The following is a 115,343-nucleotide window of genomic DNA, read 5'->3' on the forward strand; positions in this document are numbered from 1 at the left end:
TTAATATTAACGCTATTTTTTATATTTTCTCAATTGTGTTGACGTAACAACTAATACATAGTTGTTAAAACATTCCTAAGCTTTTTCATTTCCTCCAATGCACGTCCTGTTCCCAAAGCCACACAGTCCAATGGATTTTCTGCAACAATAATAGGTAACCCTGTCGCCTGTCGCAAAACATCATCCAGTCGAAGCAATTGACTGCCCCCACCTGTCAACATAATCCCTTTATCAACAATATCTGCAGCCAGTTCCGGAGGGGTATTTTCTAAAGCAACGGATACTGCCTCGACAATTTGAGAAACCGGTTCAGCCAAACTATCGGCAATTTGCTCCTGGGAAACCAAAACTTCCCTTGGCACTCCATTCATCAAATCTCGGCCTTTTACTTCACGCCAAGGACCGCCATCCTCCTTGGAGGAATCGGGAATAGCAGCTCCCAGTTCCATTTTCAATTTTTCCGCTGAACTCTCTCCAATTAAAAGATTATGATTACGACGTATATAGGCAATGATGGCATCATCCATTCGGTCACCACCAACTCGAACGGAACGCGCATAAACAATTCCCCCCAGGGAAATTACTGCAACCTCGGTCGTACCTCCTCCGATATCAACAATCATGCTGCCAGAAGGTTCCGTAACTGGCAAACCGGCCCCAATTGCAGCAGCCATAGGTTCTTCAATCAGCTGAACCCGTCGAGCACCTGCACTTTCTGCGCTTTCCTGGATAGCTCGCCTTTCAACGGCCGTTGATCCTGATGGAACACAAATTACGATTTGCGGGCTGGCAAACATACGACGATTATGCACTTTATGTATGAAATGCTTAATCATCTCTTCCGCAACTTCAAAATCCGCAATGACACCATCCCGCATTGGCCGTATAGCAGTTATATTACCAGGCGTTCTTCCCACCATATTTTTGGCCTCTTCCCCAACAGCCAAAACCTGCTTTTTCCCACGAACATCAGCAATGGCAACAACTGATGGTTCATTCAATACTATTCCACGACCTTTGACATAGACTAGTGTATTAGCCGTTCCAAGATCAATTGCCATGTCTGCAGACATAAAACCAAACAGACGAGAAAACATCCAAAACTCCCGACAACAAACTTATAATTCTAACAAAAAATTTGTCTTAAATTTCTATCATCACAATTTGATAGAAATTACCAACCCCTACTTTTCACAGTATTTCCTTTCGACTTACTCATTTACAACCAATGGAGCAAGCGTTATCTGGCAAATGCTATATAGCCTTATATATTATTTTTACCTTAAAGTATCGTTCACTAAAAAAAAATGTAAAAAAATCATTTCCTACAATGTAATTACCTATTTTGACTAATATTTTTCTCATTTAAATAAAAATCATTTTAAAAATAAAAACGAATCGAAAATATAATTATTTATACCCCCTTTGCATATTATTTATGTTTCACTGTTTATACGTTTTATTCTGACTTTTTTATGTCTTTTTAAAAATTTATTTTAATAATCAAAAATCAAATTTTCATAAAAATGACAAAAAACATGTTTTATATAAATAAATAACAAGGAGAATTTATAAATGTTTAGAGTTAGCAAACAAACTTTTTTGAGGTTTTCAACCGTTATATTATCTGTTTCTTTTTTAACTGCCTGTGATAATGGCTATAGTGCTGGTGGAAGGGCAGGAACTGGCGCACTTATTGGTGGTGGAACCGGAGCAGCCATCGGGGCCCTTGCAGGAGGGGGAAGAGGAGCCGCTATTGGAGCTTTATCTGGTGGAGCGTTAGGGGCAGGTGTTGGCGCTTTGACAACACCTAATCGTCCAGGACCCAATTATAATAATCAGTACTATCAAAACCAACAATATCGTCAGCAACCAGTTAATAATTACAATTCATCCCGTCGTTAATCAAAAACGGCGTCAAAACGCCGTTCCATTTTTAAGAAACGCTTTCTGGTTTCTGTCGCTGACGCTTTGTTAACAATTTATTTAAAGCATGGACATAGGCCTTAACAGCAGAAACCACGGTATCAACATCTGTTCCTTGACCATCAACTGTTTTGCCATTTTCTTCCAACCTTACAGTTGTTTTTGCCTGTGCATCCGTTCCCTGCGTAACAGCCCCGATCGAAAATAGGGATAATGTTGCTTCAGGATGAGGGAAAATTTTCCTAATCGCATTGAAAGCTGCGTCAACCGACCCGCTATTTCCCGTAAATTCGATTTTTTTATTTTGTTTGTCAACTTCAAGAGTCAATAAAACCTCAGAAGCTCTTATCCCACTTTTAATTGACATATCAATAAACCGGATAAATTCATGATCTCTGACTTCATCATCAACCAAAGCCGAAATATCATCATCGTAAACCGTCTTCTTTTGATCAGCCAACGTCTTGAATCGCTGAAACGCCTCGTTTAATTTCTCATCAGAAAATTCATCATATCCCAATGATTTTAATTTGTCCCTAAAAGCAGCTCGACCCGAATGTTTACCCAAAACAAAAGAGGAACGGTTCCAGCCTACACTTTCAGGTGTCATGATCTCGTAAGTTTCTGCATTTTTCAACATTCCATCTTGATGGATACCACTTTCATGTGCAAATGCGTTTCTACCTACAATTGCCTTATTCGGTTGCACATCGAACCCGGTAATCGTTGATAAAGTCCGTGAGGCATTTAATAATTTCTTAGAAATTATCCTGTTATCATAAGGAAATTCATCATGACGTGTCCGTAAAATCATTGTTATTTCCTCCAGGGCAGCATTCCCGGCCCGTTCACCAATTCCATTGATCGTACACTCAACTTGCCTTGCTCCACCTTGCAGTGATGCGATAGTATTAGCCACCCCTAATCCCAAATCATTATGGTTATGACAAGAAAAAATGACCTGATCAGCACCTGGAACCCGTTCCAACAAATCTTTAAATATACGACGCATATCTTCAGGAGTTGAATAACCAACCGTATCAGGAATGTTAATTGTTGTCGCTCCATTTTTAATGGCCACTTCAACACAGCGACATAAAAAATCTGGGTCTGTGCGTGATCCATCCTCCGCTGACCATTGAACGTCATCTGTAAATTGTCTGGCCTTTTTATTTCCATCGGCAATAATTTCCAAAACGGTTTCAGGTTCCATGCGCAATTTATATTTCATATGCAGTGGAGAAGTCGAAATGAAATTATGAATACGTTTACGCTTGGCCGGTTTTAAAGCTTCCCCTGCCTTTTCAATATCATTTTTACCACCTGAACGTGCCAAGCTACAAATAACTGAATCTTTGATTAGCTCAGCAATTCTGTAAACACTTTCAAAATCTCCCGTTGACGCAACGGGAAATCCTGCCTCGATTACATCAACTCCTAATTCAGTCAATATTCTAGCCATTCTCAGTTTTTCATCCAAATTCATTGAAAAACCAGGGGACTGTTCACCATCACGTAACGTTGTATCAAAAAAAATAACTCTATTTTTGTCAATTTTTCCAAATGATGGATGATTTATATTCATATCCGATGAACCTTCATAATCGTTTACAGGCATATTCTGGACGCAGCTAACGCCCTCAATTTGCCTATGAAAAAATAAATTTTTAAAGGAAATTACAAAAAAAACCCCTAAATAAGATAACCTATTTTACAAGGTTATCTTACCTAGGGGCTGCTAAGTTGAAAGATCAAACAAAACACAGATATCCGTTCTCTATTTTTAAAATAGAAAAAATTTTTTTCCATAAGAGAGAATACCATAAATTTCATGCTGATATGACATCACTTTTCCCCAAAAAAAGCAAGTCCTATTTTTTAGCCCGTTAAATGTGTTACACTTCCACCAATTGTAAAATACCGATCAACAGCATTTTTCATGGACATGGCTATTAACTGTCTATATGAAGACTGACGTAAAGCGGCCTCATCTTTACGATTAGACATAAACCCCATTTCAACAAGAATTGATGGAATGTTTACCGATTTCAAAACCACAAAAGCGGCATGTCTTTTGGGATTAGGCAATAAACCAACACGGGAATTAAACGATAAGACAACATTTTGCGCCATTGCTGCAGATTCTTTTTTTGTTTCCATTTTAACCAGACTGGCCAATATCTTTTCCACCGCTGGAGAAGTTACATGAATATTGGAGCCACCATAACGATCAGCTTGATTTTCAACTGAAGCCAATGCAGCAGATTGTGCATCAGATGCATGATTGGATAAAGTATAGACACTTGCACCTCGCACAGATGAATTCCGCAAGGCATCCGCATGCATCGATATGAAAAGGTTCGCCCCTTTTTTCTGGGCAAAATCTACACGTCCATTCAAGGGAATAAAATGATCTGAGCTTCTTGTCAGATAAACTTGATATCGTCCGGAGCGTCTCAACTGATTGGCAAGTTCCACAGCCGTAGCGTATGCAACATGTTTTTCATAGGTTCCAGAATATCCTATGGCTCCAGGATCCTTTCCACCATGACCAGGATCCAGCACAATTAATGGTAAAGCAGGTCTGGCTTTGCCAATGATAGCTGGCGTCTTGGTTTTACCTTTGAATGTCCTCATCTTGGAAGTGGATTTAACTTGATTACAACCTTTTCCAATTGTTCCAATTCTTTTTTGCCTTTTTTGTTTCATGGCAAATGAAAAGGAAGGAAACAAAACTCCTATTGACATTAATAACGTATTTCGTCTGGAAAAATTTAAAGCCATTTCAATCTATATTACCTTATCAAAATGTATATTAATAATGTTAATTCATGTCTAAAAATCTGTATACCCGAAATAGGATTCAGTGTATAATTTGACATTATTGCAATAATTCTACATTTTTTTTGATCAAAAGCCATAAATCACGTTTTTAGCAACAAAAAACCTTTGCTTTCATAACGCGTTTTGAGATATTAAAATAATTGTAGGTCTTTATTTTTAATAACAAATCAATAACCTATAAAGTCCTATAAATTATTGTTTATTTTTGATAGCGAAAATATGTCCATTTAATATTTACAAAAATTTAATGAAAGCAATCTAGAATTTAAAATTATTTTAAATCTTATAACAATTCAGAAATAAACAAAAAATGATCGAAATTCCTAATTAAAAATGCTTCATGGTTACATTTCCCTTAAGACAATAATTAAAAACATGTTTCCAACAAAAAGCATTTCTTCAAAAAACTATGGATTGTGACTACAATCACCGGAGTATTAGTAAAACATGAATAAAAAAATGCTGATTGATGCCAGCTATAAAGAAGAAACACGCGTCGTGATCCTTGATGGCAATTACATCGAGGGATATGATATTGAAAATTCCGCAAAGAAACAAATAAAAGGTAATATCTACCTAGCCAAAGTAATCAGAATTGAACCCAGTCTACAGGCTGCTTTTGTTGATTATGGTGGAAATCGCCATGGTTTTTTAGCTTTTAATGAAATTCACCCTGATTATTATCAAATTCCCGTTGCAGACCGAAAAAAACTGCTGGAAATCCAAGAATTAAATAAAATGGAGGAAGAACCAAATCCGGATCAAGAATTGGATCCAGATCAGTCTTCCTATTATGAAGACATGGTTCATTCCCATAATAGCATAATCAAGAACTATAAAATTCAGGAAGTTATTCATAAAAGACAAATTATCCTCGTTCAAGTGGTAAAAGAAGAACGTGGAAATAAAGGCGCGGCATTAACAACCTATCTATCTTTGGCAGGACGCTATTGTGTTTTAATGCCAAATTCCTTACGGAATGGCGGAATTTCTAGAAAAATCACTTCACCATCTGAAAGAAAACGGTTGAAGGATATTATCACTGAACTGAATATCCCATCACATATGGGAATGATTATCCGTACTGCAGGAGCCCAATGCCCAAAAGCGGATACCCTAAAAGATGGGGAATATCTGCTTCACTTATGGGATGAAATACGCAATCTAACCATGAAGTCGATTGCGCCAGCTCTTATTTATGAAGATTCCAACTTATTGAAATTGACATTACGTGATAATTATACACAAGATATTAATGAGATTTTGATAGATGGCGAGGATGCTTGGTCCCAAGCGAGAGATTATATGCGTGCATTGATGCCGCAAAATGTACATAAGCTTCATCTGTGGAGAGATCAAAAACAATCTCTTTTTTCTTATTACAAGGTTGAAAATTTGATTGATCAAATGCTTTCCCCGATTGTCCAACTAAAATCAGGGGGATATTTAGTCATTAATCAAACAGAGGCTTTGGTGGCTATTGATGTAAATTCAGGCCGTTCAATCAAGGAAAAAGATCTTGAAGAAACTGCATTGAGAACCAATCAGGAAGCCGCCAATGAAATTGCACGCCAGTTAAGGTTGAGAGATCTGGCTGGATTAATCGTTATCGATTTCATTGATATGGAAAACAAGAAGCATAATCATATTGTTGAACGTCGTTTGAAATCTCTACTTCACAAAGACCGTGCACGAATTCAGATCGGTTCCATCTCCTCCTTTGGCTTACTGGAAATGACCCGTCAAAGATTACGTCCCTCTATTGCTGAATTTGCCTTCACTCCATGTTCCGCTTGTAATGGAACAGGTATTATTCGAAGTGACGCCAATATTTCTTTACAAATCATCAGACAGATTGATGAAGAAGCTCGTAAAATCAAACCAGGAATTTTAACCGTTTCCATTTCATCCGGTGAAATTGCCTTGAATATTCTCAACCAAAAACGCAGATGGCTGGCGGATATTGAAAAGAAATATAAAATCAAGATTGAATTTACAATTGATTCAACCCTGTCCTCTCATAATGTCCGTTTTTCAAGCAAAACTGATTCCTCACTTGATATGGAACCTGATGATGAAATACTTCAATCTACACCAAATGTAGTTCAGGAGAATCTTTTTGTCAGGGAAATACCAATCCAATCCTATCTTGAATATCAGACAAATTCAAAAACAGATTATAGACAAGATGAGATAGAGAATAAAGTTATTGATCTAAAACCTGAATCAAAAGTATTACGTCAAAATTCTGCCTCCATAGAGCATAAACAAGACGATACAAATCTCGATTCTTATTCGGAACAATATAAGGAAAACAAAAAAACATACAGTAACTCCAGGGATAAAAAACAACCCCATCATTCCCGTCGTAACCGTTATAAAAGAGGACAAGGTAAGGCTCAAAAAAATAATGACTTTACTCCCATTCTTGAGGCTGAACCTATACCAGAACCTGTCATCAATGAAAAACCTGAAGAAATAACTGTGACTCCAACCTTTGTTTCAATTGAAATTGATGCCGATAAAAGCCAGAATCAGCATGAAGAAACTGAATCTTTGATAAATCAAGTTATTGATAATTCTGACGCTGTAAATAAAGAGGATGAAACTTCAGATAATCTGGAAATAAAAGAGGAAAAACCTGCTCCAAAACGTCGACGGGCTACTAAAACCACCAAATCCACAGGCACCACCAAAACGACACGTAAAAGAGCATCAAGCAAAAAAGAGTCAAAAGAAAACGAAACCGAGGAAAAATCGGATAATAAAGAGGAAAAGGAAACGAAGATCAAAAAAACTACCAGAGCACGTAAAACAACTACAGCCAAAAAAACAACGCTTCGAAAACCCAAAAAAACCAAGGAAGCTGATGAAAATAACGAACAACCCTTAATTCAGCCCATTGTCATAGATGATACACCGACCAAAACGCCACGTTCCGGCTGGTGGAAACGGTAATTTTCGTTTTTTTATAAAGGCTTAAAAGAATTACTTTTAAGCCTTTATTATTATGCCAAAACAAAAAATCATTCAAACTTTTTATAAATGTATATATAATATACATATTCGAAACAATAAAAGTTATCAACATATTATGCAACTTTCCCGATATACAGATTATGCGTTAAGAACCCTGATCTATTTACATGTTCATCATGATCGGCTTTGTTCTATCCATGAAATTGCGACTTGTTATTCGATTTCACAAAACCATCTAATGAAAATTGTCCATAGATTGGGTAAACAAGGGTTTATCAAAACATTACGTGGAAGAAATGGAGGATTAACTTTAAACAAAGATGCTGGCAGTATCAAACTTGGAGACATTATTCGCAACACAGAGGAAGATGAAACCTATGTCAAATGCGATCAATGCCTTATTCAATGCACTTGCAACCTACCTGCATTTTTAATCGAGGCAATGAATAATTTTTATAAAACACTCAATCAATATTCTTTAAACGATCTTTTTAAAAATCCAAAACAGCTTGAAGCAATTTTGAAATATATTGAACTAGTCTGAAAACCTAAAGCTAAAATACTCACTTTTTTTATCATATTAATCAACAGAATTATATGATGTCCTTTTATAATTTTTTAAAAACGTGTAAAGCAATTGATTAATCGCTTTATAATCAAAAAATTAATTATTTTAATTTAAACAGGATATATCAATGCATCGCTACCGCACTCATAATTGTGCCGCTCTAAGATCCCAGGATGTTGGATCAACTGTCAAGCTTTCTGGATGGATTCATAGTAAAAGAGATCATGGGGGTTTACTTTTTATCGATTTGCGCGACCATTTTGGTATTACCCAGATTGTTATTCCCGCCAATTCACCTTTGATGAACACTGCGGAAAGATTGAGAGTGGAAAGCGTTATTTGCATTACAGGTAAGGTTGTCGCTCGTGAAGGAGAAACCGTTAATCCAAAACTGCCAACAGGACAAATTGAAATTCAGGCTGAAAATCTTGAAATTATTTCCGAAGCTGACGTATTGCCTTTTCAAGTGACTGGCAACGAAAACTATCCGGAAGATTTACGTTTAAAATATCGTTATATCGATCTGCGTCGAGAACGGGTTCATCGCAATCTGATGTTAAGGTCAAACATTATTGCAAGCCTTCGCCATAGAATGATTGAACAGGGTTTCACTGAATTACAAACTCCTATCCTGACAGCTTCTTCACCTGAAGGTGCCAGGGATTTTCTGGTTCCTGCCCGTCTACATCCTGGAAAATTTTATGCATTGCCACAGGCACCGCAACAATTCAAACAGCTTGCAATGGTGGCTGGTTTTGACCGCTATTTCCAAATAGCCCCCTGTTTCCGTGACGAGGCTGCACGTGCGGATCGTTCTCCAGGAGAATTTTATCAACTTGATTTTGAAATGTCTTTTGTCACTCAAGAAGATGTTTTTGGAACGCTGGAACCTGTTATGGAGGGCATTTTCAAGGAATTTGCACCTACACATACTGTAAGTTCAGCACCCTTTGAACGTATTCCCTATAAACAAGCCATGAAAGAATATGGCAGTGATAAACCAGATTTAAGAAACCCCTTAAAACTTGTTGATGTTTCCGAAGCGTTCAAAAATTCTAGTTTTGGTCTCTTTGCAAAAATTGTTGAGGCAGGAGGAGAAGTTCGTGCTGTTCCCGCTCCTGGTGCAGGATCATTTCCCCGCTCTTTTTTCGATAAGTTGAATAAATGGGCCAGAGAAGAAAAAGCGGGTGGTTTGGGATACATCATCTTTGAAGACAATGGGGCAAAAGGACCAATTGCCAAAAATTTGGATGAAGAACGTTGTGAAATGATCCGTCAGGCCTGTCATTTAAAAAGTGGCGATGCTGTTTTCTTTGTAGCTGGACAGGGCCCTGATATGGTTAAATTTTCCGGTTCTGTTCGAACAAAAATTGCAACAGAACTTGATCTAATTGAGAAAAACGCCTTCCGTTTCTGTTGGATTGTTGATTTCCCTATGTATGAAATCAATGAAGAAACCGGATTGATTGATTTCTCTCACAATCCCTTCTCCATGCCTCAGGGTGGACTTGAAGCACTGATAAACAAGAATCCTTTGGAAATTAATGCATATCAATATGATATCGTCTGCAATGGTATTGAACTTTCTTCAGGTGCAATTCGAAATCATCGACCTGACATCATGATCAAAGCCTTTGAAATTGCCGGATATCCAGAGGAAGAAGTCGAAAAGCGTTTTGGTGGTATGCTAAACGCATTCCGTTATGGAGCTCCGCCTCATGGAGGTGCCGCACCTGGTATTGATCGCATGGTCATGCTTCTGATGGATGAACCCAATATTCGTGAGGTTATTCTATTCCCATTAAATCAACAAGGTGAGGATTTAATGATGAAAGCGCCTGCCCCGATTTCTGCAGAACGATTAAAAGAATTGTCCTTGGCAATCAGTGTACCAAAAGTGGCAGTAAAAAAATCTAATGAAACTGTTGAAACAGATAAAAAATAAATGATAATTTCAGCCACTCCAATATATTTTATAGAGTGGCTTGAAATAATTAAATTGTTGAAAATCTCGAAATGATACTTTATTGAAAAATTTTAGGCATTCTAAATTTTGGTATCAATAATGAAATTTATCTATAACAAAATTACATAAATAACATTATCGTGATTAATTCTTTACAATACTCAACCTTTAAAAACTCAAATTGCGAAATATAATAACAATTATCTATCTTTAAAGATAATTAAAATTCCTTTATACCTCCTATTTCAGGATTAAATATTACATACATTTTATTATTACAAAATCAATCTACAAATTTTAATATGGGAAAATGGCATTGCAAGAAAAAAAACATCAAGAAAAAACAGCCCTTTCATATTCCGATGGGCAATTAGCACACACCCTCCAACGCCGCCATATTATCATGATCTCTATCGGTGGTATTATTGGGGCCGGTCTTTTTGTAGGTGCCTCTGCCTCAATTAAGCAAACGGGACCTGCTGTTCTTTTGTCCTATGTCATTACTGGATTTCTCATTTTTTTTGTTATGCGAATGCTTGGCGAATTGGTTATTGAAAAACCAGAGGCAGGTTCCTTTCTCAATCATATCCGCCGTGGACTTGGCGATCATGTTACCTTTATATTAGGATGGGGGTACTGGCTTTTCTGGATTTCTGCCATTGCTGCCGAGGCCATAGCCGGTGGTATTATTTTACTACATTACATGCATATTCCCGAACAATACACATTTCTGGCAACCATGGTTCTGGGACCTTTATTGGTTATTATCATGATGATAACCAATCTATTTTCTGTCAAGGGATATGGTGAATTTGAATTCTGGTTTGCCCTGCTTAAAATCCTAGCTATTACGGCCTTTATTATTCTTGGCGGTATAGCAATAAGCCATTTGGGTGGATATTACACAACAAAAATTAATAATATATGGCATTTCCAAAGCTTTTTTCCAAAAGGCATTCTTGCCGTTTTCACAATCATTCCAACCATTCTATTTACAGTTACTGGATCCGAAGTGGCTACCATAGCGGCAGCTGAATCCGATAAACCTGCGGAGAATGTCGCTTATGCCAGTAAAACAATTATTTTCCGAGTTATCACCTTTTACGTTATTTCAATTGGAATTATTGTCTCTATCCTGCCCTGGAATTATGTAATCCCGGGGATATCACCTTTTCTAATGGTTTTGCAAAAGCTTGAAATTCCATATGCCTCGGATATTATGGCAATGACCATCCTGATTGCTATTCTCTCTTGCTTAAACTCATCTATTTACGCAACCTCTCGTACACTCTTTGAACTCGCAGAATTTAATGATGCACCCAGATGGCTAATTCATACCAATAAAAATGGAGTTCCCAAAAGAGCAATTATTACCGCCTCCATCATCGGTATAATAATTTCGATTTTCTCGGTAATTTCGCCAAAAGTTTTTTTCACTTATATTTTAAGCTGCGCTGGATCCATTATCCTGTTTGTCTATATTGCAATCGGTTTATCTGAAATCGTAATTCGCTCAAAATTGGAACGAACCAAACAAAAACTAACATTTAAGATGTGGTTTTTCCCTTATCTATCGTGGTTTACAATCATGTCGTTTGCCATGGTGATTCTTGCCATGTTTTTTAATCATGACAGTCGAAATCAAATTACACTCAGCTGCCTTACCTTAATTTTGATAAGTATCTGTCGAATCATTATGTGTCGATACAATAAAATCAAATCTGTGGTTTGAAATTCATCAATTTGCTCATATTTATAATTCTGATAATGTTTTTTAATTTATAGTTACAGGGTTTGATATGGGTGAAATTATTTTAGATCTCAAAGAGTTGCGATGCCCCTTACCTATTTTGAAGGCTAATCGGGTTTTACAAACTCTTGAACCTGGGGATTGTTTACGTGTTTTGGCAACAGATCGTCATACAATCAAGGATTTTCATGAATTCTGTCGTAAAACTGGTCATTCACTGATTGCTTTTTCAGAACAGGGAAATAATTTATCTTTTCTGATTAAAAAAAAGTAAAATTGCACAAAACAATTTTTAAATCTATAAATTGGTTTCTTTTTTCAAAAGAGGTATAAAGAAATAATATTTATCAGATATAAACTTGTTGGAAGTTCAACATGACAGATAATCTCTCTTCCCTTTCATTTGAGGATGCATTGAATGAATTGGAAAAAATCGTTCATAATTTGGAAACTGGACAACAAAAACTTGAAGAAGCCATCGTATCTTATGAACGCGGTGCCTTACTTCGACGTTATTGTGAAAAAAAATTGAATGAAGCCGAGGCTCGGGTAAAAATGATTGTCGAAAAAGATAACCAAAGCCTTGATACTGAAACTATTGAATAAATTTAGGGTTAATTACCATGACTTCTGTTGAAGCACAAAATCAGTCTCTTAATCAATCGCTTTCATCACGTGCCCAAAGCCTTGAAACAACACTTGATAAATTCCTTCCCAGAATGAAGGGGGGCGAGGCAAATCTGATTGAGGCAATGCGCTACGCTGTACTTGGGGGGGGGAAAAGATTAAGGGGTTATCTTGTTACAGAAGTCGCTTCTCTCTTCAATATCCCAATGAAAAGCGCGCTTTATGTGGGCGCTTCTGTTGAAATGCTTCATGCCTATTCATTAATTCATGATGATTTACCGGCAATGGATGATGATGATCTGCGTCGGGGAAAACCCTCCACCCATATAAAATTCGGTGAGGCGATTGCCATTCTTGCCGGTGATGCTTTACAAACCAAAGCCTTCGAAATTTTAACGTGGGAAGATGTCAGCGAAAACCCGGATATTCGTATTGAACTGGTTAAGTCCCTTGCTGAAGCAAGTGGATCCAATGGGATGGTCGGTGGACAAGTTATTGATATGGAAGGTGAAAATCGTCATCTGACCCTTCCTGAGGTAATCAACTTGCATGCCATGAAAACAGGCCGCCTAATTTGTTATTCCGCTGAAGCTGGAGCCATTTTAGGCCAGGCAAATGCCGACTTGCGCAATCATATCATTAGTTATGGTCGAGATTTGGGAACAGCTTTCCAGATCGCTGATGACATTCTTGATGCCACGGCAAGTGCAGAGGAACTTGGTAAAACAGCCGGTAAGGATAATGCCTCTGGAAAATCAACATTCGTTTCTTTGCTTGGAATTGAAGATGCAAAAAAGGAAGCAAACAGACTTATCGGTAAAGCTATCCGTCATTTAGAACCTTTCGGATCCGCCGCCGATAATTTACGCGCTTTGGCAAATTATGTTATTACCAGAAGAAATTGATTTACAATAAACATTTACCCATTCAATAATGGCTAACACTAAAAAACGCGTCGATATACTTCTCTTTGAAAGAGGCATGGTTGAAAGTCGTACAAAAGCGCAGGCCTTGATTATGGCGGGGCTGGTTTTTACGAAAGATCGTCGAATTCAAAAGGCAGGGGATATCGTATCTGAAACCATTGAACTTACCATTAAAAATCAAGAACATCCTTGGGTATCGCGTGGTGGTTTAAAACTGGATCATGGATTGAAATCTTTCAATTTATCCCCCAGGGGATTAAATTGCCTTGATATCGGGGCCTCCACAGGAGGGTTTACCGATGTTTTATTAACGAATGAAGCGAATAAGGTATACGCAGTCGATGTTGGGCATGGACAATTGGCATGGAAAATACGTCAGAATACACGCGTGATTGTGAAAGAAAAATGTAATGCCCGCTATCTTACATCGGAAATAATTCCGGATCCCGTTCAAGTCATCGTCTGTGATGCAAGCTTTATTAGTCTAAAAACAATTTTACCTGCCGCCTTATCCCTGTGTCAAACTGGCGGATGGGCAATGGCGTTGATCAAACCCCAATTTGAAGCTGGACGCAAACATATTGGATCAAAAGGAGTTATCCGCGATCCTGAGATTCATACAAAAATTTGCCAGGACATTAATAATTGGTGGCAAAATCTGCCCAACTGGCAAGTATTGGGAATTGAGACTAGTCCCATTACCGGTCCTGAAGGCAATAAGGAATTTCTAATAGCCGCACGTAAAGAATCCCCGTAAATCATAAAACAACTTTTCCCTTATATTATTTAAAGTTAATTTTTTGAATCAAAGTGTTTATAAATGGTTATACATCAGCATTTATCCATTCCAACCTTACAAATTGATCAATATCTTTTACGATTGATCCAAAAAAAGGATATCAAAAGCATACATAATCATATTAATGATTGGAATATTGCAAAAATGCTGAGTGACGTGCCATTTCCTTACTCACAAGAATTATTGGAAAAATGGTTTGAAGCCACTCTTCAGCAAATCAAGGCAGGACAATCCTATCACTTTTCAATTATCGATACACAAACCAATCCGGACACAGTTGTAGGTTGTATAGGTTTAACCCTGAATATGGCAGAACAATCTGCCAAAATAGGATATTGGGTTGCTCAGAGATACTGGGGCAATAATATCGCTACCCGAGCCTTGAAACGCTTAACAAATTGGGCGTTAGCCAATCTAAATATCAATTACATTCATGCCACTGCCGCTGATGACAATATTGCCTCTATAGCGGTTTTGAAAAAATGTGATTTTCAACCCTATGGTCAGGGCAAGGAGAAATTTTTAGCTCGTGCTGTTGAACAACCCGTCTCATATTTCCTTTTACAACGGGAAGATATTTGTCCCAACAATCTCACACCCAATCAAAATATTTATACATCAAAAGAAAAAAAAATATTGTTAGTTGTAGCCGCCGCACTTATTGATATTGAAGGTAGACTTTTACTCGCCCGTCGTCCGGAGGGAAAATCAATGGCAGGAATGTGGGAATTTCCAGGCGGAAAAGTTGAACCTGGGGAAACACCTGAAACAGCATTGATTCGAGAATTGAAAGAAGAAATAAATGTCGATATTTCTAAAAGCTGTCTCGCCCCATTCACATTCGCATCCCATGAATATCAGGATTTTCATTTATTGATGCCATTATATGTATGTCATCGTTGGAAAAATGACCCCATACCAAGAGAAAAACAGCAACTTGCATGGGTTACCGCCAATGAGCTTGACCGTTATCTTGTCTTGGAGGCTGACAAACCATTTATTCCACTCTTGAAGGATTTACTCTTCTAATCTTACCTCGTCAGGAATATGAAAAACATTCTGCCTTTTTCCAGCAATATTATTGTCAAAAGTGAATAAGGCACCAGCTTTTGGATATTTTTCAAGATCTTTTTTTGATATTTTGGCACGTGCCGATGTAACAAAAGCCGTTTTTAAATCATTACCACCAAAAGCTATTTTGGTTAAATTCGGACAAGGAAAATCTATTGATTTCAATTTTTGTCCATCAGAGGAATAGACATTTATTTTATATCCTTGATAAAGACAAACCCACAGATTGTTCTCACAATCAAGCGCCATGCCATCAGGATATGCTTCCATTTCTTTTAAAAAAAGTCGTTTGTTTGCAAGTTTTTGCCCATCTTCAATATCAAACGAAAAAATTTCATGTGCATTGGAATGACTGCAATATAGGATCTGTTTGTCTTCATCAATTACAGGCCCATTAAGTACCGCATATTCCCTATCCTGCCTTATTACATAAGGTTTAGCCTGATCCCATTTTAACAAATAGAGAGATCCTGTTAATTTTTTTTCTTTTTCATCCATTGATCCAAACCAAAGTTGACCTTTGGCATCAATATATCCATCATTAATTCGATTATTTGGAAATTTTTCCTCTAAGGGATAAAATAACGTCACACTGCCATTAAATAGGCTAAACCAATATAAACCGTCTTCCATACCGCATAAATAAACAGATCGATTGGTTGGAAAAAAAAATGTAGGTTTCTTGTGAGTATTCCAGCTTTTCTTCTGATTGTCATTTAAGCGGTATTGATGAATTTTTTTGCCCTCAATATCAACAAAATAAACCGCTTTTTCAGAGGCATTCCACATAACCCCCTCCCCCAATTCTGATTGGGTTTCCCAAATGGCGGATGGACATGACGAATTAATTGTAATCATTATAAACCCCTTTTTGAAAGGCTTTTTAAATTAAACAAAAAGAAATTCAATATTTGCAATAATAATTATTTTAACATAAAACTGTTTATACTAAACATTTACTTAGGAATTTTCTTAGACAATTCTTAATTTTAAATATAATTCTCTGTAAATTTTCAATACTTAAATATTGTAACTGTTTTAACAATTGGACTTTTGTAAAATGACTCTAAATCCAACTGCTTCAATTATGGTTATCGGAAATGAAATTCTTTCAGGCCGTACCCAAGACGTGAATATAAATTATATTGCGAAAGGATTAACCTGTTCCGGAATTGAACTCATAGAAACCCGTATCATTCCTGATGATCAAAAAATAATCATCAAAACAGTTAATGAATTACGTGCTGCATATGATTATGTGTTTTCTACAGGGGGAATCGGTCCTACCCATGATGATATAACTTCCGAGGCTATAGCAGAGGCGTTTGGTGTACCCAATCCAATTCATCCAGAAATATCCCGATTATTGGAAGAACATATTGGCAAGGAAAAATATAATGACGCCCATAGAAAAATGGCTCGTTTCCCATTAGGGGCTACGCCCATTCCCAATCCTGTATCCGTAGCGCCGGGATATGTAATCAACAATGTATATGTTATGGCTGGCGTTCCCCAAATCATGCGTGCAATGTTTGATCAAATATTGCCCACCTTACACCATGGCAAGCCAATTGTTTCAAAAAGCTGGTACGCTTTTCATGCCTCTGAAGGCAAAATTGCACATGATCTAGCACATATACAGGATCAATTTCATAACCTTGATATTGGATCCTATCCATTTTACAAAAATGAAGATCAAAATGGAATAGCATTGGTTGTCAAAGGTCAGGACCAAGATGCCGTTCAGCGTGCCGCTCAACAAATCCATCAGTTGTTTATCCGGATGGGATACGACCCGCACGAAGGTGAGCCCATTTGAACCCTGGTTTTAACTAGTTTATTTCCTCACGCCCCATGGCAAGGAACTTATTTCTACGTTTAGCCTGAAGAACCTGTTCTGGAACTAAGGCGAGTTCGCCAAATGCAGCTTCAATCGCCTTTTGAACATTACTGATCGCAGTCTCTGGATCTCGTTGCGCTCCACCAACCGGTTCCTCGATAATTTGATCAATTAATTTGAATTTCAACAAATCCTGAGCCGTCAAACGTAATGCGCCTGCCGCCTGAGCCGCTTGTGATGCATCCCGCCATAATATGGAGGAACAAGCCTCAGGAGAAATAACTGAATAAATCGCATGTTCAAGCATCAGAATTTTGTCAGCCGTTGCCAGAGCGATTGCCCCTCCCGATCCACCTTCACCAATGATAACGGAGACAATGGGAGTTGTTGCCCTAAGGCATGTCTCAATTGATTTTGCAATGGCCTCAGCCTGACCATGTTGTTCCGCATCAATCCCAGGCCATGCTCCTGGCGTGTCAATCAACATGATAATCGGTAAATTAAATTGTCCTGCCAGTTTAATTAAACGTTGAGCTTTTCTATATCCTTCAGGCCTGGCCATCCCAAAATTATGCTTTAGTCTTGTATCAAGATCGGAACCTCGCTCTATCCCGATCACAACAACAGATTGCCCTTTGAATCTTCCCAATCCACCGATAATGGCATGATCTTCTGCATAAAGACGATCCCCTGCCAATGGCATGAAGTTTTCAATCATACCTTTGATATAATCCAAAGCATGCGGACGTTGCGCGTGTCGTGACACCTGAACTTTTTGCCAGGGTGTTAGTTTGTTATATATAACTCGCAGCTGTTTTTCAGCCTTTTCCGTAAGCGTTTGCAATTCTTCGGCAATATTAATTTCTGTGGCGGTTTCAACACGTTGCAATTCATAAATTTTATTTTCGAGTTCTGCAACGGATTTTTCAAAGTCCAAAAATTGACGCATGATTATAAAAGATTACCAATTAAACGTTAATAACAGATCAGTGTAATGTATATTATCAATCAAATAAATTTTTAATTGTATAAATTACAATATTTTTTTAATAAAGTTATTTTTTCATACTCAGGGGATGAAAATCCTGCACTATTTTTTTTAGGTGTTCAGTCTGTAAATGGGTATAAATTTGTGTCGTCGAAATATCAGCATGCCCCAACATCATCTGCAATGAACGCAAATCTGCCCCATGTGCCAACATATGACTGGCAAATGAATGACGTAAAACATGGGGAGACAGCCTGCAAGGATCAAGATTGGCCTTTAATGCAACTTCGAACAATATTTTATCAAATCCCTGCCGCGTTAAATGATTTTGCGGGTTTCGTCCAGGAAACAGAAAGACACTCTTTAAACTCGCATCATTTTTTTTAAGCACCAATGCCGCTTTTACCGCTGCATCTGAAACAGGTATTAACCTTTCACGTCTGCCTTTTCCGTATATTCGCAAAATTTTTGTTGCCTGCTGAATCTGGTCCTTGCGCAGAGATAACAACTCAGATATGCGTAATCCCGAACTATACAGAATTTCCAAAGCTGCCTTGGCAACAAGTGACCGTCTGTAATCGTCAAGGAATTCACTTGCTGATAACAGGTTAAAAACTTCCTGTTCGCTCAGATATTTAGGTAATGATTGTGGCAAACAGGGGGATTGCATTAAATAAGTGGGATCATCGGAGCGAATATTCTCCTGAACCAAAAAACCATAAAACTGACGCAGACATGACAACCTTCTTATTGCTGTTCGCGCTGTTTTTCCCTCTTGACCCAAAAATTCAAAATATTGATGAATATCACATTTAGAAACCCTGTCTATTTCTAGATCTCTGGCTTGCAAATAATCCATAAAATCTTTTAAATCAGTTTGATACGCCTGATATGTATTTGCGGTAACCCCTCTCTCTGCCACCAGCATTTCCAAAAAAAAATCAATCAGATCCCTGTTCATGATTTATTCAAAATCTATTGATTGGGCATTGTATTCAACGCATTTCCAGGAACTTTTCCAGGCTGGGGAATTGTTGGAGTGTTTATCGGAGCAGGCGCTGAAGCATTATGAGCGTTTGCATTGTTATAGGGAACGATAATGGGGGGAGCGCTAGGGACAACAGGTACAGATGGCAAAGTTGTATGTTGCTGGGCTTTGGGAATGGAAATAACCTTGTGAACTTCTCTGATCGGCATTTCGGGTGTTTGCAAGCAAAAAAACACTACCCCTGCCACAAGCAATATAACTATTAATCCAAAGAGAATAACAAATAATCGACGCATTATGGCTTCCTGATGTAAAATTACTCGTTGATGTTTTAATAATAACAGCTTGATTTCATACCATACTACAATTAATTTTTAATAGTCTGGATTTTATAAATTCTCTCAAAAATTAAATAAAATCTCAATTTATCAATTTTTATTCCTGTATTTGATCGACCACATGACTGATATACCTAGCAAATTATTAAATCGACCACTTGTTTTAATCGGTCTGATGGGGGCTGGAAAAACAACGATTGGTAAAAAAATCGCAGACTTGCTTTCCATACCCTTCATCGATTCGGATAAAGAAATAGAAACTACGGCTGGATGCAGTATCGCCGATATTTTCGAACAATATGGAGAAGAGGAATTCCGTCGTGTGGAAAACCAGGTTATCCAACGTTTATTGGATCAAGCCCCCTTGATTCTCGCAACAGGTGGTGGAGCCTACATGCATCCGGAGACAAGAAAAACCTTAAAGGAAAAAGCAACCACCCTTTGGCTACATTGTGATCTGGAAACACTTTTCAAGCGCGTTTCCAAAAATACCAACCGCCCCTTATTGAATGTCGATAATAAAAAAGAGATACTCTCCTCCCTTATGAAAAAACGTTACCCTGTCTATGCCGAGGCAGATATTGTCGTTGAATGTAAGGATAAAGACATTGATACAACAATTAATCTTGTTATCTCAGCTCTAGAAAATTCAAGTAAAATGCATATTTTACCCATAACCCTGTCAAAAAATCATTACGACGTAATTATTGGTTCTGATATATTACAGCAATGTGGAACACTGATTTTACCTTTATTAAAGCAAAAGAAAGTTTTTATTCTGGCGGATCAGACAGTTGCCAACCTTCATCTGGACAAACTTATCCATAGTCTTGATTTAGTACACGTAAATTATGAAGTTATCCTGCTTCCTCCTGGGGAAAAAACAAAATCCTTTCAATATTATGAAAAAGTCACGCAAACATTGTTAGAAAAAGGGGTTGAGCGAAATTCAACGATTTTGGCATTCGGTGGTGGCGTTACAGGAGATTTGGCAGGATTTTCAGCTGCCACCGTGTTACGTGGAGTGCCATTCATTCAAATCCCCACCACCCTGCTTTCTCAAGTCGATTCTTCCGTAGGCGGAAAAACCGGTATCAATACATCGGTGGGTAAAAATCTGCTTGGGGCCTTTTACCAACCAGAAGTCGTTCTCGCAGATACAAAGATTTTGGACACACTCCCCCAAAGAGAATTACAGGCCGGTTATGCAGAAATTGTTAAAGCCGGTTTGATCAATGATCCAGAATTATTCAAATGGTGTGAAAAAAACGGTAAAAAAGTCATAAGTAAAGAACATGCTTGTCTAGCCAAGGCCATCGAAATGGCTTGTCAATTTAAAGCAAGGATTATTCAAAATGATGAATATGAACAGCAATCGACAGGCAGAAACCTCCTGAATCTCGGTCACAGTTTGGGACATACCCTGGAAGCGGAACTGGGTTATGATGGTCGTTTACTGCACGGAGAAGCCGTTGCACTGGGTTGCTGCCTGATCTTCAAATTATGCACCCAAATGGGCATATGTCCGGAGAAAGACACACAACGTGTCATTCATCATTTCGAATCTGTAAACCTACCTGTTACAATAAAAAGGCTTTCTCAACCCATACGGGCCTCAAATCTTCTTAATCATTTGAAACATGATAAAAAAAGCCAAAACAATAAAATAACGTTTATACTTGTCAATGGGATAGGAAAAGCTTTCACATCACAAGATGTTAGTGAAAAACAGCTGTACAGTCTCCTAATCGAGGACGGTTGTATACAGGACTAAAATTGTTGCATATAAAACACATGAATTAATTCTAATCAATAAAGTATATATGAAAGATTGTCATTCAATAAAATCTTTTATAAATTGCCGAATATCTGAAAATCTTTATAGAAATTAGAAGGTAAAGCCCTTTTCTGTGTTTTTTTAGTTACATTACATTAATAACTATAATCACCGCATTAAAATCCTTCTAATTTTTCAAAGATATAGATTATAGTAAATTATAGAGTATAAATTTAAAGAGCTTCCGCCTTAATTGGCGGTCTATCGCTCGAAACTTATAAAAGAAGGATGTGTCAAGATGCGTCTTCGCACTGCATTGCTTGCAACGACTTTCGCGGTTGCTACTCCCGCCGCAGCGATGGCTAGCACAATTACTGGCCCTTATGTTAGCTTGGGTGGCGGTTATAACCTTGTTCAAACACAACATGCCCATTTCAAAAATGGTACCAATGCCGGTGGTAGGCTTGATAACGGTAAGGGAACCTCATCAAAACTGCGCCATAATACCGGTTTCACAACCATGGGTTCTTTTGGTTGGGGATTTGGTAACGGTCTCCGCGTGGAAGTTGAAGGTGTTTATAACTACTCCAACATCAGCGGACGTCATGGAACCCCTGTTTCCGCATACAAAACCAAAGGACATGACCAAGGTTATGGCGGATTGATCAATGTTCTTTATGATATTGACTTGCGTCAATTCGGCATTGACGTCCCTGTCACCCCATTCGTGGGTATTGGTGCCGGTTATCTCTGGCAAAATATGGCTCCATTAGATACAGTTTACCGTAATGGTAATAAAAACCGTATCGGTGGAACAGGTGGAAGCTTTGCCTATCAAGGTATCGTCGGTGCTGCCTATGATATCCCAGGTGTTCCAGGATTGGCAGTTACAACTGAGTACCGTATGATGGGTCAATTGGATGACCATCGTTCATACAATTCAAGTGCCTGGGTTGGCGGAAACCATTATAACAGCCACAGAGGCGTTAAAATGGATCACCGCTTCAATCATCAGTTTATCCTGGGTCTGCGTTATGCATTTGACACCGCACCACCAGCACCTCCTCCAGCTCCACCAACTGTAGTTGCTCCACCACAACCATCTGTAGCTCGCACCTACCTAGTATTCTTCGATTTCGACAAATCAGCGTTGACACCTCGTGCACGTGAAATCGTAAGAGAAGCTGCTCAGGCTTCAACACGTGTTCAAACAACACGTATCGAAGTTAACGGATATACAGATAACTCTTCTGCACATCCAGGTCCTCGTGGTCAACGCTATAACATGGGTCTTTCAATCAGACGTGCCAAAAGCGTGAAAGCTGAATTAATCCGTGACGGTGTTCCAGCAACAGCAATTGATATTCATGGTTATGGTGAATCTCATCCATTGGTTCCAACAGGACCAAATACACGTGAACCACAAAACCGTCGCGTAGAAATTATTCTTAAATAATTTTCAAGAAATTATCTGAGTAATGTAAAAGAGATACTTAAAATTAAGTATCTCTTTTTATTTTGAAAAACAATCAGGCCAATTTATTTTTGAAGGTTCTTTTTGATATCAATCGCTCATAAACAACAACTTTTTCAATTTATCAAATTTGGTATTGTTGGATCATCCGGTCTGGGAATTGATATTCTAGCTGTATACTTGTTACGGCCCTTAATTGGATTAACCTCGGCAACCCTTGCCGCTTATTTTATAGCTGCAAGTTCCAACTGGTTCATAAACAGACTCTGGACATTTGGAAATATTAATCATCGTCATTCTATCTTTGCACAATGGATACGATTTATTATGACCAACATTCTTGGTTTTTGTTGCAATAGAGGAATTGTTTTCTTTTTATTTTTCCTAAATTCGTTTTTTAGGTACTATGCTTTTATACCTTTAATTATTGGTGCAATGACTGGAATGCTAGCGAATTTCCATTTATCGCGCAAATTGGTTTATAATGATTCCATATCAAAAAGGTAAATTATTTTTTTCCAACGTTCCAAAAGGCAGTTTCCAATTGAACAACCTCCTTAAACTTACGTAGAATCATTGGATAACGTTGTTCCGCTCCATACTGAAAAGCAATTTGATCCAGAAACATAATACTTTTCTTTACAAGACTGTAATAGCTATCACTTCCGTACGTTTCCAACCAAGATAAATAAGGATGGTCCCTTTTATCAAATTCTTGATCATTTAATAAATTCAAACCGATTTCACCATACCCTATCAAACATGGTAGTATTAGAATTACGATATCTAACAAATCACCCTGCATACTTTTTGTAAGCAAATATTGACTGTATGCAATAAGCTCGATTGATTTCCTTTCATTTTCAATAAAGTCAATTTCTATTCCCCATTGCTTGCAATATGATAAATGCAATGGAAGCTCTATTTCGATAAGCCCTTTCAATAATGATAAAAAATATTGCATCTCCCATAATGAATTACTTTTATAAATCGCTAGGGCCTCAACACGACTGTAATCAAGAAGATATAAATAATCCTGAACTAAATATTTTCTAAATTCCTCTGCCGGCAAGCTTCCCTTACCCAGCGCCTTGACAAAGGGATGATGGATAAATTGTTGCCATTCCTTCTGACAATCCTGTCGTAACCGACCAAATAATCCTTCAGAAAATAAAGAATACGTATTTTTATCATTATCAAACATTAAATCTTGACTTTCATGACAAAAGCTTAAATAGCTGTACTGTAAAAAACATTTTGAATAATAATATATACGGTTAGATTAATTTCCATATTACTCTTATCCAGTTCGTTTAAAATATTATTTTAACATATCAGGATTGTTCATTCCACCATGTCCACCACAATGCCAAGCACAAATGAAATACGGTCGCACTTTTTGAATTATTTTTCTAAAAATGATCATCAAATTGTACCATCCTCATCTTTGGTTCCCCAGAATGACCCTACTCTGCTTTTTACAAATGCAGGAATGGTACAGTTCAAAAATGTGTTTACCGGACAGGAACAGCGTCCCTATTCACGTGCCACAACTGCACAAAAGGTTGTTCGGGCTGGTGGCAAGCACAATGATCTTGATAATGTTGGATATACCGCTCGTCATCATACTTTTTTTGAAATGCTCGGAAATTTCTCTTTCGGAGATTATTTTAAGGAAAAAGCAATCTATCTGGCATGGAACCTAATCACTGGCGAATTTAAATTACCCAGGGAAAAACTTCTTGTCACTGTTTATTCGGACGATAATGAAGCAGCTGATTTATGGAAAAAAATAGCTGGCTTTTCCGATGACCGTATTATCCGTATTAACAGTTCAGATAACTTCTGGCGTATGGGAGATACAGGCCCATGTGGACCATGTTCAGAAATTTTCTATGACCATGGCGAAGATGTATTTGGAGGCCCCCCAGGATCTAAGGACGAAGATGGAGACCGTTTCGTAGAAATATGGAATTTGGTTTTCATGCAATATTTTGAAAATCCACCAGGTACACGAAATCCCCTACCCCGTCCATCAATTGATACAGGAATGGGATTGGAACGATTTGCCGCAATTATGCAAGGGAAAAGAGACAATTTTGATATTGATACTTTTCAGGTCTTGATCAGGGCATCTGCTGAAGTTACTAATACAGATCCATTTGGTCCCCATAAAGTCAGTCATCGTGTCGTTGCAGATCATCTTCGCTCTTCGGCTTTCCTTATTGCTGACGGTGTCTTACCGTCCAAAGACGGACGTGGTTATGTATTACGTCGTATTATGCGCAGAGCCATGCGTCATTTACACATGATCGGCACTCAACAACCGGTATTTTACAAGCTTTTACCTGCATTAATCGAGGAAATGGGAAGCGCCTATCCTGAACTGATACATTATGAAACTTTGATTTCTGAGACCTTATATAATGAAGAACAACGTTTCAAATCAATGCTGGATCGGGGCCTTTCCCTTTTGAATGAGGAAAGCGGCAAGTTACCGTCACATGGTAAATTGCCTGGTGATATTGCTTTCAAACTGTATGATACCTATGGTTTCCCACTGGATTTAACGGCTGACGCGCTTCGTGAAAAAGGATTGACCGTTGATCACGAAGGCTTTGATAAAGCCATGGCCGAACAACGTAACCGTGCCAGAGCCGCATGGATTGGTTCCGGTGATAATGCAACTGAAACAATATGGTTTGAACTCAAGGATAAATTTGGATCATCTGAATTTCTTGGATACAAGAATAATAGGGCTGATGCTGAAATTCAGGCAATTATCATTGATGGTCAATTGGTAAACCAAGCAGAAGAAGGTAAAGAAATCAGTATCTTGTTAAACCAGACCCCCTTTTATGGTGAAAGTGGTGGTCAGGCTGGGGATCAGGGAATCATTTTCAATAAAAACAGTATTATCGAGATTAAAGATACGCAGAAGAAACTTGGCGAACTGATCCTTCATCATGGAATTGTAAAAAAAGGCCAGATTAAGATCAATGATACGGTCACGGCTGAAATTGATACTGCTTACAGACAGACAATTCAGGCACATCATTCTGCCACCCATCTGTTACATCGTGCATTGAGAGAACAATTCGGGACACATGTCACCCAAAAAGGAAGTCTGAATACAGCAGAACGCTTAAGATTTGATTTCAGTCTCTCCAAACCGATTACACGCAATGAACTGGATATTGTCGAAGCAAAGGTTAATGCACAAATCCGGAAAAATTTACCGGTCAGAACGCAAATCATGACGCCGGAACAAGCTAATAGACTTGGTGCAATGGCATTGTTCGATGAAAAATATGGTGAGGAAGTCCGTGTGGTTTCAATGGGAAATGGAGATGATATTGCCAATCCACAAACGGCATGGTCCATTGAACTTTGCGGTGGAACCCATGTCAATCGCACCGGAGATATAGGTTTATTTCATATAATTTCTGAAAGCGGGGTGGCTGCCGGAATAAGACGCATTGAAGCCGTTGCCGGTTTGGCCGCGGAAAATTATTTCAAACAGAATTTAAATATATTAAATGAAATAGCCTCTCTTCTTAATACTGCCTCTGTACAACTTACCGATAGAGTGCAGTTGTTATTAAACGAAAGAAAAGAGCTAAAACAGCAAATATCCAAATTGCAGCACCAATTGACAATCGGCAAAGACATGCAAAATGACATTGAGACAATCAATGGCATTGAACTTATTTTCCGTGATGTTGGTGAAATCCCGCCAAAAGAATTAAAACCTTTGGCTGAAAGTCTTGTTAAACAGCTTCAAAATGGAATAGCTGTCGTATTGTCATCCTTTGGTCAAAAAGCATCCATCGTTGTTGCCGTAACTGCTGAATTAAGCAAAACTGTAAATGCAATTGATTTGGTTAGAATGGCGAGTTCGATTGCGGGCGGTAAAGGTGGTGGTGGAAGACCAGATATGGCGCAAGCTGGAGGACCTGATATTAATAAGGCAAATGATATTTTTGAAAAAATAAAAAGCCATATCAATTCTTTATGATACTGAATTCAAGGCAGGCTTATCATGGCCTGCTTTTTCATTATAATTATTTGGTTATTTATCCTGCATGATCATACTTTCGCCGTAAAATTGTACATAATATCATACAGTTAGCTGTTCAATTCATTCCGAAATGAAAGATCACAATATGTCGGAAAACAACCCTCAACTAACCCTCCTTGATATTTTAAAAGGTGTAAAGAAATTTCGAACGGATATTTATCCGGAACGTAAAGAATTATATTGTCAACTTGCCAATGGACAATCCCCTAAAACACTTTTCATAACTTGTGCAGACAGTCGAATAAGTCCTGAATCCCTGACCCAGCAACCTCCCGGAAATTTATTTGTCTTACGTAATATTGGCAATATTGTACCTGCTTATGGTAACAGCTTCGGAGGAGTAACATCCGCAGTTGAATATGCAGTTTCCGCCCTAAAGGTTTCTACAATTATTATTTGTGGACATTCTGATTGTGGCGCGATGAGTGCCCTTATACATCCTGAAAAATTGAATTCAATGCCAGCCGTAAGAAAATGGTTGCAATATGCCGAAACAGCCCATGCCATTACGGACGCACTTTCTGCCACTGATGTCGGCCCCGAAAGCATCCAAAGTTTAACGGAACACAATGTCCTGCTTCAACTCGCACATTTAAGAACTCATCCTTCAGTTGCTGGTGCCTTGGCAAAAAAAGAAATTATTCTTCAAGGATGGTATTATGATATCCCAAAAGGTAAGATTTATGTGTTAGATGAAGAAACAAGAAATGATATGACCGTCGATGAAGCTATTTCCATGCTGCAGAATCGTATCAACCAAAATACAAAAGCTTAAGAAAACTATTGCTGTATTGAGCTGCTGGTTTGCTTTTTTTGCATCTTTTACGCTGCATGCCAGAACAATCAAGATAACCACTTGGAACACAGAGTGGTTATTATCAAAATCAGATCTTGATAAATATGAAATACCAAATGATATTCAAGCAAGACACTCCAAGAATTTCACAAGATTGTCTTTATATGCAAGAAAATTGAACAGCGATATAATTGCCTTACAGGAAGTGGGATCAGTCGAAACCGCAAGACGAATCCTTCCTGAAGACCAATATGATTTTTATATAACTCAGGATAATATCGCCCAACATCCTGTCCTGGCCATTCGAAAAAAACTTTCTTACAATATTATAAAAAACCCTGATCTTACCGCTTTGAGTAAGAATGACAAAACCCATATTTTACGAAGTGGTCTTGATCTTACCCTATACGATCATCGCATAAATATTCGAATTCTGGTTGTACATTTAAAGGCTCATTGCCCTGAAAGATCTCTTTATTCCCAACAAAAAGCATGTAATATCTTGAATCAACAGAAAATAATTATCCAAAAATGGATTGCAGACAGAATAAAAGACAAACAGGCTTTCATTATTTTAGGAGATTTTAACCGTATAGTGTCATTTAATGATGAATTTTTTCAATCCTTGTCAACAGAATCTAGTTTATCAATCCCAACATCTCAACTTGCTTCACCATGCTGGGGAGGCAATTATTTTCTCGATGGATTTATTTTGGATCCCATCTTAAGTGAATCCACTATTCCTAATACGTTAAAAGTATTGGTATACAAAGAAAAACAATATATGATGCATGCTGATCTGTCAGATCATTGTCCTGTCTCTTTAAATTTGTCTTTATAACAAAAAATGATTTGTTCTTTTTTCACCTAATTTTTAAAAGGATCAATCTCGCAAGAAAGGTTAACCCTTTTATGATTTAGACAATGAAATCAGTTAATATTAGAAACTATCGTCTCCCCAGCCTCCATCATCACCACCCCAGTCACCACCATCATCAGAGCCCCAATCAGCAGAATCTCCAGAATTACCCCAATCTGTATCATTTCCGCTGTTACTGAAACCATCATCAGCATAATTATCAAATCCGGCACCAGAATTGTTACCAGCATCAAAATTCGGATCAACTGCGGTACCCTCACCCGTAAAGGGATCACTGCCAGCTGCTGTTCCTGCAAACGGATCATTCGGATCTGCAGCAGGCATTTGTGCAGCACCATTAACTGCATGATGGCCACCAAACAATCCACTCAATGCATTATAAGCCATCATACCCCCGGCAACACCAGCTGCCGTCGACAATGCACTGCCTAAAAATCCATTTCCACCCCGATTAAACATTCCTCGTTGATAACCTGGGGGATAATTCACAGCCGGAGGTTGTTGCTGTCCATAAGGTGTATTCATAGACTGATTTGTTTGTGGTTGTGGCCGATTAGGATTTCCTCCCCACCCTGGCGGCATTTGTTGGGATTGAGGCGACATTTGAGTTTGCGACCGGTTTCCGCCACCAAAAAGCCCTCCCAGAAATCCTCCTGAACGAGGTTGGCTTGATTGGGCCTGAGCCTGTTTCAACTGTTGAATCTGTTGTTGCATCTGCTGTAATTGCCATTCCAGCTGACGAATACGATTCTGAGATTCAACCAAGGCGGCTTCCTGAACAATGGCCATTTGTGTCATACGATAACCCGCTTCAGGATATTTCTGCAAATTACTGTTAATCAGTTGATTGGCTTCAGAATCAATAGGGGGTAACGGACTGGCTGTTCCAACCGTATTTGGAGAAGCTGTTTTTTTCCCACTGACACGTTCAAAAAATTGATTGATCAATTGCTGTTCGTCATTATTCATCTTTGATTAACCTTTAAAATTATCTTTGGATTTCTCTTTATATTTTAATTATAAGACAAATTTTTGAAGATGATTCACTTTTCTTGTCATATCATCAAGATCGTATTATTTATTTAATCTTATTCGTAACCATCGATAGACTAAAAAATAATTAACACTTATTATTCGTTATTTTTGCATTCTTTTGGAATTATATAATTCATGCCATCGCATACACCCTTTCAACCAGCTTCAACAAAAAAAACGTTATCATTCCAGGGACTGATCTTAAAGTTACATGAATTCTGGAATTCTCAAGGTTGTGCATTATTACAACCTTATGATCTTGAAATCGGCGCGGGAACATTATCACCACACACGACATTACGAGCGTTGGGCGACAAACCTTGGAAAGCGGCCTATGTTCAACCCTGTCGGCGTCCAACAGATGGACGATATGGTGAAAACCCCAACCGTTTACAACATTATTATCAATATCAGGTTCTACTGAAGCCATCCCCTGAGAATAGTCAGGAACTATTGCTTGAAAGTTATAAAGCCATCGGTATCAATCCAAAAGAGCACGATATTCGTTTTGTTGAAGATGACTGGGAAAATCCCACAATTGGCGCGTGGGGACTTGGATGGGAGGTTTGGTGTGACGGTATGGAGGTCACTCAATTCACCTATTTCCAGCAGGTTGGCGGGATAACAACCTCTATTCCTTCAACTGAACTTACATACGGCCTTGAACGATTGGCCATGTATATTCAGGGCGTTGAGAATGTCTATGATTTGGCCTTCAATGATCACGGTCTGACCTATGGAGAGGTTTTTCTCAGGGCTGAAAAGGATTATTCCCGTTACAATTTTGAATGTGCAGACACGACTCTTTTATTCAATCATTTCAAGGATGCAGAAAAAGAATCCAATGCGTTGGTCCAACAGAAACTTGCTCAGCCAGCCTACGATCAGTGTTTGAAAGCAAGCCACTTATTCAACCTGCTTGATGCCCGTGGAGTCATCAGCGTGAATGAACGCGCTTCCTATATTGGTCGCATTCGTAATTTGGCAAAACAATGTTGTGAAACTTGGCTGGCAGAGGAAAAATAATATGTCGGAATTGTTTATTGAACTATTATCGGAAGAAATTCCCGCACGCATGCAAAAGCAAGCCATGGAAAATCTTAACCGTTTACTGAATAATGCGCTGATCAATCTTAATCCCACTGATGCTAAAACTTTCTCCACACCAAGACGTATCGCTGTTTCTATGCAGATTGACGCTACCATTCCGGCACAAGAGCTGGAGGAAAGAGGACCACGAATTACAGCCCCTGAAAAAGCGTTAGAGGGTTTTTTACGCAAACATGCGGCTCAAAAAAAAGATTTGATTGAAGAGAACGGTTTTTGGGTTTTGAAAAAAATCAAGCCTGAGCAATCGGCTAGCCAATTTATTCAGGAAAAAATTCCGCAACTTTTATGGCAATTCCCCTGGCCTAAATCACAGCGTTGGGGAAATGGCAGCCAATTTACATGGGTTCGCCCATTGCATCGCATCACCTGTATTCTAAATGGTGAGGTTGTTCCTTTTACCTTGGCAAAAGAAAATGATGATGCGCATGGATTATCCAGCGATCAAATCACTGAAGGCCATCGTTTTCTTTCTCCTTCCCCCTTTACCATCCGCAATACAAAACAATGGCAGGAAACACTGTTTTCCCATTATGTTATTGCCGACTCTGAACAGCGTCGTGTAAAAATTCTTGCAGACATATCCAAGCTTGCAGAAAATAATAAACTTCAACTCGTTTCTGATGAAGGACTTTTGAACGAAGTTACGGGACTTGTTGAATGGCCCGTCGCGTATATGGGTAAAATTGATTCCATTTTCATGGATTTGCCACAAGAAGTAATGCAAGTTTCAATGCGAGTGAATCAACGTTATTTCACACTGAAAAATCAAGATGGCTCACCAGCAGCACGTTTTATTTTTATAGCGAATATTAGACCAGACGATGATGGTTCCTTAATCATTGCCGGAAATGAGCGTGTTTTGAGGGCACGTTTTGCCGATGCCCGTTATTTTTGGGAACAGGACCGTAAAACACAACTTGTATCATATAACAACTCATTAAGTGATGTTATTTTTCATGCCAGACTCGGCAGCCAATACGAACGTGTGCAACGTATTGTCAAAGTTGCAGGCTTTCTTGCAAACGAACTTTGCGCCGATGTGGTTCATGCACAACGTGCTGCTTTACTTTGCAAGGCTGATCTTGCAACAGGAATGGTTGGTGAATTCCCGGAACTCCAAGGTATTATGGGGGGATATTATGCTCAACATGATAACGAAAATCCTGCCGTAGCGCTTGCAATCAAGGAACATTACAAACCTTGTGGTCCAAAAGACCAGACCCCCACTGAACCATGCTCTGTTATCGTTGCACTCGCGGATAAAATCGATTTGCTAACCGCATTTTTTGCCATAGGTGAAAAACCCAAAGGATCTGGTGATCCTTTTGCATTAAGACGGGCTGCCTTGGGGATTATCAGAATCATCCGTGAAAACAATCTCTCTCTTGATTTAGAAAAAGTATTTGAATTCTCCATTTCAACACTTCCGAAAGATTTACAACAAGCTTCAGATCTGAAATTTTTGGCAAATTTCATGAATGAACGACTTATTATTCAGTTACGAAGTGAGGGTTTACGACATGATATTTTATCAGCAGTTTCACAAAAAAATCATTTAACTGATATTTCCGAACTTCTTAAAAAAGTTAATGCCATAAATCAAATTCTTGAATCATCCGAAGGAAAAGATCTTCTGGCCGCTGTCAAAAGAGCAAGCAACATTCTCAGAATTGAAAACAAGAAAGACGGCCCTCATCACGGTGAACCCGATCCGTCTCTTTTCCATACTGATGAAGAAACAAATCTGTACAGTCATTTAAAGCAAGCTACACAAATGATTGAATCAGCACTTGATCATAAGAAGTTTGAATTTGCAATGAATACTATAGCTTCCTTACGCTCTGAACTGGACATCTTTTTTGATAAAACTATTATTAATGATCCAAATGAAATCATTCGTCATAATCGACTTAAACTTCTCAATCAAATTGATAATGTGGCTAACCTTATTGCTGATTTTAGCCAAATTGAAAAATAGTTATATTAAATTTTAACTGGGTCTGTTAATTCATAAAACAGCTGGGGCTTGACTTTAAAATGAGGTGAATAGGCTGAATCATTTTTATAAACCGCCTTTTCACCCCATTTTTTTTCCATAAATTCCATTTCATATGTGAAACGTTCTTGGTGTTCAGGTCTATCATCACTACCTCTTGAATAGCTTTCATGATGAATGGCAATCACATCCATGCACATAATAATTCGATAACCTGCCTCTCTTACTTTCAAACATAGATCGACATCGTTATATGCAATTTTTAAATTAATTTCATCAAATCCATCTACCTCATGAAAAACTGATGCCTTTACCAACATCATGGCCGCTGTTACTGCAGTCAATTCCTGTGATAATACAGAACGTCCGACATAACCAAAATCATTCTTGATCATCCCCCTATTCATATGTTGGGCAATTTCCCCAGGACCAACAATAATGCCTCCATGTTGTATTCTTCCATTCGGATATAACAGTTTGGCTCCCACAATTGCAATATCATCAGCAAATTCCGCCTCATTCAACATGATTTCCAGCCAATCTTCATTTTCGATAAATACATCATTATTTAAGAATAAATAAAAATCGGATTTTATTTTTTGAGCAGCCAGGTTATTCAAACGTGAAAAATTAAATTCTTCTTGTACTGTTAAAAAATTCACAGTCTTTTTTCGTGAATAGTTTTTTATAAACTCCAGAGTTTCTGGTTTTTTTGACCCATTATCAACCAATAATATATTATAGTGGCTATAATTGGTTCGGTCCAAAATACGGTCAACGCATTTTTTGGTAATTTCAATCTGATCTTTGAAAGGGATAATAATTGTAACAGTTGATTGCGGTATCTTATTCCATGCAACCTTATACATCGTAGCATTCTCTATTGAGCTTACCATAGTTTCTTGACCCGTACGTTTCAAATGATCACTTACACAGGCTATACCTGCCTTTACCGCATATTGTTTATTGGCGGTTGTTTCCGCTGTTGAATTCGGAGTAATACGCCAGTGATACAAAATCTCCTGAACATGATGAATTTGCGATGATTTTAAATATTCTGTCAATCGCAAAATAAAATCATGATCCTGTGCACCATTATATTGCGATGACAGAAAACCAACTTTTCTAACATAATCAACATGAATCATGACAAAATGACAAATATAATTACACCCTAACAAATAACGGTAATTAAAATCAGGTTTTAAATTGGGTTCGGTAAATTCACCATTGTTATCAAGCTTATCCTCATCTGAATAAACAAAATAGGCATTATGACACTGCGCTTCCATTATCATCATTTCCAATGCTTCAGGAACCAGCAGGTCATCATGATCAAAAAAAGCAATCCATTGACCTTTTACCTGTTTCAATCCTTCGTTAGTCGCTTCGGAAATACCCCTATTGCATGTCAGTGTAATTGCCTTGATCCTGTTATCAAGCAAAACATATTTTTTAATTTCTCTCTGAATTGATGCTGATTCTCCTCCATCATCAATCAAAATCAATTCCCAATTTTTATAAGTTTGACATAAAACAGAATCAACAGCCTCCCTAAAATGAGATAAATCAGGTTTGTAAACAGGACATATAATTGAAATTTTGGAAGATTTAAGTTTTATCTTTAAATCTTTCAAATTTTGTCTTTTTTTATCAAGTAATTTTGGTAAACTCGAGAAATATTTTTGTGCCCATAGATGATATTCATCAATTACATATTCCGGATAAGCGATTAAATTTTTAATTTCACTTTTTAGGGAATTAATTTCATTATATATACTATCTATATGCTGATTCATTATTAATAATTTTTGTTCCAACAAATCATCAACAAGGCTTGTTTGATAGGGACTGTTTTTCACTTCTATATAATCAGGCATTACATACACGCGAAATTCCGCCTTAAAACGTTTTCGAAGCACTTTGGGTATAACAACCGCAAAACCACATCTTGGCTCACTATTATAAGCACTTGCCACATCAGGACGATATCTATTGGCCTGAACCGTTTGTAATTCAATCCCATTCATGACAACAAGAATTGAACAGTTTCCTGTATATTCTCCTGTTTTCAAATCCTTTTTCAAAACCCATCCAACAATTGAACCGTTCTTCCATCCATCAATAAAAGATTCATATCCTACAGAATCGTTATTTCTTAATAATTGAAAATATACATAGGATACTTGCTTATTATTCTGTTTTGAATCAGAAATTATAAAAGATGTTTCATCAATAAATTGAAATGATAGCTTATGGTTCTTATTATCCCTGTATCTTTCTGGTATGGAAAATTGAAAACCAATATTGCTGCGAAAGAAATTCAACTTTTGCTGGATAGTTTTATTTTCAATATCGCATTTAATTTCAGCAATCTTCACATCATCGATAAAAGCAGAAACAATTGTAGGTTTTTCAGGTTTAACGACATTAATTGCCCATCCCACAAATACTCCCTCTTCAATTCTTTGACAGAAACCCGTACAGCGAGATTGAGCATTCATGAACCCCATCCTTTTAGTTAACTGAAATTTACTACTTCTTGAATAAAATTATAATTTTTCAAAAATAAATATCATTATAAAAAAAGGTATGTAAAATTTACATACCTTTATTGAACTTCGTTTAATATTTTATCACATCAACGGGCTACTAAAACCATAATCATTTGACGATTTTCGATCTTGGAAGTTTGTTCTGGCTTCGCAACCTCTTCCATATCAACACGGAATCGATCCAACAATTGAACACCCAGTTCTTGATGGGCCATTTCACGTCCACGGAAACGTAACGTGATTTTAACCTTGTCACCACCAGCAATAAAACGCTTTGCCGCGTTTAGTTTTACCTGATAGTCATTTTCATCAATATTAGGTCTTACCTTGATTTCCTTAATATCAATGACTTTTTGTTTTTTACGTGCCTCATTCTTTTTTTTCTGCTGTTCATATTTAAACTTGCCGTAATCAACAATTTTCGCTACTGGCGGATCAGCATTTGGACTAACTTCCAATAAATTCAGTCCAACAGCATAAGCCATTTTCAAAGCTTCACGTGTTGGCACAATACCTAACATTTCACCATCAGCACCAACCAGGCGAACCTGTGCAGCACGGATCTCATCATCAACCAAAGGCCCTTCACGATTAGTCGCAGGGGTTATCGATGTTTTTACTATGGTTAAGCTCCTTCTATAAAAAAATCATTGAAAGGGGATTACTTACTTAAAAATTAGAAATTGAACTTATCAAAAAAATCAATCTTGTAAATAACCCATTTCCTAGATTTAATAATAAACAACTTCTTAAAATACTATAATAGATTTTAAAAAAACTATCTAGTCTTCACAATAAAATTTAGCCTTTCGCTGCGCAAAGGGAACACGCCCTTTATCTGGCGGTGATGCCTCTCGAGACAGTTGATCCATGGCTTCATTCAAAGCCATGATCTCTTGTGATTTTCCACCCAATCGACGTACCGCCAAATGACGTTCTTCCGCCTCCTTGCGCCCAATAACCAAAATGACAGGAACATGTTGCAGACTATGTTCACGAATCTTTGCATTGATCTTTTCGTTTCTATCATCCAATTCCACACGAATTCCCTGGGCTTTCAACAGGGCAACGACTTCTCGGGCATAATTCTCCACATCATTTACAATCGTTGCCACAACTACTTGGACAGGTGCCAGCCACAAAGGGAAATGACCTGCATATTGTTCTATCAAAATACCAATAAACCGTTCAAATGATCCTAAAATTGCCCGATGAAGCATAACTGGGCGATGTCTTGCGCTATCTTCTCCAATATAAGCCGTCTTAAGCCGTTCTGGCAGAACATAGTCAACTTGCAACGTGCCACATTGCCAATCCCTTCCTATCGCATCACGTAAAACAAATTCCAGTTTGGGACCATAAAAAGCGCCTTCCCCTTTATTAAGCTCAAATTCTACACCAACCTGTTTACAGGCTTCCTTCAAGCTATTTTCAGCACGATCCCAAATCGCATCATCTCCCGCTCTTTTTTCTGGACGATCAGAAAATTTGATGCGGAAACTCTCGAAACCAAGATCTTTGTATACTTCTGACAACATTTGGACAAACAAAGCTGTTTCAGAAGTAATTTGATCTTCTGTACAAAAAATATGCGCATCATCCTGAACAAATGACCGAACACGCATAATCCCATGTAGTGCTCCAGAAGGTTCGTAACGGTGACAGGCTCCAAATTCCGCCATCCGAAGGGGAAGCTCACGATAGGAACGCAATGTATGATTGAATATTTGGATATGACATGGACAGTTCATGGGTTTCAAAGCGTAAATGCGATCTTCATCCTCAACGGAAGCAATAAACATATTTTCCTTGAATTTGTCCCAATGCCCTGATGCCTCCCATAATGAACGGTCAACAAGTTGGGGGGTTCGCACCTCCTCATATCCATAACGACGTTGGACACGCTGCATATAAGCCTGTAATTCGGTATAAATTTGCCATCCTTTGGGATGCCAGAATACGGAACCTACGGCTTCATCCTGCAGATGGAAAAGATCCATCTCTTTTCCAATCCGTCTGTGATCGCGTTTTGTCGCCTCTTCCAATTGCGTCAGATAGGCATCAAGCTCTTTTTGATCACGCCATGCCGTTCCATATATACGTGACAGCATGGCATTTTTTGAATCCCCACGCCAATATGCACCAGCAACCTTCATCAGTTTAAAAGCTTTACCGACATCCCCGGTCGTTCTTAAATGCGGTCCACGGCAAAGGTCAAGCCACTCCCCCTGTCTATAAACTGTGATCGTTTCTGTTTCTGGCAAATCCCGAATGAGCTGGGTTTTATAATGCTCCCCATTGGTTTCAAAATATTCAATTGCTTTCTGCCGAGGCAGAACCTCTCTGACAAAAGGTTCATTACGCGCAATAATCTCATGCATTTTCTGTTCAATTTTACCAAGATCCTCTGGCTTGAAAGGTTCTTCACGGGCAAAATCATAATAAAAACCGTCCTCAATAGCTGGACCAATAGTAACCTGGGTTCCCGGATATAGTTCCTGTACTGCCTGGGCAAGTACATGTGCAGCATCATGACGGATTAACTCTAACGCCGCCGCATCTTTTTTTGTAATGAATTTTACTGACGAATCTTCATATATTTCAGTTAATAGATCGACTAATTTTCCATTCAGCTCCATTGCTAAAGCTGCACGGGCCAAACCTGCCCCAATAGATTGTGCAATACTTAAACCCGTAACCGATCCTTCATATTCACGAACAGATCCATCAGGCAAGGTAATAGATGGCATACTTAAAACTCCAGAACGATATAATAAACCTAATAATAAACTTTAATGAACCCAGTTCAATTCTTGTGCAACCTTTTTTACGGAAAGATTTCTTAAATCCGCCTCATACAATATTTTGACATGTTTTCCACGTGGTGCGGTCAGCGCAGGATTACTTGATGATGAGAACAAAACAACAGAACACCCCCCCACCAATGCGGCAATATGCATTGGTCCTGTATCATTTCCGAGCGAAAATTGTGCATTTTTCATTAAGTGCCCCAACTGAAACAAACTTGTTTTACCAATCAAGTTCATTGCCTTCGGACATAATTGCAAAATCTGTCGGGAAATCTCTTTCTCTTCTTTTCCTCCAGCAATTATGGGGACCAACCCTTTTTCAAGACATATATTCGCAATCTCACCATAATACTGAATAGGCCATCTTTTCTCCATACGTCGTGCCGAGCAACCAGGAACTAACACAACATAGGGTCGATCCATGGAAAAATCAATCATTTCGGATAAAAACCAAGATAAATCAAGCTCGGGATAATCAGTTATACCAACCTTGCTTAGCTGATCTTTCTGGCGATCAAATGTATGCAAGCGATTGCGCTCCTCATTGTCATGTCTATGCGATGCTGTTTTTGCAATCGCCGATCCTTGTCTCTGTCCTGTAAACCTAAAGTAACGTGTCGATCGATGAGAAGTTTGTAAATCAAAGATATAATCATATCCCCGTAGTTTTTTCACTAGCCTAATCAATCCCGCAATATTGAACCAGGAAGGTTTATCATCAACAATAACACGATCAAACCAAGGTGATCTTTTGGCCAGATCAACAAATGGTGCAGATGTTAACAAGGTGATCTCTGCATTGGGATAATACTGACGAATGGCCGCAAACGGGTAAAAACTTTGGATAAAATCCCCCAAAGCACCCAAACGTATAATCAAGATTCTTTTAACTGACATCATTGATCTTTAATTTGTTTTCAGCAGGTAATATCTCGTTATAAACAGAAAGGGTTTTGCATTGCATCTGTTGTAAAGTATATTTTTTTTGAACCGCTTCCCGGGCAAGCCGACCGATCCAATTTAAATCTGCATCTGTTTTTTCCATCAACTGATCCAAAACAAATACCAAATTATTAACACTGCCGGGTTTAAAAAGGTAACCTGTAACATTTTCTTCAACTGTTTCTGCCGCCCCACCATGATTGGCAACAACCACAGGTTTCTCCATAGCCTGGGCCTCAATTACGACACGTCCAAAAGGTTCAGGTTTAAGGGAAGGTACTACAACGATATTTGCCAGTGCATAGACCGCAGGCATATCCTGGCTATTTCCCACAAAATAAATCGAATTTTTTATTTTTAAATAATCGGCTAAATCAAGCAACTCTTTTAAAAAATGATCTTTTTCTTTGGCGGGACCGACAAAAATGCAGATCCAGTTCGGATGATTGAATTTTAATTCAGCAAAAGCCTGCAATAATAATTTATGTCCCTTCCACTCCGTAATTCTTCCCGGCAATAACAGGATCTTTTGCTCTTCAGAAATTCCCCAACTCTGTGCCAATGAACTTATTCGGTTACCTAACGGCAAACTCGGATCAAAAATAGTTAGATCAACCCCACGTGGAATGATACATAGTTTTTGCTGGTTGACATGATATTCTTGTTGTAAATGATTAGCAATATAATGACTGATCGCTATCACCTTTTCCCCTTTGGTCATTACCTGGTTGTACCAACGTTTTCCGAACCATTTGGCCTGAAAAACTCCGTGCCAGGTTGTGACAAAACGGATATGACATTTTTTTGCTGCCAACCATGCAGACCATGCCGGCGCTCTTGAACGTGCATGAACAATATCTACTTTATAATACTGGATAATCTTAATTAACGCATAATGATTTTTCCAGATTATCCACGGATTTTTTGAGCTTAGCGGTAAATGAATGTAAATTGCCCCAATTTTCTCGAGATAATGCTGCCATATTCCATCTTCACTGGCTACAATTGCAATGCCACCCGCCTGTATGATTGCCTTTGCCATATCAACAGTTCCCCGCTCTACCCCACCTGTACCCAATGCTGGTAGAACTTGCAATATGACCGGTTTATTTTCCATTCCGACTAAAATTTCATTAAAAATCTAAATCGGCATAATATTTGGGAGGGACTACACCACTTACCCGATCATTTAACAAGGCACGAAAACTGGGACGGGATTTTATCCGAACATACCAATCCTTTACCATTGGATATTTATCCCAGTTAATATCACCAATATAATCCAAGCTGGAAAGATGGGCTGCAGCGGCAAAATCAGCAATTGACAAATTATTTCCTGCCAGCCAAACCCTGTTTTCAGCTAGATAGGCAATATAATCAAGATGAAATTTTATATTCTGGTAGCCTTCTCTCAATGCTTGAGCATTGGGATTGCTATTTCCAAAAAGACGTTTGAACATTTTCTCAAACAGTAAATTTCGAGTGATTTCTCGATTGAATTTGTCATCAAACCAGGCAACCAATCGTCGCACCTCCACTCTTTCCGCCAAAGTGCGACCCATTAATAACGTGTCAGGATAGGCTTCTTCCAAATATTCGCTGATCGCATAGGAATCACAAATAGCCAGACCCGTTTCTTCTACCAGGACAGGAACGGTACCAGCAGGATTCATCGACAGGAATTCATCCCGTTTTTTCCATACAGCTTCGGTCATCAATTCAAAAGATAACCGTTTTTCTGCCATTATCAGCCGAATTTTACGACTGAAAGGACAAAGGGGAAGATGATACAATATTCGCATAAAGCCTTGCCATTATTCCACAAAATCTTTTTAGTGTAACATAATATGTTTTTTTACTGAAAATATTTTAAAATCAGTTTATCACTACAGTTTAATCATATAGCTTAACTTTTAATCAATTATAAAGGCTTAAATTCATCTTTTAAAAAATTACAAGATATTTATTTTTTCGTATATTATTATTTTATTTTTCAACTTTATCAAAACGTAATAATTTAGACGTCATTAATTTATTGATCTGTCAAACAGGAAATACACTCGTGGTGCATCATTCTTCGCATTCACTGCCCCCCTTACGGATCCGAGGCCGTTCGTTTTTGGCACTGGTTCTTTCACCAAAAGCCCCTCTTGTAAATTGGTTACAAAGCCTGGACGAACAAATTAAACGTTCTTCACAATTTTTCTATGGCAAACCTGTTATTCTCAATCTTGAACTCTTGACGGGCGATGAAGAAGGATTGGAAAAACTTTATCATGAACTTTTAGGCAGAAATATTCAGATTATCAGTATGGAAGGATTGCCATCCAATCCTTCTGCATTAAAGGACTGGCCTAGAAATTTCATTCTTACAGGAGGAAAGAATATCGACAATTTAAATCCCCCGATCGATTCTCCAGCTAAAAATCAATCCGTTCCTTGCTATATTACTGATGATCCCGTTCGATCAGGACAAAGCATTTTTTTTCCGGAAGGGGATATAATTGTTGTTAATTCTGTTGCATCGGGAGCGGAAATTAGCGCCGGTGGATCCATTCATGTTTACGGCGCCCTGCGGGGACGCGCTATTGCCGGTATAAGTGGACAACCCAATGCCAGAATATTCACCAGTCATATGGCAGCAGAACTATTGGCTATTGACGGATATTACATGACAGCAGAAGAAATTCCAGAGGCTTTTAACAATAAATCTGCACAGGTTTTTTTAAAAGAGAATGTTATTACTGTAACTAATCTAACAAAAACAAGGTAAATAAAATTATATTCTGATATTTTTAGTGTTTTATTTGCCGTAAAATGATATTTTTAACATATTGAAAATGGATTATCATAAAGGAACAAGTATGTCGAAGGTAATCGTTATTACCTCAGGTAAAGGCGGGGTTGGTAAAACGACAACAACCGCAGCGATTGGAGCGGCCCTCGCCCAGACAGGACAAAAGGTTGTCGTCATTGATTTTGATGTCGGTTTAAGAAATCTTGACCTTGTAATGGGATCAGAAAGACGTGTGGTGTTTGATTTTATCAATGTAATACAAGGTGAAGCCACGCTTTCTCAAGCATTGATTAAAGATAAACGTATCGAAACCCTTTTCATTCTGGCCGCTTCCCAAACACGGGACAAAGACGCCTTGACTGAAGAGGGTGTCAAAAAGGTTATTGAGGAATTAAAAGAGAAGTTTGACTGGATAATTTGTGACAGTCCGGCCGGAATTGAACGCGGTGCTAAAATGGCCATGCATTTTGCTGATGAGGCCATTGTCATTACCAATCCCGAAGTATCCTCGGTTCGTGACAGTGATCGTATCATAGGCATCCTTGACAGTACAACTGATAAAGCCCAAAAAGGTGAAAAAATTAACAAACACCTGTTAATTACACGTTATGCAACAAACAGGGCAGCCCATGGCGACATGCTTAACACAGATGATATACTTGATATCCTTTCCATTCCCTTGATTGGTATCATTCCTGAAAGTGAGGAAATTCTCAAGGCTTCAAATATAGGTACTCCGATAACACTTTCTGCACCCAACTCTGCTCCTGCCCGTGCCTATGTAGATGCAGTTAAACGCTTGCAAGGAGAAAAAATAGACATTACCATTCCGACTGACAAAAAAGGGTTTTTTGACTGGTTGTTAAAGAGGAATAGATGATGAGTTTTTTATTTTCAAATTTCTTTAATAAAAAAAGTTCAGCGCCCGTTGCCAAGGATCGTTTACAGATCCTGCTGGCTCATGAACGTTCTTCTTCCAGCAATCAAAATGATTCAGATTTATTGCAAAAATTACAAAAAGAAATTATGGCGGTTATCCAAAAGCATATCTCCATTGATCAAGAAAAAATTCAGGTCAAAATTGATCAAGGATCTGCCTGTTCTACATTGGCTATTGATATTGAGGTTCCCCAACAACGTCAAAAAAAATTTTGATTCAAACTTGATAATATCGATAGACTTTTTTTATGTATTTGAGGAGCTTGTTATTGATCTAGAATAAAACTCCTCAACATTTATTTAGAAATGAACTTTTTTATCAAGCTCTTTCAAACCTCTTTTTCCATAATTGAAGGATGCAATACGGTCTGCTGAATCCTGAACTTTTTTGGGTATGTCAAAAGGATCAATCATAATTTCAACAATACGCGGTACTAAAGTATCATTTTCCAGTTCTTCCAGGCTTGTTTCCAATTCATCCTCAGTTCTGACTTGATAGTATGAATAGGGTTTATTATCACTCAAAGCATCAAATAGTTTATGATAGTTCCATTCAGGAATATCATTAAACGAGGAATATAACCCCATAATGCTGCGTTCGATTGTATAACCTTTATTATTCACCAAAAAAATGATTGGATTAAGATCATGCGCAAAAAAAGCTGATACTTCCTGCGCTGTTAATTGGAATGACCCATCCCCGACAAATAATATTTGGCGCCGTTTAGGTGCTGCCATTAATGAACCAAACAAGGCAGGCAATGAATACCCGATTGATAACCACAAAGGCTGATTAATGATGGTAATTCCGGCAGGAAGAGCCAATCCCCTGACACCTCTCATCGAGGTGCCTGCATCCGTAACAATGACATCATTTTCCTGAATGAAATGATCCATTTTTGTCCAAAAACGATTGAGGATTAATGCCTTGCCCTTTTCAACTGTCCATGAATGTTTTTTATTTTTATGAATGGAAGAGAATAAATTTGACTGTCGGGACAAGTCATTTTTTATCAGGCTTTTCAAAAGGTCTACAGCACAGACATCCTCAAACACTTTTTTACCAACGATAGTGCTGAAGGGCATGATATTGATCATATTTTCTGGAATATTCTGCGTAAAATACCCAGAATTACTGTCTGTAAATTTTACGTTAATTCCTATTAAGCAATCAGAATTTTCAATGATATCTAAAACGGATCTGACAGAAGCCCCGCCATTATATTCACCAACCCATTGCAATAAACCCTGATCCAAAATTGCCTGTGCCGCTGATTGGGTGGCAAATGGAATATTCAATTTTTCAATAAGTTCTTGCGTAAGTTCTCTAAGTCCAAATCGATCTATGGCATTACCCAGCAGCATAGCCGGGCGTTCAGCATGTCGCAGACGTTCTTTAATGCCATGCAAAAGATTTGAAAGTTGTAAGGAATCACTCATTTGTAATGAACAGACCAGTTTGTCATCATGGACATCAATCTCGAAAAACGTTATATCCGATGGGATTTGAATATAAACAGGTCTTTTTTCCCGTTTGCAAACATTCAATACACGATCAATTTCCCCCACTGCATTTTGTGGCGTAAGGCGCGCCTGAGCGACAGTATAGGAGCGGTAACAATTCATGACATCTTCATAATTACCCTCCGCTGTGGTATGATGCAAAAAGGATCTTTGATTTATACTGTGTAAAGGTGGCGCTCCAGAAAGACAAACCATTGGCACGTATTCGGCATATGCTCCTGCAACACCATTAAGGGCACTCAGGTCACCAACACCATATGTTGTTAGTATTGCAGAAATTCCATTTAAACGTGCATAACCATCCGCAGTATAGGCCGCGTTCAACTCATTACGATTTCCAACAAATTTTATATCTTTTCTTTTTTCTGCCTGCATCAAAAATTGAAGATTATAATCCCCAGGCACACCAAAAATTGTGTTGATCCCAATTTGAGATAATCTATCCAATAAGAAATCCCCAATTGTTTTTTTCATATATTATCTCCTAATTTTACAATGTATTTCTTAAAATAGTCTTAAATTTAGAGACTGTTATCTCAATTGAAGAATCTTAAATTATACGAAATAAATATTTCAAAAAAAATTAACACTATCGTGAGGCAATATGCTGTATGGCTTTAACCATCGACATAACCCCATTACTTCGATTTGCTGACAACGCCCCTGCAAGTCCCAGATCCTTAACAAATCCAGGATCGATTTTCAAAATTTCCTCTGCTGTTCTTCCAGAATAAATCCTTAGTAACAAAGCGATCAGACCTTTAACTATCACGGCATCAGACGATCCAGCAAAATAATATTTATTTCCTTCCCGGGAGTAATTTAACCAAACCTGACTTTGACAACCAACCACACGAAATTTATCATTTTGCCATTCAACAGGAAAAGCAGGCAAATTATTTCCAAGTTCAATCAAATAACGATATCGCTGCGTCCAATCATCAAAAAGATCAAACTCATCCCTAATGGCATCAATCGCCTCTACCGCGCTTTGTTCTTCGGGTAAAATAAAAGAACCTGAAATTGACATAGATAAATCTCGTACAGCCAGACAAATTACAAATTAAAGAATAAAACGACTTAAATCACTTTTACTCGCCAAGGAAGCAACTTTTTCCGTTACATCCTTTGCCGTTATCTGAATCTCCTCACCTGAACGTTCAGAAGCTGTAAAAGAAACTTCTTCGAGAAGCTTTTCCATAACGGTTGCCAGACGACGCGCACCGATATTCTCAACTCTTTCATTAATATCCGTTGCCAATTGAGCAATTGAATCAATTGCATCATCCGTAAACTGTAACTTGACTTTTTCCGTTTCCATCAAAGCGATATACTGTTTCAAAAGTGACTGTTCGGGTTCTGTTAAAATCCGACGCATATCTTCACAGGTTAAAGCCGATAATTCAACACGAATCGGTAGGCGCCCCTGTAGTTCCGGCAATAAGTCAGAAGGTTTAGCCAAATGAAAAGCACCAGAGGCAATAAAAAGTATATGATCGGTTTTAACCAGACCATATTTTGTTGAGACAGTCGTTCCCTCTATTAATGGCAGTAAGTCACGCTGTACCCCTTCACGGGAAATATCAGCACCACCACGCCCACCACTTCCTTCATAAGAACGGGCACAAACCTTGTCAATTTCATCCAGAAAGACAATTCCATGATTTTGTGCACGCTGTATAGCTTCTTGCACAAGCGCATCATTATCCAGAAGCTTATCAGATTCTTCACGAATTAATGCCTCCCGGGCTTTTGCAACCGTCATACGGCGTGATTTTTCAGAACGGTTCATGAACCCTTTCATCATATCGGTAAAATTGATAATCTGGGCCGATGGCATCCCCGGTATATCCATTTGATTAACAGGAGAAGATATATCCGCCACTTTAATATCTATTTCCTTGTCCTCTAAATCTCCATTAACCAGCATCTGCAGGAATTTATTGCGTGTTTCTGCTGTCGCTCCATCTCCCACCAACGCCGTTACTATTCTTTGATTTGCGGCATCTTTTGCCTTTTCAACGACATTGCGACGTTTTACATCACGCAACATGACCAAAGATGCTTCAACCAAATCGCGAATAATGCTTTCCACATCACGACCGACATAACCGACTTCGGTAAACTTAGTTGCCTCAACTTTTAAAAATGGAGCTTGTGACAAACGGGCTAATCGACGAGCAATTTCCGTCTTACCACAACCCGTTGGTCCAATCATCAAAATATTCTTAGGAACGATTTCTTCCCGCATCCGGTCAGGTAACTGAGCTCTTCTCCATCGATTGCGCAAAGCGATAGATACAGCCTTTTTTGCTTCATGTTGACCAACAATATAACGATCAAGTTCTGCAACAATTTTTTTCGGAGTATAGGTCGGGATTTGCATATATTATTTACTTTCTGAGTTCAAAGTCTCTACAACAAGGGAGTGATTGGTATAAATACAAATATCCCCAGCAATTTTCATGGCTCGACGTGCGATTTCTTCCGATGTTAGTCCATCAACAGTCAAAAGCGCCCTTGCGGCCGCCAGAGCATAATTACCACCGGAACCAATGGCTACCACCCCGTCTTCTGGTTCCAGTACATCACCATTACCTGTTAACGTGTATGAATGAACATGATCAGCCACAAGCAGCATTGCCTCAAGTCTTCTTAAGTAACGATCCGTTCGCCAATCCTGAGCCAACTCGACACAAGCCCTTTCCAACTGATTGGGATAACGCTCCAATTTCTTTTCCAAACGTTCCAGCAAGGTAAAAGCATCCGCTGTCGCCCCTGCAAAACCAGCCAATATAGAACCGTTTTGTCCTATTCTCCTGACTTTCCTCGCATTACCTTTTACAACTGTATTACCCAGTGTTACCTGGCCATCACCTGCTATTGTCACCTGCTTTCCGTAACGGACACATAAAATAGTCGTACCATGCCACTGAATAGGATCATACGTAGATAAAGTGTTATTTTGCATATCTAGGGTTAACCTTACATAAAATTATATGATAATAATTATCCGAACTGGTTAAGAAATCAATTCTTCTATACGCTTTGTCAATACCCCAAGGGAAAAAGGTTTGGTTAACAATTGTATTTTATTGTCAAGAGTCATGGTATTGATACCATGTGCATAACCAGTAATAAATAATATCGATAAATTCGGCCAGATCTTACGCGCAAATTCAGCAAGTTTGTTTCCATTTACTCCTGGCAACCCGATGTCGGTTAATAGTAAATCGACATGCATATGATTACAATCCAAATCTTGTAATAATGCCATTGCCTTTGTGCCATCTTCAGCGGCAATTACCTCAAACTGCATTTCATCCAGCAATTCCACCAATAATGGGCGTAAAATGGAGTCATCCTCAGCAACCAAAATTATTTTTTTTGTTTTTTGTTTTTGTGCTTCAATCAACATTTCCTTATGCCTTTACGTCAAAAGGAAAAATATAGTGTTCAGACTCTATAATCATTTTAAAACTATATATTCACTTCGTTATCTATATTATCATTTAAAAAAAATATTAAAAAGCAATTAAAGAATAAAAATATGCATCTACGTTTTATATAAAAATCATATTAGATTGGTGACATAATATAATATTAATTTTTGATTTCTATTTAATTAATTTATATTAATATTCAAATATGTTGATGGAAATTTATTAAATATCTATCTTTCCATTTCACTATATATGGGTAAATATATACTTATATTTGTTCCTGCTCCCAATTGACTTTGCACATTAACCTGTCCCCCCGACTGTTGTGCAAATCCATAAACCATTGCCATTCCCAGTCCTGTTCCCAACCCCATTTTTTTTGTTGTGAAAAAAGGTTCAAAAATATGAGCAATGGTTTCAGCACTCATTCCCTCGCCTTCATCCTGAATGATGGTGACTGCATAAGAACCCGGATTTAAATGAAGCCGTTTGCCTTCATCCGGACTAATATCTTTCTTATCCAAAATGATAGTTATTACACCTCCATTTTTCATGGCATCTACTGAATTGATACACAAATTCATGACAGCCAATTCAAATTGTGATGGATCTGTCTTAACCGTCAAAATACCCGATATATTATTTTTAAATTCAAGATGAATTCTATTTGATTGGTTGGCTTCAATCTGTTCTTTGAACCTTCTTTCATAACGCATCTGAAGAGTTTGAGACAATAGATCAAAATTTTTATGAATAATCTTGGTGAGATCCACTTCCTGCAAAGATAATTTCTTTCTTCTGCTGAAACTCAAGAGTCGCTCTGTCAATGTGCTACCCTTTTTTGCCGCCTCCAAGGCATTGTTCTGTAACTGCTTAATTGTATCCATGATTTCAGAATTACCCGAAACCTCCAACAGCTCTTCGGATAACTCCAACGAGCCGATCATTGTTGTCAACAGGTTGTTGAAATCATGAGCAATTCCCCCAGCCATTGTACCAAGGGCCTTCAATTTTTCCGACTGCCGCAACTGCATTTCCAATTCTTTCTGTTTAGTGATATCCAGCTCCATCAGTACAGAAGGATGCGTAATTTCACCCTTTGCTCTATCCAGCAATAAACGGGTAATCATAAACCATTGTGACGATTGTTTAGAATTATTCGAGGGAACCTCCAATATCTCCACAAAGCGCTCCTCCTTTTTCAAACGCTGGTTAAATCTTGACAATTCTTGCGACGTAAAAGACGGTTCAATTTCCTCTTCTGTTTTTCCAAGGCATTCGGTAATGGTCAATCCACGCCGATTGGCCGCCAACTGGTTCATACGGGTGAAACGACCCTCCTCATCTTTGAAAGCAAGGCCATAGGGCAGATTATCCAACAGCCCTTTTAACAATAAACGTTCATGCATTAGTTTTCTTTGAAATTCTGATCTTTTAACGGCCCGTTTTACAATTTCCTTTACCATGAAAGGATCCAGCGGTTTTGGAATAAAAAACGATATTCCCCCTTCATTCAACGCCTTGATCAGAATATCCGTTCGGCTTTTTGGTCCCAAAAGAATACGTGTAGCAACAATAAGATTACGAACACGGGCAAAAAAAATATTTCCGAACATGCAGGGCATGAAATTATTATAGATAATGGTGGAAAAATGAGCCCCCTTTTTAATCATATCCAAGGCATGATAGGAAGATTCTGTAAGATATAAAGAGTAATCCTGACCCAGAATTTGTTTGAATTCCTTTAAAATCCTGGAATCATTATCAATGATTAATATCGAAGGCTGCGTATTGTTACCCATACCCAATTCTCTAAAAAGTATTTATTGATATATATGGTTTGCCTAGATCAATAATTAAACAGGATCTACAAAAATACCATTCCACTTATTTTTCTCAGAATATCTGATATGGCAAGTAAATTCACTGAAAATTAATATGTTTCGGTTCATTAATTATTTTAATTCAAAAAATTAAAGATTTATATAAAGAGTTTTATTATAAGATTTATATCAATATGCTACAGTGTATCTTCTTTTTATTCAGTTTAAGGATAGTTTCGTGAATAAATTTTTCTCTAATAATACACGATCAGAAGAACGGCTAGGCCACATCAGCCAAGAATATACCGATTCAAGAAATTCATCCAAAGTGTCCAATCCATTTTTAAATATTCTCTGGTTCGCTTGTCATTTCTGCTTTTACTTGATCCAGCAAGTCGCCGAAATTTTTGCCCCGTTATTCTTGGTTGTTGGTATCATATGGAAATTATTGCCTGCCATCACTTCTTCATTAATAGCCGTTATCTCCTCATCAGATCCTCAAACAGGTGAGCTTGTGAAACATGGAGGCAACCTGATTCCCCATTCAATTATGATTGCAGGACATAGTTTAACTGCAGGAAAATTAATTTTCGATGGCGTTTTACTTATTATGTTAACCGCATTATGTGCGACCGTTACTGTTTATTTGGGACGTAAATTATAATCCATTTCCTTATCTGCCATGAAACCTTTCTGCAATGATTCAACTTGACAAGGTAAGCCTTTATTACAGACAAGACTGTCCGATTTTATCAAATGTCACACTCCATATTCCCCAAGGTAGTTTTTGCTGGTTAACAGGACCATCAGGAATTGGAAAATCAACCTTGCTCCAGATGTTCCATCTTGAAATAATGCCTAATGCTGGGCAATTACAAATTTTGGAAACAAACATACATAAAAACCGTCGTTCAACTATTTGCCACTTAAAACAAAGAATAGGCATCATTTATCAAGATTTTAAACTTATTCCCAATTTAAGCATTTATAATAACATCGCTCTACCCCTTCGACTGCAGAATACGGATGAATCCATAGTAAGTCGTTGGACAAATCGAATTCTCCAATGGATGAATTTGCAAAATAAGGCTGAACTATACCCTCGAACCCTTTCTGGAGGGGAGCAACAACGCGTTGCAATTGCCCGAGCTGTCATTCACAGACCTGATATTTTGTTGGCTGATGAACCCACCAATGCGCTGGATGAGGAACAGGTATTACGTTTAATGGATCTTTTTTTTGATCTTAATGATTTGGGGTGCACAATCATTATCGCCACCCATAATGATAATCTCATCCATCAATTCCCTGCCCCTAGACTAAAATTAAATAATGGACAAATACGAATTGATGATGCTGTTAAAACATAAAACCACTGATGGATTGAAAGTCAATCTGGCTTTACCCGGGCAATTTTTAATTCCCCTTGTTGCTGCAATGACCTTTTTGGCCACCCTGATGATTGCGGGAACCTATGCTGGTCAAAATCTTGCAAATCGTTGGAATACAGGGGCAGCGTCCACAATAATTCTACAAATTCCCCAAAATAACCTCCAGATTTCGTCTCAAAATACAAAACAAGAGAACTCCGACAATAATGCATCAATCCAGCAAATTATCACCCTTCTCTCGACCTCCAGGGAACTTGTCTCTTTTCACAAACTTGATGATAATGAAATAAATGAATTATTAGCCCCTTGGCTGCATGAAGATTTTGACAATCTTGCCCTTGCCATTCCCGCAGTCATCGAATTACATTTAAAAAATAATACAAAAATTTCAGGCCAGCTTGAAACTTCCTTACGCAAAATCGAACCCAATATCGTTATTGAACAAAGTAACTTCTGGAGTCAACGCTTAAATGTTCTTGCAAATAGTTTGCAAACCTGTGCATTCCTTGCTTTTCTTACCGTGATTTTTGTCGCAGCCATTGTAATAGCCATCGCCACCCGAACTGGTTTGATACAATGTAAACAAACAATCGAAATACTTCATAATCTAGGCGCGTCAGACCACTATATATCCATACGTTTTGCACGAAGAAATGCATTTCTTTCCCTTATCGGAGGTGGCATCGGCTTAATTTTCTCAATTCCCTTATTGTTTTTTTTAACCTATCTGAGTCTGCCCTTCAGCAGTAATCCAAACTGGGAAACAGTTTATCAGGGGTGGTTTAGCATTTTAACCTTGTTACCATTCAATCTATTGATTTTAATTATCATTTTACCTTTGTGCAATTATTTTATAGGCTGGATTTCAACAACACTCATTGTTTATTATTGGTTAAGACATTTGACATAAAATGAAAAAAAAAATCTCTCAGAATTTTTTGATCAAGATTATTGGAATCATCATTTTTTTATGGTTAAGTGGTTTTGTTGTTTTTATATATGATTTGTTAAGTTTCTCATCTATCCCCCCTTTAACGGACGGTATCGTCGTATTGACCGGTGGAACCGGAAGAATCCATACAGCCATTAGATTTCTTGAAAAAGATTGTTCTCAATATCTGCTTATATCTGGAGTTGGCGCAACAACAACCCTGCAAGATTTAAAGAATTCAATTACGAATTTTCCTGCAATTTCATGTCAAGACCATATTTTACTGGGACATAATGCAACGTCCACCATGGGTAATGCCATTGAAACAGCGGCATGGGTTCATTATTACCATTTGCAATCCCTGACGGTAATAACTTCAAATTATCATATGCGTCGAGCCATTCTTGAACTTAGAAACCTTCTATACGATATTCCTCTTTATCCCTTCTCGATCAACACCATCAATAAGGATAATGTTTTAAAAATATCTTCTATTCGATTATTATTTATCGAATACAATAAGCTACTTATGGCCTATACAGGATTAATTCACACGACAAAACCAAAGCATGATTTAATCAATATTAAACATTAACGGATTTCATGACCTTTATGACTTTTATTCGATCACTACTTTTCTCAATATATTTTTTTACCCTAACCCTGTTCATGGGTCTTTTTGCTTTTTATATCCGTTATTTTGCAAAAAAACGTGCCTTGGCCTATGCACAATTATGGACTGAGCTTTCAATCAAGGGTCTTACAAAAATCTGTAAAATAGAGATTGATATAAAAGGCAAGGAATTCTTACCTAATGACTCATCTTTTATAATAGCATCTCAGCATCAATCCGCCTTTGATACCCTGATATGGATGAATCTTTTACCGCGTCCTGCCTATATAATGAAAAAAGAGTTGATACATCTTCCACTTGTCGGGCCAATGCTTCTCTTGTCCGGAATGATTCCCCTTGACCGTCAAGGAGGTGCAAGGGCTTTGAAAAAACTTGTCATGAATTGTAAAAACGCTATAAAAGATCAACGACAAATTATTATCTTTCCTGAGGGTACACGTTCACAATATGGTAAAAAAGTTAAACTGCAGGCCGGTGTTGCAGCTATTGCAAGTCAACTTGACCTTAAAATTGTTCCAGTTAGCACCAATTCAGGGTTACATTGGGGGCGCCACTCTTTCCTAAAAAAACCTGGAACAATTTATATTAATTTGCATCCAGTCATTACAGACCTGTCAAATCGCAAGAAAGTGTTATTTGCCATAGAAAAAAGCTGGGATAATAATATCATGTAACATTTTTTATGAATTGTGGATAAGTTGGTGGATCTATTTATTGAAAATAAAATAACTTTAAAAAAAAGAACACAACGAAAAGATAATAATTTGCGCCTACAAGCCATTCTTTACGATTCCTTTCCGATTTAACACATGCTTTGACAAAATGTGGATAATTTACCGATAATTAATAATTCTCCATAATTATTATCGTAAAATTAAATCTTGCTAAATCATGCTTGCTTACTTAATATCCACACATTAAAAATTGAAATCATTCCTTTTTAAACCTATCAAAATTGATCTTTTGCCTTACGTAAGCGTGCAAACTCCTTAACGGTCAAGGCCATCAAAAAAGGATTGGTTCTCTTTTCAATTGCCAGCATGACAGGCAAGGATGGTTTATTTTCCGAACGCAATTGCTGCACTTGCTTCAAACGATTTAACAAATCTTCATTGTTTGAATCCACTGTCAGGGCAAAACGACCATTATCTTCAGTATATTCATGAGCGGCATAGACCATAATTTCATCAGGCAGGGACTTTATCCGTTTGAAACTTTGAAACATCTGTTCTGGACTACCTTCGAATAAACGACCACAACCAAGGCTAAATAGAGTATCTCCTGTAAAAATTATACCTAAATCATATGAATAATAACAAACAGATCCCAAAGTATGACCTGGCGTATTTATAACTTCAAAAAAACCGAAACCCAGGTCGATCTGTTCATGATCCTGTACATAATCCGTAGCATCCACAATACTGTTTTTTTCTTTATCAGGCGCATATATCTGACAATTAAATTTGTCTTTCAATTGGCGAATGCCCCCTGTATGATCTGAATGATGATGCGTGACAAGTACCGATTGCAAATTCAGTTTTTTATCTTTTATAGTATTAAAAACGGGAGTAAAATTACCAGGATCGACAATAGCTGCATTTCTGGTTTTTTTATCATATAATAGCCACGCATAATTGGTTTCATAAAAAGGAATAGGCTTAATAAGAACAGACATTCTCTTTCTTTATTTCAATATTTTATTCTTGTATAACAAAATGATTCTTCTGGAAATCAATAATGAATCCTAAGGCTAATTCTAGTATTATACCAAATAATACTCAACCAGGATCAGTAATCTATCTTACTGATAAGTTTCTGCACCTGTGGCCAGATCTACGAGGGCTTTCTTTACTCACCCTTGGTACTATTCCTCAAGATTTCATTCTGCAATCTTCACCCCATAATCATATTCAGGGTAATCTTGCAGAGAACCTAAATGAATTATCCAATTTAGAAAATTTTCCATCAGTAAAAACATGTTGTTTTACATACAATCGTTTTCCTTTCGCAAAATGCAGTTTTGACCGAATCATTTTTTATCCATTCTTTCCGATCGGCATCTATAACATTCATAAAACTTTAAGGTCTTGTTGGGAAATTTTAAAAGATGATGGCAAAATTTTGCTTTTACTTCCTAATAAATTAAAATGGTGGGGAATATTTAATTTATCTAATTTTTTTGAGTATCAAAAAAAAAGCTTTTACATTTATCAATTAAGAAAAATATTAAAAGAACATATGTTTCAACTTGTTTATTATGAAAAAATTATTTATTTTCCATCTAAAATAATGAATTCCTTTTCCCTATATGGAAATAAGCTGTTAGAATTTTTAGGTCATTTTTTCATTCCCTTTGGAGGAGAATACCATCTGATTGAAATCCGAAAAAATCTCTATGCCCCGATTACAATCTTTTCCGCTTCAAAAAAAAGAATTTTAAATCAAAAATTACCGAAACCCAACTGGAATCGCAAAAGAAAATTGTAAAAATAACAAACGACCATCCCCTAAGGAATTCCCTGATGTCTATTTTACATTCAATCCGAACAAATATTAGTAAACCGCACAAAGCTGGATATCCTTTTCTCTGCATCTCTGCTTTGATAAGTTTTATTGGCTATCGCATTCATGCTCGGATCGGACATTTAATTGGTCTTATAGGAAGCTTATTTTTGGGGTTTTGCTGGTATTTTTTTCGTAATCCCAAGCGAATTGTCCCCCATAAAAATGATATTCTTGTTTCCCCAGCAGATGGAACCGTTTCAGCCATAAACTATATTCCCCCTCCTGTTGATTTAGGTTTGGATGACAAACCGGTCTGGCGCATTTCTATTTTTCTTTCCATTTTCAACGTCCACTTACAACGCATCCCTGTCGCTGGAAAAATTACCGCACGATCATATATCAAGGGAAAATTTTTTAACGCTTCACTGGATAAAGCATCAGAACATAATGAACGCAACGCAATTTGCATAACTTTACCAGATGGAAAAAAGGTGGTTGTTGTTCAGATTGCCGGATTGATTGCCAGAAGAATTGTATGTAATGCCGATATAAATCAACAATTTAATATGGGTGATATTTATGGGTTGATCCGATTTGGCTCCAGAGTGGATCTTTACCTGCCCGATGGGTGTCAACCCTGTGTTGAGGTTGGGCAAACCATGATCGGCGGCGAAACGATTGTTGCAAAATTATAAACGCTCTTTTAACCCAGAACATAAATTAATGTTACGACAAAAAATTCGTCCCCGTGTCAAGGGAATTTCCTTTAATCGGATTATTCCAAACTTATTGACAATTCTTGGATTGTGTGCCGGTCTGATCAGTATTCGCAGTGCAATTCATGGAAGGTTCAATGAGGCTGTTATCGCCATATTAATTGCTGCCTGTTTTGACGGGTTGGATGGGCGAATTGCCCGTTTATTACGTGGTACAAGTCGATTTGGTGCAGAATTGGACAGCCTTGTCGATTTTTTGTCCTTCGGGGTTGCTCCAAGTCTTGTCTTATACTTATGGTCCCTTAAAAATGGAGGGGATTATTCTTTTATTCCCTGTGCAATATTTACGGTATGCATGGCTTTACGTCTGGCACGGTTTAATGCCGCACTTGATGATAACAAACCTCAATATGCCAGCAATTTTTTTACGGGTGTCCCTGCCCCGGCAGGTGCTGGAATAGTTTTATTTCCTGTTTTTCTTGGCTTGGAAAGCAAGCATTATCAAATTGATTTTCTTAATTCCATCGCCCATTCCGAAATCCTGACAATTACAATTTTAGTCATAACATCTTTTTTGCTGATTTCTACCTTACCGATCTGGTCATTCAAAAATTTTAAAATTCCCACACCTTACGTCATGCCTATATTTTTAAGCACCTGCATCTTCGCAACTATTTTGGTAGCAGATCCTTGGGGAACCTTGGCTTTAAGCGGGATTTTATATCTGAGTCTAATTCCATTGAGTTATCGCAGTTACCATCGTCTAAAAGCTGATGCCCAGACAATTCTTGTGAAGACGAAAAAGGGGGAGGACTTTTTGAATAAAAATTAGAAGACGTATTCCGTTTCAATTTCATTAAACAATCCATAATTGTGGAAGGTAAAGGCGGACATCCTTCAATTTGCAAAATACATTCCTCGTCACCAACATTTTCACCCAAGATCGCATAATTACTTGCAAAAATATGTCGGTTAATTGCACATGATCCAATTGTTACAATCGCTTTTGATTTAGAAATCAATTTCCAGCTTTTTTCAATATAAGGAAGCATAGCACGAGTAATCAGCCCTGATATTAACAACAAGTCTGCATCAGCAGGATGTCCAACAAATTTTATCCCCGTATCTTTTATATCATATGCGGTCCCGTTTAAGGCCTGCAGTTCAAACGTGCATCCATTACAGTCTCCGCATCCAATATGAAATACATGTATATCCTGTTTTTTTTGACCGGCAAATTTTTGAACAGGTTTTATTTTTCCAGTTAATGAATCGATTAACGATTTAATAAAAACCACTAGTTTTCCTTTTATAGATCTACGCCTGTTACCAAATGACCAAATGACGCCTTTATCAATACATGATTATCAAAATGTTCATTTTTTAATACATCTTGCAAGACATAGGCCTGATTGGCACCAGGATCACGTATAAATACGTCTTTTATAACCCCCGCTTCTAGTCTCACATAATACCATAAATCCCCTTGTACCCCTTCACAAACACCAACCCCTTCCCCATTTAATTTTTCAATAATAATTTCTTGAGAGGATTTGAACGCTTCCTCATTATTTTCTTCCCTTAGAAGTATATCAATTATATTTAACGATGTTTTTATTTCAACAAACCATAATTGCATACGTGCATCAACATCCCCTTTTGTAAAATTCGGAGGTGGCAGCCATTCCAATCGGTATTCAGACATATACCGACGCAAATCCACATCCCGTCCGGAAGCCCGCCCAACAATTCCACCTATATTGAAATCAATTGCTTTTTTTAGAGATAAAATTCCCATATTTTGAAGATAGTCACCCAGGCCAGGCAAGGTTATAGCCAAATTAAATGCCTGATCAATCAAATATTTAATTTTTTTAGGAAAATGTCTTTTTTTATCATTTTCTTGCCCTAAAAAAACAGCACCAGGAAAAACACAATCCATTAACCAGCGATGCCCAAAATAATGTATATTCCAACGCATAAGGAGTTCACGCGCCAGATCACACCGGCTGGCAACCAACTCTACTTCTAACACGCGAAATAAACGTGTTAAATAAAGCAGATAGGCTGCAATTCTGGATAATTCAGAATATAAGATACGTTTTCTCAAAACAGGTAAGGAAGGGACAAAATTTGCAATATCTTCAATCGCATGAGAAAAGGCAATCTGATGCGCAACGGAATCAAGTGCGTTAATACGGCTTATTAAAGGTAATATTTCCAAACTATTTCTATTATACAGATTGGATAGAATTCCTCTATGCGTATATCCGTACACTGATTCAGCTCGGATAATCCGCTCACCCATATTAAGAAAACGCCACAGCACAGGCAATTTTTCTGTCGCATTGGAGGGATCAATAACCGTTATCTCCCCTCCATTATTCAGTAAATGAGAGACAGATGGATTTTCTTGTCTTTCTGGAGGCCATAAGACAGGCCCTGGTTTTTCTGACAATGGCCAGCAGTTATTCCATAAACCCCGATCCAACCATGGGCGTAAATCAACAGCATTCATTGCTTCCTTACCCCATAACTCCCAGATCATTCTTTCATATATAATGGCAGCGGGTCTTACAGAAGACAAGGCCAGATAACGGTTCATTGATGCGGAAATACGAACGCCAATGGGCTTGTATCCATTCTCAAGAAATAAAACAAAAACAGTATCCCCCTTACACCACATCGTTAGGAACATAAGCCGATCAGTTTTTAATGCTGCAAGCATCTCCGTCCATTCTTGTTCATCAAGAGAAATGAAAAACCTACTATCTGTTTGATGATTTTTAAGACAATCTATTAATTTTAGGGAACGCTGAACAAATGTTTTTTTATCAACCATTTTTCAGAAACAATCACTTTTGTATAAACTGCATTGCAATTTGAAATAGCCAATATTTGGCAATGATAGGAATAACCAAAGAGGGTAAAAAAATCAGGCTCAATAAACATCCACCCTCTTTTGTAAAAATATTTCGAGAAAATAATTGAATATTATTTTTTTTAAACAGAAAAAACCCTCTTACAAAAAACAATAAAAACAAGCATGATCCCAACCAGGGAAACTTTGCAAACACACTCGCAATCAAAATTGCACATGCAAAAAATATGCCAAATGGCGGAAATGCAGATATTGCAATGACAAACCAACCTCTAGAATCCACAGCAAAAGGACTTTTTCGAAGAATATACCCTAACGGTGCATAAATAACCAGAACGGTTATGAAAAGGCAAAAACTGTATAAACCCTGAAATTCATTGGAAAAAATACCAGCCAAAGCTGCCAAAATAGTGATCAAAAACGGGGAATACAAAAAAGGATCATCATTCTCCTTTATAATAATGATAATGAAACTGATCAACCCTAATATCATGAGAAATGATTGAGGGTTTTGATAAGATGAGATTTGAAATAATCTTATGAATAAGGAGAGAAAAGCAACTGGGATGATAAAAAAGATAATACTGCCAATTAAAGTGGGCAAATGATTGACAAAACGTAGAAAAATGATGAATACGGGAAACAACCCGATCATTTGAACAATACTAAACGCCAAGATAAAACTGCCAAAACGGGGTAACATGGGATAGGTTTGTCCAACAGATAACTCAAGAATGAAAACACCCATCAAAGCCATTATCATAAAAAAAAGCATATAGCGGAAGTATTCCCAGGCCGCCTGTATCTGTTCTCCCCCACCATGAATAAAACAAGCCAAAAAAGACAGGAAAATCATGCTATGCAAACAAATCTGCGCTATAAAAAAATTATTAATAGCTACAGCCATCATGGCGGTACAGATAATTAATTGATAGAGGCCGAGACTATAGGATAATTTTTTTTGCTTTCCAGATGAACTTAATTGGCCAGGAACCATGAATTTCAAAACTATTGATGCAATAATGCTACCTATAGCGATCATAACCCTTAAAAAACTTGTTAACTCGTCATGTTTCCAAATAACGGAAAGATAAAAATCATCATGAATAAATGCCGATGCAACCGTAATAAAAAAAAGGATTATTGTTACAATAAAATGACATCGGATTTTTGCACGCTGATGATGACAGGCATAAATTCCTATGATTCCTGCCACGGGCCAGAGAACACAACTCCAATACAAAATTTTTGCTAAATCACCATTTCCGAACACAGTCAACCTGTCCAAAACGTTGCATGATAAAAATAGAAGCTAGCAAAAACACAACATAAAAAGCAAAAAGAGTAAAAAATGCATAGAATTGACTATTCAATCCAACGACAAGGGTTAAAGCATTCAATACACATAGCATACCAGCAATTTGTCCTCCGATTGCTTGACTGCTCATGCTATAAAATACCCCAACCAGAATTATAGATAAAACTATTCCATATTCCAAGCGGAACAATGAAGGCGGCAATACATGGACAACAAGGGAAACAGCAAGAATGGTCAAGAATAATCCTGTAAATAAGGTTTTCAAAGTATGCTGGAAATATTGTCCTTTCAAAATGACCGTAAAAAAAATTGCCACAATGAAAAGCATAAAAAAACTCAATAACGTAATTTTACTGTTAAGTGCATTCTGCCAACCAGATAAAAGACAGCATCCCGTCAGTATAGAATGAATAACTGCCTGTAACGAAGACGAAGAAATGCCGCTTATCGTAATCAGTAATAGCAGACTCATAAAAAAGGCAAATACCATTCTATATTCCGCCTAAACCTGCAAAATAAATGACAACGGCCACAAAATTCAATACTGTTGCGATACCAATTTTGTAATAACCCTTGGACAAAAATAAGAAATTTCTCATTATAGAAATTACAATACATTCTATGACAATTTTACCACTCCATGCCAATAATCCAAAAAAAGCGGTTAACAACCAATACATCAAGGATTTTGTCTGTAAATCAAAGATGGCAATACTCTGGGGCCATATTAAAAACGCAATCAGGGATAGCCAGATCAGAAACTGGAGACTGGAAATATAAAACAAGATTGCCTTCTCGTCTCCATCAAACCCATCTTTCTCAATAAAATTCAAAAAATCCGGTATATCTAGAACAAGAAAAAATAGAGAACATGCACATATAAAAAGAGGGCATAGGGCCAAATTTATCAAACTTGTGGAATTATGAAAAAAAAGGACAATATGCGAAAGCTCTGTACTTTTTGTATTTAAACGGCAAACCATAGCGATCAGTAAAATTGCAGGAATATACATGAAGGTTTGGAACATAATCCGCTGCGAATTTTTGAAACATAACAGTGAGCAATCTTGAAAAACAAGAAAAAATATCAAAAAAGGTACAAATATTAACAATATCGTAACAAAGATAAAATCGGAATTATTGTTAACCAGGGTATTTGTTGAAAATATCGGAATAGATATTGCCACAGTTACTAATAATCCAATAGTTATTAAATAAATCAGGGTATTGACAGACAATATTTTTTTAAAAAGAAAATTTAAAATTCGTGAATATATAATTTTGATATTTTGTAATACATATTGGGATGATTCCAAAGGTTTTCCCTGAATTTTTCCATTCAACCTTTCCATAAACACCATAATTAAAGGTGCCATACCTAAAATCAATAATACATGAAATAGGATCATTAATAGGGACATCAGCCAATACAGAAATATCATCTAACAAAAAATCCTATTAATAACAAAGAGATAATAATTATAGATATAAAAACTTTCTGCTCATTTTCCCAAATCAATAAATTAAAATAATTTCTATAATTAGAAAAGCAACGATAATATTTTACACTTTCTACATATCCTTTACGTTTTATAACCAAATATTTTTTAAAAAGTAAAATATCAGCCAATGTATAGATGAATGTTTTTTCACCAAAACCGAAACTGGTTTTATCAACATGACCTTCATAGACACCCTGTTCTGAAACAACATATTTTTTTGTTTGATTTATCAACGCTTTAAATTTAATTTTCTCTTTCACAAGATAAAATAAACCCGCCAAGATTAATAAATATATCATTGGAAAAACAGGGGAAAACGAAAATTGCAATTCATCATTTTTGAATGCAAACCAGTATAATTTTTCCGTGTGAATTAGATTTTTTTTTATTGGATAGATTAGAAACGATATTATTCCCGGGCAAAAGGACAAAAGAAATAGACCGGATAAATAAATCCTGATCCCTTTTCCGTTTTTTTGTAAAAAATTAAATGATAGTTTTGACGATAGATTAAATTGATGCCGATTTTTTTTATAAAGATTTAAAAGTAAGTTGATCCATCCCAGAACTAAAAAAAGAAAAATAACAGAATTACATCCTATAAAAAATAATGCAAATATCATATTGAATAAATAATGACTGAATATGACATTCATGCCTAGTTGCAAATTCCCCCATAACAGCGTAAATCCGGGAAATGGAGGAAAACCAGACAACAAAAGTGCTAGGCAAAAAAAGGTACAAATTGAAAGTGCCTGATTGATATGTCTTTTCAAAAAAAAAGTTAATAGAAAAGCCAGTGCAAATCCTAAATTCTGAATTAATAATCCAAAGAAAAGAAAATCATACGTCAAAGACAGTATGGCTAATTTTTGAAAATGAATTGAAAATAAAAGGATGCAAACAAGCTCAAGCCATAATGCATTGTTCAAAGAATATAAATATCGTAACCGATCGTATACAGTTACACTTTTTAAACTGGACCAACCCAAACGCAATGCAGATGTTAAGCCTAGAAATCCAGTAAATAAAATCAAGATAAGGGAAAATTTGTAATCATTAACACTGATGATAAATCTTAATAATGCATAAAATCCAATCAAGCTTTTTAAACAAATCAAATAGAAAGAAATATCACCAATTCTATTAAGTTTCTCATCAGATTTTTCGTTATGAAAAAAATCAAATAATCCAAGCAGAAAACATATAGGCAAAAGTGATAAAAAAAACAGACAATCTATATTATTGGATTGCATAATCCTAGAAAAATCAATATCTCTTGGACTAAACTGGTTATCACTCATAACAGGTAAAAAGCTCATGACCCCCAACAAACATGCAAAAGCAATCCAATAAACCAAATTTTTCTTCTGATCTGCCTGATAAATAATCAATAAAACCAATGATAAAAGAAAAATCAGAAAAAAGAAATTTCCTGCAACAAAAAAGGATATGGCGATAATATTTAAAAAGAGAAAATAACAATTTTTAGACAACAACGGTTGATAATATAAGAATAAAAAGGCAGTCATAAACAACAACAAAAGGAAAAAACAAGATAGCCCATCTAAATAGAAACTGATTTTATATACGTCACTTAGAATAAAAGGATAAAATGATAATGGGTCGGAATGAAATACCAGTGCAAGAAAGGCAAGAAAAGCCCCAGTGATAGATCCATAAAGTGGAAAACTAAAAAATAACTTAGGAAAGTAATATCTTTCAGATTTTATAAACCCAACGTTAACAAGATAGAGTATACTTGTTTGATAAAACAATAAAACGATTCCTAATATGATCAAACACAAAATTAATGTTGACAGAATTTTACCCCTAAAAACTCATAGTAATTTCAAATAATATGATTTTACGAATAATATTTCATAATCGCTTGATCAACTGTATCAACCTTTTTCCCACCCTTTTTCTGTTTGTTTCCAATAAGTCAAATCATGCCCAGCCTTTTTCAGTTTACGCCACCGTTCACGAGCCGCCAATACAAACTGTTCCTCTTTTCCATCAAATAAATCGAACACCCGTTCAAATTGACTGATATCATTCACTGATTGACCATGAACAACAAACAGATAGGCTGCCTGGTTTGGATTTTCCTCAAAAGTCGTCAACCAAATTGGTTGCCATTCAGGATATTCATCCCGATATTCTTTTGCATGACAACCATGTGGTAACCAAATAGGGTCTATAATATTCCATAAAATCTCTGTCAGTTTTTTCAACTGTTCATCATCCTTGCATAGAACAATCCCTTTTTGTTTTTGTTGTCTTGTGCGTATCAGCAAAGAGGGAAGCGCCTGCTCCATACTTGTTCGGGTCAAATGATAAAAACCAACAGAGGTCATCGAATTCCCTTATTTTTCGTAATAAGTTTCAACAAAATGGTTTAACAGATTTACACCGAAAGCTGTCGCCCCTTTTGGACCGCAATAATTGGGTTTTGCCGTGTAGGCTGTTCCGGCGATATCCAAATGAGCCCATGGAGTATCATTAACGAATCGTTTTAAAAATTGTGCGGCGGTAATGGATCCTCCATCACGCCCACCAATATTTTTCATATCCGCAAAGTCAGAATTGATCGCTTTATCATAAGCATCGCCCATTGGCATACGCCATAATTTTTCTCCGGAATCATGACCGGTTGTCGACAATTTACCTGCCAGTTCATCATCATTTGAAAAAAGACCGGCATATTCATATCCAAGTGCAACAACCATGGCTCCGGTTAATGTTGCAAGATTGACCATGAAACGCGGTTTGAAACGATCCTGCGTATACCAAAGTAAATCTGCCAGTACCAATCGTCCCTCTGCATCCGTGTTCAAAACCTCGATTGTCTGTCCAGAGGCACTGCGAACTATATCTCCGGGGCGTTGTGCATGACCAGATACCATGTTTTCAACCAGACCTACAACACCAATGACATTCACCTTGGCTTTACGCTTGGCCAGAACAGACATCAATCCTGTTACAGTCGCGGCGCCAGCCATATCCATTTTCATGTCTTCCATGCCATTTGCTGGTTTTAAGGAAATACCTCCGGAATCGAAAGTGACACCTTTTCCAAGAAAAGCGAGAGGCGGATCTTTATCATCAGGATTTCCTTTCCATTGCATTACAACCGTATAAGGTTCGTTATTACTACCTTGAGCCACACCCAGAAGAGCACCAAAACCTAATTCTTGCATTTTCTCTTTATTGATTACTTCAACCGTCAAACCCAACGATTCAAGTTTTTTGATACGATTTACAAATTCGGCAGGATTTAACTGATTAGCGGGTTCATTAACAAGATCCCTGGTCAAATAGACCCCGTCAGCCACCGCAGACAAGTCAGTCCATTGTTTTTGCGCCCCTTCATAGTCAGAAGCCATAATTTTTATCGCTTTTAATTGCCTGAATTCATCTTTTTTACTTTTATCAAGGCAATATTTTTTAAATTCATAATTTTTCAAAACGGCGCCTAAAACAAGATACCCCGCATATTCCGTGAAATCCCAATCCGCCATAATATGAAAAGATTCCACTTTCCTTTGCAAGGCCTGAAGCGCAATTCCACCTGCTTCTTTGGCTTTACTGACGGAAAACTTATCCTTCATTCCCAGACCAACGACCAGGATATAATCATGATTTTCATCAGGAGAAACAAGTTTGCAAACCTGTCCAAACTTACCCGTGTAATTATCTGCCTTCATCGCCCGATCCAGGGCATTATGAATAATCTTATTAATAACCTTTACAGAATCACCACCCTCATCATTCTCAAACGAGAATAACACAATATTACCTTTTTCTGGTTTATGCAGGTTCGTAAACTGAATATCGAGTGTCACGAAATTATCTCCCCTAAAATAAAGTTACTATATTCTATTCAAATTTATCATTGATCGTAGTATTTATGACTATAAATTACGTCCATTTTTTGAAAAAAAGATACCGAAAATCAATCTGTCACTGATTTTAAAGTATTTTTCTCAGCTTTCTGCCTATCTTATCAGATCAATTGACCCTAGTGTTGGATTTTATTTAATGACCCATTTTTCTGATACAGAACTTGTATCGAGAGTTATCTCCATTGCTCAACAGGCTGCTGACGAGATCAATTCTATTCGTAAAACGAATTTTGACATAAAAATCAAAGACGATTCAAGCCCTGTTACCGAGGCTGATAAAGCTTCAGAAGTAATAATTATTCAGGGGCTGAAAAAATATACTCCCTCTATTCCCGTTATTGCTGAAGAGGAAATAGCTTCAGGGATACAAATTCCGGTAAAATCCGAATTCTGGTTGGTTGATCCCCTGGATGGAACAAAAGGCTTCATTCAACATAGTGACAATTTCACGATTAATATCGGTCTGATAAGGGATCATAAACCTGTTCTTGGTGTTGTGGCCTGTCCTGCTTATCACGAATATTTTTTTGGTGTTGTGAATAAAGGGGCTTGGAAAATTGATAAAACTGGCCGAATTATACCCATTCATGTTCTTTCCCCACCCAATCAACAGTTTCGTGTTCTTTTTTCACCTCGATGCATAAAAAATCCATCCTTTGAAAAATTTTTGAAATTATTTAACACTTCATCTGTTGAACGTTTTGGTTCAACTTTAAAAATCCTGCGCATTGCAGAGGGAAAGGCAGATTTACACCCTCGTTTCAGTCCAACCATGGAATGGGACACCGCTGCACCTCAGGCAATTCTCGAGGCTGCAGGTGGAATTATTCACGATTTCAATAATCAGCCATTGCAATATGGTAAAAAAAATTGGAAAAATCATAATTTCTACTGTTCAAGCATACCGATTGATTCTTATTTAAAAAATACAGACTTTTAATTTCAATGACACTTTTACTTACCAACACGCCATTCAATATCCACAAAGCCGCCTCGATTTTACATGATGGCGGATTGGTTTCCTTTGGAACCGAAACAGTTTACGGATTGGGCGCCGATGCCACCAATAACCACGCTATCGCAAAAATTTATCAAGCAAAAGGACGTCCAAATTTTAATCCGCTTATTATCCATTTTGCACAACTTGAGCATGTTTTCCAATTTGTTGAAAAGAATGATCTGGCATATGAATTGGGTCTTAAATTTTGGCCTGGTCCATTAACTCTTATTTTAAACAAACAAAAAAACACACAAATCAGCCAAGCTGCAACAGCTCATCTGTCAACAATGGCCGTCCGTATTCCAAATTCGTTAACAGCCCGTCAGCTTATTGAATACTGTCAAAAGCCGATTGCCGCACCTTCCGCCAATGTTTCGGGCCACGTCAGTCCTACAACAGCTCAACATGTCTATCAGGAACTTAATGGAAAAATCGATGCTGTTTTTGATTCTGGTCCGTGTCAAATTGGTGTCGAAAGTACAATTTTGGATGTAAGCGATGATTATCCCAAATTACTTCGACCTGGCGGAATTTCTGCTGAATCTCTGAGTTCCATTTGCGGACCGCTATCTTTTAAAGATTCTGTAGAAACAAAAATCACCGCACCCGGGCAATTAAGTTCGCATTATGCACCTTCTTTAACGGTTCGTCTGAATTGCACACATGTTTTGGCAAATGAAGCATTGCTTGCCTTCGGTAAAACCACCTTACAGGCCCCTCTTTCGGTTAACCTAAGTCCGACTTCAAATCTTGAAGAAGCTGCGAGGAATTTATTTGCAAATTTGAGATTTCTTGATACAGAAGGGAAAAAACTCGGATTGCAAAAAATTGCCGTTATGCCTATTCCCGATTATGGCATCGGTCGGGCTATTTGTGATAGACTTCAACGTGCTGCCGCACCTAGACCATAGTTGGAATCATGACCGAAAACATTGATAAAAAAGAGCTGAAAATACTGGCCGATATCCTGGCTTTGGTTCTTGAAAATGAACCAGGTCAATCAGCAAATGCCCTTGAAACCCTGAAAAAAAGGGCAAAAAAGAATATGGTTACTGGTGGAGCAATAAAAAACATTTTTTATTCCATTGCGGAAAATCCACCAAAACCTGAAACAAAACCATCATCCCGCAGTCGTAAAAGCACTACTAACAATGCTGATCTTATCAAAGCACGATCACAGATTACCAGTCTTACTCAAGATATTAATCGATTGGATACTGTCATTCGCAGCTTACGGGTTCAAAACGAATCATTACGTTCCGAATTATTGTTGACGCAACAATCACGGGCAGAAATCCAATCAGTACTTTATAGTAATCAGGCCAAAGAACCCTTTAAAAAAATTCTTGGCATCATTTTTTTCATTTGTGGTTTATTAATTGGCATTGCCACTACCGCTATTTATCACTCTGTTTCTTCAACACCCCCTCCAAATAATTCAATTTATTTAAATTAATGTGAGTTTTTATGGATAATTCTGATTTTATCAATAACCTGACCTCTATTCTTGACACACAAGGAATAATTACAGATCCTAAGGAAAAAATTTCCTATGATACGGATTGGCGCGAAATTTTTCACGCTAACAGTCTTGCCGTTGTCCGTCCAAAAACAACAGAGCAGGTTGCTGAAATTGTAAAATTATGCAATGACTACCAAATTGCAATTGTACCTCAGGGCGGAAATACAAGTCTGGTGGGAGGAGCCTCCCCCACTCCAGATAAAAAGCAAATCGTGCTTAGCCTCAATCGTATGAATAAAATCAGAGATATCAATACAATTGACTACACTATGACCGTCGAAGCGGGTCTTGTTCTTGAAGAGGCGCAAAATATTGCTCTCAAATCTGATTTATATCTCCCAATCATGATATCATCACAAGGATCAGCCCAAATAGGCGGAATTATCGCCACCAATGCAGGTGGTAACAACACCTTACGTTACGGTAATACACGTGAATTCATTCTAGGATTGGAAGTTGTTACAGCAAAAGGCGAAATTTTAAATATTTTGCGGCATTTGAGAAAAGACAATACGGGTTATGATCTTAAACAATTATTTATAGGATCAGAGGGAACGCTTGGCATTATAACGGCGGCAGTTATCCAGCTGCATGCGAAACCAAAATCAACTGAAGTCGCGTTATGCGCCCTTGCAGACATCCATCAAGCCTTGAAACTTTTAAGACTTTTTCACAATTATAATCCTGCTGCACTACAAGCTTTTGAATATATTTCATCAACAGGAATGCAATTAGTTCGTTCTAATATCGATGACATCTATTTTCCCCTTGAAACAGAAACATCAACTTATATTTTGGTTGAACTGGCTCTGCCTGAAAAAGGGGATAAATTAAAAGCATTACTGGAAACCGTTCTTGAAGAGGCTTTTGAAAAAGGAATTGTATTGGATGCAGTTCTGGCCGAAAGTGAAACTCAACGGCAAAACCTATGGAAATTGAGAGAGGAACAAGCCGAATCCCAAAAAAGGGCTGGTGCAAATATCAAAAATGACGTTTCCGTTCCAATTTCAGCCATTCCTGAATTTATTGTTCGTGCCACCCAAGCTTGCCAGGAAACGTATCCAGGTATCCGCGTCGCACCATTTGGTCATTTGGGGGATGGAAATATCCATTTTAACCTTGTTCAGCCTGAACATGAAGATCCTGATGAATTTATGCAAAAAAGTCACAATTTAATGAATATTGTATCCAAAATCGTGTTTGATCTACACGGTTCTTTTTCAGCAGAACACGGTGTGGGACAACTTAAAAATTATATGATGTCCGAATGGAAAAGCGAAACTGAACTTGATTTGATGCAAAAAATCAAAAAGGCACTTGACCCCGATAATCTTTTAAATCCTGGAAAAATATTCCCCAAATCTTAAAGATCACGAATAAAATCATCTGCAACTTATTCAGAAAAAAATAAATTAGTAATATTTTATTCTTGCAATATCTGCCTAGAATAAAATATTGCTATTATCATTCGTTATTATAATTAATTTTACTTTTGTATTTAATTAGAGAAAGCCTTTTAGGTATAAAGCAGGATATTAACTAATGCAATTTTTTACATTCTTGCGTCTACCTATGATTGACCGTTATATTTTACGGCAATTACTAATTGCCCTGATTGCCACCACGGGTGGATTGGCGGCTCTAATCTGGCTAACCCAGTCTTTACGTTTTGTCTCTTTGGTTGTTGAAAGAGGACTGTCTCTTAAAGTTTTCCTGCAATTAACCGGCTTGTTAATCCCATCTTTTGTCGCCGTTATTTTACCGATAACAACATTTGTCGTTGTCCAATTCATTTATCAGCGACTGGATGGTGATCGTGAAATCATTGTTATGCGCGCGGCTGGCATATCCTCTTTTTCCCTGGCAAGACCAGGTTTGATATGCTCAATTATTTCAATGATTTTCTGTTATTTATTAAATGTTTGGATTGTTCCAACCTCCTATCACACTTTCCGGAAATTTGAATACAAAATTCGCAATAAAATGGCGGCATTCATGCTGGAGGAAGGAGTATTCACTAACGCTTCTGATAATTTAACCGTTTATATTAAATCCAAAGACAGTAACGGAAATCTACAAGGAATACTAATTGAAGATGATCGCCAACCCAATAATAAGGCAACCATTCTGGCAGAAAGAGGAAATCTGGTCATTCTAAATGATCAACCTCAAGTTGTGTTATTTAACGGATCCAGAGAGGTCATTGATCACAAAACCGGCCGTTTGAATATTCTAAATTTCGAACGTAATACCATTGATTTGTCCTCTAATCGTAACGATGCCGCACGATCCCGTGATGCAACAGAAATGTCAATTTACGAGTTATTACATCCCGATCCAGAAGAGGTTGCCAATAAAGATTACGGGAAACTTGCCGTAGAGGCTCACCGACGATTAACCTCACCTCTGACAATTATATCTTTTACACTCATTGCTCTTGTCAGTGTTTTAAAAGGAAGTTTTGCTCGGTTTGGCAATATTCTAAGACCTCTGGCAGCAATTTTTACGATTGTGGGTTTGCTCGCCGCCTCGCTGATTATGCAAAATTTGGCCAGTCGCAATACCAACCTGATTTTTTTAATGTGGATTATTGCCATACTTCCAGGAATAATCGCTGGTGTAACTTTGTTCGGATCTGAAATGATGGCTAAATTACATCATAATGCATCATTCCATCCTTCCTCATACGGCCGAAAGTTATAGATTATGCTCACCGCTTATACAATCTCGATCTATATCGCTCGACAATTTTTTTCGGCTTCCATTTCCATGATTCTGGCCTTGACAGGATTGGTATCATTATTCGACTTTATTGACCTGTTACGTCGCATTGCCACAAGACCAGGAGTTTCAACAAGTATTGTTGCGTATATTGCCCTGGATCATATTCCCAACTTCTGCATGCAGATCCTTCCCTTTGGAATTCTTTTGGGGGGAATAATCTGTTTTTGGAAGCTTACACGATCTTCTGAACTTATTGTTACCAGAGCAGCAGGAATTTCCGTATGGCAGTTCCTAATGGCACCTACTGCCTGTGCCTTTATAATTGGATTATTTTCCACACTAATCATATCCCCCGTTTCTTCCACCCTTTACAGACAGGCAGAAATTCTGGATCAAACCTATTTAACAACCGGTGGTGGAAAACTGACGAATATGTCAGGTGGCTCTTTATGGATAAGACAATCTGATAAAGAATTAACCTCTCGAGGTGTGGCAATTTTGCATGCCCAACAAGTACATGTTATCAACCGCAATTTACATTTAAGCGATGTTAGTGTTCTAAGATTAGATGAAGCGAATCATTTACTGGATCGTATTGAATCGCCATCAGGGTATTTGCAACATAATCTTTACTGGGTATTATACAATGCTTATTCTATAAAACCGAATAAGTTCCCGATTAAATTAGGAACTATTAAAATACCAACTGATTTAACTTTACATAATATCGAAGATAGTTTTTCATCTCCAGAGACCTTATCTTTTTGGGCCTTACCAGGATTTATTAAATTGCTAGACAAATCAGGTTTTTCATCCATTAGCCACAGGCTTCATTTTCAAGCGCTTTTAGCCCAACCTTTACTTGCAAGTACAATGGCGTTGGTTGCTGCGGGGTTTGCCACTCGATCAACTCGACGCGGAGGTGTTGCAAGAATGATAGGCTCTGGTATTGCAGCGGGATTTGCCTTATTCACAATTTCCAAAATAGCTGAACGTTTTGGAGAATCAGGTGCCTTGCCAACTTTTATCGCGGCATGGGCTCCAACCGTAGCCGGCTTGTGTCTCGCAATATCCCTACTTATTCATCTGGAAGACGGCTAATGTCTAGATCCTTATCCTCCTTACTTGTTCAAAAAATCATGAAAGCAAGAATCCTTCAAAATCAATATTACTCTTTTCTTGCATTCAGTATTTTAAGCAGTTCTTTTATCGCTAATTTATGGATTTTTTGTTCTGTCGCCAATGCCCAACAACAAATGCAAATGGCTCATAGTAATATTGGAAAAACCAATGCGGCACCTTTCAGTGGAAAAGACCCCATCACATTTCAGGCTGACAAAGTTTCCTATGATTCCAAGGCTGGTGAGGTTGTTTGGGAAGGTGACGTGCATATTTGGCAAAATGATCATACCTTGAGGGCCGATAAGGTTACTTTTAACAAAACAACAAACATCGCTACTGCATCAGGTAATGTCGCCATGGTCGAACCCGATGGTGAAATCTTGTTTACCCAGCATACGCAACTGGGAAATAACATGCAGGAGGGAATTATGGATCAGGTCTATGCCCTGCTTGCTGATGGAGGCAAACTTGCCGCCAACGGGGCACGTCGGACAGGAGGTAAAGTCCATGATTTTAGTCGATCAGTTTATACCGCCTGCCCCATTTGCGCGAAAAACCCCAAAAAATCACCTTTTTGGCAGTTTCGATCCTATCAGGCTATCCGTGATATGGAAAATCAACGCATTGATTTCTCAGATACTTTCATTGATTTCTGGGGAATTCCGGTATTTTACATGCCTTTCTTTTCAATTACGGATCCATCTGTAAAACGGCGTAGTGGTTTCCTAATTCCCAGTATCAATTGGAGCAGTAAATATATCGGGGCCTACACAACCATTCCCTATTATTGGGCTATAAATAAATGGTCTGACCTAACCTTTATTCCTCTTTTTGCGACCAAAACAGGACCACAGCTTTCCACAGTCTATCGCGCCCGTTTCAACAAGGGAATGTTAAGAGTGGAAGGTGGTATTGCCGATGATACCGTTGGTCAACATGCCTGGTACAATTCCTATGCCGACCGATCTGTAGATAAATTTAAAAAAGGTGCACAAGGCTATTTATTCCTAAAAACAGAATGGGCATTAAACGATCACTGGCGTTATGGTGGAAATATCAATGTCGCAAGTTCTGCAAATTACATGCGTGATTACCGTATTAACGGTTATGGACAAGATACTTTAGAATCTGATTTGTATCTTGAAGGGTTTGGTGAAGGATCCTATTCAAAAGTTAGCGTACAAGCCTTTCAAGGATTAAATCGCGGGGTTATAAACAATTCCGATCTTCCTTTTTCTTTACCTCGATATACTTATAGCTATTTTGGACAACCTGATGCACTAGGAGGAAGATTTTCATTAAACACCACTAATTTTGTTCTTTATCGTCCACGTGGTGTTAATGACCAACGTGGTGAAGTTGCCTTGAATTGGGATAGACCTTTTGATGATAGTGCAGGTAGAAAATGGCTTATTACACTACATGTTGATTCAAATATATATCGAGGAACACATCTCAATGAACAGCCCGGGTTTTACAGAACCAGAAAAAGCCAATTTACAGGACAAGCACTTCCTACATTTGCCGTTAAAATGAATTGGCCCTTCCTGAGAGAGTTTCACATAGGTGACTCAACAGGAACTCAAATCATAGAACCTATTGTTCAATTAATTGCCGCTCCTCATTCAAAAGGTGGCCGCAATTTCTATATGCCCAATGAAGACAGCTGGAATTATGAATTCACAGATACAACCCTTTTTGCCTTAAACCGTTTTCAAGGCACTGATCGTTTGGATGGCGGCGCCCGTGCCAATGTTGGTGTACATGGGAATTGGACCTGGAATGGCCATCAAGTCGATTTTCTTGTCGGGCAAAGCTATCAGGAACATATTCAAGGACACATGCCAGCACGTTCAGGTCTCGACCATCATATGTCTGACGTAGTCTCTCGCCTGCGTATATCCCCTGTCCAATGGTTAACCGCAACAGGAAGAACTCGTGTTGACCCTTATGACGGTAAAGTCAATTTTGCAGACGCTTTATTCAATTTTGGATTCTCTCATTTTGGCATTAATGGTGGATATATATATGAACCTGTAACCCCTTATTATTACTTCTATAGAAATCCATATGATCATGAGGGCGCCTCCAAATTATATTGGCAGAAAACAAACGAATTGACATTGGGTGTTTCAACCGATTGGGATCATTGGCATGCCTCCGCCTTTGGAAGAAGAAGCATTTCACGAAAGGAAACAGTTGCCTATGGAGGTACTGTTGGTTATCGAAACGACTGTTTTAGTGCCGATGTAATTTATTTCAAACAAAAAACAATGATTAACGGTGAAGAAAATAGTGACATGGTCCTATTTATGCTAAACTTCAAGACAATTGGCGTATTTGGAATTAACGGATGATGACAATTATTATGTTTATGCTTTCAGAAACTGTATTAAAATATAAAAAATATATCATATCATTCCTATTGGCTGGTTACGTTTTTACAGGTCACGGTATTGCACATACCATGGCAAATATAAAACATCACGCCATTTCCAATTCCCCAATACCTCCAACAACTTTGCATGATGGTGAAGATCTCTCATCTACAGCAACCTCATCTGATGATGAAAACAAAATTATCGCCATTATTAATGGTCAATTATTGACACAGCGCGATATAGCAAATCGTGAGAAACTCTTTGAATTAACAGCCGGAATTCATTTAAGTCCTGAAGTGATGCAACATATGCGTCCACAACTGATTAAACAGATGATTACCGAGCGCCTGCATATTCAAGAAATGCTAAGACGCAGCGTCAACATTTCCCCTGAACAGATTGCCAAGGCAATTTCAGGAATTGAAAAACAAAATAATATGCCTGAACACGCCTTAAGGGATAAATTGGCTGAGGATGGAGTTTCTTTAACCACTTTAATTGATCAAATCAGATTGCAAATTGGTTGGGGAAAAGTGGTGCAACAAGAATTGGGCACCCAATCGCGAATTACTGCGAAAGAAGTTGAACAACGTGAAAAAGCCCTTAAACAAGAAGTGGGACAACCTGAATATCTTATCAACGAAATCTTCGTACCGGTTGAAAATGCTCGTCACCCTGAACAAGAATTGCAATTTACTGAAACCATTATTCAGCAATTACGTAATGGTGCTGCTTTTCCGATTGTAGCGGCCCAATTTTCACAATCCCAGAGTGCATTACAGGGTGGTGCATTGGGATGGGTTCAAGAAGACAATCTGGATCCAGAAGTGGTAGCTATTGCAAGAAAAATGCCTATTGGTGCAATCTCAAATCCTATTAAGGTAGCAGGCGGCTATATTATCGCAATGCTTAGCGGACGCAGAACCATTGGTAATGAGATGGGAACCCTGATGAAAATACGACAGGTTTTCCTACCTTTTAGTTCCAAACTGAACCCTCAACAACCAACCCCGCAACAGGTTGCCACATTAAACCAAACAACAAAATATAAAAGCACCTTACATTCATGCCAACAAATGGAAGATGCCAATAAAAAGGCTGGAAACATAAGACCTTCCGATCCTGGAGAACTTCAACTTGAACGCTTAAATCCTGAAATGGCTAACATACTTAAAGATTTGCAACCGGGTCAAATCAGTAAACCTTTAGTTTCCCTTGACGGTATCTCATTGCTTATGGTCTGTTCAAAGGAACGCAAAAATCTTTCCGACATTTCTGCAAGTGAAATTGCCAATCAATTATTGAATCAACGTGTTGAACAAGCCTCTCAACAATTAGATCGCGATTTACATAGACAAGCTATTATCGAATATCACACCCCTGTACAAAATAATGACCCCCATAAAAAACAATCAAAACAACATTCTTCCCCCTCTAAAGGAAACAATTCATAAACATAATCTCTTGGCTAAAAAATCACTGGGACAACATTTTCTGCTTGATCCAAAAATCAACGAACAGATTATTGGTCTTGCTGGAGATCTTGAAAATAAGAACATTATCGAGGTTGGTCCAGGCCCAGGGGGACTCACACGTGCTATTTTATCAAGTAATGCCGAAACTGTCACAGGTGTAGAGATTGATAATCGTGCCGTTATCCTATTACAAGAATTAAAAAAATATTACCCGCAACGATTTAAAATTGTTGAACGAAATGCTTTGAAGTTTGATTTAAGCACTTTATGTCAAGCACCAAGACAAATTATCTCAAATTTACCTTATAATGTTGGAACCGCTCTTTTACTAAATTGGTTAAAACAGGCAAATCACTGGGAACGCTTTACCTTGATGTTTCAGCAAGAAGTTGCCTATCGAATTTGTGCGGCACCGAATACTGAATTTTATGGTCGGTTATCCGTTATTTCTCAATGGATTGCGTCCTGTACCATTCTTAAGCAAATTCCACCGGGTGCTTTTTTTCCTCCACCAAAAGTTTATTCATCCGTGATACAAATTATTCCATATAAAAAACAACCTTCACCTGCCTTATTTAAAGCAATGGAGACCATTACTGCCGCCGCCTTTGGCCAACGTCGAAAGATGTTACGAAGTTCTCTTAAATCAATTAACGGAAAAAACCTACTTGCAAAAGCCAGTATTGATGAAACAAGAAGAGCGGAAACTTTGAGTATTAATGAATTCGACCTGCTAGCCCGTCTTTATCTTGATAAGCAACATTCATAAAATTCAACTTGGACACTTATTTTTCAAACATATAATTTCGTGTCAAAGGTACGGCGGTTAAGGAAGGGGAAATTTGCAACTGAAAATTCATATGATTATGGTAATAAAAAGACAATTCTGCCGCTGATAAATAAAATTCAAACATTCTATAGAATTTTTCATCATACATAGCAATTATATCCTTTTGATGGTTTTTAAAATTCCCTAACCAAAAATGAATGGTTTTTGCATAATGTAAACGCAGAATTTCACAATCAGTTACCCATAAGCCGTTTTTTTCAATAGCAGCAAATGTCTCACTTAACGAAGGAGAATAACCGCCAGGAAATATATATTTATTAATCCATGCATTTGTCGAGCCTGGACCATCTGATCGACCTATGGAATGAAGAAGCATAACTCCGTCAGGCATCAATATATTTTTAATTTCCTTAAAAAAATCCGTATAGTAATGTATACCCACATGTTCAAACATACCAATTGATACAATCCGATCGAAAGATCCCTTGACCAGCCGATAATCCGTTAAATAAAATTGAACTTTATCTTGTAGCTTTTCCTCTTTGGCTCGATTCCTGGCAACTTGCAATTGTTCTTGGGAAAGTGTTATCCCTGTTACTTCCACATCATATTCTCTGGCAAGGAATAAAGCCATGCCGCCCCAACCACAACCGATATCCAAAATTTTTAGATTGGGTTTATTTAACAAAAGCTTATTGGCAATATGTATTTTCTTTGCTTTCTGAGCCTCCCCCAGATTTTCATTTCCATTTTTAAAATAAGCACATGAATACTGCAAATCTTGATCCAGAAAAAGCTCATATAAATTTTTTCTTAAATCGTAATGATGTGCAACGTTTTTCTGGGATTGCTGAATACGATTTAATTGTGACCAGAACCGTTTGCTATATCGCCATATGGAAGCAATTTTTTCACCGATATGATCATGAGATAAATCATTACTCATTAAAATATTCAGAACATCGTAAATTGAACAATTGACAGGACGGATTTCGCCACTCATATAACCCTCACCAAAAGCCAACCCAGGATTTATGAGTAATCGTTTGCATATTTCAAGTGTTAGCAATTCAACACAGGCATAATGCTTACTTTGTGCATGTCCATAAAATTTACTATGCTTATCAGGATAAATAACCTCCAAATATCCTTTTTTTATCAAATGCTTAAAAATTGAATCCATTAATTTCATCATATCTTGCTTATTTCTTATCATTTTGAAAAAATAGAATAATCATATGAAAAAAATTATTTCCATTTGTAAATCAATGATATCGCAAAAAATTATTCATTAACAGATAAAAAAAACGAGAGGATAAACCTCTCGTTTTATCAAAATTCCATGAAAACAGAATATATTCAAAATGTTTTATTCAGAAACAGCTTTTTCCTCTGAAACCGCTTCAGTTGGCTCATCCTGTGGTGTATTTTCAAAAACTTCCACAGCCGTTGCTTCACCTTGTGCCTGACGCTCAGCCTCTTCGGCGGAACGGGCAACATTAACTTTAACATCCAAATGGATCTCAGGATGAAGTTGAACTCTCACCTGATATAATCCCAACATCTTAATTGGATGGTGAATTTCAACCTGTTGACGTGAAATCGTTAACCCTTCCTTGGAAACACCTTCGCTAATATCCCGTGCGGAAACAGATCCATAAAGGTTTCCGCTTTCACCTGCCTGACGAATAATCGTTACAGAAAGTCCCTCCAAACGTTCCAAGAGGCGTTCAGCTTCTTCACGATGTTTAATGTTTTGTGCTTCAAGCTGGCTACGTTCTCTTTCAAAACGTTCACGATTTATCGCTGTTGCACGAATGGCCTTACCTTGAGGAAGCAAATAGTTACGGGCATAACCAGGCTTAACTTTAACAACATCCCCCATTTGCCCCAATTTTGCTATTCTTTGAAGTAGGATAACTTCAGTTGCAGACATATTAATGTTCCTCCTCAATCCTGAACAAATGGCAATAAAGCGAGGAAACGGGCACGTTTAATTGCCTGTGCCAATTCACGCTGTTTTTTTGCGGATACGGCTGTAATACGGCTTGGAACGATTTTACCGCTTTCTGATAGAAAACGAGATAACAAACGAATATCCTTATAGTCGATCTTTGGTGCATTTGCTGATGAAAAAGGACATGTTTTGCGTCTGCGATGAAAAGGACGACGAGCACCAACAGCAATACGACGTGCAGCTATATTTACCTGAATTTCTTCTGACATGAATTAAGCCTCCCTATCCTTTTCAACTTCGATTGAAGAAACAACCACTTCTTCGTCAACCAGATCGGAAGCATCTTCATCTTCTGAAGCATGTTTACGACCACTGTCAAAGCGACCGGATGCTTTTGATACAGAACGATTTGAAGTACGTTCCTTTTCATCCCCTTTACGTGAAAGTGTTGGAGAAGGTGTATCATCAATTTCTTCCACTCTTAGGGTCAGGAAACGTAAAACATCTTCATTCAGATTAAATTGACGTTCAATTTCCTTGATGGTTTCTGGTTTAGCATCAATGCCCAAGAGCATATAGTGACCTTTACGGTTTTTCTTGACTCTATAAGCAAGGTTGCGTAATCCCCAATATTCGCGTTTTTTAACGGAACCTTCTTCATTTTCAATCAAAGAAGCAATTCCATTAGCAATGTCTTCAACTTGTTGTTGAGTCACATCATTACGTGCAATAAACACGCATTCATATAATGGCATAATATCTCCCTTCGGCTGACTTCAACCCAATTACCAAAAAATTATTGGCATATATTCTTTCATCTAGCGGGTATAGCCAAGGCATAGCCGTTAAACCTTGGCAGGAAAGAAGATTTCTAAAAACCATAAAAAATAAAAAAATGCAAGTCCTATAAACTATAATCTTCCATAAATAATTAGTTTCCTTATTGTTTATTAGAAAATATCTATATAGAAGACTACAATTTTAAGAGTTGTATCAAATTGAAAAAATCTTATTGGATCTTAGTTGTCATCCAAAAATGACCGTAATTTACGACTACGACTTGGATGTTTTAATTTACGCAAGGCTTTTGCCTCAATCTGGCGAATACGTTCACGTGTGACATTAAACTGCTGTCCAACCTCCTCCAGCGTATGATCTGTATTCATCCCAATACCAAAACGCATTCTCAAAACGCGTTCTTCCCTTGGGGTCAAGGAAGCCAGAACACGTGTCGTCGCCTCTCGCAAATTTGTCTGGATTGCCGCATCCAATGGAATAACAGCACTTTTATCCTCAATGAAGTCCCCTAAATGGCTATCCTCTTCATCACCCACTGGAATTTCCAGTGAAATAGGTTCCTTAGCAATTTTTAATACTTTTCTTACCTTTTCCAGAGGCATCCCGAGTTTTTCCGCCAACTCTTCCGGCATTGGTTCCCTGCCAATTTCATGCAGCATCTGTCGTGAAGTCCGCACTAATTTATTTATTGTTTCAATCATATGAACAGGAATACGGATTGTTCGAGCCTGATCGGCAATTGAACGGGTAATTGCCTGACGAATCCACCAAGTTGCATAGGTTGAAAATTTATATCCCCGACGATATTCAAATTTATCAACCGCTTTCATTAAACCAATATTGCCTTCTTGAATCAAATCCAAAAATTGCAATCCACAATTCGTATATTTCTTTGCAATTGAAATGACCAAGCGCAAATTCGCTTCGATCATTTCTTTCTTGGCACGAGACGCATCTCGCTCACCATACGAAACTGTAGAAAAAACCCGTCTAAATTCTGTTACCGGCAATCCCACCTTTTGAGAAAGCTCGGCAATTTGATCACGATATTGACCAATTTCTTTACCGTATTTTTCAACGTAAAGTTTCCAGTATTTGCCAGGTAAATTTCCAACCGCTTCAAGCCAGTCAGGATTCAATTCATGACCATGATATTTTGATAAAAAGTCATCACGGGAAATTTTGCATTTTTCCGCTGCACGCAACATACTTCCCTCTAGGCTGGCAAGCTTTTTGGAAACCGTTTTCAACTGTTCAACAAGAAATTCGATTTTATTACTTTGCAAATGAATTTGCTGAACCTCTTCAATAAGCTTATCCCTTAAAGCCTCATATTTTGTCTCAAATTTACTGGTAAGTTTTTCACCGGCCTGAATCGTTTCCAAGCGCTGAGCCTGTAACTCATATAACTTGGGATAGTTCTTTTCAATTTCACTGAAATGTTTGAGGATCTCGTCCTTGTGCTTTTCCTCTAGAGCAGCAAGAGAAAGATTATTTTCTTCATCCGCGCCACTCTCCGTTTCCTCACCATCCTCATTTTCCTCCTCACTGTCGTCAGAAGTATCATGATCAAGCGAAGCGGACAAAGAATCATCCATATTTGACAATTCAACCTGGTCATATTCATTCTCAGTTGCTTCCAGATCTACAATATCCCTTAACAGCACCTCTTCGGTTTTTAACTGTTCATACCACCCAATGATTGCCCTAAAAGTCAGGGGGCTTTCGCATAATCCCCCAATCATCTGGTTCCGTCCAGCCTCAATCCGCTTGGCAATGGCAATTTCCCCCTCACGCGAAAGAAGCTCTACCGCCCCCATTTCACGCAAATACATCCTAACGGGATCATCAGTTCGACCTGTATTCGTTTCAGTTGCAACCGTTTCTTCCGAATCATCTTTATCTGACTCATTTTCGGATTCTTCACCATCCGCATCCTCTTCTTCATTCTCTATAATCTGGATGTTCATTTCTGAAAAAATAGCCATAACATCTTCAATCTGTTCAGAAGACATTTTATCTTGGGGCAAGATAGCATTCAATTCATCTAAAGTTACGTAACCGCGCTCTTTCCCTTTACTTATCAAACGTTTTACAACAGCGGATTGTGTATCCAAAACATTTGTATCGTTATCACTTGAATTTTCTTCAATTTTAGATGGTGTTGTGACTGCCATTTTTGCCTCAAAAAAGCTTCCTAATTCTACCTAAACCTTAACTTCAAACTTACCTTTAAGGTATGCTTTAAATTATTTATAAAATTTATATGCTTGCTAATATTAACATTGGCTCACAAAACTGACTTTCGCACGATGAATACTATACAGAATTACTAAACAACATTTACAGCCAAATCTAAAGCAACATATATTAGACATGATATCTACGGAAAGATAAATCAAGTCTTTATCATATCCCTAGCTAACAATTATTATAAGAAATCATCCTCCTGTTCATTGTTTGAACCTGTCCTGGCAATTTCAAGGGCTTTTACACGTGCGACAAAAATATTCTGATGCTGTTCATCTGGAGATTCAACCCATGCTTTGCGAGCCAGCTCAACCTGGTTTTCAAGTTCCTGAATATTCAATAACCCATAGAAATGCCACCATTGTTTTTCAATTAAATGTAAATCAAATTTTTGCGATAATTGATCTGAAGAAGAAATAGAAAATTCATCATTAATTGCATTAATTAAATCAGAAAAACCCTCTTTTTCAAGGAAATTTATTCTATCATCTAAGGTCGTTCCTTCAAAAGGAATTCCAACAAAAAATTCTCTCAACTTAATAAATTTTGCAGGCAAGTCTAGCTGACAAAAAGCGGACTCCACAGAAAAAAGAAGTTCTGGATAATGCAGCAAGATAGCGAATAAAATGCAAATCCTTTTATAATCAATCTGTTCCTTATCAATTTTTTGAATCCGATTTGACAAATTTACATCAGTTTTTTTTGCAAATGTTCCATATCGGTCGGCTTTTGGATAGAATTGCTGATAAAAGCGATCCAATAAAATACGGCGATATTCCTTTGACAGAATCTTGTCATCAATATGCTGAGCAATTGAAATTAGCCGCGTTTTCAACGCAGCCCGTTGTTCAGGGGATTTTATATCCACATGAGCCGATACAATCCCGTATATGGCATCACATAAGGATTGTTTTTTAGGAATAAGCCTTAAAAATGCCTCTCCACCCTGATTCTTAACAAAACTGTCAGGATCCTCACCTTCGGGAAGTGTCAAAAAATTCAATGTATGTTCAGAAGTTAAAATCGGTAAAGATTCCTCAGCTGCATGCAACATGGCCTTGTGCCCAGCCCTATCCCCATCAAAACAGAGAACGGGTTCGGGGGTTACACGCCATAACAAACCCATCTGATCTTTTGTCAAAGCCGTACCCAATGGTGCAACCGCTCCATGAAATCCTGCCTGATATAACGCAATGACATCCATGTACCCTTCAACAACGAGAACTGTATTATATAATGGATCCACCTCCTTTCTCACAAAAAGTGATGATAAATGATTTAGCCCAAATAAGGTACGACGCTTTGAAAATAAAGGGGTTTCCGGACTATTCAAATATTTCGGCTGTCCATCGCCAATAATTCTTCCGCCAAAAGCGATAGGTCGACCCTTACGATCATGAATGGGATAAATTACTCGATTAAAAAATAGCTCCCCACCCCATTCAGTATCAGATTTTTTTCGTAGAAGTCCAGCCTCTCCAATAAGTTCAAGATCATATCCTTTTTCCTTTAAGAAATGGATAAGACCTCCACGACCATCTCCAGACCATCCCAGTTTAAACGTTTCAAAAGTTTCTTTCAGAATTCCGCGTTCAAGTAGATATTGCTTACCTGTCTTAGCCAAAGGTGTATCTAGGACCAAACGATAATAATCCTGTGCGGCAAGCATAACATCGTATAAACTATGCTGTTTTTCAATCCTTTGCCTGTCCTGATATGTCTGTTCAGGAATATCCAATCCCGCCAGCGCGGCAAGCTCTTTAATTGCCTCACCAAAGGTTCTTCCCTCACTTTGCATAACAAAGGAAATAACATCACCATGGACACCACATCCATAACAATGAAAATGATCCTCATAAATATAAAACGAAGGTGTTTTCTCCCCATGAAAAGGACAACACGCTTTCCAGAAACGCCCTGAACGAGTAAGTTTTACTTTCCGTCCGATAACGGTATGAATCGGGATACGTTGCCGCAATTCTTCCAGAAATCTTTGATCAAACGCCACAAATCACCCTAAATAAATTAAGAGAGTTTAGCCTTCACCAATCCGTTTACCTTAGAAAAATCAAGAACAGAACCATAATTTTCCTTTAGGTAACCCATAACCTTGCCCATTTCCTTAATAGACGAGGCTCCTGTCTTTTCCACTGCCTCATCTACAACGTCCCGCATTTGATCTTCATTTAGTTGCGCAGGCAAAAACGTTTCAATAATCGTGATTTCCCCCTGCTCCTTTTCAACCAAATCCTGACGATTTGCCTTTTGGTACATTTCCACAGATTCACGACGGGACTTTACCATACTTTTAAGCATCGCGATAATTTCATCTTCGCCAACCTGATCAATGCCCTTTGGACGAGCATTAATATCCAGATCCTTCAATTTGGCCCCAATCATCCGTAACGTGGCGACTTTACCTGCCTCTTTAGCCTTCATGGCGGTTTTCAATTCTTCTTTAAAACGTTCACGCAAACTCATTTCTTTCTCCATTCTTAAAGTATAGCATTTTTTGATAAGGAAAAAAATTCCTATCATATTTATTTACATTCAGCGCTGGGATTTTTTTTCCCAATCCTATATACATATATTAATAATTATATTCGTCCAACATAAGGTCTAGGGACATGACAGATATTGACACAGTTATTTCCAAGCTCGGCGGTATTGAAAAGGCGGCCAAGATTGCCAGAGTCTCTACCGAAGCAATTCGCAAATGGAAGCAGGCTCATGCCATTCCTTCTAAACACTGGGCTACAATAATACAAGCAACAGGATTAACTTTAAAAGATTTGCAACCTGAAAAAAATAATTATGACGATAATTCTATCAGCTTAAAGACCCAACGCCCATCAAAAGCAAATGCCATCCTTTTACTGGAGGATGGAACCGTCTTGTGGGGAATGGGATTTGGTGCCCATTCTTCAAAAAACAACCTTGCCCTTGGAGAAATATGCTTTTCTACCGGAATGACGGGATATCAAGAAACCCTCACAGATCCATCTTTTGCTGGCCAGCTTATTACCTTTACCTTTCCACACATTGGAAATGTAGGTACTAACGACGATGATAACGAGGCAGATACAATTGTTGCAAAAGGACTGATCATCAAAGAAAAAATTACTGAACCTTCCAACTGGAGATCGACCAGTCATTTAAACAGCTGGCTTAAAAAGCAAAATGTGACAGGAATTTATGGAATTGACACTCGTGCCCTTACCCTCCTTATCCGTGAAAAAGGCCCACAGAATGCTTTGATCTTCTGGCCTGAAGATGGAAATTTTGATCTGGAATTTTTACGGAAACAAATTAAAAGATGGCCTGGATTAAAGGGAATGGATCTCGCAAAAGAGGTTACTTGTCCAAAATCCCATTCCTGGAAAAAAGATGTCTGGTGCTGGAAAAGCGATAAAAAAAATCAAAACAAGCCTGCCTATAAAGTCGTGGCCATTGATTACGGTGCAAAATATAATATTTTTCGTAATCTTGTCAATGTCGGATGTGACCTTGTCGTTGTTCCCGCTACAGTATCAACTGAGGAAATATTGAGCTATAGCCCTGATGGTGTTTTCCTTTCGAATGGGCCTGCAGACCCAGCGGCAACAGCTCATTATACAGTTCCAGTTTTAAGGGAGTTGCTAAAAAGAAATATTCCAATTTTCGGAATTTGTCTTGGCCATCAGCTTTTGGCTCATGCCTTGGGCGGTAAAACTTACAAACTGGATCAGGGACATCGCGGGGCAAATCAACCTGTTAAAGATTTAAAGACGGGCAAGGTTGAAATTACCAGCCAAAATCACGGTTTTGCTGTTGACCCAAAAAGCTTACCCGATACCGTACACGAAACGCATATCAATTTGTTCGACCATTCCAACGAAGGGATTGCCTCAAAGATTTATCCGGCCTTTTCCGTACAATATCATCCAGAAGCAAGCCCCGGCCCAACCGATAGCCATTATCTTTTCAAACGCTTTGTTGAATTGATGGATCAGCATTCCTCTTCCCATAAAAGATCATAGAGTAACCAATATGCCTAAAAGAACTGATATATCTTCAATCATGATTATTGGTGCTGGTCCAATTGTTATTGGCCAGGCCTGCGAATTCGACTATTCGGGTGCCCAAGCCTGTAAGGCCCTGAAGGAAGAAGGGTATCGCGTAATTTTATTGAATTCGAATCCAGCGACAATCATGACAGATCCTGATATGGCTGATGCAACCTATATCGAGCCAATTACTCCTGAAACGGTAGAACGCATTATTCTGAAAGAAAAACCCGATGCCATTTTACCAACCATGGGAGGACAGACAGCTTTAAATACCGCCATTTCCCTTGCAAAATCAGGTTTTCTAGAAAAAAATAATGTTGAGCTGATTGGCGCAAAAGCCGATGTTATCGACCGGGCGGAAGATCGTTTGAAATTTCGTGAGACCATGGATGCCATTGGCATTGAAAGCCCTCGCAGCGCCATTGCTCATTCTATGGAAGAGGCAAGAGAATCCTTAAAGAAAATTGGATTACCTGTGGTCATCCGTCCATCTTTTACTCTGGGTGGATCTGGGGGCGGTATTGCATACAACACGGATGAATTTGAAAATATTATCAGTGCAGGTTTGGATGCCTCTCCAACAACAGAAGTCCTGATTGAGGAAAGTATTGTTGGATGGAAAGAATATGAAATGGAGGTGGTCCGTGATAAGGCGGATAACTGTATCATCATCTGTTCCATCGAAAATATTGACCCCATGGGAATTCATACCGGGGATTCAATCACCGTCGCACCGGCACTGACTCTCACCGATAAAGAATATCAACGCATGCGGGATGCCTCGATTGCATGCCTGAGAGCGATTGGGGTTGATACAGGTGGATCAAATGTTCAGTTCGGTCTGAATCCAAAAAATGGACGTATGGTCATTATTGAAATGAATCCCCGGGTTTCGCGTTCATCCGCTCTGGCTTCAAAGGCCACCGGTTTTCCCATCGCCAAAATTGCGGCCAAATTGGCGGTAGGTTACACCCTTGACGAACTCAAAAACGATATTACCAAAACAACACCTGCTTCTTTTGAGCCAACCATTGATTATATTGTAGTTAAGATTCCCCGCTTTACCTTTGAAAAATTTCCTGGTACCCCTGCCCTACTCAATACAAGCATGAAATCTGTTGGTGAGGCGATGGCTATCGGACGTAGCTTCCCGGAAGCACTTCAAAAAGGTCTGCGTTCTATGGAAATCGGCTTGACGGGACTTAATCCGGTAACCATTCCCGGAGATGGTGACGAAGATTCTTTCCGTGCAGCTCTTTCCCAACCAAGACCCAATCGAATTCTAGTGGCCGCTCAAGCCATCCGTGCGGGAATCTCACTGGAAAATATCCATGAAGCCTGCCATTTTGATCCATGGTTTTTACAACAACTTCAACAGATTATTCTTGTTGAAAATCAGATCGAGAAAAACGGATTGCCCTCTGACCCATTTGAACTAAGAAATATCAAGGCTATGGGATTTTCTGACAAACAGCTTGCAGAATTGACACAAAAGTCAGAAAAGGAAATCGCGCAATATCGTCAAAAACTCAACGTTAATCCAATTTACAGACGAATTGACACCTGCGCGGGTGAATTTGCCTCTTCCACTTCTTATATGTACTCAACCTATGAGGGTGGTTTTAATACACCAATTTGCGAGAGCCATCCAACTGATCGGGAAAAAATCGTCATTTTGGGGGGTGGCCCCAACCGTATTGGACAGGGCATTGAGTTTGATTATTGCTGTGTTCATGCTTCATATGCTTTAAGGGAAGCGGGATATGAAACCATTATGGTCAATTGCAACCCTGAAACTGTCTCAACCGATTATGACACGTCTGACCGTCTTTATTTTGAACCTCTAACGGCAGAAGATGTCATTGCGCTTATTCGTCGCGAACAGGAAAAAGGGGTCGTAAAGGGATGTATCGTGCAATATGGTGGACAAACGCCACTTAAACTCTCCAAAGCACTGGAAGAAGCTAACATCCCCCTATTGGGTACTCCAGCGGATGCTATTGATCTTGCAGAAGATCGGGAACGTTTTCAGGCCCTGTTACAAAAACTTGGTTTACGGCAACCGTCAAATGGAATTGCTCATAATGCCGAAGATGCCGAAATAATTGCGGAAAAAATCGGTTATCCAGTGGTTATTCGCCCCTCATATGTGCTGGGTGGACGAGCCATGGAAATTGTCCATGATAGAAATAGTCTGCATCGTTATCTGAATGAGGTTCTTTCCTCTGCTGGTGTCGATGTATCTTCCGGCCCATTATTGATTGACCAATATCTTAATGATGCCATTGAAACCGATGTAGACTGTCTGGCCGATGGAGAGGATGTCTATGTCGCCGGTGTAATGGAACATATCGAGCAAGCCGGCATTCATTCTGGTGACAGTGCCTGCTCTATTCCACCTTACACCCTTTCACCCGCCTTGGTAACAGAATTGCAGGCACAAACCACGACCCTGGCAAAAGCTTTGGGGATTGTTGGATTGATGAATGTACAATATGCAATCAAGAATAATGAAATATTCATATTGGAAGTCAATCCACGCGCCTCAAGAACTGTTCCATTTGTTGCAAAGGCAACCGGGGTACCCATTGCCAAGATTGGGGCAAGAATCATGGCCGGGGAAAAATTGAGATCCTTTTCGTTAAAACAGCGTTCTGTTAGAGGTCATGTCGCCGTTAAAGAAGCGGTGTTCCCTTTTGCACGGTTTCCCAATATAGATATCATTCTCGGCCCTGAAATGCGATCTACAGGTGAAGTCATGGGTATTGACACGTCATTTGAACGTGCCTTTGCAAAATCTCAATTGGGTGCCGGTGTAACCTTACCCTTAACAGGCAATGTTTTCCTTTCGGTACGTCATAGTGATCGGCCCTCTCTATTGCCTCTGGGCAGAAAACTGACAGAAATGGGATTTAAAATTCTGGCCACACGTGGAACAGCTGAAACCTTAAAGAATGCTGGTATTGAAGCCAAGGTGGTTAACAAGGTATTGGAGGGTCGTCCACACTGTGTCGACGCGATCCTTTCCGGAGAAGTCCAGCTAATTATCAATACTGTTCAGGGTGCACAGGCAACCGCCGATAGTTTCGACATACGCCATTCCGCGCTGACCCATAATATACCCCACTATACAACTATGGCAGGTGCCGCCGCCGCCGTCCATGCCATTGCGGCTTTGCGTGAAGGCAAACTGGACGTGGCCCCGCTGCAATCTTATTTTAATCATTAAAATTCTAAGGTTATTTTCTTAACTAAAGCAGGTGATTATTACAAACCTGCTTTTTTTTATTGACTATATGTTTCCATAAATCCGGTAAAAATACTTCTTGCACAAGTACTGATTGACTGGAACAAATGAATACCGATCTTCTTGCCCATAAATCAACATGGCGATAATCTATTGGCAGGAGTTCTCTAGGATATTTTGTTATTTCAATTTTTGACCTTTCAAAAACATCTTTTTGAAATAATACAGACCCGAGCGGTTTATTGCCAATTGCCTGAAAAAGGTTTCCCCTGAGATCCTCCCCTTTGGACAGGATAATGCTACGGGCATATATCCAGGCTTGACCTTGTCCCTCCAAAACAACCTGCCTGACCTGTTTCAGACTTGGATAACCAACCTCTAATATCCCGCATTCATCTTCCCTGATTTTTTGTTTTTGTTCAGACAGACGCTTTAATGAAAATTGATTTTGACTTAAACGAATTAACCGTTTTGTCAAAGATTCCGAATTGAACAGCCATTCATCTTCATGGATTGAAAGACGGGATTTCCATCGGGAATAATCTACCCAGCATAACTTTTTATGATACATGAAATCAAATATAGAGATTGAGAATTGATTTAGAAATAAAATAATGTAATATGCTACAAAAATTTTCTTTATAGAAAAATATGTTTATAATAACAATTGTATTTATATAATATTCTTAATTTGTTTCTTAAAGGACATTCAACTTTGCAAAAATTTCCAATGACGGCTCAAGGGCTACGACGTCTGGAAGAAGAGCTACGCAGACTTAAAGATAAAGAAAGGCCAGAAATTATACGTGCGATCGCTGAGGCACGCAGTCATGGCGACCTTTCTGAAAATGCAGAATATGAAGCGGCGCGTGAACGCCAGTCTTTTACTGAAGGACGCATACTGGAACTTGAACAGATAATTTCATCGGCTCAGGTTATCGATCCATCAAGCCTATCAGGAAACACTGTTAAATTTGGTGCAAAAGTTGTTTTGATTGATGAAGAAACAGAAAAAGAGTCCACCTTTCAAATTGTTGGACTTCATGAAGCCGATATCAAATTAGGTCTATTGTCAATTTCATCCCCTTTGGCCAAGGCTCTGATCGGTAAGGAAAAAGGAGCAACGATCTCTGTCCCTGCACCTGGGGGAGATCGATCTTATGAAATCCTTGATGTTATCTACGCTTAACCCCTGATTTATACTATTATGATTTCAATTAACGACGTCCATGATGCGGCGCAACGGATAAATAAAAATATTATCCGCACTCCCGCCCTATTTTGTCAGTCCCTGTCAAAAAGAGTAAATGCAGATATCACCTTGAAACTTGAAAATCTTCAAGCCGTTGGCTCTTTCAAGGAACGTGGCGCTGCCAACCGACTTGCCCTGCTGACTGAAGAGGAAAAAAAACGGGGGGTTATCACCGTTTCAGCCGGCAACCATGCCCAAGGCGTTGCACGCCATGCACAATTACTAGGCATTGATGCGATTATTGTCATGCCGAAATTCACACCTGTGACAAAAATCAACCGAACTGCGGCCTGGGGTGCCAAGATTGTTTTGGAAGGTGAAGATTTTACCGAGGCCACCCAATATGCCAATCAACTCGCCAAGGAAGATGGACGTGTTTTCATTCATCCTTATGATGATCCCGCAGTCATGGCTGGACAGGGAACATTGGCCCTGGAAATTTTCGAGGATACAAAATCAGATCTTGATTACCTGATTGTTCCCGTTGGCGGGGGTGGACTGATTTCAGGATGTGCTGTTGTAGCTGCCGCTTTAAGACCCTATACAAAAATAATTGGTGTTCAAAGCGATCGTTATTTTTCATATTCCTTTGCCACCCATAAAGCGTTAAAACCACCTGGCGGTGCAACCATTGCGGAAGGTATAGCCGTTCGCAAACTAGGTTTTTATCCTTTTGAAGTCATAGAAAAATATGTGGAAGATATCGTTTCCGTCCCAGAAGAGGCCATTGAGGATTCTATAACCCTTGTAGCGGAACATGCCAAGCAAATTACCGAAGGAGCGGGGGCAAGTGGTCTGGCTGCCATTCTAACCTATCCAGAACGGTTTAAGGGTAAAAATATTGCCTTTCCTATCAGCGGGGGAAATATTGATACACGTATATTGGCCAACACCCTACTTCGAACCCTCCTACGAGAAGGAAGACTATTACGTCTAAGATTCTCAATTCCTGATCGTCCAGGTGTATTGGCTGACATTTCCCACATTATTGGAACTGAAAAGGGTGGAAATATCATAGAGGTATCACATCAACGGTTATTCTCGACCTCAAGCGTTCAATCGGCCATTCTCGAAATTATGGCGGAAGCACGCAGTGCAGAACATGCAGAGGAAATTATACAAAGCCTTCGAGAAAAATATACTGTCGAAAGAATTTAGTCTGAATTGATTGAATACGGATATATTTCAATCAATTCGTATTCAATCACCTTAATTAATTCAATGATTTTAAATCCTGTATAAACATTTATTTTAAAATTTATTTAAAGCTATTGAATTAAACATTCAAAAATATTTTTTGATAAATTCATAGTCATATTTAAACTTTTATATAAAAAATTAATACAATTAATTATAACACTTTTAAATTACTTTTATTATTCATCAAATTATTTATAAAATATTGAGTATTCACCAAATAAAGTAATTTTAAACTTAATTATTTTTTTTAAGCCGCTTTTTAAAGAAAATAAATCATATATAATCAATTCTTCATAACAATGACAATTTCAAGATTTTATGCCACTTTATTTTCTTAATCTGTTTAATTTTCTTGTAGCCGATGTTCGGGACGGTTTAGGACCTTTCCTAGGTGTGTTTCTGCAGCAAAATCATTGGCAAGTTAATAAAATCGGTTTTGTCATGACATTGGCTGGGTTAACCAGCATAATCATCACCACACCCGTAAGTATGCTGATTGATCATATTCGTTACAAAAAAAATATAGGTATTATTGCCACAATCAGTATCATTATCGGCTGCTATTTTATCTATCATTATCCCAATTTGCCAATGACAATCATTTCTCAAATGTTAATTGCCATTGCCGGAGCAACCCTTATTTCAGCAACAGTCAGCATAACAATAGGATTGGTGGGACCTGATCTCTTTGATAAACAAATTGGGTATAATGAATCATTTAACCATGCAGGAAATGCTTGTGCAGCCCTTATAGCCGGAATAGCAAGTTATTATTTTGGATTAAAGGCTATTTTTATTTTAATGAGCTGTTCAGCATTCCTGGCTATTACAGCCCTTGCATTAATCCCATCCAGACAAATTGACAATAAAATTGCACGGGGATTAAATGTCAACCAAACCAGTCCCCAACCCTTTTTCAAACTCTTAAAAAATAAAAAACTTTTTATTCTTGCTGTTACGATCGGTTTGTTCCATCTTGCCAATGCAGCGATGCTTCCACTTTTAAGTCAATCAATGGTTGCAAAAAATATTATCAATAAACCGGGATCCTATACCGCCATGACGATCATAATTGCTCAGACAACAATGATCCCAATGGCCATTTTTGCCGCGTTTTTTGCAAGACGGCATGAATATAGAATTCTGCTTGTTTTAGCCCTTGTTGCACTACCTGCAAGAGGATTACTGATTGGAACAATTCAACATCCCCTTGTTTTGCTTCCTGCTGAAATTCTTGACGGTGTTGGTGCTGGTCTGATCGGTGTTGCCATCCCTGGAATCGTTGCCAAGATAATGCAAGGATCAGGACGATTTAATACGGGACTAGGCATTATCTTCACATGTCAGGGATTATGCGCATCATGCAGTCATTATCTTGCAGGAACAATAGCAAAATACCATGGTTATGATCAGGCTTTTCTCACGCTTTCACTGATTGCCCTTTGTGCCCTGGTTTTCTGGTTGGTTTTTACTAAAGACGTATCTTTTGGCTAAATAAACTATTTTATTTGTCTTTCAAAATTGAGTGCAATCCCGTTAATACAATACCTTTCCCCATTTGGCGCAGGTCCATCCTGAAACAAATGACCCAAATGTGCCTTACATCTGGCACAATGAACCTCAATCCTTTTCATATGATGACTTGTATCTACTTCCGTTTCGATCGCACCATTTATTACAGAAAAAAAAGATGGCCAGCCACAACCACTTTCAAATTTCATATTTGCCTTGAACAGGGGTGCATGACAGGCAATACATTGATACACCCCTTCTCTCCATTCATAATTCAAAGGACTGCTGCCGGGTGCTTCAGTACCATGATCTCTGATAACGTGTAATTGCTCTGGAGTTAGATTCATCATCCATGAATTCTCTTTTTTCATTTTTAAAACCTTTATATTTTTAATTTTTTATAAAAAAATCTATTATTTACAAATTATTTCAATAATAATAAATAATTTTAATTTATTTAAACAATTATACTTATATTTATTAATTATTTTTATATAATTTCGTTAAAATTACTGATATTATTTCAAGCATTAAATAAATATCCCCATGAAATCAGATTATGAATCATAATATTATGATTTTCCAAAATATGGTTAGTTTATAAGATCATAGTCAATCATTGATAAAATTTAAATTCTGGTTGCATTCATTTATCTACTTAACTAACTTTTAACTATATAACGTTCATCAAAAACAAAAATCAAAACGATCCATGAACAAATAAACAGGACATAAAAATGACTCAAAAAAAATATCGCCCCGTTATGCTGACAATCCTTGACGGATTTGGGTATAACCCAAATAAAAAAGATAATGCTATTGCCAATGCCAGTATTCCCAATATTGATGCACTTTTTAAAAATTCTCCACATGCTCTTCTTGATGCAAGTAATGAAGATGTTGGATTGCCTCATGGACAAATGGGAAATTCTGAAGTCGGACATATGAATATCGGCGCTGGCCGTGTCATTATGCAAGAACTTCCAAAAATTACCCATGCCATTAAAACTGGAGACATTCTGAAAAAACCATTGTTTAAGGATTTTGTTGAAACCCTGAAGAAAAATGGCAAGACTTGCCATTTACTCGGACTTTTCTCACCAGGAGGCGTGCACGCCCATCAGGAACATGCCATTGGTCTGGCCAAGGCCTTACACGATTATGGCATTAAAGTTGCACTACATGTCTTTACTGATGGACGTGACACTCCTCCTGAATCTGCGAGGGGCTATATAGAGACGGCTTTAAATGAACTACCAAAGGATGTAAAGATTGCCACTGTTTCAGGACGTTATTATGCAATGGATCGTGATAAACGTTGGGATCGTGTTGAAAAAGCCTATGATGTTATTGTAGAGGGCAAGGGTCCTCACAAAACGGATGCGTTAGCTGCAATCTCTGAATCATATAATCAAAAAGTTACCGATGAATTCATCGTGCCAACAGTTATTGGTGATTATAAGGGAATGGAGGATCAAGATGCCGTTTTATCCTTTAATTTCAGAGCTGATCGTATCCGTCAGTTAATGGATGCGTTATTGGAACCTGATTTTACAGGTTTTAAACGTACCAAAACCGTCCAATTTTCTAAAGTGTTGGGGATGACACAATATAGCGATACATTAATCAAGAAAATGGGCGTGCTATTCCCACCAGAAACATTAACCAATGTTCTGGGTGAAATCGTTTCCAACGCTGGATTGAAACAGCTCAGGGCTGCGGAAACGGAAAAATATCCTCATGTCACTTATTTCTTGAATGGTGGTCGTGAAGACCCCTTCCCTGGCGAGGATCGTATTCTGGTCAACTCTCCAAAAGTTGCAACTTATGACCTTCAACCTGAAATGTCGGCACCCGAATTAACTGAAAAAGTTGTAAATGCCATCAACAGTGAAAAATATGACCTGATCGTTGTCAATTTCGCAAATCCTGACATGGTGGGTCATACAGGTAAGATTGATGCTGCCATTAAAGCGGTTGAAGCGGTTGACAAAGCTATAGGAAAAATTGTTCCAGCCATCAGGAAACAACATGGAGCCCTAATTATTACGGCTGACCATGGAAACTGTGAAATGATGGTTGATGAAAAAACTGGTGAACCTCATACTCAACATACGCTTGACAGAGTTCCCGTTATCCTTGACGGTGTTGAAAATGTTCAACTGCATGACGGTCGTTTGGCAGATCTGGCACCAACGATTTTAAAATTGATGAATTTACCACAGCCCAAGGAAATGACAGGTAAAGTGCTGATCAAAGAATAAAATATTTATCAACCGAGTTTTGCATGTCATTAACGAACCTTTAGAATAATTCATTCTAAAGGTTTTTTATAATCTTCATTTTATCACTGTAAAATTTTAATATATCAATGATTAAATATTTTTACATAAATTGAATTTATCGAGGCCGTTCTGAAACTCTGTCATTTATCTTCATTTTTTAAATTTCATGTTTTTATATTTATAATCCAGATAAGTATTTTCCTTACCGGACTACCCCATCATGCCTGTGCTCAACAGCAAAAGCAAACGAGATTGCAGCAAATTCTGAATAAAAGCGAACAAACACAAAAACAACTTTTGAAAGAAAAAGAAAAAATAAATTCAAATTTGGAAACTATTCAAAAAGAAAAACAACGTGCAATTTTAAAAGCCCAGCAAGATAAAAAGCGAACGCATCAAATCAATAACAATATGGTTCAGGCAACTGAAAAACTACAGACAACCGAAACCCGAATTCAGGAAATTAACAAGGAAATAACAAATCTGAAATCTAAGATTGTAACCTTGAATATACAGTTGCAAAACGAATCAAAAAATTTTTCAAAATTCCTCCCCTTAATTGAACGGTTATCCCTATATCCCTCAGATACATTACTCGCGGCGCCTTCGCCATCCTCTCATACAACAATAGGTTTGTCCATCATACAGAACCTATCCAAGCAGCTGGAAAATCAGGCAAAAGTTCTTAAGCAACATAAAGAGGAAATCAATCAGCTACAAAATCAATTTACAATTCAGATCACGAATCTTGCCCAACTTCACAAAAAACAGGAAAATGAACAAAATCAATTAACCAAGGCTTTAAAGCAGGCCCGCATCACTCAACAGGAATCTGCCAAAACGGTTTTTGAGATTTCCCAGAATGCAGCTAATGCAGCTCAGAAGGCGCAAAATCTTAATGATGCAATTCGACAGATCAATCTAACAAAAATCAGGGCACAACGCGCTTTAAAAGCTGAAATTATCCGAGCGCAAAGAGCACATAATATGGCACGATTGCAGAAAGCACGGAAAGAGTCAGCCATGATCTCATCAGCCAACAACGGTCCTGGTCTCAATTCAAGAACCACATCCAAGGCCAATGCACCCGTCATCGGACCCATTGTCTCATTATGGGGAAGTAAAACAGAAACTGGTCCAGCGCAGGGAATTACCTATGCCCCCCAATCTCAAGCAACAGTCCGTTCCCCTTGCAGCGGACTAATCGAGTTCGCTGGACCTTTTAGAGGGTATGGGCACATGATCATTCTGAATTGTGGAAAAAGCTACCGGTTCGTGTTGGCTGGTATGGATAGTTTATCCGTAGCCATTGGACAATCGATCCAAAAAGGGATTATGATCGGTCAAATGCCGGCCTGGTCAGGCGGAAAAACCGGACGTCCCACCCTTTTTGTGCAATTACGACGGGGCGAGAGAGCAATCAATCCATCTCCTTTTTTATAAGATAATTTCGTTTAATTTTATAATGGTAAAGATATTTCTTAACATATAACATGATTTTAATTATAAAAGACAGGTTAATATTTCCACTTTAGGATCAAGTATTAGGAGAAAATCAGCATGAAGTTCCGTACAGGATTATTGCTAGGTACGACACTTTTTATCGCTGGCATTGGATTGGGATCACAGATTCAAAATTGGATACGGTCGGATAACCAACTGACCATTCAAGCATTGGCCGAAGATGTAAAAAAAGATCAGGTACAAAATAACAGTGCTGAAACCTATCGCTTACTCACCTTGTTTGGAGATGTGTTTGAACGCGTTCGAGCCGGCTATGTTGAGCCTGTTGCGGACAAGGACTTGATCACCAATGCGTTGAATGGAATGTTGACAGGACTTGATCCCCACAGTTCATATATGACGGAAAAACAATTTGCCAACATGCAGATTCAAACCAAAGGTGAATTTGGTGGCCTTGGCTTGGAGGTACAAGAAGATGAGGGGCATATTAAGGTGGTTTCACCAATTGATGGAACACCTGCCGCACGGGCCGGTATTAAACCCGGGGATTATATCATTGCGATTGATGGCAAAAATATTGACGGAATGACCCTAAATGCAGCCGTCGATAAAATGCGTGGCAAACCTAAAACACAAATCACCCTGACTTTGATCCGTCTGAAAGAACCGAAACCTATTAAAGTAACCCTGATCCGTGAAATCATTCACATTCAAGTAATAAAGTCAGCTCTTTATGATCGTATAGGCTATATTCGAATTTCTCAGTTTAACGAAGAAACAGAGAAAAATATGCGTCAGGCCTTTGATAAACTACAAAAAGAAAGCAACCACAAACTTGCCGGTCTGGTCATTGACCTTCGTAATGATCCAGGCGGGCTACTTGATCAGGCTATTTCTGTCAGCCGGGATTTCATAAAGGAAGGTGCCATTGTTTCAACCAAAGCACGCAATCCTAAGGATAATCAAAGATGGAATGCCAAGGGGAAAGATATTACCAATGGATTGCCTATTGTCGTTCTTATTAATGGAGGTTCGGCATCGGCAAGTGAAATCGTGTCTGGAGCTCTGCAAGATCATCATCGTGCTGTGCTCGTAGGGGAAAAAACCTTTGGTAAGGGATCTGTTCAATCTGTCATGCCTATTCCTGGAAATGGTGCAATCCGCCTAACGATAGCGCGATATTACACACCATCTGGCCGTTCAATCCAGGGGTTGGGTATCAGCCCCGATATCAAGGTGCAAGATAGTTACGATGCACCAGAATTTAGCATTCGTGAAGCTGACCTAAATCATATTATCAAAAATGAAGGCGGAAACCAAACCAAAGCTCCCATCAGAAATGATCTACCTGCAATTGCGAAATCAATACCGGCCCAGCCTCCTAAAGATTGGGCAAAATTTGATTATACGAACCCCTCAACTGATTTCCAGTTACAACAGGGTCTAAAAGTTATAAGATCCATGGCCGGATTATCCAATGATAAACCTTTTCCTATCCCATTAAAAAAATCGGCCTCTTTGGACAGTAAAGGTAAAAACACCGTTCAGCAAAAACCTTCCAACGATAACAAAGCCAATTCTTCAAAACAAGAACAAAAGCAGCCCAATCATCAGGACAAGTCTGTTCCTGATCATCCTGCTATCCATTCCAAATAAGGATTTTATCATGAAAGCCCTACCTTATCGTCGTAATGTTGCAGCTTTTATCCTTAACAAAAAAGGGGAAATTTTCATTGCATTACGCCATGATCTGGCAAAAGATGGGATATGGGCCTTTCCCCAAGGTGGGATCGACAAAAATGAAACCCCGCAAGAAGCGCTTAAACGTGAATTGTTGGAAGAGATTGGTACAAGTAACATAGAAATTCTGGAGGAATATCCCGAATGGTTATCCTATGATTTCCCATCCAATATAATTGGCAATCCTCTTAAACGTAAGTATAAAGGACAAAGCCAAAAATGGTTTGCTGTTAGATTTCTGGGGAAAGATAGCGATATTGATCTAAATACCCATAATGAAAAAGAGTTCAATGAATGGAAATGGATTTCATCTTCCGAATTGGCGAAAATCAACACCGGGTTCAAACATGATCTTTATCAAAAAATAGCCGAATATTTTCATAAATACATGTAATTAGCTATCTGCCTTTTTTTTCTTTGCTGTATAGCCATCCAGAAAAAAACAAAATGGTACGAGAAGAAAAGCCAAACAACCTAAAATCATAAATACATCGTTAAAGGCCAAAATTGCCACTTGTTTAATGAAATCCTGATAAAGATACTTCATGGCTGTTTCTGCCTGATCCTGTGTTGCATATCCCAATTGCTGAGCCACTGCACGCATATGTGCCAAATAATCATTAAAAGGCTGATGGAAAGGAGACATCCAATGTACCATGTGTGCCTGATTTACCTGCCTTCTTTCAGTGATTAAAGCTGTTGCTCCAGAAATACATAAGGCCCCCAATACGTTTCTTGTCATACTAAACAATGCCGAAGCATCTGCATTATATTTTTCTTCAATTGTCATAAAGGCAATAGTTGAGAGAGGAACAAATAGGAAAGCGAGACAAACCGATTGTGATATCCTGTACATGACCAAATGCAAAAAATCCGAATTTGGCACCAAGTTGGCTGAATAAAACAACGCGCAGCCGAATAGGAAAAAACCCATCGCTATTACATAACGTATTTGAACAACATTGATCACTTTGCCAATAACAGGAATTAAAATGATGATGGCAATCCCACCTGGTGTCAGAACCAATCCCGAAAGAAAAGCCGTGTATCCAATAATCTGCTGCGTAAATTGTGGAACAATTACAGCTGATGCATATAGACATCCACCCAATCCAGCCATTAAAATTGAGCTTATTGCAAAATTACGATCTTTGAATACTTTTAGATCAACAACAGGATTTTCAGTATAAAGAAGCCATATTATTGCGCCTATGATACCAATTACGGAAAAAAAACCCAACCAACAGATGAAACCCGAACCAAACCAGTCAGCATTTTCCCCACGATCCACCATGATTTCCAGGCAACCAAGTCCCAGCGTTATTAAGCTGACCCCAATATAATCAATTCGTTCACTACGCTTTCTGGCCCAAGGCGGATCATCAACAAGCATGGCCACTGCAAACACTGTTATAATACCGACAGGAACGTTAAGAAAAAAAATCCACCGCCAGGAATAACTATCCGTGATCCAACCGCCCAAGGATGGACCCAATACAGGTGCAACCACAGTGGCAATTGCCGTTAGTCCGAAAGCTGCCCCCCGTTTATCTGGAGGGAAGGTATCGAGAATTATCGATTGCTGGTTTGGTTGAAGCCCCCCCCCAAAAAATCCTTGCATTAGGCGGAATAAAACGAGCTGAGCCAAGCTATTCGCGATACCACATAAAAAAGAAGATACGGCAAACATGAATATACAAATAAGAAAATAACGTTTTCGTCCAAGGATCCTTCCTAACCATCCCGAAATTGTTAAAACAATTCCGTTAGCCGCCAGATAGGAGGTCAATGACCAAGTCGCATTATCATAGGTTGTTGATAAACTGCCGGCGATATGAGGCAAAGATACATTGACAATTGTCGTGTCCAGAATTTCCATAAAAGCGGCAAGAGTTACGACAATGGCAATTAACCATGGATTATGTTTTGGCTTCCATTCCTCTTTTACGGTATTTAAAGTAGCGGATTGACTCATTTCGTGTAAACCGTTGGCACGACTGAAAGACCTATGGCCAAGGGAACATTGGGATCCAGTCCTTCATCAATCAATATTTTAACAGGAACACGCTGTACAATCTTGACATAGTTACCCGTAGCATTTTCTGGTGGAAAAGCACTAAAGACAGATCCCGTTCCTGCCTGGATTGAATCAACATGCCCCTTTAGTTTCATAAATGGATATGCATCCACCTCAATTTTGACCTTTTGACCCGGACGAACATTGGTAATCTGTGTTTCCTTGTAGTTTCCAATTACCCAAACCTCTGGTTCAACTATGGATAAAAGGGATTGACCAACGGTTACATAACTGCCCTGCTCAACGTTACGTTTGGAAATCCATCCATCATGCGGTGCCCTGATTTCAGTCCATCCAACATTTAAAGCGGCCGTTTCCAATTGTGCTTCCGCTGCCTTAACAGCCCCACCCTGATCAGAAACCTTACTTTTGACATTGCCAATATTGGCTTCGACTGGAGTGGCAATTAAATAATTACCTTCAGCTCTGTCCACTTCCGCTTTTGCCTGGTTAAAAGCGGAAGTGGCGTAATCAATCGCCTGCTGGGTTGTAGCAGGACGCGCAATATTATGTTGACGAACATAATCCGTTTTGGCCTTGAATAATTGCGCTTTCGCGGCTTCCAGTTGTCCCTCGGCAACTTTTAGCTGACCTGGATAATTCTTTTTTGCAACTTCCAATAAATATTGTGAGGCAAGATACTGGGCTTTTGCCCTTTCCAAATTACCTTGCGCCTGTAAAAGAGATGCTTTGTAATCCCTTGCATCAATCCTCAACAAAACCTGACCCTTATGGACAAACTGATTATCATTGACCAATAATTCAGTCACGTAACCATTGACATGCGGTGCGATCGTAATGGCACGCCCGGCGGTAAACGCATCATCCGTACTAACATCATTACGTGTAAACCACCAATATAAACCAATTAAAATGACAACAATGATCATAATGAAAAACATTAGATACCGGATTGCCTTTTTTTTATTTTTGGGATTGGTGGATTTTTTTTCTTCAGATGAATCAAGATCCTGTTTCGAGTCAGTTGTATCCGCTGTCATAAATGTCCATCCACAATGATAAAATTATTAATAATCCAGATTCTGCGTCTGTATCAATCTGGCATACATGCCCTGCTGTTTCATTAAATAATCATGATTTCCCTGTTCTACAACTTTCCCATCCGAAACAACGATAATGACATGGGCTGTTCGTATAGTAGACAAACGGTGGGCCACAATTAAAGTCGTGCAATCCCTTCGCAGTTTAGCCAAGGCTTTTTGTATGACATGTTCACTTTCCGTATCCAATGCACTTGTCGCTTCATCCAATAACAATAAACGAGGGTTTCTTATTAACGCACGTGCAAGGGCAATTCTCTGACGCTGACCTCCTGAAAGACATTGTCCACCATGACCAACATTTGTATCCAGGCCTTTTGGTAAATCTCCAAGAAAACGATTGATAGCTGCCCCTTCCAAGACTTTTTCGATCTCCTCTTTGCTTGCATACGGATTACCGATCCGAATGTTATCGATAATAGACATATCAAATAACAACGGATCTTGTGGAACATAGGCGATTGCTGAACGCAATTCATGAATTTTGATGTTCCGCAAGTCAACGCCGTCAAAAATGATCTGTCCCTGCTGTATATCGTGTAGACGAGGGATCAAAGTCAACGCCGTTGATTTTCCCGCACCCGAGGGCCCAACCAGGGCAACAGTCTGGCCCGGTTCAATTTCAAAATTCAAACCATGCAATCCGACTTCACGACCTGGATAAATAAAATGCACATTTTGAAATTGAATTTTCCCTTTTCCATTAGGTAAAGGCAGTGCATTCATTTTATCTTTTATTTTGATAGGTTGATCAATAATATTAAAAATACGGTTTAGACCAGATATGCCTTCCTGCATTGCCGCATTTAAAGATCCCAAAGCCCGCAACGGTCTTGCCGCCAAAAGCAAAGCCGCTACAAAGCCTGAAAAATCCCCCAAGGTTGCACCGCCCATCGCAGCACGCCAGCCAGCAAATCCTAAAACCGCCGCAACGGCACTTCCTCCCAAAACTTCCATAATTGGATCAACTTTTGCACGACCTCGAATAATTTTTAGAGTAGCATCATATAATTGATCAAATGATTGACCCAACCGTCTGATTTCACGCTTTTCCATTCCATAGACACGAACGGTTCTGGCCTGTGAAAAAGTCTCATTCAATAACGCTGCGGTTTTTCCAACCTGTTCCTGCATATTTCCGGATGCTTTGCGCACTCGCTTTCCTAATTTTTGAATAGGTACAGCAGCGATTGGATATAATAGAGCCGCGATTAGACTCAACTCCCAATCCATATAGAACATCGAAACAATCAAACTAATAACCGTAATTGCATCTCCAAACGCATTAACCATTCTTATCATGGCTTCACGTATGGATAATGCATCAGTGGTAAAACGGGCGGAAAGCTGTGCGGGGGCTTCCTTTTCAACTAACGAGATATCTGCATGAACCAGATGCAAGAACATTTTTTTCTGCAGCCCCCGTATAATCTGTAAAACCAAATCTTGTACGGAAAGCGTCTGAATATATTGTGACGCGGCCTTTGCGGCCGTCACCATAACAACCAGGGCGGGGATCTGATACAAAATTCGAGGATCATTATCCTTAAACATATCCAATGCGCGCTTTATTACCAAAGGGTATAAAGCTGTCAATCCGGCCATAAAAATTGTCGAGATAACAATCAATAAAATACGTTTCGGATAAAAACGTATTTGCTCTCTCCATAAACGTTGAAGAAAAGGCCAGCTTTTATCTTCCCCCAGTATCAGGGATAAAATCATCTTTCTTTTAGTTTGTTTCTTATTGTATTTCTGTTCTTGATTCACGCTTTGATACTTTTACATGGAGCAAATGATATGAAAGCTTTTTAACCCAAATTAAAATATTAAATCGAATATTTAATCTGTATTTTTCAAACTGTGTCTTTTTAACCACTCTATACAATCCAAGGCGGAAGCATAACATCCACCATCAATCCACCATATTTTAACCGATTCAAGAATTTTCCCCATTATTGGACCTTTTTCAACTCCCAGTTCAATTAAATCCTTACCTTTTACGGGGAAAACTGGTGTCGGTATATCAATAACCCGTTTACGCCATTTATCCCATAGAATGAAATCATCATCCTGGTGTTTAATCTGTTCTAGCCAGCTTTGGCCAATAAGAACGTCAAGAGAATATAATGCCTTTAATTGAACAAGCCGCTTATCCGATGCATCGGCTTTTAAGGATAACGGTTTTTCCAATCTTGATAAGAATTTAGCATCTTTATTGGACAATTTAAACTTTTTTGCAACTATTGTGGCAGACCCCTTAATTAAGGCAGACAGGCGGATAATTGCATTATCAGGCACTCCTGCCGCGATAAGTTTAAGAAACGGATCAATACGATACCCAAAAGGCATTAGAACGGTTAAAACCCCATATCTATCCATCAAATTTAATACATCCCCCGCTCTTGGACCCGTGATAATCTTTCTTAATTCTGACCAAACTCGCTCTGCCGACAAAGTATCAAGCTGTGTCGCATAAAACTGAATGGCATTCACAGCATCTAAATCCGGTTGAGTTTTGCCATAGCGTGCATAAAAACGAAAATATCTTAAAATCCTTAAAAAGTCTTCTGCAATACGTTCATGTGCCGTTCCTACAAAACGAACATGACCTAATGAAAGATCTTCCTGTCCATGGAAATAATCCCATAATTTTCCGTTTTTATCACAATATAAAGCATTAATTGTAAAATCACGTCTGGCAGCATCCTCTCGCCAGTCCTGTGTCCAAACAACCTTGGCATGTCGCCCATCAGTCTTAATATCCTTACGTAATGTCGTTATCTCATATGAATGATGATTTATTATTGCCGTAACTGTTCCATGTTCAATACCTGTAGGTATCCCCTTTATCCCTGCCCGACTTAATTTTTCAATTATACGGTCAGGGAGATCCATGGTTGCGATATCAATATCAGAAATTGGTTTCTGAACAATCAAATCCCGAACCACACCGCCAACTAAGCGTGCATTAGGAAAAATATCCCATAATTTTTTTAAATCCTTTTTGGATTGATCAGGTAATTTATCCAAAATATTCATGAAACAGTCACTTTTATAATCATTCTATTGAAACGACCCATCCTATTCCTTAGAGATTAATTCAACAACAGACCCATCAATAATTCTTTGCGGCTTTGCAAACCTGTCAGTAAACAATACAAAATTAAAATTATTTTCTTGAAAATTTATATCATTCCCATTTCAATTCTTTCTTGATGAATAATGGTTATGTTATAAATCTATCATGTCCACATCATTCCTATTCTGAATTTTATCATTATGTCATAACAAATAAACTGTAAATGCATATCCATGAACTTAATATGCAAAATATCTTTTGAAATATGATATAAAGAAAGTGTTTCTTATTCATGATTGATTTGATAAAAGAAATATTAGCTTCAGGATTTTGGTTTCTATCAAGAGAATAATCACATGAATTATCAATCTCGTTTATTATCTTTGCTATTCTGCCTTGCGTTCAGCGGATATTTTACATTACCTGTCCTGTCTGGCGTTGCCCAGACAGCAAAAAACAACCCTGAACAAAAAACATCAAAAGTAACTTCTTCATCCAAAAACAACAAGCAAAATAGTCAAGCAAACAAAACATCAACAAATGATGACGATGATGATCCAACTGATGATGATTCAAATGATGATGATAGCAAAAATCCAACACAATCCCTCTTTGAAGCGATCAATGTCGGAAACCTTTACGCTGCACAAGATGCTTTAAACCGTGGTGCCGATTTACATGCAACCAACGTCTTGGGTCAAACACCTCTGGAAATGTCCATTGATCTTAATCGCGATCGCATCACCTTTTTGCTTTTGTCAATGCGTGGCTATAATAACTCACCTCAAAAACTAAATGGTGATAGAGAAATATCAACGGTTTCGGTTAAAAGTGAAAAAGGACATTTATCCATTAAAGGTCAAAATCAACGTAAAACTGTTTCAAATCTCAACCAATCAAACACATATTCACATTATAACAATATTTCCAAACCTGAAATCGGCTTTCTCGGTTTTAACAAAAGCTAGGTTTTACATTTGAATTTAAGATTTGGCCAATTTAGTCATTGTATTATATTCATTACGCAATATATCAAGAGCATATAATCCTCCATTTCTTTCGAAATGCCAAAAGGTCCATCCATTACAAGAAGGTGAATTTGTTACAAGGGCCCCAATTTTATGAATGGAACCTCTTTTGTTTCCACTGATAACAGTGCTATCGGATGTTACTGTAGCAAAAACGCGTTTATTTCTATCCATCAAAATTGTTCCTGGCTGAATAAATCCCTGTTCAATCAGGTTTCCAAAAGGAACACGAGGAATCTCTCGTTTGGAAGGGGTGACTTTAATATCTTCAATCGATAACGGCTTTTCATTGTTCACACGTCGAAGGGCGGCTTTCATATAGTCTGGATGACGCTCAATCCCGATATAACGTCGCTGAAGTTTTTTTGCCACGGCAAGGGTTGTTCCAGTTCCAGCAAAAGGATCCAATACAACATCTTCAATATTTGTAGAGGACAAGATAACGCGATATAGCAAGCTTTCTGGTTTTTGGGTCGGATGTAATTTTAGTCCATGTTCATTTCGAAGTCTTTCATGTCCAGTACATAAAGGCAGAAACCAATCAGAACGCATCTGAATATCATCATTTAAGGTTTTCATGGCCTGATAATTGAAGCAATATTTACTATCAGCATCTTTGGCTGCCCATATTAATGTCTCATGCGCATTGGTAAATCGTCTTCCCTTAAAATTTGGCATGGGATTGGATTTCCGCCAAACAATATCATTCAAGATCCAGAAACCAAGATCCTGTAAAATTGCTCCAATTCTGAAAATATTATGATAGGAACCAATAACCCAAATTGTTCCATTTTTTCTCAATAAACGATGACATTCCTTCAACCAGCTTCGACAAAATTGATCATATAGTTGGAAACTCTTAAATTTATCCCAATCTTCATTAACCCCATCCACGATTGTATCATCTGGACGACGCAATTCTCCCTGTAATTGCAAATTATATGGGGGATCGGCAAAAATACAGTCAATTGACGCAGAAGGTATTGTTTTCATGACCTGAATACATTCACCATTCAAAATCTGATCCAAAGGTATATTTAATTTTACTGCTTCACTCATAAAATCCTTGACCTTTTCCTTGCTCTTTTTGCTCTACGTCCATTGAAAACGAAAATTGTCTTACGGTGATATATCCTTGGCGATGATGTGGAGAACAACCATATTTCCTCAAGGCCTCACGATGCATAACCGTTGGGTACCCCACATTATGCTCCCATCCATACCGATCCCATTTCCGTGCCAGACCGACCATCAGCTTATCGCGCAAAACCTTTGCGATAATTGATGCCGCAGCAATTGAATATGAAAATCCATCCCCCTTGATAATGGTTTGTGTGGCACATCCAAAATCAGGAGCGATCGTTCCATCAACCAATACAAGATCAGGAAGAATATTTAGTTTTGATACAGCCCTTTGCATTGCCAAACTGGCGGATTTCCTGATATTTAATTGGAAAATTTCATCAACTGATGCCGCGGCAACACCAATCTTGACATGCGGCATTTGATTTAAAACCACATAAATTTCTTGTCTCAATGCAGGTTTGATTTTCTTTGAATCATCAAGCAATTCTGAAATATCCTCAGGAATATTTTCCTGAAACATTACAGCGGCAGCAACAACAGGACCAGCAAGACAACCCATTCCCACTTCATCCACGCCTGCAATTGATACTTTATGATGCATTCTACTCAAATAATTCGTTTCTAAACCAATAACCTACTATACTCAACGAGTCGCAAATGAATAGCCCTAAAATGAAAAAAATAAAAAAAGCTGTTAATAACTTCTGATTAACAGCTTTTTTAAGCCTAAATTTTAAATTTAATTATTAGTTTATTTACATTTACGATGTTTACAACAACATTTAAACATCCTTGATAAAAATGTTCCGGCAATCAAAGCGATAACCAATGCTGCAACAGGACGGTTCCGAATGAAATTCATCAAGCATTCCATTTTTCCCTCAGAACCATATAGACGCGAAAATTCATTATCGGCAACACCCGCAAAATCCTCAAAACGTTTTCCTTTTTGATCAGATGCTTTATTTCTTAAATCCTGGCCTTTTTCTCTGGCCTGGTCCGCGACGTTTTGAACCTTGTCTTTTAATTGATCAATAGTATCCTGTTTTTTATCCTGGGCACGAGAAAAGGCATCCTGTGCTTTATCTTTGGCATCATCAATCGAGCTGCCAATTTTTGCACCAACTTCCCTTAAAGTATCTTCCATATTCTTTGACATTGTTCCCTCCTTAAAAAAAGGATTGCAATCTTATCATTTTTTTATGTTTTTAAGTGTATCTTTTGCTTCGTTTTTCACCGATTCATAATTTTGTTTGGCATGGTCAACCGCGTCCTTTAATTTTGCCTTTCCATCCGTTAATGTATTTTCAATTTTTTCAGCAGTATTTTTAATAAAATCTTTTACATTACTCATATTATGCACCTTTTATAATAACAATTCATAGACTATTGGTAATTATGACAACTCCAAACCAAAAAGTCTATAAAATTATCAATCACTTAGATTACAATGCCGCTTTTTAGAGATATAAAATCTCCAGGGTTAAGGAATATTAAAAAATGAAGTAATCAACTTTAATATTGATTAAATTCTGCAATGATTTATTTTGTCACAATTAGTTTTGTTATTTTGATTTTTAATTATATAAATTTAGATATTGCCATTAAAAATAAGTTTCTTGCATATGACTTTACCCCAAAATACAACAAATTCTGATAAATCTCACTCACGTTTGCATCCATGGTTAAAAATATTTTTATATATCGGTCTAATAGCTGTCATTATTGGGGTGGCATATCGTTTTTATGGTGTATTTTCATCAACTTCCGAGCATTCCCATTATGTTGTTGAACAACCCGTTGCAGCAACAATTGTAAAGAAAAGCCATCTACCTGTTATTCTAACTGAACTTGGAACAGTCGTTCCCATTTCCAATGTTACCGTACAAACACGAATTTCCGGCTATTTACAACAAGTATTTTTCACGGAAGGGCAATTGGTTAAGAAAAATGATTTACTTGCCCTTATTGACCCACGTCCCTCAGAAGCTTTGAAGGCACAATATGAAGGCAATTTAAAAGCCGACACGGCCTTACTGCAACAGGCAAAATTGGATAATAAGCGTTATCAAACCCTTCTAAAACAAAACAGTATCGCCCCCATGACGGCTCAAGATCAGCAATATAAGGTTGCCCAGCTTGAAGGACAGGTCAAAACAGATCAGGCCCTAATCAAACAGCAAGAATTAAATCTTATCTACTGTCACATCCGTGCACCTGTTGACGGCCGCATCGGGATCAGACAGGTTGATGCGGGAAATTATATTACCGAAGGCCAAAGCGGAGGATTGGCCACTTTAACCCAGATGACCCCCATGTCGGTTATTTTTACCTTACCTGAAAATCAATTGGGCATTGTCTTGGAAGCTTTGAAAAATAAAAAAGAACTAACCGTTGAGGCTTGGAACACCGATAATACGACCAAACTTGCCACAGGAAAAACAAGCGTGATAGACAGTCAGATTGACACATCAACAGGAACCGTTCGGTTGAGAGCCATTTTTAAAAATAAAAACTGGGAGCTTTTTCCAAACCAATTTGTAAATGCCCATTTACTAGTTAAGATTATTAAAGATGCTTTGATTTTACCAAATAATGCTATTCAAACAGGACCAAATGGTTCCTTTGTGTATGTTATTCAAAAAGATTCAACGGTTAAAATACAGACAATCAAAACAGGATATAATGATGGTGAACATACGGTTATAACCGCTGGTTTAGTTGAAAATGAAAAAATAGTTACTGACGGAATTGATACTTTACATGAAGGTTCAAAAGTCATCATTCCCGAAAATACGCAATCTTCTGAATAATAATTAACTTGAAAATCATAACAGTTTCCTAATTTTGTCAAGTTTATAAATAAATCGAGATTTTTATGAATCCATCACGCCTTTTTATTTTGCGCCCCGTGGCAACAACCCTGCTTATGATTGCCATCATGATCTGCGGAATATTAGGCTATCGTTTCTTACCCCTGTCCGCGTTACCTGATGTTGACTATCCAACAATAACCGTTTCAACATTTTATCCAGGGGCAAGTCCGGATGTCATGATGACCTCGGTCACAGCACCATTGGAAAGTGAATTGGGATCCATCCCTGGATTAAATCAAATGATTTCCCAATCCTCTGGAGGGGCTTCAGTCATCACGTTACAATTCAATCTTTCAGTCTCCATGGATGTCGCGGCCCAGGAAGTGCAAGAAGCGATCAATCAGGCCAACTCCCTTTTGCCCACTGATTTGCCTGCACCTCCTGTTTATGCAAAAGTAAATCCTGCTGATACACCTATCCTTACGCTTGGCATTACTTCAAAATCTCTACCCCTGACCGAGGTTGAGGATTACGTTAATAACAGGTTGGCCACAAAAATAAGCCAGATTAATGGGGTAGGACTGGTTACCATATCAGGAGGACAACGTAAGGCAATCCGTGTACAAATCAATATTCCTAAAATAACTTCATATGGAATTGATCTGGACAGTATCAGAACAACAATCGGTAACGTTAATGTCAATTCCCCCACCGGAAATTTGGATGGCCCAAAACGCGCCGTCACCATCCAGACCAATGGACAAATAAAAAATCCGGAACAGTTACTTAACCAAATTATCGCCTATAACAATAATGGACCTGTTCGATTACGTGATGTGGCCACTGTCATAAACGGGCCAGAAAATAGTCAATTGATGGCATGGGCAAATAAAACACCAGCCTTGATTTTAAATGTACAACGACAACCCAAGGCGAATATCATCTCGGTTGTTAACAATATCAATGAAATATTACCACAATTAAAAAAATCATTGCCTTCAGGTATAACATTAACGCCATTGACCGATCGCACGACATCCATTCGCGCTTCAATTCATGATGTAAAATTTGAGCTCATTCTGTCAATTATCTTAGTTATTTTGGTCATTTTTATCTTTTTAAGAAATATTTCTGCAACAATTATTCCCAGTCTTTCCGTTCCCCTATCCTTGATCGGAACCTTGGCGGTAATGTATCTTTTTAATTTCTCACTAGATAATTTATCCTTGATGGCATTGACAATAGCGACCGGTTTCGTTGTGGATGATGCAATTGTTATGATAGAGAACATTACACGATATATCGAAATGGGTGAAAACCGGATTCAAGCCGCTTTAAAAGGGTCAGAAGAAATAGGGTTTACAATCATATCGCTTACGATTTCTTTAATCGCTGTCCTTATCCCTCTATTATTCATGGGGGATATTATTGGTCGTTTATTTTACGAATTTGCAGTTACCCTGTCTATTACAATCATCATATCCGCCATTGTTTCCCTAACCCTGGTTCCAATGTTGTGTGCGCATATTCTGACCGAAATCGAAAAAAAACAGAACAACTATTTTTTTGATCGTGTGATAGACAGAATAATAGAATTTTACAATACCGGACTACAATTTGTCTTCAAACACCAGCCTCTAACCTTATTTATCACCTGTTGCACCTTTGTCATAACCCTCATAATGGCTTACTACATCCCCAAGGGTTTCTTTCCCGTTCAAGATAACGGTATGGCACAAGGCATATCCATCATGCCTCAAAATGCCTCGCTGAAAGCGGTCGCAAACAAGCAAAAAGCTCTGGCAAACACAATTTTAAACGATCCAGACGTGGATAACCTTTCATCATTTATCGGCATTGACGGACAGAATATGACCCTTAATCAGGGACGTTTCTTGATCAATTTGAAAAACCGAAAGGAACGTAAAACATCTATTGAAAAAACAATCAAAAGAATAACCCGGGCATCAAAACAGATTGTTGGAACACAACTTTATCTTCGACCCATACAAGATCTCTCGCTAGAAACAACTTTTTCAGCCACCCAATACCAACTTTTGATCGAAAATCCGGATTACAGGCAACTTGAACTCTGGGTACCTAAAATTGTTAATCGTCTGCAAAAAGAACCTGCCCTTTCCGATGTCTCCTCAAACCTGCAATCACAAGGATTGGTTGCCAATATCACCCTTGACCGTGCCACAGGTGCTCGTTATTCCATCACACCTCAAACAATTGATAATGTTTTATATGACTCTTTTGGCCAACGCCAAATTTCCACTATTTTTACAGAATCAAACCAATACAGGATCATTCTGGAAGCCGATCCAAAATTTCAAAAACATTTGACCTCTTTGAACCAGCTTTATCTTCCCGGAATAAATGGCAACAATTCCGCTTCAACTTCTGGTCCAACAAGAAATCCAACCTCTGGTCTGGTTCCTTTATCCCAGGTGACAAAAATCACTCATGACACTGCACCCCTTCTAGTCACCCACTTCGGTCAGTTTCCAGCCATATCGATTTCCTTTAACATCAACAAGGGTCATTCCCTGGGGGAGGCAACACAAATCATCAATTCCATCCACAAGGAACTGAATCTTCCCTCAAGCTTCCAGGTCAGTTTTCAAGGAATAGCGGCTGCATTTGAAAAGAGCCTTAAAAATGAATTGTTTCTTGTTATAGCGGCCATTATTGCTGTTTATATTATCCTTGGCATTCTTTATGAAAGCTTCATTCATCCCATAACTATTTTGTCAACCCTTCCCTCGGCCACGATTGGTGCACTATTTGCACTATGGATTGATGGATGCAACTTAGATATTATGGGAATTATTGGCATCATTCTATTAATTGGAATTGTCAAAAAAAATGCCATTATGATGATTGATTTTGCGCTGGAGGCTGAAAGGAAAGACAAGAAATCCTCACTGGAGGCAATTCATCAGGCAGCACTTCTACGGTTCAGGCCCATTCTGATGACAACCCTGGCGGCCATGTTGGCGGCTATTCCCATGATGCTGGGAACAGGAACCGGATCTGAACTAAGGCATCCTTTGGGTATCAGCATTTTTTGGGGGCTTCTTGCCAGCCAATTGCTCACTCTTTTTACAACTCCCATTATTTATCTATATATGGAAAGACTTAAAAACTGGGGACATCATTTTTTTTCATCATTATCCAATCACCAACCAATTGATGAAAAACCTGAATCATGAATATAGCAAAACCCTTTATACAACGGCCTGTTGCAACAATTTTACTCACAGTTACATTATTTCTAACAGGTATACTGGGTTACGAACTATTACCGGTTTCTGATCTCCCCAACGTGGATTTTCCTGTAATCATGATACGTGCCCAACAAGCGGGCGGCACACCAGAGGAAATTGCCAGCTCGATTGCTGCACCATTGGAGAGAAGGCTGGGACAGATACCTGGCACCAATGAAATGACCTCACAATCAACCCAAAACCAGGTCAGGATCATTTTACAATTCGATCTTTCCAAAGATATTAATAATGCGGCAAGGGATGTAGAAGCCGCCTTACAAGCGGCACGTGCCGACCTTCCCTCTTCGATGCGTTCCAATCCATCCTATTTCAAGATGAATCCCTCCACCTCTCCCATCATGATCTTGGCCATGACATCCAAAACCAAAACCTTGCCACAGCTTTATGATTATGCGACAACTGTTTTGCAACACCAGCTCTCAAGTATCAAAGGGGTCGGGCAAGTTGAACTGGGGGGAAGTTCACTACCGGCAGTCAGAATTGAACTAAACCCGCATGCTCTTTACAAATACGGTATTGGATTTGAAGATGTCAGGGCGGCACTGGCATCAACCAACGCTCATACACCCAAAGGTTTTATTGAAGAAGGTGACAAACGCTATCAATTAGCAACCAATGATCAGGCAACAAAGGCTGAAGCCTATCGAAACCTCGTAATTGCATACAGAAATCATGCACCTGTCATGTTAGAGAACATCTCAACAGTAAAAGACGACGTTGAAGACTTACATCATGCGGGATATTATAACGATAAACGCTCCATCATTCTGGTTATTTTCCCTCAAGCCGGTAGTAATGTCATCAAGACAACCAGTTTGATTCATAAAAAGTTATCATTGATAAAGGCAGCCTTACCTACCGATGTGAATCTGCACATTGCCATTGATCGTTCAACCACAATCAGGGCCACCCTGTTTGATACCCAAATGACATTGGTCATATCCATTGTTCTAGTCATAACGGTTGTTCTGGTTTTTCTAAGAAACATTCGAGCCATTATTATTCCTGCCGTTGTTTTGCCAGCCTCCATTATCTCCACATTTGCCATTCTTAAATTATTGGGTTATTCACTTGATACGTTTTCCTTAATGGCGCTAACCATCGCAACCGGCTTTGTCGTGGATGATGCCATTGTTGTGCTGGAAAATATAAACCGGCATTTGGAGAATGGTATATCTCCCAAAGCTGCCGCTTTATATGGCGCAAAGGAAGTCTCGTTTACGGTAATCTCGATCACTATATCTTTGATTGCCGTGTTCCTGCCGATATTGCTGATGGGTGGTTTGATAGGAAAATTGTTTCATGAATTTGCCATGACCCTTTCCATAACCCTGATTATTTCGATGATCCTTTCCCTGACCCTAACTCCCATGATGTGTGCCTTTATTCTTATGCGACACCAAGGAAACAATAATAAACGGGGATATAAAATTAATCATTGTTTTATAAAATTATTTGATTATTGTGATCAACTCTATCAAAGCACTCTTTCGCACATCCTTAAATATCCTTTTCTCGTTGCCCTATCAATTCCTGCAACGATTATCCTGATGATTTTCCTTTTTATAACCATGCCTAAAGGTTTCATGCCTAATGAGGATATCGGAATTTTGTTATGCCATCTTCAGGGCGATCAATCCATTTCCTTTCAAAACATGAAAGAAAAAATCCAGTTTGTTCAGAAAATACTTATAAATGATCCGGATATTGCATCCATTTCCTCCTTTACAGGAGGCAAAGCGGTCAATCAGGGAAATATCTTTATTTCCTTAAAAGATAAAAAATTACGAAAAAACAATATTTTTGAAACTCAAGCGCGACTTTCTAAAAAATTACAAAATATGGTTGGCGCGAAATTCTATATTTTCCCTCCCAATATATTACATGTAGGCGGGCGTTCAAGTAACGCAAACTATCAATATACTTTACAATCAGATTCCTCTAGCGAATTATATAAATGGATGCCCAAACTTGTTGAAGCACTAAAAAAGCATCCCGGTATCATCACAGATGTTTCTTCCGATGTCCAACAGGGAGGTGAGGCAATCAATATTGATATTCTTCGGGATACAGCCGCACGAGTTAACTTAACACCACAACTTATTTCAAATACGTTGTTTGACTCTTTTGGACAGCGTGCCGCTTCAATTATTTATAATCCGTTGAACCAATATCGGGTCATTATGGAAACGGATCCGCGTTACGCCCCTCATACCGGTGCCTTGAATCAGGTATGGGTCAGTGTTGCAGGAGGATCACCCGGTGGCGGAACCGTATCAAATACAATCCGTGTCAAATCGAATGCATTTTTAAGTCAAGAGGATAAAATCGAGCAGGAAAACTTTAGAAACCAGATTGCGAATAGACTTGCCGGGGGTAATGGTGCATCCAATGGTTCAGCTGTCTCCACCAATCATGAAACCATGATCCCATTATCTTTTGTCACTAACCAGAACAAAGCATTGACCTCATTATCAGTCAATCATCAGGGTATGTTCGTTGCCGCGACTTTATCATTTAACTTGGCAAAAGGAAAATCACTGAGCGATGCCATTCAACTCATCAAAACGGAAACCGTCAAAATTCATTTACCAAAAAATATAGCAGGAAGTTTTTCTGGCAATGCAGCCCAGTTCCAGAGCAGCATCAAAAATAATATCATTATCATATTTGCCGCAATTGCCGCCGTTTACATTACACTGGGTATATTATATGAAAGCTACATCCATCCTTTAACAATTCTATCCACCCTTC

At 38.3% G+C, this 115,343-nt stretch carries 98 protein-coding genes and 1 pseudogene (1 of these 99 running past the window's edge); 52 read left to right on the top strand and 47 right to left on the bottom strand.

Annotation, left to right across the window (positions count from 1 at the left end; genetic code table 11):
- Positions 1-50: 50 nt before the first annotated feature.
- Positions 51-1,097, bottom strand: a complete 1,047-nt coding sequence (locus H3T44_RS02250) for a rod shape-determining protein (RefSeq protein ID WP_110438296.1) — start codon at positions 1,095-1,097, stop codon at positions 51-53.
- Positions 1,098-1,575: 478 nt separating this feature from the next.
- Here H3T44_RS02250 and H3T44_RS02255 point away from each other — a divergent pair, with 478 nt between their 5' ends.
- Complete coding sequence (locus tag H3T44_RS02255) at positions 1,576-1,905, top strand: hypothetical protein (RefSeq protein WP_196424263.1); 330 nt, start codon at positions 1,576-1,578, stop codon at positions 1,903-1,905.
- A gap of 31 nt (positions 1,906-1,936) precedes the next feature.
- Here H3T44_RS02255 and H3T44_RS02260 read toward each other — a convergent pair whose 3' ends face one another.
- The gene (locus H3T44_RS02260; RefSeq protein ID WP_198195843.1) at positions 1,937-3,511 is read right to left on the bottom strand and encodes a 2-isopropylmalate synthase; all 1,575 of its coding nucleotides are present in this window, start codon (positions 3,509-3,511) and stop codon (positions 1,937-1,939) included.
- 293 nt (positions 3,512-3,804) lie between these two features.
- On the bottom strand, positions 3,805-4,710 hold the full coding sequence (locus H3T44_RS02265) for an N-acetylmuramoyl-L-alanine amidase (protein ID WP_198195845.1): 906 nt from the start codon (positions 4,708-4,710) through the stop codon (positions 3,805-3,807).
- 507 nt (positions 4,711-5,217) lie between these two features.
- On the opposite strand from H3T44_RS02265, the gene H3T44_RS02270 reads away from it, so the two are divergent.
- From H3T44_RS02270 to H3T44_RS02310, 9 genes are all read left to right on the top strand, one after another.
- The gene (locus H3T44_RS02270) at positions 5,218-7,728 is read left to right on the top strand and encodes a ribonuclease E/G (protein WP_198195846.1); all 2,511 of its coding nucleotides are present in this window, start codon (positions 5,218-5,220) and stop codon (positions 7,726-7,728) included.
- Between the two features lie 136 nt (positions 7,729-7,864).
- Positions 7,865-8,293, top strand: a complete 429-nt coding sequence (locus H3T44_RS02275) for an Rrf2 family transcriptional regulator (RefSeq protein WP_110438610.1) — start codon at positions 7,865-7,867, stop codon at positions 8,291-8,293.
- A 151-nt stretch (positions 8,294-8,444) separates the two neighbouring features.
- Positions 8,445-10,262 (top strand): aspartate--tRNA ligase, encoded by a 1,818-nt coding sequence (aspS, locus tag H3T44_RS02280; protein WP_198184604.1) that lies wholly within the window; start codon positions 8,445-8,447, stop codon positions 10,260-10,262.
- 331 nt (positions 10,263-10,593) lie between these two features.
- Positions 10,594-12,015: an amino acid permease gene (locus H3T44_RS02285; protein ID WP_110438300.1), complete on the top strand. Its 1,422-nt coding sequence runs from the start codon at positions 10,594-10,596 to the stop codon at positions 12,013-12,015.
- A 67-nt stretch (positions 12,016-12,082) separates the two neighbouring features.
- Positions 12,083-12,307, top strand: coding sequence for a sulfurtransferase TusA family protein (locus H3T44_RS02290; RefSeq protein ID WP_155565706.1), 225 nt, complete (start codon positions 12,083-12,085; stop codon positions 12,305-12,307).
- A gap of 101 nt (positions 12,308-12,408) precedes the next feature.
- Positions 12,409-12,639: an exodeoxyribonuclease VII small subunit gene (locus H3T44_RS02295; RefSeq protein ID WP_122123827.1), complete on the top strand. Its 231-nt coding sequence runs from the start codon at positions 12,409-12,411 to the stop codon at positions 12,637-12,639.
- A gap of 17 nt (positions 12,640-12,656) precedes the next feature.
- Positions 12,657-13,565: a polyprenyl synthetase family protein gene (locus tag H3T44_RS02300; RefSeq protein ID WP_122123828.1), complete on the top strand. Its 909-nt coding sequence runs from the start codon at positions 12,657-12,659 to the stop codon at positions 13,563-13,565.
- Positions 13,566-13,593: 28 nt separating this feature from the next.
- Entirely contained in the window at positions 13,594-14,343 is a 750-nt protein-coding gene (locus H3T44_RS02305; RefSeq protein WP_198195847.1) for a TlyA family RNA methyltransferase, read from the top strand.
- A gap of 63 nt (positions 14,344-14,406) precedes the next feature.
- The gene (locus H3T44_RS02310) at positions 14,407-15,414 is read left to right on the top strand and encodes a bifunctional GNAT family N-acetyltransferase/(deoxy)nucleoside triphosphate pyrophosphohydrolase (protein ID WP_155567123.1); all 1,008 of its coding nucleotides are present in this window, start codon (positions 14,407-14,409) and stop codon (positions 15,412-15,414) included.
- Here H3T44_RS02310 and H3T44_RS02315 read toward each other — a convergent pair.
- The gene (locus H3T44_RS02315; RefSeq protein ID WP_198195848.1) at positions 15,403-16,314 is read right to left on the bottom strand and encodes an SMP-30/gluconolactonase/LRE family protein; all 912 of its coding nucleotides are present in this window, start codon (positions 16,312-16,314) and stop codon (positions 15,403-15,405) included. The two genes, H3T44_RS02310 and H3T44_RS02315, sit on opposite strands and share 12 nt — an antisense overlap.
- Positions 16,315-16,516: 202 nt before the next feature.
- On the opposite strand from H3T44_RS02315, the gene H3T44_RS02320 reads away from it, so the two are divergent.
- Positions 16,517-17,275: a molybdopterin-binding protein gene (locus H3T44_RS02320; protein WP_198195849.1), complete on the top strand. Its 759-nt coding sequence runs from the start codon at positions 16,517-16,519 to the stop codon at positions 17,273-17,275.
- Positions 17,276-17,288: 13 nt separating this feature from the next.
- Here H3T44_RS02320 and H3T44_RS02325 read toward each other — a convergent pair whose 3' ends face one another.
- The 3 genes from H3T44_RS02325 to H3T44_RS02335 all read right to left on the bottom strand — a co-directional run bounded on the left by H3T44_RS02325 (position 17,289) and on the right by H3T44_RS02335 (position 19,568).
- Positions 17,289-18,245 (bottom strand): acetyl-CoA carboxylase carboxyltransferase subunit alpha, encoded by a 957-nt coding sequence (locus H3T44_RS02325; protein ID WP_122123833.1) that lies wholly within the window; start codon positions 18,243-18,245, stop codon positions 17,289-17,291.
- A 106-nt stretch (positions 18,246-18,351) separates the two neighbouring features.
- The gene (locus H3T44_RS02330; RefSeq protein ID WP_155572078.1) at positions 18,352-19,245 is read right to left on the bottom strand and encodes a tyrosine recombinase; all 894 of its coding nucleotides are present in this window, start codon (positions 19,243-19,245) and stop codon (positions 18,352-18,354) included.
- Positions 19,246-19,259: 14 nt separating this feature from the next.
- Entirely contained in the window at positions 19,260-19,568 is a 309-nt protein-coding gene (locus H3T44_RS02335) for a hypothetical protein (protein WP_198195850.1), read from the bottom strand.
- A 163-nt stretch (positions 19,569-19,731) separates the two neighbouring features.
- Here H3T44_RS02335 and aroB point away from each other — a divergent pair, with 163 nt between their 5' ends.
- The 3 genes from aroB (at position 19,732) to H3T44_RS02350 (ending at position 23,368) form a co-directional block, all read left to right on the top strand.
- Positions 19,732-21,384, top strand: coding sequence for a 3-dehydroquinate synthase (gene aroB / locus H3T44_RS02340; RefSeq protein WP_198195851.1), 1,653 nt, complete (start codon positions 19,732-19,734; stop codon positions 21,382-21,384).
- Between the two features lie 301 nt (positions 21,385-21,685).
- Positions 21,686-22,843, top strand: coding sequence for an OmpA family protein (locus H3T44_RS02345; protein ID WP_110438312.1), 1,158 nt, complete (start codon positions 21,686-21,688; stop codon positions 22,841-22,843).
- 102 nt (positions 22,844-22,945) lie between these two features.
- The gene (locus H3T44_RS02350; RefSeq protein WP_198195853.1) at positions 22,946-23,368 is read left to right on the top strand and encodes a GtrA family protein; all 423 of its coding nucleotides are present in this window, start codon (positions 22,946-22,948) and stop codon (positions 23,366-23,368) included.
- A gap of 1 nt (position 23,369) precedes the next feature.
- Here the strand turns inward: H3T44_RS02350 and tenA are convergent, their stop codons facing one another.
- Complete coding sequence (gene tenA, locus H3T44_RS02355) at positions 23,370-24,065, bottom strand: thiaminase II (protein ID WP_198195861.1); 696 nt, start codon at positions 24,063-24,065, stop codon at positions 23,370-23,372.
- 162 nt (positions 24,066-24,227) lie between these two features.
- On the opposite strand from tenA, the gene alaS reads away from it, so the two are divergent.
- The 3 genes from alaS to H3T44_RS02370 all read left to right on the top strand — a co-directional run bounded on the left by alaS (position 24,228) and on the right by H3T44_RS02370 (position 28,579).
- Positions 24,228-26,879: an alanine--tRNA ligase gene (gene alaS, locus H3T44_RS02360; RefSeq protein WP_198196113.1), complete on the top strand. Its 2,652-nt coding sequence runs from the start codon at positions 24,228-24,230 to the stop codon at positions 26,877-26,879.
- A gap of 148 nt (positions 26,880-27,027) precedes the next feature.
- On the top strand, positions 27,028-27,717 hold the full coding sequence (locus H3T44_RS02365; RefSeq protein WP_122123839.1) for a carbonic anhydrase: 690 nt from the start codon (positions 27,028-27,030) through the stop codon (positions 27,715-27,717).
- Positions 27,665-28,579 (top strand): endonuclease/exonuclease/phosphatase family protein, encoded by a 915-nt coding sequence (locus tag H3T44_RS02370; protein ID WP_198195863.1) that lies wholly within the window; start codon positions 27,665-27,667, stop codon positions 28,577-28,579. Before H3T44_RS02365 ends, H3T44_RS02370 begins: the two co-directional genes overlap by 53 nt.
- Positions 28,580-28,678: 99 nt before the next feature.
- On the opposite strand, the gene H3T44_RS02375 is transcribed toward H3T44_RS02370, so the two are convergent.
- Positions 28,679-29,587: a DUF2076 domain-containing protein gene (locus H3T44_RS02375; RefSeq protein ID WP_198195865.1), complete on the bottom strand. Its 909-nt coding sequence runs from the start codon at positions 29,585-29,587 to the stop codon at positions 28,679-28,681.
- A 201-nt stretch (positions 29,588-29,788) separates the two neighbouring features.
- Between H3T44_RS02375 and H3T44_RS02380 the strand changes: the two genes are divergently transcribed.
- Both H3T44_RS02380 and glyS read left to right on the top strand, forming a co-directional pair.
- Positions 29,789-30,679 (top strand): glycine--tRNA ligase subunit alpha, encoded by an 891-nt coding sequence (locus tag H3T44_RS02380; protein WP_110438318.1) that lies wholly within the window; start codon positions 29,789-29,791, stop codon positions 30,677-30,679.
- A 1-nt stretch (position 30,680) separates the two neighbouring features.
- Entirely contained in the window at positions 30,681-32,741 is a 2,061-nt protein-coding gene (glyS, locus tag H3T44_RS02385) for a glycine--tRNA ligase subunit beta (protein ID WP_198195867.1), read from the top strand.
- A gap of 5 nt (positions 32,742-32,746) precedes the next feature.
- On the opposite strand, the gene H3T44_RS02390 is transcribed toward glyS, so the two are convergent.
- From H3T44_RS02390 to H3T44_RS02415, 6 genes are all read right to left on the bottom strand, one after another.
- Positions 32,747-35,263 carry a glycosyltransferase gene (locus H3T44_RS02390; protein ID WP_198195869.1) on the bottom strand — a complete coding sequence of 839 codons (2,517 nt, stop codon included), beginning with the start codon at positions 35,261-35,263 and terminating at the stop codon, positions 32,747-32,749.
- 137 nt (positions 35,264-35,400) lie between these two features.
- Entirely contained in the window at positions 35,401-35,922 is a 522-nt protein-coding gene (gene infC, locus H3T44_RS02395; RefSeq protein ID WP_198193459.1) for a translation initiation factor IF-3, read from the bottom strand.
- 174 nt (positions 35,923-36,096) lie between these two features.
- Positions 36,097-38,064: a threonine--tRNA ligase gene (gene thrS, locus H3T44_RS02400; protein WP_198195871.1), complete on the bottom strand. Its 1,968-nt coding sequence runs from the start codon at positions 38,062-38,064 to the stop codon at positions 36,097-36,099.
- 42 nt (positions 38,065-38,106) lie between these two features.
- Complete coding sequence (locus tag H3T44_RS02405; RefSeq protein ID WP_232347481.1) at positions 38,107-39,021, bottom strand: glycosyltransferase family 9 protein; 915 nt, start codon at positions 39,019-39,021, stop codon at positions 38,107-38,109.
- On the bottom strand, positions 39,011-40,183 hold the full coding sequence (locus tag H3T44_RS02410) for a glycosyltransferase family 4 protein (RefSeq protein WP_198195875.1): 1,173 nt from the start codon (positions 40,181-40,183) through the stop codon (positions 39,011-39,013). Before H3T44_RS02410 ends, H3T44_RS02405 begins: the two co-directional genes overlap by 11 nt.
- A 16-nt stretch (positions 40,184-40,199) precedes the next feature.
- Positions 40,200-40,868 (bottom strand): glutathione S-transferase family protein, encoded by a 669-nt coding sequence (locus tag H3T44_RS02415; protein ID WP_110438325.1) that lies wholly within the window; start codon positions 40,866-40,868, stop codon positions 40,200-40,202.
- Between the two features lie 263 nt (positions 40,869-41,131).
- On the opposite strand from H3T44_RS02415, the gene minC reads away from it, so the two are divergent.
- From minC to minE, 3 genes are all read left to right on the top strand, one after another.
- Positions 41,132-41,839, top strand: a complete 708-nt coding sequence (gene minC / locus H3T44_RS02420) for a septum site-determining protein MinC (protein ID WP_110438612.1) — start codon at positions 41,132-41,134, stop codon at positions 41,837-41,839.
- 91 nt (positions 41,840-41,930) lie between these two features.
- Entirely contained in the window at positions 41,931-42,743 is an 813-nt protein-coding gene (gene minD, locus H3T44_RS02425) for a septum site-determining protein MinD (RefSeq protein WP_110438326.1), read from the top strand.
- Positions 42,743-43,018, top strand: coding sequence for a cell division topological specificity factor MinE (gene minE, locus H3T44_RS02430; protein WP_155567319.1), 276 nt, complete (start codon positions 42,743-42,745; stop codon positions 43,016-43,018). The genes minD and minE overlap by 1 nt, the downstream gene beginning before the upstream one ends.
- Before the next feature lie 84 nt (positions 43,019-43,102).
- Here minE and H3T44_RS02435 read toward each other — a convergent pair whose 3' ends face one another.
- The 6 genes from H3T44_RS02435 to H3T44_RS02460 all read right to left on the bottom strand — a co-directional run bounded on the left by H3T44_RS02435 (position 43,103) and on the right by H3T44_RS02460 (position 49,571).
- The gene (locus tag H3T44_RS02435; RefSeq protein ID WP_198195876.1) at positions 43,103-44,800 is read right to left on the bottom strand and encodes an alpha-keto acid decarboxylase family protein; all 1,698 of its coding nucleotides are present in this window, start codon (positions 44,798-44,800) and stop codon (positions 43,103-43,105) included.
- Between the two features lie 115 nt (positions 44,801-44,915).
- The gene (locus H3T44_RS02440; protein WP_198193458.1) at positions 44,916-45,350 is read right to left on the bottom strand and encodes a SufE family protein; all 435 of its coding nucleotides are present in this window, start codon (positions 45,348-45,350) and stop codon (positions 44,916-44,918) included.
- Positions 45,351-45,389: 39 nt separating this feature from the next.
- A complete protein-coding gene (gene hslU / locus H3T44_RS02445) occupies positions 45,390-46,712 on the bottom strand; it encodes an ATP-dependent protease ATPase subunit HslU (protein WP_122123848.1) in 1,323 nt (440 codons plus the stop codon).
- 3 nt (positions 46,713-46,715) lie between these two features.
- The gene (hslV, locus tag H3T44_RS02450; RefSeq protein WP_122123849.1) at positions 46,716-47,297 is read right to left on the bottom strand and encodes an ATP-dependent protease subunit HslV; all 582 of its coding nucleotides are present in this window, start codon (positions 47,295-47,297) and stop codon (positions 46,716-46,718) included.
- Between the two features lie 51 nt (positions 47,298-47,348).
- Positions 47,349-47,744 carry a response regulator gene (locus tag H3T44_RS02455; protein WP_122123850.1) on the bottom strand — a complete coding sequence of 132 codons (396 nt, stop codon included), beginning with the start codon at positions 47,742-47,744 and terminating at the stop codon, positions 47,349-47,351.
- Positions 47,745-47,999: 255 nt separating this feature from the next.
- Positions 48,000-49,571, bottom strand: a complete 1,572-nt coding sequence (locus H3T44_RS02460; protein ID WP_198195877.1) for an ATP-binding protein — start codon at positions 49,569-49,571, stop codon at positions 48,000-48,002.
- Positions 49,572-49,830: 259 nt separating this feature from the next.
- Here H3T44_RS02460 and H3T44_RS02465 point away from each other — a divergent pair, with 259 nt between their 5' ends.
- The 5 genes from H3T44_RS02465 to H3T44_RS02485 are packed head-to-tail and all read left to right on the top strand — an operon-like array spanning position 49,831 to position 53,222.
- Positions 49,831-50,256: a hypothetical protein gene (locus tag H3T44_RS02465; RefSeq protein WP_155572088.1), complete on the top strand. Its 426-nt coding sequence runs from the start codon at positions 49,831-49,833 to the stop codon at positions 50,254-50,256.
- 34 nt (positions 50,257-50,290) lie between these two features.
- A complete protein-coding gene (locus tag H3T44_RS02470; RefSeq protein ID WP_122123853.1) occupies positions 50,291-50,962 on the top strand; it encodes a cell division ATP-binding protein FtsE in 672 nt (223 codons plus the stop codon).
- Positions 50,943-51,893 (top strand): ABC transporter permease, encoded by a 951-nt coding sequence (locus H3T44_RS02475; protein WP_198195878.1) that lies wholly within the window; start codon positions 50,943-50,945, stop codon positions 51,891-51,893. Before H3T44_RS02470 ends, H3T44_RS02475 begins: the two co-directional genes overlap by 20 nt.
- Position 51,894: 1 nt before the next feature.
- Complete coding sequence (locus H3T44_RS02480; RefSeq protein WP_198195879.1) at positions 51,895-52,509, top strand: YdcF family protein; 615 nt, start codon at positions 51,895-51,897, stop codon at positions 52,507-52,509.
- Positions 52,510-52,526: 17 nt separating this feature from the next.
- On the top strand, positions 52,527-53,222 hold the full coding sequence (locus tag H3T44_RS02485; RefSeq protein WP_232347482.1) for a 1-acyl-sn-glycerol-3-phosphate acyltransferase: 696 nt from the start codon (positions 52,527-52,529) through the stop codon (positions 53,220-53,222).
- 275 nt (positions 53,223-53,497) lie between these two features.
- On the opposite strand, the gene gloB is transcribed toward H3T44_RS02485, so the two are convergent.
- Positions 53,498-54,223 (bottom strand): hydroxyacylglutathione hydrolase, encoded by a 726-nt coding sequence (gloB, locus tag H3T44_RS02490; protein WP_198195880.1) that lies wholly within the window; start codon positions 54,221-54,223, stop codon positions 53,498-53,500.
- A 62-nt stretch (positions 54,224-54,285) separates the two neighbouring features.
- Between gloB and H3T44_RS02495 the strand changes: the two genes are divergently transcribed.
- Genes H3T44_RS02495 through pssA form a run of 3 tightly spaced genes read left to right on the top strand, consistent with a single transcriptional unit; the run spans position 54,286 to position 56,601 of the window.
- On the top strand, positions 54,286-55,035 hold the full coding sequence (locus H3T44_RS02495; protein ID WP_198195881.1) for a hypothetical protein: 750 nt from the start codon (positions 54,286-54,288) through the stop codon (positions 55,033-55,035).
- A 32-nt stretch (positions 55,036-55,067) separates the two neighbouring features.
- Positions 55,068-55,748, top strand: a complete 681-nt coding sequence (locus tag H3T44_RS02500) for a phosphatidylserine decarboxylase (protein ID WP_255552111.1) — start codon at positions 55,068-55,070, stop codon at positions 55,746-55,748.
- Between the two features lie 28 nt (positions 55,749-55,776).
- Positions 55,777-56,601, top strand: a complete 825-nt coding sequence (gene pssA, locus H3T44_RS02505; RefSeq protein ID WP_110438616.1) for a CDP-diacylglycerol--serine O-phosphatidyltransferase — start codon at positions 55,777-55,779, stop codon at positions 56,599-56,601.
- A 28-nt stretch (positions 56,602-56,629) separates the two neighbouring features.
- Here the strand turns inward: pssA and H3T44_RS09075 are convergent.
- The 8 genes and pseudogenes from H3T44_RS09075 to H3T44_RS02545 form a co-directional block, all read right to left on the bottom strand.
- Positions 56,630-57,067: pseudogene (locus tag H3T44_RS09075) on the bottom strand (NADH-quinone oxidoreductase subunit B); the annotation flags it as partial.
- A gap of 11 nt (positions 57,068-57,078) precedes the next feature.
- Positions 57,079-58,611 carry a hypothetical protein gene (locus H3T44_RS02515; RefSeq protein WP_110438339.1) on the bottom strand — a complete coding sequence of 511 codons (1,533 nt, stop codon included), beginning with the start codon at positions 58,609-58,611 and terminating at the stop codon, positions 57,079-57,081.
- A 13-nt stretch (positions 58,612-58,624) separates the two neighbouring features.
- Positions 58,625-59,923 (bottom strand): hypothetical protein, encoded by a 1,299-nt coding sequence (locus H3T44_RS02520; protein WP_198195883.1) that lies wholly within the window; start codon positions 59,921-59,923, stop codon positions 58,625-58,627.
- Positions 59,907-60,440 (bottom strand): hypothetical protein, encoded by a 534-nt coding sequence (locus H3T44_RS02525; protein ID WP_198195884.1) that lies wholly within the window; start codon positions 60,438-60,440, stop codon positions 59,907-59,909. The genes H3T44_RS02520 and H3T44_RS02525 overlap by 17 nt, the downstream gene beginning before the upstream one ends.
- Positions 60,441-60,459: 19 nt before the next feature.
- Complete coding sequence (locus H3T44_RS02530; protein ID WP_155580710.1) at positions 60,460-60,996, bottom strand: hypothetical protein; 537 nt, start codon at positions 60,994-60,996, stop codon at positions 60,460-60,462.
- A 410-nt stretch (positions 60,997-61,406) separates the two neighbouring features.
- Positions 61,407-62,792 carry a hypothetical protein gene (locus H3T44_RS02535; RefSeq protein WP_198195886.1) on the bottom strand — a complete coding sequence of 462 codons (1,386 nt, stop codon included), beginning with the start codon at positions 62,790-62,792 and terminating at the stop codon, positions 61,407-61,409.
- 582 nt (positions 62,793-63,374) lie between these two features.
- Positions 63,375-63,830 (bottom strand): DNA polymerase III subunit chi, encoded by a 456-nt coding sequence (locus H3T44_RS02540; protein ID WP_198195888.1) that lies wholly within the window; start codon positions 63,828-63,830, stop codon positions 63,375-63,377.
- 9 nt (positions 63,831-63,839) lie between these two features.
- Positions 63,840-65,318, bottom strand: a complete 1,479-nt coding sequence (locus tag H3T44_RS02545; protein WP_198195890.1) for a leucyl aminopeptidase — start codon at positions 65,316-65,318, stop codon at positions 63,840-63,842.
- Positions 65,319-65,514: 196 nt separating this feature from the next.
- Here H3T44_RS02545 and cysQ point away from each other — a divergent pair, with 196 nt between their 5' ends.
- From cysQ to rsmA, 9 genes are all read left to right on the top strand, one after another.
- Positions 65,515-66,318: a 3'(2'),5'-bisphosphate nucleotidase CysQ gene (gene cysQ, locus H3T44_RS02550; RefSeq protein WP_198195892.1), complete on the top strand. Its 804-nt coding sequence runs from the start codon at positions 65,515-65,517 to the stop codon at positions 66,316-66,318.
- Between the two features lie 5 nt (positions 66,319-66,323).
- The gene (locus H3T44_RS02555; RefSeq protein ID WP_198195894.1) at positions 66,324-67,289 is read left to right on the top strand and encodes an L-threonylcarbamoyladenylate synthase; all 966 of its coding nucleotides are present in this window, start codon (positions 66,324-66,326) and stop codon (positions 67,287-67,289) included.
- An 8-nt stretch (positions 67,290-67,297) separates the two neighbouring features.
- Positions 67,298-67,834 carry a hypothetical protein gene (locus tag H3T44_RS02560; RefSeq protein ID WP_110438348.1) on the top strand — a complete coding sequence of 179 codons (537 nt, stop codon included), beginning with the start codon at positions 67,298-67,300 and terminating at the stop codon, positions 67,832-67,834.
- Between the two features lie 11 nt (positions 67,835-67,845).
- A complete protein-coding gene (locus tag H3T44_RS02565) occupies positions 67,846-69,267 on the top strand; it encodes an FAD-binding oxidoreductase (protein ID WP_198195895.1) in 1,422 nt (473 codons plus the stop codon).
- Between the two features lie 175 nt (positions 69,268-69,442).
- Positions 69,443-70,603, top strand: coding sequence for an LPS export ABC transporter permease LptF (gene lptF / locus H3T44_RS02570; RefSeq protein WP_122123869.1), 1,161 nt, complete (start codon positions 69,443-69,445; stop codon positions 70,601-70,603).
- Positions 70,604-70,606: 3 nt separating this feature from the next.
- Entirely contained in the window at positions 70,607-71,725 is a 1,119-nt protein-coding gene (gene lptG, locus H3T44_RS02575; protein WP_155572100.1) for an LPS export ABC transporter permease LptG, read from the top strand.
- The gene (locus H3T44_RS02580) at positions 71,725-74,103 is read left to right on the top strand and encodes an LPS-assembly protein LptD (RefSeq protein WP_232347483.1); all 2,379 of its coding nucleotides are present in this window, start codon (positions 71,725-71,727) and stop codon (positions 74,101-74,103) included. The genes lptG and H3T44_RS02580 overlap by 1 nt, the downstream gene beginning before the upstream one ends.
- Positions 74,100-75,581 carry a peptidylprolyl isomerase gene (locus H3T44_RS02585; protein ID WP_232347484.1) on the top strand — a complete coding sequence of 494 codons (1,482 nt, stop codon included), beginning with the start codon at positions 74,100-74,102 and terminating at the stop codon, positions 75,579-75,581. Before H3T44_RS02580 ends, H3T44_RS02585 begins: the two co-directional genes overlap by 4 nt.
- Positions 75,520-76,371 carry a 16S rRNA (adenine(1518)-N(6)/adenine(1519)-N(6))-dimethyltransferase RsmA gene (rsmA, locus tag H3T44_RS02590; protein WP_198184570.1) on the top strand — a complete coding sequence of 284 codons (852 nt, stop codon included), beginning with the start codon at positions 75,520-75,522 and terminating at the stop codon, positions 76,369-76,371. The genes H3T44_RS02585 and rsmA overlap by 62 nt, the downstream gene beginning before the upstream one ends.
- A gap of 16 nt (positions 76,372-76,387) precedes the next feature.
- On the opposite strand, the gene H3T44_RS02595 is transcribed toward rsmA, so the two are convergent.
- The 7 genes from H3T44_RS02595 to H3T44_RS02625 all read right to left on the bottom strand — a co-directional run bounded on the left by H3T44_RS02595 (position 76,388) and on the right by H3T44_RS02625 (position 83,878).
- Positions 76,388-77,587 (bottom strand): cyclopropane-fatty-acyl-phospholipid synthase family protein, encoded by a 1,200-nt coding sequence (locus H3T44_RS02595; RefSeq protein ID WP_198195896.1) that lies wholly within the window; start codon positions 77,585-77,587, stop codon positions 76,388-76,390.
- Positions 77,588-77,761: 174 nt separating this feature from the next.
- On the bottom strand, positions 77,762-78,328 hold the full coding sequence (gene rplI, locus H3T44_RS02600; RefSeq protein ID WP_198195897.1) for a 50S ribosomal protein L9: 567 nt from the start codon (positions 78,326-78,328) through the stop codon (positions 77,762-77,764).
- A gap of 14 nt (positions 78,329-78,342) precedes the next feature.
- Complete coding sequence (gene rpsR / locus H3T44_RS02605; RefSeq protein WP_110438356.1) at positions 78,343-78,618, bottom strand: 30S ribosomal protein S18; 276 nt, start codon at positions 78,616-78,618, stop codon at positions 78,343-78,345.
- Between the two features lie 3 nt (positions 78,619-78,621).
- On the bottom strand, positions 78,622-79,104 hold the full coding sequence (gene rpsF / locus H3T44_RS02610; RefSeq protein ID WP_198195898.1) for a 30S ribosomal protein S6: 483 nt from the start codon (positions 79,102-79,104) through the stop codon (positions 78,622-78,624).
- A 264-nt stretch (positions 79,105-79,368) separates the two neighbouring features.
- Positions 79,369-81,324 (bottom strand): RNA polymerase sigma factor RpoD, encoded by a 1,956-nt coding sequence (gene rpoD / locus H3T44_RS02615; RefSeq protein ID WP_110438358.1) that lies wholly within the window; start codon positions 81,322-81,324, stop codon positions 79,369-79,371.
- Positions 81,325-81,578: 254 nt separating this feature from the next.
- A complete protein-coding gene (dnaG, locus tag H3T44_RS02620; RefSeq protein WP_198195899.1) occupies positions 81,579-83,405 on the bottom strand; it encodes a DNA primase in 1,827 nt (608 codons plus the stop codon).
- Between the two features lie 17 nt (positions 83,406-83,422).
- Positions 83,423-83,878 (bottom strand): GatB/YqeY domain-containing protein, encoded by a 456-nt coding sequence (locus H3T44_RS02625; protein WP_198195901.1) that lies wholly within the window; start codon positions 83,876-83,878, stop codon positions 83,423-83,425.
- 146 nt (positions 83,879-84,024) lie between these two features.
- On the opposite strand from H3T44_RS02625, the gene carA reads away from it, so the two are divergent.
- Entirely contained in the window at positions 84,025-85,416 is a 1,392-nt protein-coding gene (carA, locus tag H3T44_RS02630) for a glutamine-hydrolyzing carbamoyl-phosphate synthase small subunit (protein WP_155567163.1), read from the top strand.
- Between the two features lie 10 nt (positions 85,417-85,426).
- Positions 85,427-88,675 (top strand): carbamoyl-phosphate synthase large subunit, encoded by a 3,249-nt coding sequence (gene carB / locus H3T44_RS02635; RefSeq protein ID WP_198195903.1) that lies wholly within the window; start codon positions 85,427-85,429, stop codon positions 88,673-88,675.
- A 22-nt stretch (positions 88,676-88,697) separates the two neighbouring features.
- Here carB and H3T44_RS02640 read toward each other — a convergent pair whose 3' ends face one another.
- Positions 88,698-89,264 (bottom strand): chorismate lyase, encoded by a 567-nt coding sequence (locus tag H3T44_RS02640; RefSeq protein WP_198195905.1) that lies wholly within the window; start codon positions 89,262-89,264, stop codon positions 88,698-88,700.
- A gap of 144 nt (positions 89,265-89,408) precedes the next feature.
- Here H3T44_RS02640 and greA point away from each other — a divergent pair, with 144 nt between their 5' ends.
- The 3 genes from greA (at position 89,409) to H3T44_RS02655 (ending at position 92,639) form a co-directional block, all read left to right on the top strand.
- Complete coding sequence (gene greA, locus H3T44_RS02645; RefSeq protein ID WP_110438619.1) at positions 89,409-89,882, top strand: transcription elongation factor GreA; 474 nt, start codon at positions 89,409-89,411, stop codon at positions 89,880-89,882.
- Positions 89,883-89,900: 18 nt separating this feature from the next.
- Positions 89,901-91,103 carry a threonine ammonia-lyase gene (locus tag H3T44_RS02650; RefSeq protein WP_198195907.1) on the top strand — a complete coding sequence of 401 codons (1,203 nt, stop codon included), beginning with the start codon at positions 89,901-89,903 and terminating at the stop codon, positions 91,101-91,103.
- Between the two features lie 360 nt (positions 91,104-91,463).
- The gene (locus tag H3T44_RS02655; protein ID WP_198195909.1) at positions 91,464-92,639 is read left to right on the top strand and encodes an MFS transporter; all 1,176 of its coding nucleotides are present in this window, start codon (positions 91,464-91,466) and stop codon (positions 92,637-92,639) included.
- A 5-nt stretch (positions 92,640-92,644) separates the two neighbouring features.
- Here the strand turns inward: H3T44_RS02655 and msrB are convergent, their stop codons facing one another.
- A complete protein-coding gene (gene msrB / locus H3T44_RS02660) occupies positions 92,645-93,028 on the bottom strand; it encodes a peptide-methionine (R)-S-oxide reductase MsrB (protein ID WP_110438365.1) in 384 nt (127 codons plus the stop codon).
- Between the two features lie 366 nt (positions 93,029-93,394).
- On the opposite strand from msrB, the gene gpmI reads away from it, so the two are divergent.
- The 4 genes from gpmI (at position 93,395) to H3T44_RS02680 (ending at position 98,540) form a co-directional block, all read left to right on the top strand.
- Positions 93,395-94,921, top strand: a complete 1,527-nt coding sequence (gpmI, locus tag H3T44_RS02665) for a 2,3-bisphosphoglycerate-independent phosphoglycerate mutase (protein ID WP_110438366.1) — start codon at positions 93,395-93,397, stop codon at positions 94,919-94,921.
- Between the two features lie 273 nt (positions 94,922-95,194).
- On the top strand, positions 95,195-96,385 hold the full coding sequence (locus H3T44_RS02670) for a murein hydrolase activator EnvC (protein WP_198195911.1): 1,191 nt from the start codon (positions 95,195-95,197) through the stop codon (positions 96,383-96,385).
- A gap of 117 nt (positions 96,386-96,502) precedes the next feature.
- The gene (locus H3T44_RS02675) at positions 96,503-98,062 is read left to right on the top strand and encodes a S41 family peptidase (protein WP_198195912.1); all 1,560 of its coding nucleotides are present in this window, start codon (positions 96,503-96,505) and stop codon (positions 98,060-98,062) included.
- 10 nt (positions 98,063-98,072) lie between these two features.
- A complete protein-coding gene (locus H3T44_RS02680) occupies positions 98,073-98,540 on the top strand; it encodes an RNA pyrophosphohydrolase (RefSeq protein ID WP_155580730.1) in 468 nt (155 codons plus the stop codon).
- Here H3T44_RS02680 and H3T44_RS02685 read toward each other — a convergent pair whose 3' ends face one another.
- From H3T44_RS02685 to H3T44_RS02700, 4 genes are all read right to left on the bottom strand, one after another.
- Positions 98,541-100,121 (bottom strand): DHA2 family efflux MFS transporter permease subunit, encoded by a 1,581-nt coding sequence (locus H3T44_RS02685; protein WP_110438370.1) that lies wholly within the window; start codon positions 100,119-100,121, stop codon positions 98,541-98,543. It abuts the gene before it with no gap.
- Positions 100,118-101,224, bottom strand: a complete 1,107-nt coding sequence (locus tag H3T44_RS02690) for an HlyD family secretion protein (protein WP_198195914.1) — start codon at positions 101,222-101,224, stop codon at positions 100,118-100,120. The genes H3T44_RS02685 and H3T44_RS02690 overlap by 4 nt, the downstream gene beginning before the upstream one ends.
- A 27-nt stretch (positions 101,225-101,251) precedes the next feature.
- Positions 101,252-103,009, bottom strand: a complete 1,758-nt coding sequence (locus tag H3T44_RS02695) for an ABC transporter ATP-binding protein (RefSeq protein WP_198196122.1) — start codon at positions 103,007-103,009, stop codon at positions 101,252-101,254.
- A 117-nt stretch (positions 103,010-103,126) separates the two neighbouring features.
- Positions 103,127-104,326 carry a CCA tRNA nucleotidyltransferase gene (locus H3T44_RS02700; RefSeq protein ID WP_198195916.1) on the bottom strand — a complete coding sequence of 400 codons (1,200 nt, stop codon included), beginning with the start codon at positions 104,324-104,326 and terminating at the stop codon, positions 103,127-103,129.
- 396 nt (positions 104,327-104,722) lie between these two features.
- Between H3T44_RS02700 and H3T44_RS02705 the strand changes: the two genes are divergently transcribed.
- Positions 104,723-105,334, top strand: a complete 612-nt coding sequence (locus tag H3T44_RS02705; protein WP_197037447.1) for an ankyrin repeat domain-containing protein — start codon at positions 104,723-104,725, stop codon at positions 105,332-105,334.
- Between the two features lie 15 nt (positions 105,335-105,349).
- On the opposite strand, the gene H3T44_RS02710 is transcribed toward H3T44_RS02705, so the two are convergent.
- The 4 genes from H3T44_RS02710 to H3T44_RS02725 all read right to left on the bottom strand — a co-directional run bounded on the left by H3T44_RS02710 (position 105,350) and on the right by H3T44_RS02725 (position 107,834).
- Complete coding sequence (locus H3T44_RS02710; RefSeq protein WP_198195918.1) at positions 105,350-106,453, bottom strand: site-specific DNA-methyltransferase; 1,104 nt, start codon at positions 106,451-106,453, stop codon at positions 105,350-105,352.
- Entirely contained in the window at positions 106,446-107,081 is a 636-nt protein-coding gene (locus tag H3T44_RS02715) for a ribonuclease HII (RefSeq protein ID WP_198194941.1), read from the bottom strand. The genes H3T44_RS02710 and H3T44_RS02715 overlap by 8 nt, the downstream gene beginning before the upstream one ends.
- Before the next feature lie 150 nt (positions 107,082-107,231).
- Positions 107,232-107,639 carry a hypothetical protein gene (locus H3T44_RS02720; protein WP_110438375.1) on the bottom strand — a complete coding sequence of 136 codons (408 nt, stop codon included), beginning with the start codon at positions 107,637-107,639 and terminating at the stop codon, positions 107,232-107,234.
- Positions 107,640-107,672: 33 nt separating this feature from the next.
- Entirely contained in the window at positions 107,673-107,834 is a 162-nt protein-coding gene (locus H3T44_RS02725) for a hypothetical protein (RefSeq protein WP_155565769.1), read from the bottom strand.
- 271 nt (positions 107,835-108,105) lie between these two features.
- On the opposite strand from H3T44_RS02725, the gene H3T44_RS02730 reads away from it, so the two are divergent.
- From H3T44_RS02730 to H3T44_RS02740, 3 genes are all read left to right on the top strand, one after another.
- Entirely contained in the window at positions 108,106-109,293 is a 1,188-nt protein-coding gene (locus tag H3T44_RS02730; protein WP_198195920.1) for an efflux RND transporter periplasmic adaptor subunit, read from the top strand.
- Positions 109,294-109,358: 65 nt separating this feature from the next.
- A complete protein-coding gene (locus H3T44_RS02735; protein ID WP_198195922.1) occupies positions 109,359-112,514 on the top strand; it encodes an efflux RND transporter permease subunit in 3,156 nt (1,051 codons plus the stop codon).
- Positions 112,511-115,343: the 5' portion of an efflux RND transporter permease subunit gene (locus H3T44_RS02740; RefSeq protein WP_198195924.1), read on the top strand. The gene runs 437 nt beyond the window's last position; the window shows 2,833 of its 3,270 coding nt (coding positions 1-2,833); it begins with the start codon at positions 112,511-112,513; its stop codon lies off the right edge, out of view. Before H3T44_RS02735 ends, H3T44_RS02740 begins: the two co-directional genes overlap by 4 nt.

It is taken from the genome of Commensalibacter sp. M0355, from assembly GCF_016101365.1.
Lineage (GTDB): Bacteria > Pseudomonadota > Alphaproteobacteria > Acetobacterales > Acetobacteraceae > Commensalibacter > Commensalibacter melissae.

Coding starts and splice junctions, on each gene's coding strand:
- H3T44_RS02250 (WP_110438296.1), bottom strand. CDS start 1,097: ATGTTTTCTCGTCTGTTTGGTTTTATGTCTGCAGACATGGCAATTGAT.
- H3T44_RS02255 (WP_196424263.1), top strand. CDS start 1,576: ATGTTTAGAGTTAGCAAACAAACTTTTTTGAGGTTTTCAACCGTTATA.
- H3T44_RS02260 (WP_198195843.1), bottom strand. CDS start 3,511: ATGAATATAAATCATCCATCATTTGGAAAAATTGACAAAAATAGAGTT.
- H3T44_RS02265 (WP_198195845.1), bottom strand. CDS start 4,710: ATGGCTTTAAATTTTTCCAGACGAAATACGTTATTAATGTCAATAGGA.
- H3T44_RS02270 (WP_198195846.1), top strand. CDS start 5,218: ATGAATAAAAAAATGCTGATTGATGCCAGCTATAAAGAAGAAACACGC.
- H3T44_RS02275 (WP_110438610.1), top strand. CDS start 7,865: ATGCAACTTTCCCGATATACAGATTATGCGTTAAGAACCCTGATCTAT.
- aspS (WP_198184604.1), top strand. CDS start 8,445: ATGCATCGCTACCGCACTCATAATTGTGCCGCTCTAAGATCCCAGGAT.
- H3T44_RS02285 (WP_110438300.1), top strand. CDS start 10,594: ATGGCATTGCAAGAAAAAAAACATCAAGAAAAAACAGCCCTTTCATAT.
- H3T44_RS02290 (WP_155565706.1), top strand. CDS start 12,083: ATGGGTGAAATTATTTTAGATCTCAAAGAGTTGCGATGCCCCTTACCT.
- H3T44_RS02295 (WP_122123827.1), top strand. CDS start 12,409: ATGACAGATAATCTCTCTTCCCTTTCATTTGAGGATGCATTGAATGAA.
- H3T44_RS02300 (WP_122123828.1), top strand. CDS start 12,657: ATGACTTCTGTTGAAGCACAAAATCAGTCTCTTAATCAATCGCTTTCA.
- H3T44_RS02305 (WP_198195847.1), top strand. CDS start 13,594: ATGGCTAACACTAAAAAACGCGTCGATATACTTCTCTTTGAAAGAGGC.
- H3T44_RS02310 (WP_155567123.1), top strand. CDS start 14,407: ATGGTTATACATCAGCATTTATCCATTCCAACCTTACAAATTGATCAA.
- H3T44_RS02315 (WP_198195848.1), bottom strand. CDS start 16,314: ATGATTACAATTAATTCGTCATGTCCATCCGCCATTTGGGAAACCCAA.
- H3T44_RS02320 (WP_198195849.1), top strand. CDS start 16,517: ATGACTCTAAATCCAACTGCTTCAATTATGGTTATCGGAAATGAAATT.
- H3T44_RS02325 (WP_122123833.1), bottom strand. CDS start 18,245: ATGCGTCAATTTTTGGACTTTGAAAAATCCGTTGCAGAACTCGAAAAT.
- H3T44_RS02330 (WP_155572078.1), bottom strand. CDS start 19,245: ATGAACAGGGATCTGATTGATTTTTTTTTGGAAATGCTGGTGGCAGAG.
- H3T44_RS02335 (WP_198195850.1), bottom strand. CDS start 19,568: ATGCGTCGATTATTTGTTATTCTCTTTGGATTAATAGTTATATTGCTT.
- aroB (WP_198195851.1), top strand. CDS start 19,732: ATGACTGATATACCTAGCAAATTATTAAATCGACCACTTGTTTTAATC.
- H3T44_RS02345 (WP_110438312.1), top strand. CDS start 21,686: ATGCGTCTTCGCACTGCATTGCTTGCAACGACTTTCGCGGTTGCTACT.
- tenA (WP_198195861.1), bottom strand. CDS start 24,065: ATGTTTGATAATGATAAAAATACGTATTCTTTATTTTCTGAAGGATTA.
- alaS (WP_198196113.1), top strand. CDS start 24,228: ATGCCAAGCACAAATGAAATACGGTCGCACTTTTTGAATTATTTTTCT.
- H3T44_RS02365 (WP_122123839.1), top strand. CDS start 27,028: ATGTCGGAAAACAACCCTCAACTAACCCTCCTTGATATTTTAAAAGGT.
- H3T44_RS02370 (WP_198195863.1), top strand. CDS start 27,665: ATGAAGCTATTTCCATGCTGCAGAATCGTATCAACCAAAATACAAAAG.
- H3T44_RS02375 (WP_198195865.1), bottom strand. CDS start 29,587: ATGAATAATGACGAACAGCAATTGATCAATCAATTTTTTGAACGTGTC.
- H3T44_RS02380 (WP_110438318.1), top strand. CDS start 29,789: ATGCCATCGCATACACCCTTTCAACCAGCTTCAACAAAAAAAACGTTA.
- glyS (WP_198195867.1), top strand. CDS start 30,681: ATGTCGGAATTGTTTATTGAACTATTATCGGAAGAAATTCCCGCACGC.
- H3T44_RS02390 (WP_198195869.1), bottom strand. CDS start 35,263: ATGAATGCTCAATCTCGCTGTACGGGTTTCTGTCAAAGAATTGAAGAG.
- thrS (WP_198195871.1), bottom strand. CDS start 38,064: ATGCCATCTATTACCTTGCCTGATGGATCTGTTCGTGAATATGAAGGA.
- H3T44_RS02405 (WP_232347481.1), bottom strand. CDS start 39,021: ATGTCAGTTAAAAGAATCTTGATTATACGTTTGGGTGCTTTGGGGGAT.
- H3T44_RS02410 (WP_198195875.1), bottom strand. CDS start 40,183: ATGGAAAATAAACCGGTCATATTGCAAGTTCTACCAGCATTGGGTACA.
- H3T44_RS02415 (WP_110438325.1), bottom strand. CDS start 40,868: ATGCGAATATTGTATCATCTTCCCCTTTGTCCTTTCAGTCGTAAAATT.
- minD (WP_110438326.1), top strand. CDS start 41,931: ATGTCGAAGGTAATCGTTATTACCTCAGGTAAAGGCGGGGTTGGTAAA.
- minE (WP_155567319.1), top strand. CDS start 42,743: ATGAGTTTTTTATTTTCAAATTTCTTTAATAAAAAAAGTTCAGCGCCC.
- H3T44_RS02435 (WP_198195876.1), bottom strand. CDS start 44,800: ATGAAAAAAACAATTGGGGATTTCTTATTGGATAGATTATCTCAAATT.
- hslU (WP_122123848.1), bottom strand. CDS start 46,712: ATGCAAATCCCGACCTATACTCCGAAAAAAATTGTTGCAGAACTTGAT.
- hslV (WP_122123849.1), bottom strand. CDS start 47,297: ATGCAAAATAACACTTTATCTACGTATGATCCTATTCAGTGGCATGGT.
- H3T44_RS02455 (WP_122123850.1), bottom strand. CDS start 47,744: ATGTTGATTGAAGCACAAAAACAAAAAACAAAAAAAATAATTTTGGTT.
- H3T44_RS02460 (WP_198195877.1), bottom strand. CDS start 49,571: ATGGGTAACAATACGCAGCCTTCGATATTAATCATTGATAATGATTCC.
- H3T44_RS02470 (WP_122123853.1), top strand. CDS start 50,291: ATGATTCAACTTGACAAGGTAAGCCTTTATTACAGACAAGACTGTCCG.
- H3T44_RS02475 (WP_198195878.1), top strand. CDS start 50,943: ATGATGCTGTTAAAACATAAAACCACTGATGGATTGAAAGTCAATCTG.
- H3T44_RS02480 (WP_198195879.1), top strand. CDS start 51,895: ATGAAAAAAAAAATCTCTCAGAATTTTTTGATCAAGATTATTGGAATC.
- H3T44_RS02485 (WP_232347482.1), top strand. CDS start 52,527: ATGACTTTTATTCGATCACTACTTTTCTCAATATATTTTTTTACCCTA.
- gloB (WP_198195880.1), bottom strand. CDS start 54,223: ATGTCTGTTCTTATTAAGCCTATTCCTTTTTATGAAACCAATTATGCG.
- H3T44_RS02495 (WP_198195881.1), top strand. CDS start 54,286: ATGAATCCTAAGGCTAATTCTAGTATTATACCAAATAATACTCAACCA.
- pssA (WP_110438616.1), top strand. CDS start 55,777: ATGTTACGACAAAAAATTCGTCCCCGTGTCAAGGGAATTTCCTTTAAT.
- H3T44_RS02515 (WP_110438339.1), bottom strand. CDS start 58,611: ATGGTTGATAAAAAAACATTTGTTCAGCGTTCCCTAAAATTAATAGAT.
- H3T44_RS02525 (WP_198195884.1), bottom strand. CDS start 60,440: ATGAGTCTGCTATTACTGATTACGATAAGCGGCATTTCTTCGTCTTCG.
- H3T44_RS02530 (WP_155580710.1), bottom strand. CDS start 60,996: ATGTTCCAAACCTTCATGTATATTCCTGCAATTTTACTGATCGCTATG.
- H3T44_RS02535 (WP_198195886.1), bottom strand. CDS start 62,792: ATGAGCTTTTTACCTGTTATGAGTGATAACCAGTTTAGTCCAAGAGAT.
- H3T44_RS02540 (WP_198195888.1), bottom strand. CDS start 63,830: ATGACCTCTGTTGGTTTTTATCATTTGACCCGAACAAGTATGGAGCAG.
- cysQ (WP_198195892.1), top strand. CDS start 65,515: ATGACCCATTTTTCTGATACAGAACTTGTATCGAGAGTTATCTCCATT.
- H3T44_RS02555 (WP_198195894.1), top strand. CDS start 66,324: ATGACACTTTTACTTACCAACACGCCATTCAATATCCACAAAGCCGCC.
- H3T44_RS02560 (WP_110438348.1), top strand. CDS start 67,298: ATGACCGAAAACATTGATAAAAAAGAGCTGAAAATACTGGCCGATATC.
- H3T44_RS02565 (WP_198195895.1), top strand. CDS start 67,846: ATGGATAATTCTGATTTTATCAATAACCTGACCTCTATTCTTGACACA.
- lptF (WP_122123869.1), top strand. CDS start 69,443: ATGCAATTTTTTACATTCTTGCGTCTACCTATGATTGACCGTTATATT.
- lptG (WP_155572100.1), top strand. CDS start 70,607: ATGCTCACCGCTTATACAATCTCGATCTATATCGCTCGACAATTTTTT.
- H3T44_RS02580 (WP_232347483.1), top strand. CDS start 71,725: ATGTCTAGATCCTTATCCTCCTTACTTGTTCAAAAAATCATGAAAGCA.
- H3T44_RS02585 (WP_232347484.1), top strand. CDS start 74,100: ATGATGACAATTATTATGTTTATGCTTTCAGAAACTGTATTAAAATAT.
- rsmA (WP_198184570.1), top strand. CDS start 75,520: ATGACCCCCATAAAAAACAATCAAAACAACATTCTTCCCCCTCTAAAG.
- H3T44_RS02595 (WP_198195896.1), bottom strand. CDS start 77,587: ATGATGAAATTAATGGATTCAATTTTTAAGCATTTGATAAAAAAAGGA.
- rplI (WP_198195897.1), bottom strand. CDS start 78,328: ATGTCTGCAACTGAAGTTATCCTACTTCAAAGAATAGCAAAATTGGGG.
- rpsR (WP_110438356.1), bottom strand. CDS start 78,618: ATGTCAGAAGAAATTCAGGTAAATATAGCTGCACGTCGTATTGCTGTT.
- rpsF (WP_198195898.1), bottom strand. CDS start 79,104: ATGCCATTATATGAATGCGTGTTTATTGCACGTAATGATGTGACTCAA.
- rpoD (WP_110438358.1), bottom strand. CDS start 81,324: ATGGCAGTCACAACACCATCTAAAATTGAAGAAAATTCAAGTGATAAC.
- H3T44_RS02625 (WP_198195901.1), bottom strand. CDS start 83,878: ATGAGTTTGCGTGAACGTTTTAAAGAAGAATTGAAAACCGCCATGAAG.
- carA (WP_155567163.1), top strand. CDS start 84,025: ATGACAGATATTGACACAGTTATTTCCAAGCTCGGCGGTATTGAAAAG.
- carB (WP_198195903.1), top strand. CDS start 85,427: ATGCCTAAAAGAACTGATATATCTTCAATCATGATTATTGGTGCTGGT.
- H3T44_RS02640 (WP_198195905.1), bottom strand. CDS start 89,264: ATGTATCATAAAAAGTTATGCTGGGTAGATTATTCCCGATGGAAATCC.
- H3T44_RS02650 (WP_198195907.1), top strand. CDS start 89,901: ATGATTTCAATTAACGACGTCCATGATGCGGCGCAACGGATAAATAAA.
- H3T44_RS02655 (WP_198195909.1), top strand. CDS start 91,464: ATGCCACTTTATTTTCTTAATCTGTTTAATTTTCTTGTAGCCGATGTT.
- msrB (WP_110438365.1), bottom strand. CDS start 93,028: ATGAAAAAAGAGAATTCATGGATGATGAATCTAACTCCAGAGCAATTA.
- gpmI (WP_110438366.1), top strand. CDS start 93,395: ATGACTCAAAAAAAATATCGCCCCGTTATGCTGACAATCCTTGACGGA.
- H3T44_RS02675 (WP_198195912.1), top strand. CDS start 96,503: ATGAAGTTCCGTACAGGATTATTGCTAGGTACGACACTTTTTATCGCT.
- H3T44_RS02680 (WP_155580730.1), top strand. CDS start 98,073: ATGAAAGCCCTACCTTATCGTCGTAATGTTGCAGCTTTTATCCTTAAC.
- H3T44_RS02685 (WP_110438370.1), bottom strand. CDS start 100,121: ATGAGTCAATCCGCTACTTTAAATACCGTAAAAGAGGAATGGAAGCCA.
- H3T44_RS02690 (WP_198195914.1), bottom strand. CDS start 101,224: ATGACAGCGGATACAACTGACTCGAAACAGGATCTTGATTCATCTGAA.
- H3T44_RS02695 (WP_198196122.1), bottom strand. CDS start 103,009: ATGATTTTATCCCTGATACTGGGGGAAGATAAAAGCTGGCCTTTTCTT.
- H3T44_RS02700 (WP_198195916.1), bottom strand. CDS start 104,326: ATGAATATTTTGGATAAATTACCTGATCAATCCAAAAAGGATTTAAAA.
- H3T44_RS02705 (WP_197037447.1), top strand. CDS start 104,723: ATGAATTATCAATCTCGTTTATTATCTTTGCTATTCTGCCTTGCGTTC.
- H3T44_RS02710 (WP_198195918.1), bottom strand. CDS start 106,453: ATGAGTGAAGCAGTAAAATTAAATATACCTTTGGATCAGATTTTGAAT.
- H3T44_RS02715 (WP_198194941.1), bottom strand. CDS start 107,081: ATGCATCATAAAGTATCAATTGCAGGCGTGGATGAAGTGGGAATGGGT.
- H3T44_RS02720 (WP_110438375.1), bottom strand. CDS start 107,639: ATGTCAAAGAATATGGAAGATACTTTAAGGGAAGTTGGTGCAAAAATT.
- H3T44_RS02725 (WP_155565769.1), bottom strand. CDS start 107,834: ATGAGTAATGTAAAAGATTTTATTAAAAATACTGCTGAAAAAATTGAA.
- H3T44_RS02730 (WP_198195920.1), top strand. CDS start 108,106: ATGACTTTACCCCAAAATACAACAAATTCTGATAAATCTCACTCACGT.
- H3T44_RS02735 (WP_198195922.1), top strand. CDS start 109,359: ATGAATCCATCACGCCTTTTTATTTTGCGCCCCGTGGCAACAACCCTG.